Raw genomic sequence first — 115,343 nt, forward strand, 5'->3', positions numbered from 1 at the left:
GGATGCGCCCCTGGGATTCAGTGGCCGGAACCCGCTGCACGCGGTGCGCGCCGGATTCGAATTTCAGCTTGCCGTAGACGTTGTCGCCTTCAACCCGCGCGATGACTTCTTTATAGCCACCGTGTTCGCCGATGTTCTCCGAAAGGATTTCCACCCGCCAGCCGCGACGCTCGGCGTAACGCGAATACATGCGGAACAGGTCGCCGGAGAAAATCGCCGCCTCGTCACCGCCGGTGCCGGCGCGAATTTCGAGGAACACGTTGCGCCCGTCGTTCGGGTCCTTGGGCAGCAGCAGGCGTTGCAGGCTGGCTTCGATCTCGATCAGTTGCTCTTTGGCTTCGCGAACTTCTTCCACGGCCATTTCGCGCATGTCCGGGTCGCTGTCCTTGAGCAGGGCCTGAGCGCCTTCGAGGTCGCTTTGCACTTTGAGCAACTGTTTATAGGTGTCGACGATCGGCTCGACTTCCGCGTATTCCTTGGAGTAGGCGCGGAATTTGGTCTGATCGGAAATGACCTCGCCGTCGCCAAGCAAGGCGGTCAATTCTTCGAAACGGTCCTGGAGGATGTCCAGCTTGTTGAGCAGTGACGCTTTCATTGCGGTTTTTTATCCGAAAAGCTATCCGATGAGCCCTCTCCGAGGGCAAAGAGCTCCTGGGCCATGGCCAGTGCATCGAGGCGACCTTCGGCAGAGAGCTTTTTCAATTGCACGCTGGGTGCGTGCAAGAGTTTATTGGTCAAACCACGCGCCAATTGCACCAGCACGTCTTCGGCACTGCTGCCGTTGGCCAGCATCCGTTGGGCCTTCTGCAATTCTTCGTCACGCAGGCGCTCGCTTTGTTGACGATAGGCCTTGAGCACATCCACCGCCGCCAGTTCGCGCAGGCGGATCATGAAATCTTCGGCGCCCACCGAAACCATCTCTTCCGCCGCTTGCGCAGCGCCCTGACGGCTCTTGAGGTTTTCGGCGACCACTTCGTGGAGATCGTCGACGCTATAAAGGTAAACGTCGTCCAACTCGCCGACTTCAGGCTCGATATCGCGCGGTACGGCGATGTCCACCATGAAGATCGGCTTGTGCTTGCGCAGCTTCAGTGCACTTTCCACCGCGCCTTTACCGAGGATCGGCAACTGGCTGGCGGTGGAACTGATGACGATGTCACTGCGCACCAGTTCGGCCGGAATGTCCGAGAGCAAAACGGCATGGGCGCCAAACTGCTCGGCCAGAGTGCTCGCGCGCTCCAGGGTGCGGTTGGCGACGACGATGCGCTTTACACCCAGCTCGTGCAGATGACGGGCGACCAGGGTGATGGTCTCGCCGGCGCCGATCAGCAAGGCCTGGCTGCGTTGCAGGTCGCTGAAAATCTGTTTCGCCAGGCTGACCGCAGCAAATGCCACGGACACCGGGTTCTCGCCGATGGCGGTGTCAGTGCGCACTTGCTTGGCCGCGTTGAACGTCGCCTGAAACAGACGCCCGAGCAGCGGACCGATGGTGCCAGCCTCGCGGGCCACGGCGTAGCACGATTTCATCTGGCCGAGAATCTGCGGTTCGCCCAACACCAGCGAATCGAGCCCGGAGGCGACCCGCATCATGTGACGAACTGCCGCATCATCTTCGTGCACATAAGCGCACGCGCGCAGCTCGTCGAGGCTCAAATGGTGATAATCGGCCAGCCAGCGCAGCACGATGTCAGCCGAAAGGTGATCCTGCTCTATATAGAGTTCACTGCGATTGCAGGTGGAGAGAATCGCAGCTTCGCGGCTGTCGGTGAGTCGGCAGAGCTGCTGCAAAGCCTCCACCAGCTGCTCTGGGGTAAAGGCCACGCGCTCGCGGACGTCTACTGAAGCAGTCTTGTGGTTGATACCGAGTGCAAGGAAGGCCATTCAAGGTCGCTGATGGTGACGTGAAGCCGGCAATTGTCCTACTTCGACAGAGCCAGAACAACTACCGCTGACTATTGTCCTGGTAGCTTGCGCTTATAAAGGCTTTCTGTAGGAGCGAGCTTGCTCGCGAAAAACGTGAGGGTAATGCGTTTATTCAGGCAGCACGCGTTATCGTTCACGTCCATCGCGAGCAAGCTTCGCTCCTATACAGAGCCGGTGCGCGCGGAAAATGGCCGGCCGGTTATGTTTGGCCGAAGGCTTGTGTCATGATGATCCGACCGCAGGTTAGTCGTCCTCTTCCTATATGAATAGATCTTCCGCGTTGCTCCTCGCTTTTGTCTTCCTCAGCGGCTGCCAGGCTATGGCGCCCGTTTCGCCGGACGGTACGCCGCCGATCGAAGACAGCACTCCGGCCCCTGAAAAGCCCAAGGTCTACAGTTCATTCAGTGAAGAAACCGTCTTCAGCCTGTTGAGCGCCGAACTGGCTGGCCAGCGCAATCGTTTCGACATTGCCCTGGACAACTACGTGACCCAGGCCATCAACACCCAGGATCCGGGCATCTCCGAGCGGGCGTTCCGCATCGCCGAGTACCTGGGCGCCGACCAGGCGGCCCTGGACACCGCGCTGATCTGGGCGAAAAACGCCCCGGACGACCTCGAGGCGCAACGGGCCGCCGCCGTGCAACTGGCGCGAGCCGGGCGCTATGACGACTCCATGGTTTATATGGAGAAAGTCCTGCAAGGCAAGGGCGACACGCATTTCGACTTCCTCGCCTTGTCCGCGGCCGACACCGATCAGGAAACCCGCAACGGCCTGATGAAAAGTTTTGACCGTTTGCTGCAGCGCCATCCGCAAAACAGCCAGCTGCTTTTCGGCAAGGCCTTGTTGATGCAACAGGACGGCGACAGCAAAGGCGCGCTGGCCTTGCTGGAAGACAATCCACCGGACGACGGTGAAATCGCCCCGATTCTGCTGCGTGCACGCTTGCTGCAAACCCTCGATCGCGGCGATGAAGCGTTGCCGCTGCTGCAAAAAAGCATCAAGAAGTACCCGGACGACAAACGCCTGCGCCTGACTTACGCGCGCATGCTGGTTGAACAAAACCGCATGGACGACGCCAAGGCCGAGTTCTCGAGCCTGGTTCAGCAGTACCCGGAAGATGACGAACTGCGATATTCCCTGGCGCTGGTGTGCCTGGAAGGCAAGGCTTGGGACGAGGCCAAGGGTTACCTCGAAGACCTGATCGCCCGGGAAAGCCATGTCGACTCGGCCCATCTGAATCTCGGGCGCATCGCTGAAGAGCGCAACGATCCCCAGGGTGCACTGATCGAATACGCCCAGGTCGGCCCGGGTAACGACTATCTGCCGGCGCAATTGCGTCAGGCCGACATCCTGATGAACAACGGCAAGACCGCCGAAGCGCAAAGCCGCCTGGCGGCCGAGCGCGGTGAGCAGCCCGACTACGCGATTCAGTTGTACCTGATCGAAGCCGAAACCCTGTCCGCCAATAAACAGGGGGACAAGGCCTGGAATGTTCTGCACAAAGCCTTGCAGCAATACCCGGACGATCTGAATCTGCTGTACACCCGCGCCATGCAGGCGGAAAAACGCAATGACCTGGCACAGATGGAAAAAGACCTGCGCCTGATCATAAAGCGCGACCCGGACAACGCGATGGCGCTGAACGCCCTCGGTTACACCCTGTCCGACCGCACGACGCGTTACGCTGAAGCCAAGGCCCTGATCGAACAGGCGCACCAGATCACCCCGGAAGACCCGGCGGTACTCGACAGCCTCGGCTGGGTGAATTTCCGTCTGGGCAATCTCGATGAAGCCGAGCGATATCTGCGCCAGGCACTGGATCGCTTCCCCGATCAGGAAGTCGCGGCTCACCTGGGTGAAGTCCTGTGGGCCAATGGCAAACAACGGGAAGCCAAGCAAATCTGGGGCAAGTTCCTCAAGGCACAACCCGACAGCCCAATCCTGCGCGGCACCATCAAGCGCCTGACCGGATCAGAGACTCTTTAAAATCATGTTTTTGCGCCACTTCATCGTTTTCAGTTTTATCGCCCTGCTCGCCGGTTGCGCGGGCTTCGGCGCCCGCGAATCGGTACAGGGTCAGGGCGACGCCGGTCTGTGGCGCGTCCACAAAGAACAACTGACCAGCCTCGACGGCTGGCAGATCAACGGCAAGATCGGTATTCGCGCGCCAAAAGACTCAGGCAGCGGCACGCTGTTCTGGTTGCAGCGCCAGTCGTATTACGACATTCGCCTTTCGGGCCCTCTGGGTCGCGGCGCCGCACGCCTGACCGGACACCCCGGAAAGGTCTCGCTGGAAGTCGCCAATCAGGGGCGCTATGAAGCGCCGACGCCGGAAGTGCTGCTTGAAGAACAGCTCGGCTGGAAACTGCCGGTGTCGCATCTGGCCTGGTGGGTCCGCGGGCTCCCGGCGCCGGACAGCAAAAGTCGTCTGACACTGGATGCCGACAGCCGCCTGGCCAATCTGGATCAGGATGGCTGGCAGGTCGAATACCTGAGTTATGCCGAGCAAAACGGCTATTGGCTGCCCGAGCGGATCAAACTGCATGGCGCCGACCTTGACGTCACGCTGGTGATCAAGGAATGGCAACCTCGCAAACTGGGGCAATGAATATGACGACCCCACGCTTGACGCTGCCCTCCCCGGCCAAACTCAATCTGATGCTGCACATCCTCGGCCGCCGCGAAGACGGTTATCACGAGTTGCAGACGATTTTTCAGTTTCTCGACTACGGCGATGAAATTACTTTTGCCGTGCGTGACGACGGCGTGATTCAACTGCACACCGAATTCGACGGCGTTCCCCACGACAGCAATCTGATTGTTCGAGCCGCGAAAAAACTTCAGGAGCAATCCGGTTGTTCGCTCGGCATCGACATCTGGATCGAAAAAATTCTACCCATGGGCGGTGGCATCGGTGGCGGCAGTTCAAATGCCGCGACGACTTTGCTCGGCCTGAATCATCTCTGGCAACTGGGCTGGAATGAGGATCGACTGGCCGCACTGGGCCTGACGCTGGGGGCCGATGTCCCGGTTTTCGTGCGTGGCCACGCGGCTTTCGCCGAGGGCGTGGGGGAGAAACTCACCCCTGTAGACCCCGAAGAACCGTGGTATCTCGTGCTTGTGCCGCAAGTATCTGTAAGTACAGCAGAAATTTTTTCAGATCCGTTGTTGACACGTAACTCTTCTCCCATTAAAGTGCGCCCCGTTCCCAAGGGAAACAGTCGAAATGACTGCTTACCGGTGGTAGCAAGGCGTTATCCAGATGTACGTAACGCATTGAATTTGCTAGGTAAATTTACCGAAGCAAAACTCACCGGAACTGGAAGTTGTGTGTTTGGGGGCTTCCCAAGCAAAGCTGAAGCTGATAAAGTCTCGGCCCTTCTTACAGAGACCCTTACAGGGTTTGTAGCAAAAGGAAGCAACGTTTCGATGTTGCATCGCAAGCTGCAAAGTCTGCTCTAAAGGAACCGATTACTGGGTAATCGTTGCAACAGATACAGGGGCGTCGCCAAGCGGTAAGGCAGCAGGTTTTGATCCTGCCATGCGTTGGTTCGAATCCAGCCGCCCCTGCCATTTTCTAATACTCATCCAGGTTACCCTCAGCCTTCAGGTACTGCGCGTGTCCAAGATGATGGTCTTTACGGGGAACGCTAACCCCGATCTGGCTCGGCGTGTCGTACGTCAGCTGCATATCCCTCTCGGTGACATTTCTGTCGGTAAGTTCTCCGACGGCGAAATTACTGCCGAGATCAATGAAAACGTCCGCGGTAAAGATGTCTTCATTATTCAGCCGACTTGCGCTCCGACCAACGATAACCTGATGGAACTGGTAGTGATGGCTGATGCCTTCCGCCGCTCCTCGGCTACTCGTATCACTGCTGTTATTCCTTACTTTGGTTATGCCCGTCAGGATCGCCGTCCGCGTTCCGCACGTGTGGCTATCAGCGCGAAAGTCGTGGCTGACATGCTTACCGTAGTCGGCATCGACCGTGTTCTCACGGTTGATCTGCATGCTGACCAGATCCAGGGTTTCTTCGATATTCCGGTAGATAACATCTACGGCTCCCCGGTTCTGGTGGATGACATTGAAGATCAGCGCTTCGAAAACCTGATGATCGTGTCCCCGGACATTGGCGGCGTCGTGCGTGCACGTGCTGTTGCCAAATCCCTGGGCGTGGATCTCGGGATCATCGACAAACGCCGTGAGAAAGCCAATCACTCTGAAGTGATGCATATCATCGGTGATGTCGAAGGGCGTACCTGTATTCTGGTTGATGACATGGTCGATACCGCCGGCACACTGTGCCACGCGGCCAAGGCCCTGAAAGAGCATGGCGCCGCCAAGGTTTTCGCCTACTGCACACACCCTGTGCTGTCCGGTCGGGCGATCGAAAACATTGAAAATTCCATGCTGGACGAACTGGTGGTGACCAACACCATCCCGTTGTCCGCTGCTGCTCAAGCCTGCTCGCGTATCCGTCAACTGGATATCGCGCCGGTTGTTGCCGAAGCGGTCCGCCGCATCAGCAATGAAGAATCGATCAGCGCGATGTTCCGCTAAGGGCCCTGCCCTTCTCGAACATCTCGTTGACGAAAAGCGCCCCGCCCCGGCATTCCTGTCGGGGCGGGGCTTTTTTGCCCATATCGCCTTTAGCGCTGGTCGCAAACGCTGGGGCGAATGTGGTTATTTTGGAGATACAACATGAACGATTTTACTCTGAATGCTGAAGTGCGTTCCGACCTGGGGAAAGGTGCGAGCCGCCGCCTGCGTCGTCTCGCAAGCCTGGTACCAGCTGTAGTTTACGGTGGCGAAAAAGCCCCTGAATCCATCAGCATGCTGGCTAAAGAAGTTGCCAAACTGCTCGAAAACGAAGCGGCTTACAGCCACATCATCGAGCTGAACGTTGGCGGCACCAAGCAAAACGTAATCATCAAAGCTCTGCAACGTCACCCGGCCAAAGGCCACGTGATGCACGCTGACTTCGTACGCGTTGTAGCTGGCCAGAAACTGACCGCTATCGTGCCTGTACACTTTGTTGGTGAAGAAGCTCCGACCAAGAAAGGCGGCGAAATTTCGCACGTCGTTTCGGAAATCGAAGTGACCTGCCTGCCAAAAGACCTGCCTGAATTCATCGAAGTCGACCTGGCTAACGCCGAAATCGGCTCGATCATTCACCTGTCCGACCTCAAAGCCCCTAAAGGCGTTGAGTTTGTTGCTCTGGCACACGGCGATGACAAGGCTGTTGCCAACGTCCACGCTCCACGTGTTGCTCCAGAAGCTACTGAAGAAGGCGCAGCAGAGTAATTTACTCTGTAATGCCGGAGTGACCAGGTAACATCGCGGACTGGAACGTAGCGAGAAAGCGGGCGAGAACGCGGAGTTTACATAATGGTAAATGAGCACTTGTCGTCCACTTTCGCCGCACACCCAGATTGCGGCGATGTTATCCACCACTCCAAGGAAGGGCCCCTATCGTGACTGCCATCAAACTGATCGTTGGCCTGGGAAATCCAGGCGCTGAATACGAACAGACCCGGCATAACGCAGGGGCCCTTTTTGTTGAGCGCATCGCGAACGCACAAGGCGTGAACCTTGTGGCGGATCGCAAATATTTCGGCCTGACCGGGCGCTATTCGCATCAGGGTCAGGATGTTCGTCTGCTGATTCCCACCACGTACATGAACCGCAGCGGCCAGGCCGTAGCGGCTCTTGCCGGTTTCTTCCGCATCAAGCCCGAAGAAATCCTGGTGGCGCATGACGAACTCGACCTGCCTCCGGGCGTTGCCAAACTCAAACAGGGCGGCGGCCATGGCGGTCACAACGGGTTGCGCGACATCATCGCGCAACTGGGCAATCAGAATACCTTCTACCGCTTGCGGCTTGGCATTGGCCACCCGGGCGTAGCCAGTATGGTTTCAAATTTCGTCCTGGGTCGTGCGCCACGCGCCGAACAGGAAAAACTCGATGCCAGCATCGACTTTGCCCTCGGCGTGCTGCCGGATATCCTCGCCGGGGAATGGAACCGCGCGATGAAAAACCTGCACAGCCAGAAGGCCTGACTCTTATCCGAGGGGAAACACCATGGGATTCAATTGCGGCATCGTCGGCCTGCCTAACGTCGGCAAGTCCACCCTGTTCAACGCGCTGACCAAATCCGGGATCGCGGCCGAGAACTTCCCCTTCTGCACCATCGAGCCGAACACCGGTATCGTGCCGATGCCGGATTCGCGTCTGGAAGCCCTGGCAGCCATCGTCAATCCAAAGCGCATCCTGCCGACCACCATGGAATTCGTCGACATCGCGGGCCTCGTTGCCGGCGCCTCGAAAGGTGAAGGCCTGGGCAACAAATTCCTCGCCAACATCCGCGAGACCGATGCCATCGCCCACGTGGTCCGCTGCTTCGAAGACGAGAACGTGATCCACGTCTCCAACAGCGTCGACCCGAAACGCGACATCGAAATCATCGACCTGGAACTGATCTTCGCTGACCTCGACAGCTGCGAAAAGCAACTGCAGAAAGTCGCCCGCAACGCCAAGGGTGGTGACAAGGATGCCGTTGTCCAGAAGGGTCTGCTGGAGCAATTGATCGCTCACTTCACCCTCGGCAAGCCTGCGCGTACCCTGATGAAGAACATGGGGGCCGACGACAAAGCGGTGATTCGTGGCTTCCACCTGCTGACCACCAAGCCGGTCATGTACATCGCCAACGTCGCTGAAGACGGTTTCGAGAACAACCCGCTGCTGGACATCGTCAAAGCCATCGCCGAAGAAGAAGGCGCCATGGTGGTTCCGGTCTGCAACAAGATCGAAGCCGAAATCGCCGAACTGGAAGATGGCGAAGAGAAAGACATGTTCCTCGAAGCCCTGGGCCTCGAAGAGCCTGGCCTGAACCGCGTGATCCGCGCCGGCTACGAAATGCTGCACCTGCAGACCTACTTCACCGCCGGTGTCGAAGAAGTCCGCGCCTGGACCGTCCGCGTCGGTGCCACAGCACCACAAGCCGCTGGCGTGATCCACACCGACTTCGAAAAAGGCTTCATCCGCGCCGAAGTCATCGCCTACGACGACTTCATCCAGTACAAGGGCGAAGCCGGCACCAAAGAAGCCGGTAAATGGCGTCTGGAAGGCAAGGACTACATCGTGAAAGACGGCGACGTGATGCACTTCCGTTTCAACGTCTAAGTTTTTCAGAACGAAGCACCCGACCAAGAAAAAGCCGCGTTTGATACGCGGCTTTTTTGTGCCTGAGATATTTACCCGCTACACCACCGAACCAATGTGGGAGCGGGCTTGCTCGCGAAAGCGGTGTGTCAGTTGCATATATTTCGACTGACACTCCGCTTTCGCGAGCAAGCCCGCTCCCACATTCGATTTGTGTGGAGTCAGGGCTTTTTGGTTCTTGGCAGGAAGATCGCCAACACACCCAACAACGGCAGGAACGAACACAGGAAGTACACGTATTCGATGCCGTGAATGTCCGCCAAATGGCCGAGTAGTGCCGCGCCAATCCCGCCGAAGCCGAACATCAGCCCGAAAAACACCCCGGCAATCATCCCGACATTGCCCGGCACCAGCTCCTGCGCATACACCACGATGGCCGAGAACGCGGACGCCAGGATGAAACCGATCACCACGCTCAAGATGCGGGTCCAGAACAAATCAACGTGCGGCAAAATCAAGGTGAACGGCGCCACGCCCAGGATCGAAAACCAGATCACCGCCTTACGCCCGATCTTGTCGCCGATCGGTCCGCCGAAGAATGTCCCTGCCGCTACCGCCCCCAGAAACAGGAACAAATGCAGCTGCGAACTGGCGACCGACAGGTCGAATTTCTCGATCAGGTAGAAGGTGAAGTAGCTGGTGAAACTGGCCATGTAGAAATACTTGGAGAACACCAGCAACCCGAGCACCACCAGCGCACTGATGACGCGGCCCTTCGATAAACCATGCGTCGCCGCCTGACCTTGCTTGAGCTTGAACAGGCTCAGGTGGTTGGCATACCAGCGGCTGATCCGGTAGAGCACGAACAGCGCAAACACCGCGAACAATCCGAACCACGCCACATGACCCTGACCGAACGGAATGATGATCGCCGCCGCCAGTAATGGACCGAAGGCGGAGCCCGCGTTACCGCCGACCTGGAAAGTCGATTGCGCCAGGCCAAATCGCCCGCCCGAGGCCAGTCGCGCCACGCGAGACGCTTCCGGGTGAAAGGTCGACGAGCCGATGCCGATCAACCCCGCCGCCAGCAGAATCAATGGAAAGGTGCCGACCACCGACATCATCAAAATGCCAATCAATGTGCACACTGTCCCGGCCGGAAGCAGCCAGGGCTTGGGATGGCGATCCGTGTGATAACCGACCCACGGCTGCAACAGCGAAGCCGTCAACTGAAAGGTCAGAGTGATCAGGCCGACCTGGGTGAAGGTCAGCCCATAGTTGGCCTTGAGCATCGGGTAGATCGACGGCAGTACTGACTGAATCAGGTCGTTGATCAAATGCGCCAGCGCCACGGCGCCGATGATGCGCATGACCAGAGGGCTGCTTTGTGAAGTCGCGGATGCCGGCGGTGTGCCGGTCTGGGCATTGCTGATAGCCATGGGAGTTTCCGTACAGCAGATGGGTGCACGCGGGCAGGTGCATCAATGTGCCATTTTTTAGTGCAGAAGCGCCATCCCCTTAGCCTGCTAACGACTTCAAAAATTAACCTAATAGCGCAACGCCATGGTCTGAATCTTGCCTTGCTATTCCCCTTCAACGCGGCCCCTTACAAAGGGGACCGAGAATGGGAAGTTTCGCTACAGAGTCGGCCTACAGAGTTGACGAGGGTGGACTTTCGAGGCCTTAAAAAAGGGCACGAGTCGCGGTCGCAACGACTTCGACGCACGCAATTGGTGCGTGGTGTCCAGAGGAGTCATGGGGCATGCAGGCTTTTTTATCTCCGGGGATCGGGTTGCTGGGACGTTTCGGCTTCGCCCGAAAGTTTCAGCTGTTGTTTCTGCTGTTTATTCTGCCGCTCGCGGGCAGCCTGCTGATGATCGGCCAGGACTATCGCGCCAAACTGAACCTGATCTCCGGTGAGCGTGCCGGGGTCCGGCAACTGCTCGCGCTGGATGCGCTGAATAACCTGCTCGCCGCCCAGCGTGACCGCGCTGCACGCTGGCGTGCCACCGAGACCACCCGCCAGCCGACACCGGCCACTCTCGCGGCGATGGCTGCGTTCGATGCCGTTCAGCCGGCGGTCACCCAGGCCACCACGGACCTCGGCAACACGTTGCAAACCGAAGGCGCAGAGGGCGAAACCCTGGCCCGCTATCAAGCCCTGCAAACCGCGCTCAACGGCCTCGACTCGAAAAGCCTGAGCAGCGTCGGCTGGTGGCCGGACGGTTACGATCGTTTCACCAATGCCCTGAGCGCTCTGCAAGCCTTGCGCGAACAGATCGCCATGGACAATCGCCTGACACTGGCACCGTGGCTGGAAACCTACTTGCTGACGCAGATCTCCACGCAACACGCGCCGGACCTGATCGAACGGGTCGGCCGTCTCGCCAGCGTCGGCCAGGCGTCGGTGGTGTCGGGTCAGTTCACCCTGCAAAGCCGTCTGCAATTGCGCGACCTGCGCAGCCGCATCGGCGACGCCCGCGAGCAGCTTGTTAAAACGGCTAGCTTGCTGGAAGCGCGTCTGCCCAGCGCCTTGCAGACCTGGGCCGGTCAATACCATGACAGCCTCAAGCACCTCGACGCCGAGCTGAAAGTTCTCGATGACGGCGTGTTTGGCGGCAGTATCAAACTCAAACCCGAAGAGTTCGAACGCAATCTGGACAGCCTGCTCACCGACCTCGCTTCGTTGCGTCAGCAATCGTTGGTCTCGCTGGATCAGCGTCTGGATTACTACCACGGTTCGGCGATTCGCCAGTTCATTGTGGTGGCGGCGATCTTTGGTTGTCTGCTACTGGCCGCGCTGTACCTGTTCATCTGTTTGCAGGCCTCTATTCGCCGTAGCGCCAGCGGCATTACGCTGTTGGCCGAAGCGTTGCGCGACGGCAATCTGAGCCTGCAAGTGCCGGTTGAAGGCCGCGACGAACTGGCGGCGATCAGCACCGCGCTCAACGTCGCGGTGGTGCAACTGCGCAATAGTCTGTTGGGGGTCGATCACGAAACCTTGCAGCTGAGTAACGCGGTGCGCACGCTCAATCACCATTCCAGCGGCGCCTTGGGCGAGGTCGAAGCCCAGCAATTGCAGATCAGTCAGATCGCGGCGGCGGCAACGCAATTGGCCGCCACTTCCCTAGGGGTCGCCCAGAGTTGCGAACAGGCTTCCGGCAGCGCACAGCACACCCGGCGCATTGCAGCCGACAGCAGCCGTGACAGCCAACGCACCACCGCGAGCATTCAGCAGCTCAACCAGCGTTTGAACGACACGGCGGCGGCACTCGGGCGGGTCAGCGAACAAGGTCAGCAGATTCAGTTGGTGGTCGACACCATTCGCGGGGTCGCCGAGCAGACCAACCTGTTGGCGCTCAACGCGGCCATCGAAGCCGCTCGTGCGGGTGAACAGGGTCGCGGCTTTGCGGTGGTGGCCGACGAAGTGCGCAGCCTGTCGCAACGCACCCAATCGTCCACCGCGCAGATCGCCGGCACCGTCGACAGTTTGCGTAATACGGTAAATGAGGCCGTGAGCCTGATGGAAGCCGCCTGCGGCCAGGCGCAATCCGATGCGCAAGCGGTCACCGGCCTCGGCGAGCGACTGGGGGAAATTGCCAGCGCCGTGCAAAGCGTCACCGACACCCTGGCGCAGATCGCCACGGCAGTCGATGAGCAAGCGACCACTGCCGACGAAGTCAGCGGCAACATTCAGCAAGTCGATCAGGCCGCGGTGCGCTTGCTCGAAGGGGCGCGGGCGGTGAATCAGGCTGCAGACACCTTGAGCCAGGGCAGCAAGGCGCTGAGTGCCAATACCGGGAGATTCCAGCTCGGTTGACGCCCTCCCCTGGTCCCGTTTTTCGGCTCAGGTGGATAAGCGGTTGAAAGCGTAGAGAAATATTTTAGATTTATGCTTGACGCATCTGCATTACCGGTGAATAATGCGCGCCACTTGGCTACATAGCTCAGTTGGTTAGAGCATAGCATTCATAATGCTGGGGTCCGGGGTTCAAGTCCCTGTGTAGCCACCAAGTACTAAAAACGGCTTACCGAAAGGTAGGCCGTTTTTTTATGCCTCGAGAAAATTGGCCCGAACCACGAGCCGGTTTCGGGCAACGAACGCACGCTTCAGGAACGCATCACCGCCAACGCGGACAATGCCCGCTCCCAAATCTGCCACGTACGCAGCCAGACCATCGCCTGCCAGTCGCTGTCGGCGGGATAGAACTGCTCCAGCAAATTCAGTTTGATTTCACGCCCTACCGCCTCACTCGGATTGCCGTGCAGATGCAGCCAATGGTCGTCGCGCAAATGACGATGAACCTCTGCCCCCGGATACGTCCCGCACTCGATCACGAAGGGCATCAGTCGCACCTGCGGCAGCGCATCGATCAGCGCCTGCGAGGTGTAGCCGGTCGCCGTCGCCGCCACGCCGGTTTCGCTCAGCGTGTCAGCGCCGGTCAGCAGCGTGTAGAGCCACGGTCCGTAGATCGCCTGCGCATCCTGCAACGCTGGATAAGCGGACTCTGTGATGGTCAGCAACATCGGATGGCCGTACTCCCCGGCACCGGTGTGCAAGTCGAAGCACATCGCGACATCGGCGTGAGCAACATGCTTTTGAAGAATCTGGTGCAACGTACGGCTCGACCAGCTCGGCGCCCACCCACCGTAAAACAAGCCGTCGGGATGACTGTGCTGGCCGCCCTCGACAATTGACATCACCGCCGGCCAGCCGTGTTCGCGGATCTGCTGGTCGAGCAACGCATCGGCGCGATCACGCTCGGGGCCAGTCAACTCAGTGCAAGCATAGATTTCATGCAACGCGGCGTAAGCCTGATTGTCCGGCAGCGGACGTTCGAAGTTCAGGTGATTGCGGTTGAGGTCGATGTTGTCTTCGTTGACCCGGCGCAACCACGCCGTACCCCAGGGATTGATCAGATGGACAAACACCATGGCGACATCGGCCGGCAGTGAACGCTTGCCCAACTCCTGCATCCACTTGATCTGACAGCCCGAGCCATAGAAGCCTTCGACCCCGTGAGTGCCACTCAGCGCGATCAGCAAGCGCTTGGCGCCCGGATCACCGAGTACCGCCACATCGGTGCTCAACGGCTCACCGAACGGCCCTTTGAGCGGGTGCGGATACTCGGTCAGCGTCGCGCCGGCCGCGATCGCCGCCGCCAGAAATTGTTCACGCTGGGCGCCATAGCTTGGCTGTGAGGGGAAGTCGGTCTGCATGTCTGCCTCTTGTTGATTTTCTGACTCGTCTGCTGCCCTTGACCCTACAGAAAATCCGTCAATGGATGAAGGACAAAAACGTCCCGTGATTTGCGTCACTGGCTGTCGGCCGATAAAGTCCCCTGATCTTTCCCACGGACGGAGTGCCCCGCGTGATTTCAGTCTTTCACTGGATTCGCTATCGCCTGTCAGCCCTTTCGCTGATTGCCAGCGCATTAACCCTCGCTGCGTGCAACGCTCCGCCCGCTTCAACGTTGCCGCTCGCACCGGAAACTGCCTCGGGCTTTCGCACCGAGCTGCAATCCCGGCATGCCTCGAAACACATGGCGGCAGCAGCCAATCCACTCGCAGCCGAAGCCGGACGCGCGATGCTGCGTCAGGGCGGTTCGGCGATCGATGCCGCCATCGCCATGCAAGCGGTGCTGACGCTGGTCGAGCCGCAATCCTCGGGTATCGGCGGTGGTGCGTTGATCGTGCTCTGGGACGGCAAGACCGTGCGCACTTACGACGGTCGCGAAACCGCGCCGGCCGGTGCCACCGAGAAGCTATTCCTGCAAGCCGACGGCCAACCGATGCCGTTCACTCAGGCGCAGATTGGCGGTCGTTCCGTGGGCACGCCGGGCGTATTGCGGGCGCTGGAACTGGCCCATCAGAAACACGGGCGCCTGCCATGGGCGCAGTTGTTCGAGCCGGCGATCAAACTCGCGGAGCAAGGTTTTCCCATCTCGCCGCGCCTGCATCTGTTGATTGCTTCGGACTCGTCCATGCAGCGCTCGCCAGACATGATGGCGTACTTTCGGAACGCCGACGGCAGCCCGAAAGCCGTCGGCACTCAACTGAAAAACCCGGCGCTGGCCGCGGTGTTCAAACGCATCGCCAAGGAAGGTCCCAACGCGCTGTACAAGGGCCCCATCGCCCAGGAAATCGTCGCCAGGGTTCAGGGCCACGCCAACCCCGGCAGCCTGTCGCTGAACGACCTCAACGGCTACTCCGCCAAGGAACGTGCGCCGCTGTGCACTGATTACAAACGTTGGCAGGTCTGCGGCATGCCACCACCGTCATCGGGCGGAATCGCTGTGGCGCAGATCCTCGGCACCTTGCAGGCACTGGAAACCCGCGACCCGCGTTTCGCGCTGGCACCCTTGAAACCGGTCGAGAGCACCCGACCCGCAGGCATCGAACCGGCCCCTGAAGCCGTGCACCTGATCTCCGAAGCGGAGCGTCTCGCGTATGCCGACCGCGCGCTGTACGTCGCCGATAGCGACTTCGTGCCGGTCCCCGTCAAAGGCCTGGTGGACCCGACTTATCTGGCCAGCCGCGCCGCCCTGATTGGCGATCGCAGCATGGGCGTGGCAAAACCCGGCACGCCGCCGGGCATTCAGGTCGCCTACGCGCCGGACCGTTCGCCGCTACGCATTTCCACCTCGCAAGTGGTGGCGGTCGATGACTTGGGCGGTGCAGTGTCGATGACTACCACGGTCGAATCCGCGTTCGGCTCGCACCTGATGGTTCAGGGCTTTCTGCTCAACAACCAGATGACCGACTTCTCGTTCATCCCCGAAGAAAACGGACAGAAAGTCGCCAACCGCGTCGAACCCGGCAAACGCCCGCGCTCGTCCATGGCGCCCACGCTGATCTTCGACCGCCAGAGCGGCGAATTCCTCGCCACCCTCGGCTCACCCGGCGGCTCGCAAATCATTGAATACGTCGCCAAATCCACCATCGGCCTGCTCGACTGGAACCTCGACCCGCAAACCGCCATCAACCTGCCCAACTTCGGCAGCCGCAACGGCCCGACCGAACTGGAACAGGGGCAATTCAGTGCGGAGACGATTCAAGCGTTGAAGGACAACGGGCACAGCGTGACCGAAATCGACATGACCAGCGGTACTCAGGCGATTGTCCGGGTCAAGGATGCGCAGGGGAATGCATCGTTGGTGGGTGGAGCGGATCCGCGGCGCGAGGGGGAAGCGTTGGGGGATTGAGCCCTACACGGCATGGAAAGGGCTTACCGAAACCGGATGGTCCCGAAACGGTTGTGGGAGCGAGCCTGCTCGCGAAATCCACCGGTCCGCATCTGTAGGAGCGAGCTTGCTCGCGAAAAACGTCTGGAGATCGCGGTCATTCAGACAGCACTCGTTATCGTTGGCGATCATCGCTGGCAAGCCAGCTCCTACAGGGGAAATACGTTTGTTTGAGAGGCTGAGCAATCACAACCGGCGCCCGGCCCAGCTTGAATGGTCGCGCGCAGCTAGCGAGAAATCTTCAACGCCTGCCGCGCCTGGTGCTTCTCCAGCGCCAGCTCGATCAAACGGCTGACCAGCTCGCTGTAGGTCATGCCGGTGGCCTGCCACAGTTTGGGGTACATGCTGATGCGGGTGAAACCGGGCAGCGAGTTGATCTCGTTGATCAGCACTTCGCCGCTGTCGGTCAGGAACACATCGACCCGCGCCAGACCGGAACAGCCCAACACCTGAAATGCCTCGACGGCCAGGGCACGAATGCGCTCGCTGGCTTCGCTGCTGATGTGAGCCGGAACCACCACTTCAGCGGCCTGTGCGTCAATGTACTTGCTGTCGTAGGAATAGAACCCGCTGCGGATGACGATTTCGCCACAGCCGCTCGCGATGGCGTCTTCGTTGCCGAGCACCGCGCATTCGATCTCGCGGCCGCGGACGGCGGACTCGACCAGCACTTTCTCATCGAAACCCAAAGCCAGTTCAACCGCAACCCGGTATTCGGCCTCATCGTTGACCTTGCTCACGCCCACCGAAGAGCCCTGGTTCGCCGGTTTGACGAACAGCGGCAGACCGAGCTTCCCCTGGACCTCGGCGAATTCGGTGCGCGCTGCGGTGGCGCGGGTCAGGGTCACGAATGGCGTGACTGCCAACCCGGCGTCACGCAGCAGGCGTTTGCTGATGTCCTTGTCCATGCAAACCGCCGACCCCAGCACGTCGGAGCCGACAAACGGCAGATCAGCCATGCGCAGCAACCCTTGCAGGCAACCGTCCTCACCCAGGGTGCCGTGGACGATCGGAAAGATCACATCGACGTGGCCCAGCAGTTCCTGACTCGAGGTTTCCACCAGTTGCTGACTGGCCTTGCCCGGCACCACGGCGAGTTCGCGGTTGGACTGGTTGAGGGCGATCAGCGCCGGGTTTTCCTGGTTGAGCAGGAAGTCCGACGGGTCGTTGAGGTGCCAGTGACCCTGCTTGTCGATGCCGATCAGCACCGGTTCGAAGCGCGACCGATCCAGCGCATCGACGATATTTTTCGCCGATTGCAGCGACACTTCATGTTCAGCCGAACGGCCACCAAAAATAATCCCTACCCGCAGTTTGCTCATTCAGAACTCCTCAACGATTGGCCACCAGATGCGCACCGAACAGCAGGTAGCAACTGCCGGCAAAGCGATCCAGCCATTTACGCGAACGCTCATAAGCGCCCGCCATCCGGCGACTCGAAAACAGCAGCGCAACGCCGCTGTACCAACTGAAGGACAAGGTCGCCATGGTCAGCACGGCCAGCGCCAGCAACATCGGCGGCACGGACGCGGGCATGGCCGTCGCGAAGATGGTCGCGACGAACAAGGCGGATTTTGGATTGGTCATGTTGCCCAGAAACCCCTGGCCGTACACCGACAATAACGTGCGCCCCGCTCCGCCAATCGATCCGGAATTGTCCGCAACAATGGACGGTTTACGCCTGAACTGTTTCAAGCCCAGATAGATCAGGTAACAGCCACCGGCAATCTTGAAGCTCAGGTAGAGCGTCGGCGCCGCGCTGAACAACGACTTGATGCCCAACCCGCCCGCCAGCCCCCAGAGCACTGTGCCAGTGGCCACGCCCAGTGCGGCCACTACGCCGTGGCGCTTGGATTGACTGGCGGCCAGTTGCGCGATGTTGAAAAAATTCGGCCCCGGCGTCACCACCGCAACCGTCCACAACAGCGCCAGCGACAACAACGGAGCGGCGTAGCTCAGGTGGGATTGTTCCATGATGCGGGTCGCCTTCTTGGCTTCAGAGGATGGCCACACAGTGCAACATTTGCCTTCGATTTTCTACTCGCACGCGGCCTTCCATCGGCCAGAAGGCAGACGACCGGGCGCTGGGGTAACGTGAGTGTGAACGTTTACGGCTGCAAGACTTTACCCGCCACCGGATCACCGATTTTCAGGAAATGCCCGCCCGCCACGTGGTGCAAGGTGCGCAATGCATCGTGTCCCTCGAAGTGCCAGCGACCGTCGCTGAATACGCGCTCGTCCGCCTGGGCCGCGATCACTTCGGCCAGAAACAGATCGTACTGTTGGTGGTTGTTGGGTTCCGGCAACAATCGGCATTCCAGCCAGGCCACGCATCCCTCGAGCATTGGAGCGTCGATCAATTCGCCGCTGAAGGTAGGCAAGTCATAGGTCTGGAACTTGTCCCGACCCTGGTCCTGAGACAGTTCCAGGCCCGACGTCGAGCCGACGGTCTGCACGATATCGGCCTGGGTGGCGCAGGGCACGTTCAGCACGAATGTGCCCGACGCTTCCAGCAGTCGCCGGGTCCAGGTGGACTTGTCCAGCACCACGGCAATTTTAGGCGGTTCGAAATCCAGCGGCATGGCCCAGGCCGCCGCCATGATGTTGCGTTGCCCGTCATGGGCCGCGCTGACCAGCACGGTCGGCCCATGATTGAGCAGACGATAAGCCTTGGACAAGGGAACCGGGCGGCGGTGGGAAGCGCTCATGGGCATCTGCTCCTGGGAAAAGAGCCGATTGTAGCGATATCCCGCGATAGGGAGTTTGAACGGACGAAAAGATCGCAGCCTGCGGCAGCTCCTACATTGGAATGGCGTACACCCTGTAGGAGCTGCCGCAGGCTGCGATCTTTTAAAGGCTAGCCATCAACTCGACAGCTGATTGGCAAACTGCCCCACCGCATTCACCACTTTCTGCGCGCCGTCCTGAATCTCGACAATCACCGTGCCCGCTTCCGCCGCCAGCGCCAGGCCTTGTTCGGCCTGAAGTTTGCCGTCAGTCATCAGGGACACTGCGTTTCGCGCCATCTCCTGGTTCTTGCGCACCACCAGGACAATTTCGTCGGTGGCTTGGCTGGTGCGCGAAGCCAGTTGCCGCACCTCGTCCGCCACCACGGCAAAACCGCGTCCCTGTTCACCGGCCCGGGCCGCTTCGATGGCCGCGTTGAGCGCCAGCAGGTTGGTCTGTTCGGCAATGCCACTGATGGTTTTGACAATGGTGCCGATCACCAGCGACTGCTCGTTCAGCGCTTCGATGCCGTCGCCGGCGGTTTGCATGTGTTTGGCCAGATCGCGCATCACGTTCACCGCCTGAGTCACCACTGCGTTGCCGCGCTGGGCGCTTTGATCGGTTTGCTGCGAGGTGCCGTAGGCAATGTTGGCCGCTTCGGCGACAGCCTGTTCCTGATTGACCTGATCGGTGATCACCGTGGCGAACTTCACCACTTTGTAGAGCTTGTTATTGGCGTCGACCACCGGGTTGTAGGACGCCTCCAGCCAGACCGTACGCCCGTGGTTGTCGACGCGCTTGAAGCGGCCGGCCACGAATTCACCGGCATTCAGACGACGCCAGAAGTCCTGATACTCGGCGCTGTTGTAATCCTGCGCTTCGCAGAAGGTGCGGTGATGTTTGCCCTTGATCTGCGCCAGGCTGCAACCCATGCCGTTGAGGAACCGCTCATTGGCTGTGAGCACGTTGCCAGCGAGGTCGAACTCGATCACCGCCGTCGAGCGCACCAACGCACCGATCAGGTTCTCGTGCTCACGGGAGGCCTCGATTGTGCGGGTCAGGTCGCTGGAAATAATCGAAAAATGCTTGATCCGCCCGTCCGCGGAACGCACCGGCTGCACGATCGAACGCAACCAGGCTTCCTGGCCATCACCGCGCAGCAGGCGCACCGTACCGGCGAAGTGCTCTCCACGGGTCAGCGCTGCCCTGAAACGGTGGTGAAATTCATCGGACTTCACGTGAAGCGGCACAATGTCTTCGATCGGGCGATCGATCAGGTCGTGGCTCTTGTAGCGCATCTCACTAATGAAATTCTGGTTGGCCGACTGAATCCGCCCATCGGGATCAAGGGTCAGGACCAGCATCTCGCCTTCCAGACTTTCCTTCACTTGCTGAAGGCTGGAGAGTTCTTCGCGAAGAGCCGACAACTCTTGCTTCAAGCGTTTGTTGAACATGGGAAAGCACCGATGGGCAGGGATAGAAAGCGGCATACAGCCTAGCCATCGGCCTTGGGGATTTTTTCTGAAGAGTGTTTCAGGGTTGCCCTACAAAAATAGTTGTCATGTGCGCCGCGCCACCTTCAATCAGATGGCGCCAGCCGCCGGACAATTGCCTGCTCTCGGCATGCGCGCGCCGAAATACAGTGCGCTGCTCACCCCCACCACCCCCATCACCGCGCAGAAAATCACGCAGATCCACGGACTCCACGGCATCAGAGCGATCAGCAACAGCGGTGTGGTACTCGCCCACGCGGCGTAGGCAATGTTGTACGTGAAGGAAATCCCCGAAACGCGAATCCGCGCCGGGAACAGGCTGACCATGACCGAGGGCACCGCGCCGACCACGCCGCAACCGAGGCCGGCAATTGCGTACGCCAGACCGATCCAGTTGCCGCCGATGATCAGGCTGGCATAGAGCACGGCGATGCCCAGCGGCAGCAGCAGGCTATACAGCATCACCGTGCGCCAGGCGCCGATGCGGTCGACCAGCAACCCGGCGAGCACGCAACCGATGTTCAGGAACACGATGCCCAACGCACTCAGGGCGAAGGTGTGGCTGGCGGTCATGCCGAAGGTTTTCTGCATCATGGTCGGGGTGATGACCACGAACACCACCACCGCCGATGTCAGCACGCAGGTGAGAATCATCGCAGGCAGAATCGCCAGACGATGTTCACGCAAGACCGTTCTTAGGGGCAGTTCGACTGCGGCATCACGCTTCGCCTGCATCGCCATGAACACAGGGGTTTCGCTGAGCCAGCGGCGTAGCCAGACACCTATCACGCCAAATACGCCACCCAGCAGAAACGGGTAACGCCACGCGTAATCGAGGATTTCCGCCGGGGTGAACGCCTGCGCCAGAAAGGTCGCCGTCAGGGCGCCGATCAAGTAACCAAAGGTCAGTCCCGCTTGCAGGAAACCGAGCGCGTAACCTCGGTGCGCGACCGGTGCGTGCTCGGCAACGAAGACCCAGGCGCTCGGCACTTCACCGCCCACCGCCGCGCCTTGCAGAATCCGCAGGGCCAACAGCAGCAGTGGTGCGAAATAGCCGATCTGGGCGTAGGTCGGCATGATGCCGATCAGCAGGCACGGCAGCGCCATCATCAAAATGCTCAGGCTGAAGACTTTCTTGCGCCCCAGCCGGTCGGCGAAATGCGCCATCAGGATCCCGCCCAACGGCCTCGCCAGATAACCGGTGACAAAAATCCCGAAGCTTTGCAGCAGGCGCAGCCATTCGGGCATTTCCGGCGGAAAGAACAGCTGGCTGAGGGTCAGGGCGAAAAACACGAAAATGATGAAATCGTAGATTTCCAGCGCACCGCCGAGGGCCGCGAGGCCAAGGGTCTTGTAGTCCGAGCGGCTGAACGGTGCCGGGCGCGAATCGTTATGGGCAGTCATCAAAAGAACTCTGGCGTAGGCAAAAAAACCAAGGCGCCCATGGTCTACGCAAACGCGCCAGCGGACAACCCGTTAGACCATAGTCTCGGCTTGGCAAAACTTCGTCACAAAACGTGACCGATTGATTTACTGTTGGCAGCTGTCCAGACGGGCCTTTGGAGCCAATGCCGATCAAACATCGTAGGAGCGAGCTTGCTCGCGATGGTCGATAACGATTACGCGTGTTTACTGGCTAAACGCGGCGCTCTTAAGTCCATCGCGAGCAAGCTCGCTCCTACAGTAACAACGGCATTAGGCCTCTGCGGCCTTGAAGACCACAACAAACATAAAAATCGAGGTTCTCCCGTGGCTGCTGATATCGAAGATACCCGCTCTGCCCGCTTTGCCCTGCGCTGTTCTAGTTTTGCCGAACGCTGGTTTCCCGATTCCTGGGTGTTCGCCGCGCTGGCGGTGATTATCGTCGCCGTGGCCACCCTGTTCATGGGCGCCAAACCCACCGACGCGGCCATGGCGTTCGGTGACGGGTTCTGGAGCCTGATCCCGTTCACCATGCAGATGGCGTTCGTGGTGATCGGCGGTTATGTGGTCGCCAGCTCGCCCCCCGCCGTGAAGCTGATCGACCGCCTGGCGCGAATCCCGAAGAACGGTCGTTCCGCCGTGGCGTGGGTGGCGCTGATTTCCATGGTCGCGTCGTTGTTGAACTGGGGCCTGTCGCTGGTGTTCGGCGGCTTGCTGGTGCGCGCCCTCGCCCGCCGCACCGATCTGAAAATGGATTACCGCGCGGCCGGCGCCGCCGCGTACCTGGGCCTCGGCGCCGTGTGGGCCTTGGGCCTGTCGTCGTCCGCTGCGCAATTGCAGGCCAACCCGGCCAGCCTGCCGCCGTCGATTCTGTCGATCACCGGGGTGATTCCTTTCACACAAACGATTTTTCTCTGGCAGTCCGGCGTGATGTTGCTGGCGCTGATCGTGATCTCGCTGATCATTGCCTACGCCACCGCACCCGGCCCGAACTCGGCCCGTGATGCCAAAGCCTGCGGCATCGATCCGAGTTTCAATCTGCCACCGCTGCAACCGCGCACTCGTCCCGGCGAATGGCTTGAACATAGCCCGCTGTTGACGATTTTGCTGGTGCTGCTGGCGGCCGGATGGCTGTTCCACGAGTTCTCGACCAAACCGGCGATCAGTGCGATTTCCGGGCTGAACACCTACAACTTCCTGTTCATCATGCTCGGCGCCCTGCTGCACTGGCGCCCACGCAGCTTCCTCGATGCCGTATCCCGCGCGGTGCCGACCACCACCGGCGTACTGATCCAGTTTCCGTTGTACGGCTCGATCGCCGCGCTGATGACCACGGTCAAAGGCACTGACGCGCAGACTCTGGCTCACCACATCTCGACCTTTTTCGTACAAATCGCCTCCCACGACACCTACGCGCTGCTGATGGGCGTGTACTCGGCGATCCTCGGTTTCTTCATTCCGTCGGGCGGCGGCAAGTGGATCATCGAAGCGCCGTATGTGATGCAAGTGGCCACCGACCTGAACTATCACCTGGGCTGGGCCGTGCAGATCTACAACGCCGCCGAAGCCTTGCCGAACCTGATCAACCCGTTCTACATGCTGCCATTGCTGGGCGTGCTGGGGTTGAAGGCTCGGGACTTGATCGGGTTTTCGTTTGTGCAACTGCTGGTGCACACGCCGCTGGTGCTGTTTCTGCTGTGGGCGTTGGGGACGACGCTGACGTATACGGCGCCGGTGATGCCGTAACACACGTGATTGCACCTGCTGTGAGGCAGGTGCGATTCGCTCATACCCGACAGGCTTCGATGACTTGCCGTTTTGAAGCTGATCGTCACTACTCCCCGTGATTTGTCCTACGGACAGGCTCGATTGCGCCTGACATAAATCCCGGTCGGTTCCTATCTCCAAGCCTTGACTCGCTGCGTAGACTCTAACGGCGCACACACTTTTAAAGTCAAAACAGCACTGACCAAGGATGAACACGCAAATGTCTTTTTTATCAAAAACGCTGGAAAACATGATTAACGAAACTTACCAGGACGGTAGCGTTTCAGTCGTTGAATACAAAAATCTGCGTGATGAGGCAGACCGCCGCATGGACGCTGTCGTACGTGAGTTTGGCCTGCACAACAATCTGACCGCTCTTCAAAAAGCGATGGATGTCGTGATGCAATTGACGCAGACGTCCATCATCGATGCAAAAAAAGCCAAGTTGACCGATACCGGAGAGGCCATCGTGAAGGATGCAGTCATTGCACAAGTCGAGTACTTGCGCGCTGGCACCCATCTGGCGTTGAAACTGTTGTAATCCGCAATTCTCGTCCGGCTCGCAGACAGTCAGTCGAGAGCCGGCTTCTATTTCCCAAGTCCTTCTAAAACAACGTGCAGGCTCGATGAAAAAAGTGCGTGCATCCACTTTCCTGTGTAAGGCCGCTGATCCACTATGATGCGTATTCCCTTTATAGGGGCCACGCTGAAAAGGATCTGAGCATGTTCAAACTCGCAGGATTCACCCTCGCTGCTCTCACCCTGAGCACCGTCGCCCACGCCAGTGCCGATCTGAAGCTGGGCAGCACCGAGCGCGTTACCCGGCTGTTCGCCTACCCCAACAACTGCAACGTGATCTGCTTTCGCAACTGGACGCTGGAGCAAACCGTCGAGCATTACCTGACTCAGAGCGTGCAACGCGATGGCTACAGCGACGCAAAGGTGCTGGTCAAAACCGATAACGATCAGCTCTACGCCGAAATCACCGGCGTTCCCAAAGGTTATGAAAAACCGCTGGCAGCGCTGCTCGATGCGGGCGATCTGGCCTACACCGGCGCCAGCAAGCTGAATGCCGACGGCAAGTGGGCTTATAGCTGGTACTTGTTCCTGCCACTGGGCATGGCACTGGAAAACCGTAGAAGTGTCGAGTTGCTGCATTTCCCGCCGGATTACTCGCTGACTCAGGCCCAGGACTACCTGGAGTCCAAGACCACCGATCGTTGGGCCACGCTGCTGACAGTCAACGGCATCCCCGCCGAGCAGACGCCAGCTTTCCAGACCATCATCGACATCGCGCCGATTGCCGCGCCAGCCAGTGCCGGCAAGGATCTGGAAGGGGTTTACGACTACTTCAAGGACTACCAGACCACCATGGTCAAGGAAGTCAGCCAGAACGCCAGCGGTGCCGCGCTGCCGATGGTCGCTTTCGGCGCGCCGGTGCGGAACTGGATCAAGCAACAATACGGGCCGACCGTGAACGTGCTGGGCCTGGCAACCATCAGTCCGAAGGACGGGGTGAAAGTGCCGGTGTTGGGTTCCAACCACCCGAGCTACATCTGGTACGCCGCCGACCCGGCCAGCTATACCGGTAAAGATGCCCAGGCACAGGCCGACGCAGCGGGCCTGAAAGTCATGGGCCAGGACTTGAGTGCCGCATGCTGGCAGGCCGCCATGGGCCGCGACCTCGACAGCAATCCAGACATTGAACTGAGAAGTTGCACCCAAACCTGGCAAGTGGCCCAGGCAGAAAAAACCTGCGAACTGTTCTACACCTCGATCCGCAACCTGACGCCCGGGCAAGCCACGGCCAAGTGCGCGACGACACCAATCAAGTCTCAACTCAAACAGCTCAAAGTCCCGGCGCCTGTGACCGCGGCGCCTGCTGCACATTTGTAAAAAACTGAACAGCGTTCCTGCGTGAGCCGTGGCTGACGTGGGAACGCGCGTTTTTCCTCTGTCAGTTATGACAGTAGACCCGTTGTTTTTTTTGCGAGAGTCTTGAGGCTTACCCATGTGCTGCAGGGCTGACAGGATGTCAGCTGACGGAGGTCGCAGCACCCTGCTGACAAGGATTGTTATGAGAGCCCACGCCGATCAAGGAATCCCACCGCCATCCAAAGGCATCTATCCCTTTGCAGAATTGCCCCTTCGTCTTGGATTCCCGTCCACGGACCACTTTCAAACCCTCTACAACGCTCAAGGGAAGGCAATCGCTGTCGCAGCTCTGTGCGAATTCCCTCGCCTCAGCCGGATGTGCCGGTTTTCCGGACATCTGCTGCCCTATCGCTGCCGACATACCCGACAACTGGCGCCCGGCATCCATGTCCATGATCCGCGCTTATGCGGCCTGCTCAACCATGCCTGCGACCCCAATACCTCGACATGAAAGATCTGTGGTTATGGGCACTGAAAGACATCAAAAAAGGCGATCGACTGACGATGGATTTCGCCGCGACGGAGGATAAGTTGCAGCGGCAGTTTGCCTGCCGCTGTGGTTGTCCCTGCTGCCGTGGCTGGATCTACGGCTACGACGAACCGCCCAATGCCAATGGCCAGCTGTTTTTTCAACACTGGCGTCGACGAAGCCTGAGCTGACAGCTTTTACAACGTCTCGACCGGACGCAAACGGTATTGCGCCGGCAACTGCTCGAAACCGCTGATGGTGGCGTTCAGGCTTTTCCAGCGACCGTCCTTGATGCCGTAGATGCAGCCGTGAATCGACAGTTTCTGTCCGCGGTGCCAGGCGTTTTGCACAATGCTGGTGTGCCCGACGTTGGCCACTTGCTGGATGACGTTGAGCTCGCAGAGACGGTCGACCCGCTCTTCTTCGGTCGGCAACTTGGCCAGCTCTTCGCGCTTTTCATAATAGAGATCACGAATCGAGCGCAGCCAGCCGTCGATCAGGCCCAGCTGACGGTCCTGCATCGACGCACGCACACCACCGCAGCCATAGTGGCCGGTGACGAGGATGTGTTTGACCTTGAGCACGTCAACTGCGTACTGAATCACCGACAGGCAGTTGAGGTCGGTGTGCAGCACCACGTTGGCCACGTTGCGGTGGACGAACAGGTCGCCGGGCAACATGCCAACAATCTCGTTCGCCGGCACGCGGGCGTCGGAACAGCCGATCCACAGGAATTCCGGCGTTTGCTGACGGGCCAGCTTGGCGAAGAAGTCAGGATCTTCTTTGGTGATCGCGTCAGCCCAGCGCTCGTTGTTATCAATCAGATCTTGTAAGTCGTTCATGCAATGAAGCCTCGAGAATGATGCGCTGCTTTGACAGACAACCGTCCGTCGGGGTCACGCGCGAGATGCAGATTGCCGCTGATGCATATTACCTGCACTCCATGCCGGTGGAATTCTGAGGAGCCCAGTGGGTCCACCGTAGTAAGGACCACAGTATGAGGAATAGCCATGACTGATTCACGACGTTCGTACGATGCGGTGCAACCCGAGCCCATCGACGACAACGAAGACCGCATGGGTTCGATGCATGAGCTGGATTTTGATGATGATGATTCCAGCGCCAGAATCGGCGATGAACTGACGCAAAACGAGCGCGAGCGACTAATGCCTCGGGGGCGAGTGCGTGAAGCAGGCATGACCGGCGCCTCGACCGCTGACCATGAATCCACTGACGACGACATGAGCCCGGAAACATTGATCCGTGAAGACGGTGCGCGGGACGCCCATGAGGCGGGTGAAGGTGGCCAGGCCGATTGGGTTTTGAGCATTGTCGATGAAGATGACATCGGCGGGGGCAATGGGCTGGATGAAGAGGAAATGGCGCGGCGGGATCCGATGGATGGGAATCGGTGATCTTGAGCGTCTGATAAACCGCCTTCGCGAGCAAGCCCGCTCCCACATTGGACCTATGTCGCTCACAGTATCGGTATATAGCCCCAATCAAATGTGGGAGCGGGCTTGCTCGCGAAGCTTTTAAAGCTCAATCCACCAAGGTGCAGGCCATGACCACGGCATCTTCCCTGCCGCCCACCGCCGGATAATAATCCCGGCGCCGTCCAATCTCGTTAAACCCATACCGCTCATACAACCGGAACGCCGAGCGATTGCTGTCGCGCACTTCCAGAAAACATTCCCGCGCCTCAGCCTTGTAGGCAATCGACATCAGATGCTCCAGTAGCGTCAACCCAAGTCCACGGCCCTGATTTTCCGGTTTGACGGTGATGTTCAGCAGGTGCGCCTCATCAAGAATGATCTGCACCACGCCGTGCCCGACCTGCTGCTGCCCTTCAAACATCAGCCAGATCTGGTACTTGCCCAGCCCATCGAGAAATATCCCGCGGGTCCAGGGATGGCTGTAAGCCGCGAATTCAATTTTCAGTACAGCGTCCAGGTCCGCCTCGGTCATCGGGCGAAACGATACAGCGTCACTCATTCGATTCTTTCCAGCGCGCCATCAGCCGACGCATGGCTTGCCAGACATCAGCCTTACGCTGTGGCTCTTCCATTAATAATTCCAGACCCGGCAGGGCCCAGACCGAGCCCAGGCCTTCGACCTGGAGTTCACGGTTGAAGGATTCAGCATTCGCCTCGCCGGCAAAACGCACCGCCGGCAGGCCGATCAGCCACACGCAGACGCACGGTGCGTCTTCGAGTCGGGCCGAGAGAAAGCCTTGCACGAAGTCGCGAGCCGCTTCCGGGCCTTGATCCATCGTGCCCCGGGTCAACAGCGGCCAGCGCACCGGTTCGCCGATAATCTGCGGGCTGTCCGGCAGACCGGCGGCGCGCAGTATGTCCTTGAGCAGCAGATACGCGGGATCGCGAGTCTGGAAGGTTTCGCCTGTGGGTAACTCCACCAGCAGCAGGCAGCGACCGGCGCGCAGCAATTGCAGGGCGAAACGCGGTGGCGGCACGATCGGCGCCTTGACCGCGACCGTCGCGACCTCTTCTTCAACCTTGGCGTTTGTGCGCGTACTGGCCAACGATGGCCGAGGCACTTCGATCTTCACCCGTTCGGCCGGTCTGACCACAGGTTCCACCGGCGCATCGACCACTGGAGCCAGCGCAACCGGAGCGACGACCGATGGCTTGGGCATCTCCAGCAGCTCGGGCCGCGAAGGTGCAGCGAAGGGCAATTCTGTGCGCGGCAGCCAGTTGACCACCTGCATGGCGGTCAAATAGGCACGACGACGGGACTCGATTAGCAAAGGTCGGCCACTTGTGGATAACTAAAGTGCGGTGATTCTACCGCCCTTCGCTCAAGATCGCCCGCGCTGTTGATCGATAGACTTCACCGATAGTCTTTCCACCTATGAAAAATGGCGACAGCCCGTCCCGAGAGTGAATCGCATCGGCCCCGATGCAGTACAATCGCGGCTTTTAATCGCCAACCAGCCGGCCATTCCGATGATCGAACCCAAGCGCGTCTTGCGCGCCCTCGCTGAACACTGGGCACTTCTGGAGCCACTGTGCGAGCATTTCGACCAAGGCACACTGAGCCTCAACGAACTGCGCACGCAACTGGCCGCCCAGCAACTCGACAGTACGCCGCAGGACATCACCAGCCTGCTGGACGTGTGGATTCGCCTCGACATTCTGGTTCCCGTGGCGAAAAGCCCGAACCGTTTCGAGCTCAACGCACAGATCCACGACTTTCTCGCTTACCTGCGCCGTGAGCACCGTCTTGGCCTTTGCCTGGAAATCGAAGCCTATCTGCGCCACCTCGAACGCCTGGCCGGTTACATCCAGGACGCCTTCGACATTCGCGACGGCAATGACCTGGCGCGCCAGTTGCGTCTGCTCGACATGCGCGTGCGCGATGTGCTGAAGAAGCTCGCCAACGACGAACAGGCCCTGGTGGCCGTCGCCGAACGCGCCAAGACCAGCGACCGGCAGATTCCGCTGCGTCAGCGTTACGCCGAAGTGCTGGCGACCTGGGACGAATACGTCGAACCGATGATTCAGTTGGTGAACGCCGATGGCGCTTTCGAGCAAGGCGTACGCAAAGTCGAGAATGTACTGCTGAAAATGCTCACCGAGCAGCAACGCCTCGGCCATCTGGTCGACGACGACATGCTGCTGCGCACCCACGCGCGCATCCTCGAAATGCAGACCAGCGCCCAGCTGACCCTGCGTCATGCCCGCGAATTGCTGTTGCCACTGCGTGAAGAAGCGCGCCGGCATAACGCCGTGACCCGTGGCGCCGCGCTGGCCCTCGCGGCTATCCGCCGCAAAGGCCTCGATGCGGTGCCGCAGGCGGCGATGCCGATGTTCACCCGGCCGCAAAGCACCTTCCTCGGCAGCGCCAGTCAGGTCGAAGCCTATGTGTACGCACTGGCCCGATTCGAGCCTAAACCGGCGCGTTTTCCGAAAGCGCACAAGGCCCAGAAAGGCGAAGCCCCGCGCGCGCCACGCACCGTTCGCGAAATGCTCGAACGCTGCGAAGACGCCCTGCCGATGCCGGACCTGATGACCTGGTTGCTGGAGCAGGAACCGGACGGCGCCACCGACGAATTGCTCTACTGGTTCTCGCGCCTGTCGCGTGAGAAACGCTTCAAGCGCGAGCGTCTGGAACGCCGCGATTACCACACTCATGAGCATCAGGTCAGCCTGCGCTCCTTCGCCCTGCTCTCGGCCCGCGACACCGCCGCCGAGGATTCTGCGAGCACTCCACATGCATCTTGATCTATCCGAACTGTCCCAATTGGCACCGATCTTTCGCGAGCTGTTCAAGGGCTACCACGTCAGCCGCCGCGATCCGGAGCTGTACGCGCAACTGTCGAACTTCCAGGACCAGTACCGCACGCTGTTCAAGGCGCTGGGCTTTGAACTGGTCTGCGACACCCGGGGCTTTTACTACTTCGTACCGGACCTCGCTGCGGCGGCGGTGAACAAGACCGCGCAGCGTCTGGCGCTGTTCACCTTCATCCTCGTCGAGCATCTGGCGGATCAGGGCCGTGACCCGATTGCCGTGCTCGACGGTGGCAGCCTCGGTCGCGACGAATTGCCCTCATTGCTGGAAAAGTACCGCGACCTGTTCATCCAGGCGGAAGTGCAGACGGTCGAAGAACTCGAAGAAAAAATCATGCGCCGCATGACTCAGCTCGGTTTCGCCGGTGAAGAAAACGGCATCTATCGTTTCCTGCCACCGATGCACCGCTTCCTCGATGTTTGCCTGTCGGTTCAGCAGGACCGTGACCTGGCCGCCAGCCTGCACAGCGTGCTGCCACTGCCGGCTCCCGTGCTGATCGACGACGACAGCGACGAAAATCTGCTGCAAACCGATGACCCGCTGGACCTCAGTGACTTCGAAGAAGAAAGCGAAGAAGACGCCATGGCCCGCGCCATTGCCGAAGAACAGGAGACCGACGCATGAGCAAGGAACGCTACGGCATTCGCCGCTTTGCCCTTTTGAACACCGCCGGTTACAGCCTCGGCCTGTTTCCTCTGGAAGAACCGCTGTCGGTCTACGGCGCGAACAACCTCGGTAAATCCGCCTCGATCAACGCCTTGCAGTTCCCGATTCTGGCGCGCATGTCGGACATGAGTTTTGGCAAGTACAGCCTGGAACAATCCCGTCGTTTCTACTTCGCCTCGGATACCAGTTACATTCTGGTCGAAGTCTCGTTGCCCCACGGCCCGCACGTGATCGGCGTGGTCGGTCGCGGCCCGGGCGGTGGATTCGGTCACCAGTTCTTTGCCTACGCTGGCAAACTGGATCTGGCTCATTACCAGAAAAACGATACCTGCCTACGCCAGAAAGAGCTGTTCAACAACCTTGAACGCGAAGGCCTGAAAGCCTACGAGCTCAAGCCGGATGAACTGCGTCGCTTGCTGGTCGGCGGCCACACGTCGATCCCGCTGGACCTGACCCTGATTCCGCTGCGTTCTACCAGCGAACAGAGCCTGAAGACCTTCCGCGCCCTGTTCATCAACCTGCTGCACATGCGCGAAATCACCGCGGCCAAGCTCAAGCAACTGTTCCTCGATGCGTTCGAACACAGCCTGCGTTCCGGCAGCGTCGATTACATCGCCGCGTGCGAAGAAGCGTTCCGCGATGTACGACGCATGGAGCAGGACTACAACTCGCTGGTCACCGCCGGCCCGTTGGTTGAAGCGCTCGCAGCAGGCGTGACCCAGCGCAATATCTTGCGTGGCAAGCTACACCGGATCTCGCCGTTGCTCGACTCCCTGCTCGGCACCTGGTCGGACTACGCCAGTGCACGCAAGGAAGAGCTGACGATTCAGGCTGAGCATTACCGCAACGAACAGGACGCGCTGCAAAACGATCAGCGCGGCGGCACTCAGGAACTGATGCGTCTGGAGCGGGAAATCACCGGCATCCAGCGCTGGCTCGGTGAACTGTCGGCGCTGAAGAATCGCTTCGCGCTGGTCGATGACGTCAAGGTGCTTGAGCAGCAACTGCTCGCGGCCAAGGATGCTCACGATGAACTGGCCGGTGCGTTGGCGCAGTCGCGGCAGTTCTCTGCCGAAGATCTGGAAGAACGTCTGCGGGATCTGGAAAAACGCCTGAAGTCGGTCAAGCAACAACTCGATCATGCCGACAACAACAGCTACGCCCGCCTGCGCGAAGAGTTTTCGCAACAGGATGTCGAGCGCCTGATGCGCCTGTTCAACAGCGCGCTGTTCAGCCTGCCGTTGGGCGAACACGGGATTGCGCTGGACGAGGACGGTCAGTGGGTCAAATCCATGGAGCTGATCCTCGACGGTTTCAAAGGCGAGCGCTTTGAAGTGCCGGGCCTGTCCATCGACCTCTCGCACATCGAGCCTCCAGCGTTGCAGGCCCTGGCTGACCGCGCGGCATTGCGCGACCAGAAAGAGCGGCTGGAAAAAGAACTCAAGCAACTGAAAACCCAGCAGGCCGTTGCAGCCGACCGCGCCGCGAGCAAGACCCAGACCGAAGCGCTGTACCAGCAAGTGCTGGATGCGCAGAAAGCCCTGGAAGATTTCCGTCGCTCGCAAACGCTGAGTGCGGAAGAAGGCGACAAACTTGAGCAACTGGCGCAGATGGAAGCGGCGCAGGACGAATTGAAGCGCTCCAGCGATGCCTTCACCGAGCGCGTCCAGCAACTGTCGGCCAAGCTGCAACTGGTCGGCCGGCAGATCGGCGACATGGAAGCCAAGCAACGCACCCTCGACGACGCCCTGCGCCGCCGTCAGTTGTTGCCGGCAGACATGCCGTTCGGCACGCCGTTCATGGACCCGATCGACGATTCCATGGACAACCTGCTGCCGCTGCTCAATGACTATCAGGACAGTTGGCAGGGCTTGTTGCGCAGCGACGGTCAGATCGACGCGCTGTACGCTCAGGTGCGCCTCAAAGGCGTAGCCAAGTTCGACAGCGAAGACGATATGGAGCGTCGCCTGCAACTGCTGATCAATGCGTATGCGCACCGCACCGACGAAGCACTGACCCTCGGCAAGGCGCGCCGTGCGGCGGTCACCGACATCGCCCGGACCCTGCGCAACATCCGCAGCGACTACGACAGCCTCGAACACCAACTGGCGCTGTTCAACCGCGAGATCAACAAGCGTCAGGTCTCCAACCTGCAGAGCTTCCGTATCGTGCTCGCGCCGAACAAGGAAGCGTTGAAGCACATCGACCAGATCATCCATAGCGCCGGTCAGTACGAAGAAGGCGAAACCCTTTCCGTGTTCGACCTGAGCCAAAGCGCCGATCAGGACAACAAAAACGAAGAAGCCAAGGAATACCTGGCACGGCTGGTGGCGGCGAACCACAACCAGCTTGGTCTCAAGGACTTGTTCGAACTGGCGTTCGAGATCACCAAGGTCAACGGCCAGCCGGTTATCCACACCGACATCGACGGCGCCGCGTCCAACGGCACGACGATGACCATCAAGGCGCTGACCAACATGTACTTGTTGCTGCACTTGATGGACCGCGACCAGGCCGGCCGCGTACGTCTGCCGTACTACCTCGACGAGGCCGCGGACATTGACGAGAAGAACCAGGCAGCACTGCTGGAAACCAGTTTGCAACTGGGCTTCGTGCCGATTCTGGCCAGTGTGAAGCCGCAGGTTTGCGCCAGTGTTGCTATTGACCTGGAAGGTGGCAGCGGGCCGAACGGGATCTACATTGATGAAGCGGACTGGAAGTACATCCGTCGTCACGATGAGGTGAAGGCTGTGGTTAGCGTAGAGGCGGATGAACCGGAGCTGGATGCGGTTTGATTTGACTTAATCCTGAGCAATAAAAAAGGCCGCGATCCAAATGGATTGCGGCCTTTTTTATGGCGTGGGATTTGTTGTGGACTTTAGGGCCTCTTCGCGGGCAAGCCCGCTCCCACAAGGTTCGGTGTTGATCACAAATTTTGTGTTCACATCAAATCACTGTGGGAGCGGGCTTGCTCGCGAAAGCGTCATCCCTGACGCCAATAAACTATTTACCGAGCGAAATCTTCGGCGCCCAGGTCAGCCATTCATCTTCAAACTTGTCGAACAACGGGAACGTCTGCTCAGACCGTGCCGGGCTGCCCATGCGATCACCATCCGGGGTGGCGAAAGCGATGCCACCCTGAATCAGCGTCTCAAGCGATTCAGTGCGCACCGTCGCACCTTTGAACAAACCGTAGTCGAAACCAAAACCGCTGGTGTTCCAGAAACGTGAACCGCTGCGCACCAATGGCGCGTACTTCGGTTCGATCAGAATGTGCACCAGAACACGGTCAGCGGTCTGGCCGAGTTCATAACCCGTCACCTTACCCACGGTGACCTCGCGATACGTCACCGGCACACCGGTTTTCAACGATCCACGGCGAGCGGCGCTCAGGACCAGGCTTAAACCGGCTTCCTGTTTGAAGGCCTCCGGCGGATTGGCCAGAGCCACGAAGTTTTTCTGCGGACCAAGGTTCTTCGCTGCTGGCTGCACTTCGATGTACTGACCAGTCACCAGGGTTTCGAGGTTCGAGGTTTTGATCAGACCCAGCTCGGGTTTGACCACCCAGAACTGACTGCCTTCCCGGGCAATGCGCTCCGGCACTTCGGTGATCCGCGCGGTGAGCAACACCGATTGCAGGTCATCGCTGAGGTCGACGTCTTCAACCTTGCCGACATCCAGGCCTTTGAATCTCACAGGAGTGCCGCTGCGCAAGCCATCAGCGCGATCGACCTTGATCGTGACCACGGCACCTTTCTGGTTAGCCTCGTCATGGCTGGCGAACAGACGGAAACGCGGAATGCGTTTTTGCAATGGCGCTTTGGCTTGCGGGGTTTCGAAGGCAATACCGCCGGCCATCAGGCTTTGCAGCGACTCACTTTTGACCTGGATTCCACCGGTCAGCCCACCCGTGAGCGTAATACCACTGGCGTTCCAGAAACGGGTCGAGGCGTTAACAAGCCCTTCGTATTCCTTCTCGATGTGCACGCCGATCACCAATTGTTTCTTGGTGCGCGAGAACTGATAGCTCTGTACCGAACCGACCTTGACCTGCTTGTAGAGGATCGGGCTGCCGACCTCCAGTGAACCCAGGTTCTCGGTGAACAACACCAGGTGCAAGCCCGGCGATCGCAAGTCCAGCGGCGGCGCCTTGGCCCGTGCCACAAATTCGCGTTGCGGCGCTGCGCCTTTATCGCCGGGACGCACGGCGATGTAGTTACCTTTGACCAGCGCCTCGAGCCCCGTGATACCCGCGAGGGAGATCGACGGTTTGACCACCCAGAACTGAGTGCCCTCGACCAGATAATCTTCAGCCAGTGGATCAAGGGTCAATTCGGCAGTCGCACTAGACAAATCAGGATCGACCTTCAGCGCTTTCAGATTGCCAACCTGAATCCCTTTGTACATCACCGGCGTGCGACCGGCCTGCAGACCTTCGAAATCGCTGAGTTTGACCTTGACTCGAATGCCGGCCGCGGCCGCATCAAAGTCTTCGTAGAGGCGGAACGGCAGGCTCGGATCGGTGGGCGGGCTATCCTTGCGGTTTTCCGGCGTGGCGAACGCGATACCGCCGGCGACGATGCTGGCCAGGGATTCGCTGCGCACTTTCACGCCGGACAGGTTAGCGTCGATGCTGATGCCGCTGGCATTCCAGAAACGGGTGTGTTTGCGTACCAGCTTGGCGTAGGTGGGCTCGATGAACACTTTGAGCTCAACGGTGCTTTGGTCTTCGGACAACAGGTAGCTTTTGATCTGGCCGACCCTGATCTGCTTGTAGAACACCGGACTGCCGCGGTTCAGCGAACCGAGGCGATCAGCCTTGATGGTCAGGTGCAGACCGGGCTGGGCGTCGGACAGCGGCGGCTCTTCGGCCAGCGCCTTGAACTTGCGCGTGGGCTCACCTTCGCCCGGACTGATCGCGACATAGTTACCGGAGACCAGGGTTTCCAGCCCGGTGATACCGGCCAGGGTCACGCTCGGTTTGACGAGCCAGAAGCGCGTGCTAGTGCGCAGGTATGGCTCCACGTCCTTGTTCATCTCGACGGTGGCAATCACTCCTTTGGAGGCGCCTTCGTCGTCGAGCGTGAGGGTTTTCACCTTGCCGACCGACATGCCTTTGTAAACGACTTCAGTCTTGTTGGCCTGAATGCCCTCACCACTTTCGAAACGCACCTGAATCTCGATGCCGGTTTCGGTGTAGGCACGCCAGCCGAGCCAGCCACCAATGATCAGGGCGATCAGGGGCAACACCCAAATGGCGGACCAGTTCGAGGCCGGTCGGGTTTTCGCTGTAGGCAAATCAGTCATGGTCGTCGTCCGACTCCGTGTTATCCCAAATCAGTCGGGGATCGAAAGTTACTGCGGCAAGCATCGTCAGAATCACCACAGTGGCGAAAGCGATGGCGCCAAGATTGGCTTCGACACTGGCAAGCCGTCCAAAATTCACGACCGCCACGAGGATGGCGATCACAAAAATATCGAGCATCGACCAGCGGCCGATGAACTCGATAAAGCGGTACATCCAGATACGTTGGCGTGCCGAAAGCGGCTGACGGCGCTGCACTGAAAACAGTAGCAAGGCGATGCCCACGAGCTTGAACGTTGGTACCAGGATACTGGCGATAAAAACCACGGCGGCGATTGGAATCATGCCGTGTTGCACCAGTTGGATCACACCGGACATGATGGTGCTTGGATCACCGTGACCGAGAGAGCGGACAGTCATGATCGGCAGCACGTTGGCCGGAATGTAGAGAATCGCCGCCGTGATCAGCAACGCCCAAGTACGAACGAGGCTATTCGGTCGGCGGGCATGAACCAGCGCACCACAGCGGGTACAGACCTGCTCGTCGGCGTCAGCGTCCTGCTTGTTCAACTCATGGCATTCGGTACAAATCAGAATGCCTGCATCAATCGCCCGCATGGGCATCTTCTCCTGATAAAGCCTGCCAGATCTGATGAGGTGACATCACAACCTCCAGCCAAACCTGGACCAACAACAAACCGATAAAGCACGCCAAGCCGAGACCGATAGTCATTGCTGCCATATCTGCCAGTTTGACGATCGCCACCAGAACGCCCATGAGGTAAACCTCTAGCATCCCCCAATCTCGTAGATGGTGATAAATCCGATAGAGCAGTAACCCGTAACTTCGGCCAATATCAAAACGAATACTCAGCAGCACGGCCAGTTGGCAGAGCAGCTTGAGTAGCGGGATTCCCATGCTGCACAGAAACACGACGACCGAAACACCTTGCATCCCGGTATCGAACAGGCCGACAACGCCGCTCCAGACAGTGTCTTGTGACGACTGTCCGAGTAGATTGAGCTGCATGATGGGTAAAAAGTTCGCCGGGATGTACAACAACAGCGCGGCGATGACCAAGGCGAGACTGCGTTGCACAACATTGTGCCGATGAGCATAGAGCTCGTAGCCGCAGCGCGGACACAGGGCTTTCTCGCCATGGGCGAGCTTGGGCTTACGCATCAGCAAGTCGCACTCGTGGCACGCCACCAAGTCGTCCAGCGGTAATTCTGACAGCCCGGAGGCGTCAACCGGATCTGGCATAAAGGCTCTGACTCCGAAAAAGTTCGACCTATTCTAGTGTCATGAGTCGAAAATAACTGTGCAAATTTGTGCTGGACAGGATCTGGCTTTTATTCCTGACAAAACAAAACCCCTACCTGCATACGCAGATAGGGGTTTCGGAATTTAATCTTGACGATGACCTACTCTCACATGGGGAAACCCCACACTACCATCGGCGATGCATCGTTTCACTGCTGAGTTCGGGATGGGATCAGGTGGTTCCAATGCTCTATGGTCGTCAAGAAATTCGGGAGCCAGGTCGTGGGCCTTTGCAGGTTCACGCTCCAGCGAATGGGTATGCGATAGTTTGTGTGTTGCTCTCGAACTTTCGGTTCATTGCGTCTTCACACACCGCAATCTGATGCTCTCTCGAGTAGTCAAATTGCTTGGGTGTTATATGGTCAAGCCTCACGGGCAATTAGTATTGGTTAGCTCAACGCCTCACAGCGCTTACACACCCAACCTATCAACGTCGTAGTCTTCGACGGCCCTTCAGGGGACTCAAGGTCCCAGTGAGATCTCATCTTGAGGCTAGTTTCCCGCTTAGATGCTTTCAGCGGTTATCTATTCCGAACATAGCTACCCGGCAATGCCACTGGCGTGACAACCGGAACACCAGAGGTTCGTCCACTCCGGTCCTCTCGTACTAGGAGCAGCCCCTCTCAAATCTCAAACGTCCACGGCAGATAGGGACCGAACTGTCTCACGACGTTCTAAACCCAGCTCGCGTACCACTTTAAATGGCGAACAGCCATACCCTTGGGACCGGCTTCAGCCCCAGGATGTGATGAGCCGACATCGAGGTGCCAAACACCGCCGTCGATATGAACTCTTGGGCGGTATCAGCCTGTTATCCCCGGAGTACCTTTTATCCGTTGAGCGATGGCCCTTCCATACAGAACCACCGGATCACTAAGACCTACTTTCGTACCTGCTCGACGTGTCTGTCTCGCAGTCAAGCGCGCTTTTGCCTTTATACTCTACGACCGATTTCCGACCGGTCTGAGCGCACCTTCGTACTCCTCCGTTACTCTTTAGGAGGAGACCGCCCCAGTCAAACTACCCACCATACACTGTCCTCGATCCGGATAACGGACCTGAGTTAGAACCTCAAAGTTGCCAGGGTGGTATTTCAAGGTTGGCTCCACGCGAACTGGCGTCCACGCTTCAAAGCCTCCCACCTATCCTACACAAGCAAATTCAAAGTCCAGTGCAAAGCTATAGTAAAGGTTCACGGGGTCTTTCCGTCTAGCCGCGGATACACTGCATCTTCACAGCGATTTCAATTTCACTGAGTCTCGGGTGGAGACAGCGCCGCCATCGTTACGCCATTCGTGCAGGTCGGAACTTACCCGACAAGGAATTTCGCTACCTTAGGACCGTTATAGTTACGGCCGCCGTTTACCGGGGCTTCGATCAAGAGCTTCGCGTTAGCTAACCCCATCAATTAACCTTCCGGCACCGGGCAGGCGTCACACCCTATACGTCCACTTTCGTGTTTGCAGAGTGCTGTGTTTTTAATAAACAGTCGCAGCGGCCTGGTATCTTCGACCGGCATGGGCTTACGGAGCAAGTCCTTCACCCTCACCGGCGCACCTTCTCCCGAAGTTACGGTGCCATTTTGCCTAGTTCCTTCACCCGAGTTCTCTCAAGCGCCTTGGTATTCTCTACCCAACCACCTGTGTCGGTTTGGGGTACGGTTCCTGGTTACCTGAAGCTTAGAAGCTTTTCTTGGAAGCATGGCATCAACCACTTCGTGTTCTAAAAGAACACTCGTCATCAGCTCTCGGCCTTGGAATCCCGGATTTACCTAAGATTCCAGCCTACCACCTTAAACTTGGACAACCAACGCCAAGCTGGCCTAGCCTTCTCCGTCCCTCCATCGCAATAACCAGAAGTACAGGAATATTAACCTGTTTTCCATCGACTACGCTTTTCAGCCTCGCCTTAGGGACCGACTAACCCTGCGTCGATTAACGTTGCGCAGGAAACCTTGGTCTTTCGGCGTGGGTGTTTTTCACACCCATTGTCGTTACTCATGTCAGCATTCGCACTTCTGATACCTCCAGCAAGCTTCTCAACTCACCTTCACAGGCTTACAGAACGCTCCTCTACCGCATCACCTAAGTGATACCCGTAGCTTCGGTGTATGGTTTGAGCCCCGTTACATCTTCCGCGCAGGCCGACTCGACTAGTGAGCTATTACGCTTTCTTTAAAGGGTGGCTGCTTCTAAGCCAACCTCCTAGCTGTCTAAGCCTTCCCACATCGTTTCCCACTTAACCATAACTTTGGGACCTTAGCTGACGGTCTGGGTTGTTTCCCTTTTCACGACGGACGTTAGCACCCGCCGTGTGTCTCCCATGCTCGGCACTTGTAGGTATTCGGAGTTTGCATCGGTTTGGTAAGTCGGGATGACCCCCTAGCCGAAACAGTGCTCTACCCCCTACAGTGATACATGAGGCGCTACCTAAATAGCTTTCGAGGAGAACCAGCTATCTCCGAGCTTGATTAGCCTTTCACTCCGATCCACAGGTCATCCGCTAACTTTTCAACGGTAGTCGGTTCGGTCCTCCAGTTAGTGTTACCCAACCTTCAACCTGCCCATGGATAGATCGCCCGGTTTCGGGTCTATTCCCAGCGACTAGACGCCCTATTAAGACTCGCTTTCGCTACGCCTCCCCTATTCGGTTAAGCTCGCCACTGAAAATAAGTCGCTGACCCATTATACAAAAGGTACGCAGTCACCCAACAAAGTGGGCTCCCACTGCTTGTACGCATACGGTTTCAGGATCTATTTCACTCCCCTCTCCGGGGTTCTTTTCGCCTTTCCCTCACGGTACTAGTTCACTATCGGTCAGTCAGTAGTATTTAGCCTTGGAGGATGGTCCCCCCATATTCAGACAAAGTTTCTCGTGCTCCGTCCTACTCGATTTCATGACCAAGAGATTTTCGCGTACAGGGCTATCACCCACTATGGCCGCACTTTCCAGAGCGTTCCGCTAATCTCAAAGCCACTTAAGGGCTAGTCCCCGTTCGCTCGCCACTACTAAGGGAATCTCGGTTGATTTCTTTTCCTCAGGGTACTTAGATGTTTCAGTTCCCCTGGTTCGCTTCTTAAGCCTATGTATTCAGCTTAAGATACCTAACTTATGTTAGGTGGGTTCCCCCATTCAGACATCTCCGGATCACAGTCTGTTTGCCGACTCCCCGAAGCTTTTCGCAGGCTACCACGTCTTTCATCGCCTCTGACTGCCAAGGCATCCACCGTATGCGCTTCTTCACTTGACCATATAACCCCAAGCAATCTGGTTATACTGTGAAGACGACATTCGCCGAAAATTCGCGATTAAACTCACAAATTTTACCTTAGCCTGATCCGTTACCAGTGAAAGTAACGTTCAGTCTATCTTTCTATCACATACCCAAATTTTTAAAGAACGATCTAGCCAAAGACTAGAAATCAACATTCACCATGATCACCATGGAATGCTCATTTCTAAGCTTTCAACAAACAGAAGCAGTAGTGGTGGAGCCAAACGGGATCGAACCGTTGACCTCCTGCGTGCAAGGCAGGCGCTCTCCCAGCTGAGCTATGGCCCCGTATTGCTACAGGTTCCCACACAAAAATTGGTGGGTCTGGGCAGATTCGAACTGCCGACCTCACCCTTATCAGGGGTGCGCTCTAACCAACTGAGCTACAGACCCAATTTCGGGCTGCTTCTTATCGTCTTCTTCAATGAATCAAGCAATTCGTGTGGGAACTTATGGAGCAGCTGATGTCGTCGATTAAGGAGGTGATCCAGCCGCAGGTTCCCCTACGGCTACCTTGTTACGACTTCACCCCAGTCATGAATCACACCGTGGTAACCGTCCTCCCGAAGGTTAGACTAGCTACTTCTGGTGCAACCCACTCCCATGGTGTGACGGGCGGTGTGTACAAGGCCCGGGAACGTATTCACCGCGACATTCTGATTCGCGATTACTAGCGATTCCGACTTCACGCAGTCGAGTTGCAGACTGCGATCCGGACTACGATCGGTTTTGTGGGATTAGCTCCACCTCGCGGCTTGGCAACCCTCTGTACCGACCATTGTAGCACGTGTGTAGCCCAGGCCGTAAGGGCCATGATGACTTGACGTCATCCCCACCTTCCTCCGGTTTGTCACCGGCAGTCTCCTTAGAGTGCCCACCATTACGTGCTGGTAACTAAGGACAAGGGTTGCGCTCGTTACGGGACTTAACCCAACATCTCACGACACGAGCTGACGACAGCCATGCAGCACCTGTCTCAATGTTCCCGAAGGCACCAATCCATCTCTGGAAAGTTCATTGGATGTCAAGGCCTGGTAAGGTTCTTCGCGTTGCTTCGAATTAAACCACATGCTCCACCGCTTGTGCGGGCCCCCGTCAATTCATTTGAGTTTTAACCTTGCGGCCGTACTCCCCAGGCGGTCAACTTAATGCGTTAGCTGCGCCACTAAGAGCTCAAGGCTCCCAACGGCTAGTTGACATCGTTTACGGCGTGGACTACCAGGGTATCTAATCCTGTTTGCTCCCCACGCTTTCGCACCTCAGTGTCAGTATCAGTCCAGGTGGTCGCCTTCGCCACTGGTGTTCCTTCCTATATCTACGCATTTCACCGCTACACAGGAAATTCCACCACCCTCTACCATACTCTAGCTTGTCAGTTTTGAATGCAGTTCCCAGGTTGAGCCCGGGGCTTTCACATCCAACTTAACAAACCACCTACGCGCGCTTTACGCCCAGTAATTCCGATTAACGCTTGCACCCTCTGTATTACCGCGGCTGCTGGCACAGAGTTAGCCGGTGCTTATTCTGTCGGTAACGTCAAAACAGCAAAGTATTAATTTACTGCCCTTCCTCCCAACTTAAAGTGCTTTACAATCCGAAGACCTTCTTCACACACGCGGCATGGCTGGATCAGGCTTTCGCCCATTGTCCAATATTCCCCACTGCTGCCTCCCGTAGGAGTCTGGACCGTGTCTCAGTTCCAGTGTGACTGATCATCCTCTCAGACCAGTTACGGATCGTCGCCTTGGTGAGCCATTACCTCACCAACTAGCTAATCCGACCTAGGCTCATCTGATAGCGCAAGGCCCGAAGGTCCCCTGCTTTCTCCCGTAGGACGTATGCGGTATTAGCGTCCGTTTCCGAGCGTTATCCCCCACTACCAGGCAGATTCCTAGGCATTACTCACCCGTCCGCCGCTCTCAAGAGAAGCAAGCTTCTCTCTACCGCTCGACTTGCATGTGTTAGGCCTGCCGCCAGCGTTCAATCTGAGCCATGATCAAACTCTTCAGTTCAAACATCTTTGGGTTTTTAAGAAACCCTAAACTTGGCTCAGCAATCGTTGGTTACATCTTTGATTTCTCGCGGAGTAACTTGTGATGCTGATAATCTTGTTGACTATCAGTCTGACTCCACAAGCACCCACACGAATTGCTTGATTCAGTTGTTAAAGAGCGGTGGTTAAGATCTTTCGTCTCAACCGAGGCGCGCATTCTACAGCGCCCTCTGTATCTGTCAAGCGGTTATTTTCCGAAGTTTTCAAAGTTTCCTTTGCAACTTCAACCACTTGCGCTTCCGATCTCTCGTTAGCGGGAGGCGAATTCTACAGCGTTACTCGCTGCTGTCAACACCTCTTTTTCTCCGCTTTCGACCGAGACGATCGAATCGTCAAAAGAGCCCAACAACACCGCTCTTTCAACTCCTTCTGGGCTTCGATGATCTGAAGCAACTCGCTGCCGAAAACTGCGTAACTCTTTGTTTACCAAGGAGTTTTCCGTTTCGACTGCGCCGGAAGTGGGGCGAATTATAGACTTCCAGAATCTGCCGTCAACCCTTTATTACGCTTTTCTTTCAGCAGATGACTTTTTAGCGGTTAAACGTGGAATTCGGCGGGTTACAGGTGGCAAGCGCAGCACTAATAGCAACACCCCAATAGAGGCATAGACCGCCCACTCCTTTAGATCAGCACGCACAATCCACAACATATGCAGCAATCCGAGCCCGAGAACGATATAGACCAACCGGTGCAACTTTTTCCAGCGAGCCCCCAAACGTCGCTGACTGTAGCGATTGGAGGTCAACGCCAACGCCAACAAACAAAGGAAGCCAAGCGTCCCTACAATAATGTACGGCCGCTTGCGCAACTCGACACCCAGCTGGGACCAATCGAAACCAAGAATGAACGCCGTATAGCCGCTCAAATGCAGAACCACGTAAGCGAAGCACCACAACCCCAGTTGCCGACGGACAGCAATCCACCCCGCCCACCCGGTGAGTTTCTGCAAAGGCGCCATGCTCAAACCAATAAGCAACAGCACAAGTGTCCCCAGCCCCAACCGATCAACCAGTACCTTGCCCGGATCCGGCCCCAGCACATCCGCCCAAGCCTGATAGAGCCAAAGCAACGGCCAAACCGCCGCTGCGATAAAGACACCCACTCGCCACAACGGATATCGCATCAGTAATTCTTCCGCAGATCGAGCCCTGTATATAAAGAAGCGACTTCATCCGAGTAGCCGTTGAACATCTGAGTGTCGCGGACATTGGGCTTGAACAGACCGCTCGGCAATCGCCGCTCCCGAGCCTGCGTCCAGCGCGGATGATCGACTGTCGGGTTCACGTTGGCATAGAAGCCGTACTCGTCCGCAGCAATGCTCTGCCAGGTAGTTTTCGGCTGTTCGCTGACCAGGCTGATCCGCACGATGGACTTGATGCTCTTGAAGCCGTACTTCCACGGCACCACCAAACGCAGAGGCGCGCCGTTCTGGTTAGGCAACTCGCGCCCATACATGCCCACCGCAAGAATGGCCAACGGGTTCATCGCCTCATCCAGCCTTAGCCCTTCTACATAAGGCCAGTCGATCAAGGCAAAACCGGAGCGCTGCCCCGGCATGGTCTTCGGATCCTGCAGGGTTTCGAAGCGAATGAACCTGGCCCTGGAGGTCGGCTCTACTTCCTTGAGCAAGGCCGATAGGGGAAAACCGATCCACGGGATGACCATCGACCAGGCCTCCACGCAGCGAAGACGATAAATACGCTCTTCCAACTGGTAGGGCTTCATGAAGTCTTCCAGCGCATAGCGACCCGGCTTGCCCACCTCCCCGTCCACCACCACGCTCCAGGGTTCAGTTTTCAGCGCACCAGCGTTGGCCGCCGGATCACCTTTGTCGGTACCGAACTCATAGAAGTTGTTGTAGTGGGTCGCATCGTTGAAGGGCGTGATCGCTTCATCCTTGACGTTGATCGCTCCCCACTTGGTAGAAGGAAGTTTCCCGGCAAACCAGGAAGGCGCCTTGCCGGGCTCGACATCCGGATAGCGCGCGGCATCGTCCGCGCTGACCCAGCTCGGCAAGCTGCTCACAGCCAAACCGGCAACGGCAGCACCCAGTACATTTCGACGAGATAGATAGAGGGATTCAGGCGTAACGTCCGACTCACGGCAGTCAGACGTCTTGGGGACTTTGATCAGCATGGCAACTCCGCAGCATTGGAGGACAGATGTACCAATAGACTGCGGAGTATGAGGGAAATTACGTGTTTTTGTGCCGGCGAAGACGTAACAGATATTGAACCGGACCCGATGCTGCATAGGCGAGGAAAACCAGCAGCAGGATGCGCGGCGGATCGCTGAACACAACGGCGAACACCAATACGACAGCAAGGATCGCCACGAAAGGTACACGCCCTTTCAGGTCCAGCTCCTTGAAGCTGTTGTACTTGATGTTGCTGACCATCAGCATGCCGGCGGCCGCGACCAATAGTGCTACCAGGAAAGACATCTTGGAGCCCTGGATGCCGTAATCACTGAATGCCCAGACAATGCCTGCAACCACACCCGCTGCTGCCGGACTGGCCAAGCCAATGAAATAACGCTTGTCAGCGGTGCCCACCTGGGTGTTGAAGCGAGCCAGACGCAGCGCAGCGCCAGCGACATAAATGAAGGCGACCATCCAGCCGACCTTGCCCATGTCGCCCAAGGCCCAGCCAAATGCCAGCAATGCCGGTGCGACACCAAAGGCGACCATATCGGACAGCGAGTCGTACTCGGCACCGAAGGCACTTTGCGTGTTGGTCATCCGGGCAACACGACCGTCAAGACCGTCGAGCACCATGGCAACGAAAATCGCAATCGCGGCAAACGCAAAATACTTGCTCGCGCCAATCGCATCACCGGCACTCAAGGCGCTCTGGGCACTCATCGAATTGATGATGGAGTAAAACCCTGCGAACAGGTTCGCAGTGGTGAAAAGATTCGGCAGAAGATAGATACCACGATGCCGGACTTTACGACCTTCAGCGTCATGCCCTTCTTCGATGTGTTCATCGATGGGCAGCAGGCTTTCGGCGTCAGAAGCCTGGTTTGGCTCTTCGGGACGTTCGCTCATGGACATTACCTTGCAACGGGGTGGAAAGTTTCGACAGGTGTCTGAGGACGACGGTTCGGCCGCAAACGATGCAGCTTTATACCAGAAGCGGCCTCCCAAACGAAAAAACGCGGCCTAGGCCGCGTTTTTCGTACAAGTGCGCGACTTAGTTTTTGGCTTTGTCGACGATCTTGTTGGCACCGATCCACGGCATCATGGAGCGCAGTTGCTCGCCGATGATTTCGATACCGTGAGCGGCGTTGTTACGACGCTTGGCGGTCATCGAAGGATAGCCGGTTGCGCCTTCGCTGATGAACATCTTGGCGTATTCGCCGTCCTGAATACGTTTCAGAGCGTTGCGCATGGCCTGACGGGATTCGGCGTTGATCACTTCCGGACCGGTCACGTACTCGCCGTACTCGGCGTTGTTGGAGATCGAGTAGTTCATGTTGGCGATACCGCCTTCGTACATGAGGTCAACGATCAACTTCAGTTCGTGCAGGCACTCGAAGTAGGCCATTTCTGGCGCGTAGCCAGCTTCAACCAGGGTTTCGAAACCGGCTTTTACCAGTTCAACGGTACCGCCGCACAGAACGGCTTGTTCGCCGAACAGGTCGGTTTCGGTCTCGTCCTTGAAGGTGGTTTCGATGATGCCGGTACGACCACCGCCAACGCCAGCAGCGTAGGACAACGCAACGTTTTTGGCGTTGCCGGAAGCATCCTGATAGATAGCGATCAGGTCAGGGATACCGCCGCCTTTGACGAACTCGGAACGCACGGTGTGACCCGGTGCTTTCGGCGCGATCATGATCACGTCGAGGTCAGCGCGCGGAACAACCTGGTTGTAGTGGATCGCGAAACCGTGGGAGAAGGCCAGGGTGGCGCCTTTCTTGATGTTCGGCTCGATTTCGTTTTTGTACAGGGCGGACTGGAACTCGTCCGGGGTCAGGATCATGACCAGGTCGGCAGCAGCAACAGCGGAAGCAACGTCAGTCACTTTCAGGCCGTGAGCTTCTGCTTTGGCAACAGTCGCCGAACCTTTACGCAGGCCAACAGTGACATCAACGCCGGAGTCTTTCAGGTTGCACGCTTGAGCGTGACCCTGGGAGCCGTAACCGATGATGGCAACTTTCTTGCCCTGGATGATCGACAGGTCGCAGTCTTTTTCGTAATAAACTTTCATGAAATTCCCCTATATATCCAGGCCGTTCAGGCCATTCGCTAATTTGGTTTAGATGCTGAGTACTTTGTCGCCGCGGGCGATACCGGTTACGCCGCTACGGACGGTTTCCAGAATCGACGCGGTGCCAATGGACTGAATGAAGCTGTCGAGCTTGTCGCTGGTACCGGTCAATTGAACGGTATACACGCTAGCGCTGACATCGACGATCTGCCCACGGTAAATATCGGTGGTGCGCTTGATCTCGGCGCGCTGGGCGCCGGTGGCCTTGACCTTGACCAGCATCAGTTCGCGCTCGATGTGAGCACTTTCCGACAGGTCGACCAGTTTGACCACTTCAATCAGCTTGTTCAGGTTCTTGGTGATCTGCTCGATGATCTCATCGTGGCCCACTGTGGTCAGCGTCAGACGCGACAGGGTCGGGTCTTCCGTCGGCGCCACGGTCAGGCTTTCGATGTTGTAGTTGCGCTGCGAGAACAGGCCGACTACGCGAGACAGAGCGCCGGGTTCGTTTTCCAGAAGCAAGGAAATAATGTGCCGCATGATTAAGTACGCTCCGTCTTGCTCAGCCACATATCGCGCATGGAGCCGTCTTTGATCTGCATCGGATAGACGTGCTCGCTGGTATCAACCGAAACATCGATGATCACCAGACGATCTTTCATGGCGAACGCTTCTTCCATCTTCGACTTCAAATCTTTCGAATCGGTGATGCGCACGCCGATGTGACCGTAAGCTTCTGCGAGTTTGACGAAGTCCGGCAGCGATTCCATGTAGGAATGCGAGTGACGGCTGCCGTAACTCATGTCCTGCCATTGGCGAACCATACCCAGAACACCGTTGTTCAGGATGACGATTTTTACCGGCAAACCGTACTGCAGGCAGGTCGACAATTCCTGAATGTTCATCTGGATACTGCCCTCGCCCGTTACGCAGACGACATCAGCATCCGGAAAGCTCAACTTGATGCCCATGGCCGCTGGAAAACCGAAGCCCATGGTGCCCAGGCCACCGGAGTTGATCCAGCGATTAGGCTTGTTGAACTTGTAGTACTGCGCCGCGAACATCTGGTGCTGGCCCACGTCGGAGGCAACGAAAGCATCGCCCTTGGTCACTTCGCACAGGGTTTCAACGACGGTCTGCGGCTTGATGACGCTGCCGTCGCCCTTGTCGTAAGGGAACAAGCCGCGATCACCGCGCCATTCATCAACCTGCTTCCACCAGCTGGCAACGGACTCCTTGTTCGGGGTCTCGCCGATTTCCTTGAGGATCGCGACCATTTCGGTCAGGACGCTCTCGACCGGACCGACGATAGGCACGTCGGCCTTGATGGTCTTGGAGATCGAAGCCGGGTCGATGTCGATGTGAATGATCTTGGCATTCGGGCAGAACTTCGCCGGGCCGTTGATCACGCGATCGTCGAAACGCGCGCCGACTGCGAGGATCACGTCAGCATGGTGCATCGCCAGGTTAGCGGTGTAGCTGCCGTGCATGCCGAGCATGCCGATGAACTGACGGTCGGTGCCAGGGTAGGCACCCAAGCCCATCAAGGTATTGGTCACTGGCAGGTTGAGCATCTTCGCCAATTCGGTCAGCGGCGCGGAGCCACCACCGAGGATCACACCGCCGCCTGCGTACATCACAGGACGCTTGGCCGCCAACAGCATTTCGGCTGCCTTGCGGATTTGCCCGGAGTGACCGCGAACGGCCGGGCTGTAGGAACGCAGCTTGGCTTTTTTCGGGAAGATGTATTCGAACTTCTCGGCCGGGTTGGTCATGTCTTTCGGGATATCGACAACGACTGGACCAGGACGACCGGATTGCGCCAGGTAGAACGCCTTCTTCATGACTTCCGGGATTTCCGAGGCGTGCTTGATCATGAAGCTGTGCTTCACGATCGGCCGGGAGATACCGATCATGTCGGTTTCCTGGAACGCATCGGTGCCAACCATGGTGCTAGGCACCTGGCCGGAAATGACCACCATCGGAATGGAGTCCATGTAGGCCGTGGCAATACCGGTGATGGCGTTGGTTGCGCCCGGGCCGGAAGTCACCAGTACCACGCCGGCTTTACCGGTGGCACGGGCATAGCCGTCAGCCATATGGGTCGCAGCCTGCTCGTGACGAACCAGGATGTGGGTCACTTCCGGTTCTTTGAACAGGGCATCGTAGACATGAAGAAGAGCACCACCCGGGTACCCGTAGATATATTTGACGCCTTCGTCACGCAAAAAGCGGACGAGCATCTCACCGCCAGATAAAAGCTCCACGTTGTTCACCTCTAAAACGCCAGAATACCGCCCACATGAAAGAGGACGGGTCTTAATAGGTTTACTTCTCGGCAGAGCATGAGCGACGGTGGTCGCCGACTACGTCAGCACTGACTGAGCAAGTATTGGGATCGTCCCAAGTGTTGCGGGCCTTTCCCACCCAGCGCGAGGTAACGCGTTGCGGGTGTAACAGGTCGGCGCGGATGTGCGCCTCATGATCTACCGAGTGGGTCTGCTTCTGGCAGTCCCTCTACAGCGGACTTTGGATTCTTCTGTTTCGTCCCCTGCAAGTCAAGTCGTCAATGTGCTTTATTGAAGTAAGCACATGAGAAAGCAAGAAAAAACCGCGAAACAGCAACTGTGTTAGCTTCAATTGCGCAACCCACTACAAGGAAATGGCATGCGAACGTTTTTCCTGACCGCCAGCCTGCTGATGGGCATCAGCCCTGTGTCCATGGCTGCACAGATTTACACATGGGTCGATGAGCGGGGTGTTACCCACTTCGATGCGCAACCACCCCAGGGCCGGGAAGCCACGACCGTGGTCACGCCCTCCCCCTCTGCGAGCAAGCCGTCTACGCTGCCACGCAGCAGCGCCATCGGCGATCAACAGGCCATCGATAAGACAGTGAAAAAACAGGTCGCCGAGCAGCAAGCCCAACTGAAGGTGTTCTGCGAGCAGGCGCGGACGAACCTGGCTCAACTGCAGAACAATCCGCGATTACGGGAGGATGTCGAGGGTGAGATGCGCCGCCTGACCGACGAGCAACGTCAGGACCGCACCGCCGAAGCACAGCGACAGATCGCCGAGAACTGTCAGTAATCATTTGTCGGGGCCTGTAGGAGCTGTCGAGTGAAACGAGGCTGCGATCTTTTGACGTTGCTATCAAAAAACAAAATCAAAAGATCGCAGCCTCGTTTCACTCGACAGCTCCTACAAAGGACCGAGGTCAGCGGGAGGCGGTGATCAGCAGGTCGAACTCTTTGAGCAGTACCTGCAACTGCCGATCCTTGCCCTGAACATTGCGGGCGGCGAAGACCATTTCGGCCATCTCCTGAATGCCCGAGGCATTGGGCAACGGTAAATCCTGCTCCAGGATTACTTTCATGCGCGGCAGGAAAATCCATTGCAGCCACTGCTCGAAATCCAGCGTATCGACCGAAAAGGGCTCGACACTGGACAGCGCTTCGGCGGAGGGCGAGACATCGTCCCACCATCCCTGAACGCGCAGCTCACGCTCGATCAACAGCAACTGCTCGGCAATTTTCGGAAAGCGTATGTCCATCACGACGTAACCTTGGCCTTCTGACGGGCCAGTGATGCACCTGTGGAATCACCCTGTTTCTCACGTGCTTGCGCGATCAATTCCCACAGGCTGGCCTGAAGCGCAGGACGACCATTGGCTAACGTCAGACCCCGACGAGCGAACTGTTCGGCTTGGGCTGCATCGCCTTGAGCCATGCGCACCTGAGCCAGACGATAAAGCACTTGCGGCTCGCGGGGCGCAACACGCTGGGCGCGTTCGAGACTGGAAGAGGCACCGTTAAGGTCTCCACCGGCCTGTTGCTGCTGTGCGGTGGTCAGCAATGCCAACACCGGACCGTCCAGTTGCTCATCGGCGGACAGGCCACCGGCGCTTGAGGAAGGAATCCCGCTCGGCGTCGACGGCATGCTGTAGCTGCCCTGATTGATCGGCGCCGACTGGACCGGCGAGGTGTCGATCGGCCCCGGAGTAATCGGGCCAGGGGTGATCGGCGAAGTACTGATCGGCGCCGACACTGCACCGCCACCCGGTACCATCACCACGACGCCGGTATCACCTTGCGGAATCGCCTGGGTCTGGGATTGCACAGGACGTTTAACCGTCGTCTGACGATAACCGCCATTCGCCGACACCCGTTCACTGTTGGACACGGCACTGCCGGAATCCACAACCGGGATCGAACCGCGCTGTACGCTGGAGCAACCGCTGAGCAAAGCCACGGCGGCAACCGCTGGAATCAACCATTTGTTCACTTGAAACCCTCTTTGCTTAATTCATCCAGCCCTTGACCCAATCCATCACCGTTTCGCCGGAAACAGGGCTTTCGCCACCGCAAGCGGCGCCGGGAGGCGGTTCGCTGCCACGAATATACGGCATCTGCACGGCGCCTGGGCAGCTGGCATCAGAGCCTTGTCCCGTATGTGAATCGACCCAGGCCTGAACCACGTTGTCTGGCTGCGGCATGTCCAGTGGCAACGGATCGGCCTTGCGCATGAAACTGGTCCAGACCTGCAACGCGCCGGTGGCGCCGGTGAACGGTGTCTTGCCGTTATCGTCGCGACCCAGCCACACCACCGCCAGCAAATCCTGACTGAAACCGGCGAACCAGCTGTCTCGCGAATCGTTACTGGTACCGGTCTTGCCGGCCAGCGTCAGGGTTTTCGGCAACACGTTGTAGACCGAACTGCCGGTGCCTTCACGCATGACTCGCTGCATGGCGCTCTGGACCAGGTAAATAGAAGCCGGATCGAAACGCTGCTGAATCTGGAACGGATACCGTTTGAGCGGCTCGCCTTCGGCCGTCAGTACGCTGCGAATCCCGCGCATCGGCGTATTGAACCCACCGTTGGCGAGGGTCTGGTACATGGTCGCCACTTCGATCGGGGTCATACCGCCGGCACCCAGCAGCATCGACGGGAATGCCGGGAATTCGCGACTCACACCCAGGCGAGCCACGGTCTTCAAGACATTCGGCACGCCCACCGCCAACCCGAGACGCGCAGTCGACAGGTTGTAGGAATGCGCCAGGCCTTGATACAGGAAAACCGTGCCATGGGAACGGCGATCATAGTTCTGCGGTTTCCAGACCTGACCATCAGCGCCTTTCACCGAGAAAGATTCGTCCGACAGCCAACTGGTCAATGTGTACTGGCTCGGCTTCTCAAGGGCTGTCAGATAAACCGCCGGTTTGATCAACGAGCCGATCGGTCGCACAGCATCCAGCGCCCGGTTGAAGCCGGCGAAGCTCGCCTGACGACTGCCGATCATGGCCTGGACTTCACCGGTTTCCGGGTTGGTGACGACCATCGCGGCTTCAACATCATCGGAACCTTTGCGTCCGGACAAACGCTTGAACGTATCGTTGACCGACGCTTCGGCTTTCATCTGCAGAATCGGGTCGAAGCTGGTGAAGATCCGCAGACCTTCTTCGGTCAAGTCTTCATCGCGATAGTCTTCGCGCAACTGACGTTTAACCAGGTCGATAAAACCAGGGAACGAACTGTCGGCCAACTTGCCGCGCGTCGTCACGCCCAGCGGCATTTTCTTCGCAGCCGCGACCTGCTCGGCGGTGGCGACGCCTTGTTGCTCAAGCACATCGAGCACCAGGTTGCGCCGCTCGAGCGCCCGCTCCGGGTTGCGACGCGGGTTGTAATAGGACGGGCCCTTGACCATGCCCACCAGCATGGCGACTTGATGCAGTTTCAACTCGGACAACGGCTGCCCGAAGAAGAACTGACTGGCCAGACCGAAACCGTGGACCGCACGCTGGCCATCCTGACCGACGAACACTTCATTGAGGTAAGCCTCAAGAATTTCCCGTTTGTCGTAATGCAACTCCAGCAACATCGCCATCATGGCTTCGGTGAGTTTGCGGGTCAGGCTGCGTTCGCTGGTCAGGTAGAAATTCTTCACCAACTGTTGCGTCAGCGTACTACCGCCCTGGGTCATCTTGCCGCCAGAGGTGTTGACCCAGATGGCGCGGACAATCGACTTCGGCGACACGCCCCAGTGGCTATAGAAGTCCCGGTCTTCCACAGCGACCAGGGTTTCCAGCAGATACGGCGGGACTTGATCAAGCTTGATCAGAATGCGGTCTTCGAGATTTTTCGGGTAAATCCCGCCGATCATCAGCGGCTCCAACCGCACCACCGACAGCTTCGAACCGTTGGTCGCCGAAAGCTCGGCCACGTAATCGCCGGAAAACCGTACGCGCACGGGCTGGGCCTTCTCCAGGCCTTCATAAAACTGGAAGCCACGGGTGTTCAAGTCAACGGTGTTGCCATTGACCGTCGCCGCGCCGGGGCCGTTGCTCACGCTTTCGCGACGATAGCCCAAGGCATCGAGCTCGGTGAGGAAGTCATCCTTGCTCAGCTTCTGGCCGGTGAACAGCTCCAGAGGGCGCGCATACACCTTGGCTGGAATGGTCCAGCGCTTGCCGGAGAACTTCTCCTGGACGATGGCGTCGAGGTACACCGCGAATCCGGCGAGCACCACGAGGCCGACCAGGCTGAGTTTAAGGGCCCAGCCCAGCCAGGGGCTCAGGCCTCTGGAAGGTGGTTTTTTGGGGGTGCGGGGGGATCGAGTACGAGTCATGGCGCCGGATTATACGCACTTTATTCATACTCAACAGGAGCCCTCCGAGGTTTGCGTCAGGCGGACTTGCGGCCATAATGGCGGCCGTGAATTTTCCCAGACTCTGAAGGAATGCCTGTGAGCCAGTCCCTGATCGCCGCCCTGCAAAACCCGGCCCTTTACCCGCATCCGGTAGACGGGTTTCAGGTCATCGAAACCCACATTTCCTGGGTCATCCTCACAGGCCCGTTTGCTTATAAAGTGAAGAAACCGGTTAATTTCGGCTTCCTCGACTTCACCAGTCTTGATGCACGCGAGCATTTCTGTGGCGAAGAGCTGCGCCTGAACCAGCGTCTGACTAATGATTTGTATCTTGAAGTGTTGCCAATCACCGGCAGCGCTGAAGCCCCGCAACTGGGTGGCGCCGGCCCGGTCGTCGATTACGCGCTGAAAATGCGTCAATTCCCACAAAGCCAGTTGCTCAGCACGCTGCAGGCCAACGGCGAATTGACCACCGTGCACATCGACGAGATGGCCGAACAGATTGCTCAATTCCACCTCACCGCGCCAAAAGTGCCTGCCGAACATGAAGCCGGCACCCCGGACAGCGTGATGGCGCCGGTACGCCAGAACTTCGAACAGATCCGTCCGTTCCTCAGCGACAAGGCCGATCTGCTGCAACTTGAGGCTTTGGAAGCCTGGGCCGAAAGCAGCTTCGAACGCCTCAAGCCGCTGTTTGCCCAGCGCAAGGCTGAAGGCTTTATCCGCGAATGCCACGGTGATATCCACCTGGGCAACGCCACCGTGATCGATGGCAAGGTCGTGATCTTCGACTGCATCGAGTTCAACGAACCGTTCCGCTTCACCGACGTCTATGCAGACACCGGCTTCCTGGCGATGGACCTTGAAGACCGCGGCCTGAAAAGCCTGGCACGTCGCTTCATCAGCCAATACCTGGAGTTGACCGGCGATTACCAGGGCCTGGAACTGCTGAACTTCTATAAAGCCTACCGTGCGCTGGTTCGCGCCAAGGTCAGCCTGTTCAGCATGCCGGCCGAAGCCGACCCGGTGCAGCGCGCCACCACCCTGCGCCAGTACCGCAACTACGCCAACCTGGCGGAAAGCTACAGCACCATTCCTTCGCGTTTCATGGCCATCACCCACGGCGTTTCCGCTGTCGGCAAAAGTCATGTGGCCATGCGTCTGGTGGAAGCGTTGGGCGCGATTCGCCTGCGCTCCGATGTAGAACGCAAACGCCTGTTCGGCGAGCAAACCGTTGCGAACGATCCGCAGGCCGGCATTTATAGCGCCGACGCCAGCGCCGCAACCTACACCCGCCTGCATGAAATCGCGGACGTGATCCTGCGTGCCGGCTTCCCGGTGGTGGTCGATGCCACTTACCTCAAGCGCGAACAGCGCGACGGCGCGGCAAAAATTGCCGAAGCCACCGGCGCGCCGTTCCTGATCCTTGATTGCGACGCACCACAAGCCGTGATCGAAAGTTGGCTGGCCCTGCGTCAGGCAGACAAAAAGGATCCGTCCGACGCCAACCTGGCCGTTATCGCGGCCCAGCAAGCGAATCGTGAAGCCCTGACGCCAGAGGAAATTCTGTGCAGCAAGCGCGTTCAGACCAATGAAAGCGGAACCCTCGACACCGTTGTTGCGCAAATTCGCCAACGCCTGCCGGGCCTGTAAGCAATATTTCAGCCGTGGAGCCTTCGCCGGCTTCACGGCTGTCAAATAGTGGCACTATACTGGCGTCATAAAACCAACAGGTGATGTGACATGAGCCAGCCCAAACTTCTCGACACCCCGCTTTATGCCTTGCTGCACAAAGACGACATCACAGGTTTCAACAACGAACGTCCAAAAGACGGACCTATCGACATGGTCGGTGGTGACTTCCGAGGCCTGGACCTGCGTGAGCTGAATGCTGATGGCGTCGACTTTACCAATGCCTATTTCCGTTCCGCCGACTTGCGCGGTATCGACTTCACTCGCTCCAAACTTGAAGGGGCAAGCCTGGCCCACGCACAGATCTCCGGCGCCTACTTTCCGCCAGAACTGAGTGCAGACGAAATACTGATGTCGATGAATTTCGGCACACGCCTGCGCTATCGCACCCGCTAACATCGCATCGCCTCCCTGACACGACGCGCCCCCCTGTGGGAGCGGGCTTGCTCGCGAAGACGTAGTGTCAGTCGACATGAATGTTGAAGGTTAAACTTTCGCGAGCAAGCCCGCGCCCCCATTAGTTATTTGCGTTGCCCTCCTCTACTGCATTGCCTCTTAGAAGCATTTGCTCCGAAACCGACCAAACAATCACGCTTTTCCTACTGATGGCTACACTCCTCAGAAGCTTGCCCACGCACCGTTCGGCCGTCGCAAGGAGGCTTGATGAATGATGAACTGCAGCACCTGAAGAATCTTGGCAAGACGTCGGCGCAATGGCTGCATGCCGTGGGCATCCACAGCGCCTCGGACTTGCGTCGCCTGGGTGCGGTGGATGCTTATCGGGCCGTGCGAACACGCGGGTTCCGGGCATCCAAGGTGTTGTTGTATGCGATCGAAGGCGCTTTGATGGACGTGCACTGGAACGACATTCCTGCCGAGCGCAAGGAAGCGTTGAATAAACAGCTGGAAGCTATCTCGTCACGCCACAAGAACTGAACGGGTGTAGCCGTCATGTACTTACTTGGGGAACAACCGGCCTACGCCGACGCATTGATCAACCGATTGCAGAATATTCCCGCCCGACTGCTGGAGCATTTGTCGCCTTGCGGCCCGGCGCTGGAATTGGCAGCGGTCGACAACCTGGCCGCCTTATTGCCTGGCAATCAACTGTTTGCGCTGAAAAGCGGCCTGCTGCATGGCTGTATCGACGAACGCCCACTGTTTTATCTGCATGAAGGCGATCTGGTCGGCTTGCGCCAGGACGCCGATTTGCCACGCTGTCGCTTGTGCTCGGATAGCCCACTGGCACTGACGCCGTATCTGCGATCCGACGTTTTCCAGCACATCTACGCCGACCCGGAACGCTCGGAGCTGTTCCTGCAATACCTGGCCGGCCAGACCGCGCTGTTGACCGACGCAGTCGCGCGCCTTAAACAACCCGAGTTTCGCAGCACCAACGGCTTTCAGCGTGTGGCGCGAGGCGACCTGCTGGTCCATCAGGGCGATGAGGCCGATCATGTGTTCGTCATCATCGAAGGGCACGCCGAAGCCTTTGTCGACGGACATAAAGTCGGCGATGTCCCAAGAAACGAGATCTTCGGCGCCCTGGCGGTGTTCACTGGTGAAAAGCGAAACGCCAGTGTGATCGCCAGCGAACCGAGCACCGTCATGCTGATTCCGAAAGACCAGTTTCTCACGCTGACCCGAAGCAATCCGAAGATCGCCCACGGCCTGATCGAGAGCATGGCCCAACGCATTGACCTGCTGAACAAGCAGATCACGCAGCTGAGTTCGCTCAAGCGAACACACTGAAACCCAATGATTACGGGGCTTCCCGGCAACCGGCAGGTGATTTTCAAATAAATGAAGAATCCACGGTTGACTTGGTAATGAGAATCGATATGATTAGCACAACTGGTCGCGAGACTGGTCGATATTTGAAAAGCCCTTGGTTCGGACTCTCAGATATCTCCTCATCAGGCTAATCACGGTTATTTGACCCGGCTCTTGCCGGGTCTTTTTTTGCCTGTCTGTAGGAGCCGGCTTGCTGGCGAATGCGTTCGCTCAGTCACTGCATTTATTGACAGACCCACTGCCTTCGCCAGCAAGCCGGCTCCTACAGGAGATCGGTGTAGTGCCCAACTACATACTCACTGATTGCCTTTCAGGGTTTGATCTTGGCGCATCTCGGCACAGTAATCCGGCGCCGGTGTGGCCGGTGTGTACCAGACGTAATCGGCCATCGCCGCCGTGACCTCACTGCCCTGCTGCGCCAGCATCAACACCGTGGGTTCCGGCGCTCCCAGGTCAAGTACATGAATCGGCACACCCACATCCTTGCGCGCGTGATAAGCGCCGGCAAACAGCAGCGACGGAGTGGGTGCTGCCAGCAGCCGCTCGGCCATGCGTCGATCACGTTGTTGCTGCACCGCGAGCATCGCCGGCATTTGCGAGGCGGGCAGCAGGCCGCAATGGGAATCGCTGATCTGGGCCAGCAATTCAGCCTTGACCGGTGCGGCATTGGCGCGAGCGCCGTTCAATGCCGGCGGTCTGGTGTAGAAAGCACGCACTTCGACGGTATCCAGATTGGCGGCCAGCAGTGGATACGGTTGGGTCAGGGCGAAACGGACGACCGGGCCGTAGAGATTCCAGTCCCAGCCAGGCTCCCAGGCCAATGCACCGGGCAGATCGGCGGGCAGCGTCGAGGTGTGGCGAACGTCATCTACGCGCAGTTGCTGATCCGGGGTGAGCATTTCCAGCAGCAGACTGCCTTGCGGGCGCTGCTCTCCCAGCACCTGCAATAACCAGCGTTGCAGTTCATGGTGATCGCGATTGTCATGCTGCTCACCCACGATCAACCGCGAAGGCTTGGCCAGTCGCAGCACCAGTTCCTGCGCCGTCAACGTCTGACCGCTGCGCACGTCGCGAATCTCGCCGACGACCGGTGGCGGCGTCGAAACATGCTGGCAAGCACTGAGCATCAGCACAGCCAGAATCACCATGACGCGCATGCACTCACTCCCCTCAAAACTCAGCGGGCGATAATCAGCGGATGCCCGCGCTCCGGGTGCTGTTGCACCAGCACTTCCAGCCCGAATACTGCCTTGAGCGGCTCCGGACGCAACACCTGCTCGGGTGTGTCGAGCGCTACCGGGCGCCCGCCTTCAAGCAGTAACAGGCGATCACAATAACGCGCCGCCAGGTTCAGATCATGCAGGATCACCAGCACCGCCGCGCCGCGATCAGCGAACTCGCGCACCGCTTGCAGGGTGGTGTGCTGGTGCAGCGGGTCGAGCATCGACGTCGGCTCATCGAGCAACAGCGTTTGCCCCGCTTCGCCCGGCCAGAGCTGCGCCAGCACCCGCGCCAGATGCACCCGCTGCCGTTCGCCGCCGGACAACGCCAGATAACTGCGACCACTCAGATGCCCGGCATCGGCGGCCTGTAACGCGGCGGCGACGATTTCGTCATCGCGGATCCGGCCAGTCTGATGCGGCAAGCGCCCCATACCGACGACTTCCTCGACGCGAAAGGCGAAGTCCAGGGTCGAGACTTGCGGCAATACCGCCAGACGCTGGGCTCGCTGTGCACCAGTCCAGTCACGCAACTCGCGGTCATCGAGCCACACGCTGCCATGATTCGCCGGCAACTCACCACACAAGGCACCCAGCAACGTACTTTTGCCGGCACCGTTAGGCCCCAGTACGCCGAGGACTTCCCCCGGATTGAGTTCAAGCGTGATGTCCGTCAGGACGATCTTGCGGCCCCGGCGGATTTGCAGATTTTGCGTTCGCAACATCAGGCACGCCCTCGGAGCAGTAAATAGAGGAAGAACGGTGCACCGATGAACGCGGTGACGATTCCGATCGGCAGTTCGGCGGGTGCCAGCGCCAGTCGCGCCACCAGATCGGCGAACAACAGGAGACTGGCGCCCGCCAGCACCGAGGCCGGCAACAACACCCGATGATCGGGACCTGCCAGCAGACGCACCAGATGCGGCACCACCAACCCGACAAATCCGATCATCCCCGCCGCCGCCACTGCCGCGCCGACACCCAACGCCGTGCAAAACACCAACTCGCGCTTGAGCTTTTCGACGTCGATGCCCAGGTGACCGGCCTCCGACTCTCCCAGCAGCAAGGCATTCAGGGCCTTGGCCCGACGCGGCAACCACAGCGCCACGCCGACACTGATCAGCAGCAACGGCCAGAGTCGCGAATAGCTGGCGCCATTGAGACTGCCCAGGTTCCAGAAGGTCAGCGTGCGCAGTGTCGCGTCGTCCGCCAGATAGGTGAACAGTCCCACGGCCGAGCCTGCCAGCGCCGTCAATGCGATACCCGCCAGGAGCATGGTCGCGACATTGGTTTGCCCGCTTCGCCGGCCCAGTCGATACACCAGCGCGGTCACGCCAAGGCCACCCAGAAACGCGCACAGCGATAACAGATAAGGCCCGAAGGATTCCGGCAAACCGCCAAATACGGAACCGCCGACAATCGCAATCGCCGCCCCTAATGCCGCGCCACTGGAAACACCCACTAGGCCCGGATCGGCCAGCGGGTTGCGAAACAACCCCTGCATCGCCACGCCCGACAGCGCCAGCACACCGCCCACCGCCAACCCCAGCAAGGTACGCGGCAGGCGAATTTGTCCGAGGATCAGTTCGGCCTGCTCCAGCCCGTCAGGCGCAATGGGCAAGCCGATCATGCGCAACGCCACCCGCAAGGTATCGAGCAACGGCAGGCTCACCGGCCCCAGCGCCAATGACAGCCAGATCGCCAACAAACACAGGAGGCTCAGACCCATGAACAATGCGCGGGGTTTTACCAGGATTGTCATTGGGCGACAGTGCCGGGGTAGAAACCGTCGCTGATTTTTTTCAACGCATCGGGCAACCGCGGACCGAGCCCACCCACCAGCAGCGTCGGATCAAGCTCCATGACGCGCCCGTCCCTGGCGGCGCGGGTCGAGGACAGAATCGGGTTTTCCTTGAACAACGCTGCACGCGCCGTTTCGCCGGTCAGTGCGCGATCGGCAAACACCAGCACTTCAGGATCAAGACTGATCAAGGATTCATTGGAGAAAGGTTTGTAACCGGTATGCGTCGCGAGATTGTGCCCGCCAGCCTTCTGGATCAGCCAATCGGCGGTGGTGTCTTTGCCGGCTATCAGCGGTTTGCCGCCAGCGTGACCGAGCAGCACCAGTACGCCCGGTGAAGGTTGTGTCAGTTGCGCTTTGGTGACGCGGATTTTTTGCAGATCGAGTTGCTGTCGATAAACCTGGAACAATTGCGCCGCCCGGTCCTCAGCGCCGAGCAACTTGCCCAACCGCTGCAAGTTTCCCTGCAACGTCGGCACATCCGGCTGAGCCGAGAACAGTTCGACTTGCACGCCAGCCGTGCGAATCTGCGACAGAACTGGCGGCGGGCCCATTTCTTCGGTGCCGACCAGAATTTGCGGACGTAAGCTCAGAATGCCTTCTGCCGACAGTTGCCGTTGATAGCCGATGCTGGGCAACGCCTTGAGGGATTCCGAATGCTGGCTGGTGGTATCGACACCCACCAGTTTCGATTCACCGCCCAGCGCACTGACCCACTCCGACAGGGCGCCACCGGCGCTGACCCAGCGTTGTGGCAACTCGGTCGCCGCGGCGTGGTGGCTGACGAAGAGTCCGACACACAGCGCGGCAACGCGGGTACTCAGGCGCATAAACAGCTTCCTTTAAAGTTTTCCCAGGCATTGAAGTGACAGGCCAAGTATCCTCGGCGTCCGGCACCTGCACCCGACGGGCAAGGCGGCCATTTGATAATTGTTTGCATTTGCACGTCAAGCTCGGACATGTCCGGTCACGAGCTACCGGATTGAGGATAGACATGAAGTTTCTTTGCGCAGGCGCTGAGCTGGCCGAATCCGGCAGCCGCGGTTTCGAACTCGACGGTCAGAAGCTCTTTGCCGTGCGCCGGGCCGGTCAGGTCTACGTCTACATCAACCGTTGCCCGCACCGTGGCGTCGGGCTGGAATGGACACCCGACCAGTTTCTTGACCCCAGCAACAGCCTGATCCAGTGCGCCACTCACGGCGCACTGTTCTTGATCGAAGACGGCGAGTGCGTCGCCGGCCCCTGCGCCGGCAAATCCCTGACCACCGTTGAAAGTCGCGAAGACGATCAAGGAATCTGGATCAGCCTTTAACCGCCGAGCACCACCTCCAGACGCCGGTCGATCACCATTTCCTCATGGGTCAACCGCACGCCGTAAGCCAACACCTCGACCCCGCACGCCACCGCTTCTCGCAAAGCGGCCGCGTAAGCCGAATCGATTTCCTCTGCAGGACGCACGGCATCGATGCCGGTGAGATTCACGCAATACAACTGCACCGCACGAATCCCGTCCCGGGCCAAATGAGCCAATTCCCGTAAATGCTTGGCGCCACGCTGGGTGACCGCATCGGGAAACGCCGCGACTGATGAGCCATCGAATCCCAGCGTGACGCTTTTGACTTCTACATACGCCGGCCCGCTCGGGTAATCGAGACGAAAGTCGATACGGCTGCTTTCCTGTCCGTAGGCCACTTCACGCTTCAGCTCGGTAAAGCCGTTGAGTTCGCTGATGACGCCAGCCCTGAGCGCTTCTTCGATCAAACCGTTGGCTCGGCCGGTGTTCACGCAAAACAGCCGCCCTTGAGGGGTTTCACCGATTTCCCAGGTGCCCGGCAACTTGCGTTTCGGATCATTGGAGCGACTGAACCAGACCTGCCCGCCTTCGACCTGGCAGTTGAGCATCGAGCCGGTGTTCGGGCAGTGAATGGTCAACAACTCGCCGCGAACGGTTTCGATATCGGCGAGAAAACGCTTGTAACGTCGGATCAGGCGACCTTCTTCAAGGGGAGGATGAAAGCGCATCAGCCTTGCCAGCTCTTCAAGCCGCGAGCAATGCGCTCAACCGCTTCCTGCAGGCGCGGAAGACTTTGGGTATAGGCAAACCGAACGTGATGGCCGGCCTGATAACGCCCGAAGTCGAGGCCCGGCGTGATCGCCACGTGCTCGGTTTCGAGGAAGTGTCGGCAGAACGCGAAGGCATCGCCGCCGAACTGGCTGATATCAGCGTACAAGTAGAACGCGCCTTCCGGCTCCACGGCGATGCCGAAGCCCAACTCCCGCAAGGCGGGCAAGAGGAAATCGCGGCGACGGCCGAATTCGGCTCGACGCTCTTCCAGAATGGCAATGGTCGCGGGTTCGAAGCAGGCCAGCGCCGCATGCTGTGCCATGCTCGGGGCGCTGATGTAAAGGTTCTGCGCCAGCTTTTCCAGCTCACCGACTGCCGCTTCCGGCGCTACCAGCCAACCGAGTCGCCAGCCGGTCATGCCGAAATACTTTGAAAAACTATTCAGCACGAAGGCGCTGTCGTCGACTTCCAGCACACTGGCGGCATCGGTGCCGTAAGTCAGGCCGTGATAGATCTCGTCCACCACCAGATGGCCGTGGCGTGCCTTGATCGCGGTCGACAGCCCCGCCAGTTCGTCGCGGGTCAGGATCGTCCCGGTCGGGTTGGCCGGCGACGCGACCAGCGCGCCAACGCTGTCGTGATCCCAATGACGCTCGATCAAGTCCGGTGTCAGTTGATAACGCACGTCCGGCCCCACAGGAACAAGCTGCGCCGCACCTTCCACCAACCGCAGGAAATGCCGGTTGCACGGGTAACCCGGGTCCGCCAGCAGCCAGTGTTTGCCCGGATCCACCAGCAAGGCGCTGGCCAGCAGCAACGCGCCGGAACCGCCGGGCGTGATGAGGATTCGCTGTGGGTCGATGTTCAAACCGTAACGTTGTTGATAGAAGTTTGAAATCGCCTCGCGCAGCTCGGGGATGCCGCGGGCGGCGGTGTAACGGGTCTTCCCCGCCGTCAATGCGGCTTGGCCGGCCCGGATGATCGGCTCGGCGGTGGTGAAGTCCGGTTCGCCGATTTCCAGGTGGATCACGTCGTGGCCAGCGGCTTGCAGTTCGTTGGCCCGCGCCAGTAGCGCCATGACATGGAACGGTTCGATCGCGCGACTGCGGGCACTGTAGGACTGAGCCATTAGCCTTCCTTCAACAGGGTAAAAAAACCGATTCTACCCAAGGGCAGGAACGAGCGAGAACCTAAAGCGGTCAGACGCGTTATGACCCTGGCCACAAACGACTCATGCGAGTGCGCAAGGTTTGACTAAAATCATTAATTGATCAGGTCTCCAGCACCACCAGACAAGGCTTTGCAATCATTTGCACTCGCCTCGGGCCACTACCTCGACATCCGGGAGTAGCGCGGTCCGATTTGATCTGGTAAGTTCGCCCGCTTGCAGCCGCAGGGCCGGCAGGTGTCGGTGATGGAGCAATCCTGCGCAATGGATTACAAGAGTAGAGGCGGTCTATTTCATGTCCACCCAAGCAAAGCAGCAAAATCAGTCGATCAGCGGCTTCGAACCCTACAAAGAAGTAAAGGGCGAGGAGTACATGGGCAAACCCATGCGCGCTCACTTCACCAAGATCCTGAACAAGTGGAAACAGGACTTGATGCAGGAAGTCGACCGCACGGTTGATCACATGAAGGACGAAGCGGCCAACTTCCCTGACCCGGCAGACCGTGCCAGCCAGGAAGAAGAATTCAGTCTTGAATTGCGCGCCCGCGACCGTGAGCGCAAGTTGATCAAGAAGATCGACAAGACGCTGCAACTGATCGAAGACGAAGAATATGGCTGGTGCGAGTCCTGCGGCGTCGAAATCGGCGTCAAGCGACTGGAAGCCCGCCCTACCGCCGACATGTGCGTTGACTGCAAGACCCTGGCGGAAATCAAGGAAAAGCAAGTCGGCAAGTAATTGCGACTTGAACGAAGAACGGAGCGTGCGAACGCTCCGTTTTTGTTTCCGCAATTCGCCCCGACACAAAACCTGTGGGAGCGGGCTTGCTCGCGAATGCGGTCTGACATTCAAAATTGATGGTGTTTGACACACCGCTTTCGCGAGCAAGCCCGCTCCCACAAGTGACTTGTGCACGCCCGGACAACGTAAATTGCCCTTATGACCGCCATCGCCTCCCCCGCCTACATCGGACGCTTCGCCCCCACGCCAAGCGGCCATCTGCATTTCGGTTCGCTGGTCGCAGCGCTGGCCTCGTACCTCGACGCGCGTGCGGTGGGCGGTCGCTGGCTGATGCGCATGGAAGACCTCGATCCGCCACGGGAAGTACCCGGCGCGCAGGCGGCCATTCTCAAGGCCCTTGAAAGCTACGGTTTCGAGTGGGACGGCGAAATGGTCCGACAGAGCGACCGGCACGACGCCTACGCCGAAGTGCTCAATCGCCTGTTCAATCATGGCCTGGCCTACGCCTGCACCTGCTCGCGAAAACAGCTTGAGCCCTGGCACGGCATTTATCCGGGCCTGTGCCGCAATGCCGGCCATGGCACTGAAGACGCCGCGATTCGCCTGCGCGTCCCCGAGCTGGAATACCATTTCATCGACCGGGTGCAAGGTGAGTACCGGCAACACCTGGGGCGTGATGTTGGCGATTTCGTCATCCGTCGCCGCGACGGGCTCTACGCCTATCAGCTGGCGGTGGTGCTCGATGACGCCTGGCAAGGCATCACCGACATCGTCCGTGGCGCCGACTTGCTCGACTCCACGCCACGTCAGCTCTACCTGCAAGAACTGCTGGGCTTCCCGCAACCGCGCTATCTGCACATCCCGCTGATTACTCAGCCCGATGGCCACAAGCTCGGCAAGTCCTACCGTTCACCGCCGCTGACCGAAGACCAAGCCACGCCGCTATTGCTGCGTGCATTGCGCGCACTCGGGCAGAATCCGGGCGCCGAACTGGCATATGCCACCCCACGTGAAGTGCTGAACTGGGGCATCGTCCACTGGGATGCACTGAAGATCCCGCGCACACTCAACCTGCCCGAAGCGCAACTACAGTGATCACACTTGCAGTGGCGCGCCCATCCGTTACCATCGCCGCACGTTTTCGGGCACGCGCATAAAAAAGAGAGGCCGGGATGTACATCTATCGCTTGGTCCTGCTCCTGGTAGTGGGGATTTATCTGTTCTCCCCGGCCATCATGGATTGGTGGATCGACGCCACTGGCGCCTGGTATCGCCCTTATCTGCTCTGGCTGATTCTGATCGTCGTGACCTTCATCCTGCAGAGCCAAAAAGATGCCGATGAGCTTTAGCCTGACCCAGATGATCCTGATCAGCGCCGCCTATCTGGCGGTGCTGTTCGGCGTAGCCTGGATCAGCGAACGGGGCATGATCCCCCGGGCGATCATTCGCCACCCGCTGACGTACACCCTGTCGCTGGGTGTTTACGCCAGTGCCTGGGCGTTTTACGGCACCGTGGGCCTGGCTTATCAGTACGGCTACGGTTTTCTGTCCAGCTACCTCGGGGTTTCCGGGGCATTTCTGCTGGCGCCGGTGTTGCTGTATCCGATCCTGAAGATCACCCGCACCTATCAACTGTCGTCGCTGGCTGACCTGTTCGCGTTCCGTTTCCGCAGCACCTGGGCCGGCGCACTGACCACGATTTTCATGCTGATTGGCGTGCTGCCATTACTGGCGTTGCAGATTCAGGCGGTGGCCGACTCCATCGGCATTCTCACCCGCGAGCCCGTGCAACATCGTGTAGCCCTGAGCTTCTGCGCACTGATTACGCTGTTCACCATTTTCTTCGGCTCGCGCCACATCGCCACCCGCGAGAAACATGAAGGCCTGGTGTTCGCGATTGCGTTTGAGTCGGTGATCAAGCTGATCGCGCTTGGCGGCGTTGGCCTCTATGCGTTGTATGGCGTGTTCGACGGTCCGCAACAGCTGGAACTGTGGCTGCTGCAAAACCAGACCGCCCTCGCCGCTTTGCACACGCCATTGCAGGAAGGCCCGTGGCGTACGCTGTTGCTGGTGTTCTTCGCCTCGGCGATCGTGATGCCGCACATGTATCACATGACGTTTACCGAAAACCTCAACCCGCGCTCGCTGGTCAGTGCGAGCTGGGGCTTGCCGCTGTTTCTGCTGCTGATGAGTCTGGCCGTACCGCTGATTCTCTGGGCCGGGCTGAAACTCGGCGCCACCACCAACCCGGAATACTTCACGCTGGGCATCGGCATTGCCGCCAACAGCAAGGCGTTGGCGCTACTGGCCTATGTCGGTGGATTGTCGGCCGCCAGCGGGCTGATTATCGTCACCACCCTCGCACTGTCCGGGATGGCGCTGAACCACCTGGTGCTGCCGCTTTATCAGCCACCGGCTGAAGGCAACATCTATCGCTGGCTGAAATGGACTCGCCGGGCATTGATTGTCGCGATCATCATGGCCGGTTACGGTTTCTACTTGCTGCTGGGCACCGAACAGGATCTGGCCAACCTCGGCATCGTCGCGTTTGTGGCGACATTGCAGTTCCTGCCAGGCGTGCTGTCCGTTCTGTATTGGCCGACCGCCAACCGTCGCGGCTTCATCGCCGGTTTGCTGGCGGGGATTCTGGTGTGGCTGGTGACGATGCTGTTGCCGCTGGTCGGCAACCTGCAGGGGTTCTACATTCCGCTGCTGAACATGATTTACGTGCTGGACGACACCAGTTGGCACATGGCCGCGATCGCTTCGCTGGCCGCCAACGTGCTGATGTTCACCCTGATTTCGCTGTTCACCAACGCCAGCCCCGAAGAGGCCAGCGCCGCCGAAGCCTGCGCCGTGGACAACGTGCGTCGCCCGCAACGCCGCGAACTGCACGCCGCCTCGCCGCAGGAATTCGCCACGCAGCTTGCAAAACCATTGGGCGCCAAAGCCGCGCAGAAAGAAGTCGAACAAGCGCTACGCGATCTCTATCTGCCATTCGACGAGCGCCGGCCTTATGCCTTGCGCCGCTTGCGCGACCGGATCGAAGCCAACCTCTCCGGCCTGATGGGGCCTAGCGTGGCGCAGGACATGGTTGAAACCTTCCTGCCTTACAAGGCCGGCGGCGAAAACTACGTGACCGAGGACATTCACTTCATCGAAAGCCGCCTCGAGGATTACCACTCGCGCCTGACCGGCCTGGCCGCTGAACTCGATGCCCTGCGCCGCTATCACCGCCAGACCCTGCAGGAATTGCCGATGGGCGTCTGCTCGCTGGCCAAGGATCAGGAAATCCTCATGTGGAACAAAGCCATGGAGGAGCTGACCGGGATTGCCGCGCAACGCGTGGTCGGTTCGCGCCTGAGCACCATCGCCGATCCGTGGAAAGAATTGCTGCGAGGCTTCATCAATCTGCCCGACGAGCATTTGCACAAGCAGCATCTGGCCCTCGATGGTCAGACTCGCTGGCTGAACCTGCACAAAGCGGCGATCGATGAACCGCTCGCACCGGGTAACAGTGGCCTGGTATTGCTGGTGGAGGACCTGACCGAAACCCAGATGCTCGAAGACAAGCTGGTGCACTCCGAACGCCTGGCCAGCATTGGTCGACTGGCGGCCGGCGTGGCCCATGAAATCGGCAACCCGATCACCGGCATCGCATGTCTGGCGCAGAACCTGCGCGAAGAACGTGAAGACGATGGCGAGCTAAAGGAGATCAGCGGGCAGATCCTGGAGCAGACCAAACGCGTGTCGCGCATCGTTCAATCGCTGATGAGTTTTGCCCATGCCGGCAGCCATCAGCACAGTGACGAGCCCGTCTGTCTGGCCGAAGTGGCCCAGGATGCCATCGGTTTGCTGGCCCTGAACCGACGCAATTTCGAAGTGCAGTTCTACAACCTGTGCGACCCCGAACACTGGGTCGAAGGCGATCCGCAGCGCCTCGCCCAGGTACTGATCAATCTGCTCTCAAACGCCCGTGACGCCTCGCCTCCCGGCAGCGCGGTGCGGGTCAAAAGCGAAGCCGGCGAACACACGGTCGACCTGATCGTGGAAGACGAAGGCAGTGGTATTCCGAAGAACATCATGGACAGATTGTTCGAACCTTTCTTCACCACCAAGGATCCTGGCGAAGGCACCGGTCTGGGCCTTGCACTGGTCTATTCCATCGTTGAAGAGCATTATGGACAAATCACCATCGACAGCCCGGCTGATGTTCAAAGCCAACGCGGCACCCGTATCCGGGTGACCTTGCCGCGTCATGTCGAAGCGACGTCCGCTGTGAACTGAGACCGTCGAGAGTATCGAATCAATGCCGCACATTTTGATCGTCGAAGACGAAACAATTATCCGCTCCGCTTTGCGCCGCCTGCTGGAACGCAACCAGTACCAAGTCAGCGAAGCCGGTTCAGTGCAGGAAGCACAAGAACGCTTCACCATTCCCACGTTCGACCTGATCGTCAGTGACCTGCGCCTGCCTGGCGCGCCGGGCACCGAGTTGATCAAACTCGGCCAGGGCACGCCGGTGCTGATCATGACCAGCTACGCCAGCCTGCGTTCGGCGGTCGACTCGATGAAGATGGGCGCGGTGGATTACATCGCCAAACCTTTCGACCACGACGAAATGCTCCAGGCCGTCGCGCGCATCCTGCGTGACCGGCAATCGGTGCAGGCCAGCGGTGAACCTGCCGTCGGCAAAGCCGCCAATGGCGCGGCGAAACCAGGTATCGACAACAGCAACGGCGAAATCGGCATCATCGGCTCCTGCCCGCCGATGCAGGATCTGTACAGCAAGATCCGCAAAGTCGCGCCGACCGACTCCAATGTCCTGATCCAGGGCGAATCCGGCACCGGTAAGGAACTGGTGGCGCGCGCGCTGCACAACCTGTCCAGACGCGCCAAGGCACCGATGATTTCGGTGAACTGCGCAGCCATTCCGGAAAGCCTGATCGAGTCCGAACTGTTCGGCCACGAAAAAGGCGCGTTCACTGGCGCCAGCGCTGGCCGCGCCGGTCTGGTGGAAGCGGCGGACGGCGGCACCTTGTTCCTCGACGAGATCGGCGAACTGCCGCTGGAAGCCCAGGCTCGCTTGCTGCGCGTGTTGCAGGAAGGCGAAATTCGCCGGGTCGGTTCGGTCCAGTCGCAGAAAGTCGATGTGCGTTTGATCGCCGCGACTCACCGGGACCTCAAGAGCCTGGCGAAAATTGGCCAGTTCCGTGAAGACTTGTATTACCGCCTCCACGTCATCGCCCTGAAATTGCCGGCCCTGCGCGAACGCGGGGCAGACGTCAACGAAATCGCCAATGCCTTCCTGGCGCGGCAGAGCGCGCGGGTCAACCGCACCGACCTGAAGTTTGCCCCGGACGCCGAGCAAGCGATTCGTCACTACTCCTGGCCGGGCAACGTGCGCGAGCTGGAAAACGCGGTCGAGCGTGCGGTCATCCTGTGCGAAAGCCCGGAGATCTCCGCCGAGCTGCTGGGCATCGACATCGAGCTGAGCGACCTGCAAGACGACGAGTTCATCGGCCTGCCTCCGCAACAGGGCAACGGCGCCGGCAACAGCAATCATGAGCCGACCGAAGACCTGTCCCTGGAAGACTACTTCCAGCACTTCGTCCTCGAGCATCAGGACCACATGACCGAAACCGAGCTGGCGCGCAAACTCGGGGTCAGCCGTAAATGCCTGTGGGAGCGCCGGCAGCGCCTGGGTATCCCGCGACGCAAGACCGGGGTGGCCAGCGAAAGCTGAACGTCACCTGTACGGTGCGCGGGTAACACATGACTTTGTGAAAAAACTGTTACCTGATTTTTTGCACGTAACAGAAGCCGGGGCTTACGGTAACGAAGCCCCGGTTTTTTTTGGCCTCGAACACCCCCATCAGACGGTGCAACCCCTTGTTTTGCTGGGGATCGCAAAAGTTGGCACGCACCCTGCTATATGTTTGGTACAAGAACAATAACAAGCAATGCACAAGACAATAAAAATAAGACGAATCGACTCACGCACAATAAAAACAAGACGGCGAGAGGCGCAGCTAACTGATTCTTTTGGAGAGGCGTTGTATTTGGGGTTCGCCCCACGACCAGGCCGAGAACAACAAAAACTGTCCTGAGACAGAGCCTGAACTGGTTGGATCGCAAGATCACTGCAGCACAGCGACCAAAGCAATCCGTTTGCTCTTGGCTCCCGATTGGGAGGGTCATGAAGGAAATCTTCATGACGCGGGCACGCAACAAAAACAAGAAGCCCGAAACCAATAACAAAAATAGAACCTGCAACTACTTCTTGGGGAGCTTCGGCTCCCCTTGTAGTTTCTGCCTTTTGAAAACCCCGCCTCACTGTAGGAGCGAGCTTGCTCGCGAAAACCGTAAGGACACCGTGGGGTATCTGGTTCTACGCGTAATCGTTCACGTCTTTCGCGAGCAAGCTCGCTCCTACAAGTCATATTTGCTGCGTCCTACACCATCCCCCGACTAAATGCTAGAATCCCCGCCCATCATGCGGTCATTCTTCGTTATGGCCGAACATTCCTTCAAACAGTGCATCCCATGCTGAAGAAGCTGTTCCAGTCATTCCGTTCTCCCAAGCGTCATACGCAACACATCCGCAGCACGCCTGAAGTGCTTAACAGCGGCCAACATTCGCTGCAAAAGGCGCAATTCAGCCGTTACGCGGTGAATATCGTCGAACGCCTGCAGAACGCCGGCTACCAGGCTTATCTGGTCGGCGGTTGTGTGCGTGACATGATGCTCGGCATCACGCCAAAAGATTTCGACGTCGCCACCAGCGCCACGCCTGAACAGGTTCGCGCCGAATTCCGCAATGCGCGGATTATCGGTCGTCGATTCAAACTGGTGCATATCCACTTTGGCCGCGAAATCATCGAAGTCGCGACGTTCCGCGCCAATCACCCGCAAAACGACGAAGAGGAAGACAGCAACCAGTCTTCCCGCAACGAGAGCGGGCGTATCCTGCGCGATAACGTCTACGGCACGCTGGAAGAAGACGCGCAACGTCGCGACTTCACCATCAATGCCTTGTATTACGATCCGGTCAGCGAACGCATTCTCGATTACGCCAACGGCGTACACGACATTCGCAATCACCTGATCCGCCTGATTGGCGATCCGAAGCAACGCTACCAGGAAGACCCGGTGCGGATGCTGCGGGCCGTGCGTTTCGCCGCCAAGCTGAATTTCGGCATCGAAAAACACAGCGCCCTGCCGATCCGCGACCTGGCACCGATGCTGCGCGAGATCCCGTCGGCCCGGCTGTTCGAAGAAGTGCTCAAGCTGTTCCTTTCCGGCCATGCCGCGGACACGTTCGAGATGCTGGTCGACTTGCAGTTGTTCGATCCGCTGTTCCCGGCCAGTGCCGAGGCGCTGGAATACAACCCGACGTACACCCACACCCTGATCAGCGAAGCGCTGATCAACACTGACCTGCGGATCAAACAGAACAAACCGGTGACCCCGGCATTCCTGTTTGCCGCCCTGCTGTGGCCTGCCCTGCCTGCCCGCGTGCTGCGCTTGCAGGATCGTGGCATGCCGCCGATTCCGGCGATGCAGGAAGCGGCGCACGAGCTGATTGCCGAACAGTGCCAGCGGATCGCGATTCCAAAACGCTTCACCATGCCGATCCGTGAAATCTGGGACATGCAGGAACGTCTGCCGCGCCGCAGCGGCAAACGCGCCGACCTGTTGCTGGACAACCCGCGGTTCCGCGCCGGTTACGACTTCCTGCTGCTGCGCGAAAGCGCCGGCGAGCAGACCGATGGCCTGGGCGAATGGTGGACGGACTATCAGGACGCCAACGAAAGCGAACGTCGTGACATGATCCGCGACCTCAGCGGCAAGGACGACGGCGCCGGTGCGCCACGCAAACGTCGCCGCAGCGGTGGCGCCAAGCGCAAACGCGCGGCCGGCGCACCGAGCACCACGGGCGAGTAAGCATGGAACGCATCTACATCGGCATGGGCAGCAATCTGGCTGACCCCGCCGAACAACTGCGCAGCGCCGTCGATGCGCTGGCGCGGTTGCCGCAGACCGGACTGGTCGGGGTTTCCGCGTTTTATCAGAGCGATTCTCTGCTGCCCGGCCAGCCGCGCTACACCAACGCAGTGGCCGCCCTCGACAGCACGCTCCCGCCATTGGAGCTGCTTGATGCGCTGCAAGCTATCGAGAACGGACAGGGTCGCGAGCGTCTTGAGCGCTGGGGGCCGCGCACGCTGGATCTCGATATTCTGCTGTTCGGCGATCGACTGATCGATGAACCCCGCCTCAAGGTTCCCCACTACCAGATGCAGGAACGCGCGTTCGTTCTGTATCCGCTGGCCGAACTGGCGCCGGCGGAATTGCGTTTGGCGGATGGCCGCAGCCTGAAGGAATTGCTCGCAGACTGCCCGTTCGTCGGGCTGGAACGCCTCTCCCTGAATTAAAAAAATCCCTGTGGGAGCGGGCTTGCTCGCGAAGGCGGTGTGTCATTCAGCATCATTGTGGACTGACACACCGCCTCCGCGAGCAAGCCCGCTCCCACACTGGTTTTTGTGGCGAACACAAGATCTGCGGCTGCTGAATCGCATCAGTAACTCCGGTAACACCCCCTCCGTAACAACGCGGTAACACACGCAATTGACTTCCCGAGTTCTCCTCACGACTATAGGCGTCCCGCTGCCGCCAACACGGCGTTGAAGGGCGCAATCCAGGCCTTAAAAGCACGACAACAGACCGTGCGCCTGTATTTAACGAAGAATCACGCGCGTTACTCGCAGTAGTTTCCACAGCGCCTGAATGAGGATCTTTTCATGCCAGCCATCACCCTGACCACTCTGCAAGGTCTCAAGCAAAAAGGTGAAAAAATCACCATGCTGACCTGCTATGACGCGACCTTCGCCCACGCCTGCAATGAGGCTGGCGTCGAAGTGCTGCTGGTGGGCGACTCCCTCGGCATGGTTCTGCAAGGTCACGACAGCACCCTGCCGGTGACCACCGCCGAAATGGCTTACCACGTCGCGTCCGTCAAACGCGGTAACAGCGACGCGTTGATCCTCGCTGACCTGCCTTTCATGGCCTACGCCACCATCGAACAAACCATGAGCAACAGCGCCCTGTTGATGCAGGCCGGCGCGCACATGGTCAAGGTCGAAGGCGCACTGTGGCTGGCGGACTCGATCCGTCTGCTGGCCGAGCGCGGCATCCCGGTGTGTGCGCACATGGGGTTGACGCCGCAATCGGTGAATATACTCGGCGGTTATAAAGTCCAGGGTCGCAATGAAAACCAGGCACGGCAGATGCGTGCCGATGCGATCTCCCTCGAACAGGCGGGCGCGGCGATGTTGCTGCTCGAGTGCGTGCCGAGTGAGCTGGCCGAAGAAATCACCCAGGCCGTGAAGATCCCGGTGATCGGTATCGGCGCCGGCAGCGGCACCGACGGCCAGGTGCTGGTGCTGCACGACATGCTGGGCCTGTCGATCACAGGCCGGGTACCGAAGTTCGTGAAGAACTTCATGACCGGACAACAAAACATTCAAGCGGCACTTGGCGCTTATGTCGCCGAAGTCAAAGCAGTCACTTTCCCTGGTATCGAACACGGATTCTCTGCATGAACACCGTAAAAACAGTACGCGAACTGCGGGCCGCCGTGGCCCGCGCCCGCAACGAAGGCAAGCGCATTGCCTTCGTGCCGACCATGGGCAACCTGCACAGCGGTCACATTGCACTGATTGCCAAAGCCAGCCAACGGGCGGATTTCGTGGTCGCGAGCATTTTCGTCAATCCGCTGCAATTCGGCGCCGGTGAAGACCTCGACAAGTACCCGCGCACCCTCGCGGCCGATCAGGAAAAACTGCTCCAGGGCGGTTGCCATTTGCTGTTCGCGCCGACCGTTGAAGAAATGTACCCCGACGGCATGGCCGGCCAGACCCGCGTCAGCGTTCCGCAACTGTCCGAAGGCCTGTGCGGTGCCAGCCGTCCGGGGCATTTCGAAGGTGTGGCGACGGTGGTCAGCAAACTCTTCAACATGGTTCAGCCGGATCTGGCGATCTTTGGCCAGAAAGACTTCCAGCAACTGGCGGTGATTCGCGCGCTGGTGCATGACCTGAACATGCCGATCCAGATCATTGGCGAGCCGACTGTGCGTGCGGCCGATGGTTTGGCGCTGTCGTCGCGCAATGGGTTTCTCAGCGAAGAACAGCGGGCGGTTGCGCCGGTTGTTTATCGCACGCTGTTGTCGATTGCCGAGTCGATCAAACAAGGTGATCGCGATTACCCGACATTGATCGCGGCACAACAGCAGCAACTCGAAGCCGCAGGCTTGCGTACCGATTACCTGGAAATCCGCCATGCGCTGACGTTGCGTCCTGCCACTGCGGAAGATCGGGACCTGGTAATTCTGGTGGCGGCGTTCCTCGGCACCACCCGGTTGATCGACAACCTGCACCTGAACCTCGACACGACCGCATAAACACTACAGAACCAGTGTGGGAGCGGGCTTGCTCGCGAATGCGGTAGGTCATTCAGCATCATTGCTGACTGACCTACCGCATTCGCGAGCAAGCCCGCTCCCACATTGTTTTTTGTGTCTGCCTCCAGATATTGCTGCCCACAATCGCTTCGGGCAAACTGCCCGCCGTTCGATTCCGACCTGGGAAACACTCATGCACGCCATCATGCTCAAGGCCAAGCTGCATCGCGCCGAAGTCACCCACGCAGTTCTCGATTACGAAGGTTCCTGCGCCATCGACGGCGAATGGCTGGACTTGTCCGGCATCCGTGAATACGAACAGATCCAGATCTACAACGTCGACAACGGCGAACGCTTCACCACCTACGCGATTCGTGGCGAAGAAGGTTCGCGCATGATCTCGGTCAACGGCGCCGCGGCGCACAAGGCCAAGGTCGGCGACCGTGTGATCATCTGCGCTTACGCTCACTACAGCGAAGCCGAGCTGCTCAACTTCAAGCCGCGCATGCTCTACATGGCGCCGGGTAACGAGTTGAGCCACACCAGCAATGCCATTCCGGTTCAGGTTGCCTGACCGAACCTTCTCTTCCGTTTGTCGGACCGTTCCCTGCTTCATGTACAAAAAAGTACCGGGAACGGGTCAGACAAAGTCAAGACAGATCGCAGCGCGAGGTTTACTGTATTCGCCCTGTGCCATGAAATCGTGTCGACGCAGTTGACCGGACGCCCACCCACAGCGCTCCGGGATTTTTAGTGTTCAAAAGGCCGTTCAAGTAAAAAGGAAACCCGCAGCGATGGCGTACTACCGCACTCCTCACGACGTGACCGCTCTGCCCGCCTGGCAAGCGCTGAATGACCACCGCCAAGCCATGCAGGATTTCAGCATGCGCGAAGCTTTTAATGCCGACCCGCAGCGCTTTACTCAATTCACCCTGAGCAGTTGCGGCCTGTTTCTCGACTACTCGAAGAACCTGATCAACGCCGAGACCCGCGATCTGCTGGTGGGCCTGGCCAACGAAGTCGACCTTCAGGGCGCGATCAAAGCGCTGTTCGACGGCGAAATCGTCAACTCTTCCGAAGGACGTCCGGCCCTGCACACTGCACTGCGCCGCCCTGTGGGCGAAAAGCTGTCGGTGAATGGCGTCAACGTGATGCCGGAAGTACACAAGGTTTTGAACCAGATCACCGACCTCGTGGGCCGCATCCACGACGGTCTGTGGCGCGGCTACACCGAGAAGCCGATCACCGACGTGGTGAACATCGGCATCGGTGGCTCGTTCCTCGGCCCCGAGCTGGTGTCCGAAGCGCTGCTGTCCTACGCCCAGAAAGGCGTGCGTTGCCACTACCTGGCAAACATCGACGGCAGTGAGTTCCACGAGCTGACCATGAAGCTGCGCGCCGAGACCACGCTGTTCATCGTCTCGTCGAAATCCTTCAACACCCTCGAAACCCTGAAGAACGCCCAGGCCGCTCGCGCCTGGTACCTGGCTCAGGGCGGTTCGGAAGCCGAGCTGTACCGTCACTTCATCGCGGTCTCGAGCAACAACGCCGCCGCTGTGGCGTTCGGTATCCGCGAAGAAAACATCTTCCCGATGTGGGACTGGGTCGGCGGTCGTTACTCGCTGTGGTCGGCCATCGGTTTGCCGATTGCCCTGGCCATCGGCATGTCCAACTTCAAGGAACTGCTGTCCGGTGCCTACACCATGGACCAGCATTTCCAGAGCGCGCCGTTCGAACAGAACATGCCGGTGCTGCTGGCCTTGCTCGGCGTCTGGTACGGCAACTTCTGGGGCGCGCAAAGCCACGCGATCCTGCCGTACGACCACTACCTGCGTAACATCACCAAGCATTTGCAACAGTTGGACATGGAATCCAACGGCAAGAGCGTGCGTCAGGACGGCACGCCGGTGTCCACCGACACCGGTCCGGTGATCTGGGGTGGCGTCGGTTGCAACGGTCAGCACGCGTATCACCAGTTGCTGCACCAGGGCACCCAACTGATCCCGGCCGACTTCATTGTGCCGATCGTCAGCTTCAATCCGGTCTCCGATCACCACCAGTGGCTGTACGCCAACTGCCTGTCGCAAAGCCAGGCGCTGATGCTCGGCAAGACCCGCGCCGAGGCTGAAGCCGAGCTGCGGGACAAGGGCATGGCCGAAGCGGACGTACAGAAACTCGCGCCGCACAAGGTGATCCCGGGCAACCGTCCGAGCAACACGTTGGTGGTCGAACGCATCAGCCCGCGCCGTCTCGGCGCACTGGTGGCGATGTACGAACACAAAGTCTTCGTGCAAAGCGTGGTCTGGGGCATCAACGCCTTCGACCAGTGGGGCGTGGAGTTGGGTAAAGAGCTGGGCAAAGGCGTCTACAACCGCCTGGTCGGCAGCGAAGAAACCCCGGCTGACGATGCGTCGACCCAAGGGCTGATCAACTACTTCCGCGGTCGTCACCGCGGGTGATCTGACGGTTCACTGCTTTACCCTGTGGGAGCGGGCTTGCTCGCGAATGCGGTGTGTCATTCAACGATGATGTTGACTGGCACACCGCTTTCGCGAGCAAGCCCGCTCCCACAGTTGTTTGGTGTATGACTTGAACCCGTTGATCACTCGGCGCATCTTTATCTTTGTCGCAAAACAAGAATAAGGAACCGTCATGTTCGATATCAGCACGTTCCCCAAAGCCGATGCCGTCCGCCGGGCCGCACAACTCAGTCAGGACGACTACAAGCGCCTGTATCGCCAATCCATCGAACACCCCAGCACGTTCTGGGCTGAGCAGGCCACACGCTTCCTCGACTGGAGTGCACCGTGGGATACCGTCCAGCGCTATAACCTGAAAACCGGTGAAGCGAGCTGGTTTGCCGGCGGAAAGTTGAATGTCAGTTACAACTGCATCGACCGTCACCTGGAAAAACGTGGCGATCAGATCGCAATCATCTGGGAAGGCGATGACCCTGCCGAGTCCACCCAGATCACCTACAAAAAACTGCATCACTACGTCTGCCGCCTGGCCAACGTGCTCAAAAGCCGTGGCGTGAAGAAAGGCGACCGCGTGTGCATCTACATGCCGATGATCCCCGAAGCCGCCTACGCGATGCTCGCCTGCACGCGGATCGGTGCGGTGCATTCGGTGGTGTTTGGCGGGTTCTCCCCCGATTCTGTACGTGACCGGATTCTCGACGCCGACTGCCGCACCGTGATCACCGCCGATGAAGGCGTGCGCGGCGGCAAATTCGTGCCACTCAAAGAGAAGGTCGACAAGGCGCTGCAAAGTTGCCCGAATGTCAGCACCGTGATCGTGGTCGAGCGCACTCAGGGCGAAGTCAACTGGGTCGAAGGTCGCGACCTCTGGTATCACCAGGCCTTGCGCGACGTCAGCGACGATTGCCCGGCCGAACCGATGGACGCCGAAGACCCGTTGTTCATCCTCTACACCTCCGGCAGCACGGGCAAACCCAAAGGCGTGCTGCACACCACCGGCGGTTATCTGCTGCAAGCGGCGATGACCTTCAAGTACGTGCTCGACTACCGCGACGAAGAAGTCTTCTGGTGCACCGCCGATGTCGGCTGGGTCACCGGCCACAGTTACATCGTCTATGGGCCGCTGGCCAACGGCGCGACCACGCTGATCTTCGAAGGCGTGCCGAGCTACCCGAGCAGCGCACGCTTCTGGCAGGTCATCGACAAACACCACGTGAACATCTTCTACACCGCCCCCACCGCCCTGCGCTCGCTAATGCGCGAAGGCCCCGAACCGTTGAAGGAAACGTCCCGGGCAAGCCTCAGATTACTCGGCAGTGTCGGTGAGCCAATCAACCCGGAAGCGTGGGACTGGTACTTCAACGCCGTCGGCGAACAGCGTTGCCCGATCGTCGATACCTGGTGGCAGACCGAAACCGGCGGCATCATGCTCAGCCCGCTGGTCAGCGCGCAACGGATCAAACCCGGCTGCGCCACGCAACCGATGTTCGGGGTGCAACCGGTGCTGCTCGACGAAGTGGGCAAGGAAATCAAAGGCGCCGGCAGCGGCGTGCTGGCGATCAAATCCAGCTGGCCGGCGCAAATCCGCAGTGTCTATGGCGACCCGCAGCGGATGGTCGATACCTACTTCAAACCCTACCCCGGTTACTACTTCACCGGCGACGGCGCGCGCCGCGACGAGGACGGCGATTACTGGATCACCGGGCGCATCGACGACGTGATCAACGTTTCCGGCCACCGCATCGGCACCGCCGAAGTCGAAAGCGCCCTGGTGCTGCACGACAGCATCGCCGAGGCCGCCGTGGTCGGTTACCCTCACGACGTCAAAGGTCAGGGCATCTATGCCTTCGTCACGCCCATGAACGGCACCGAACCCACCGACGAATTGAAGAAGGAACTGCTGGCCCACGTCAGCAAGGACATCGGCAGCTTCGCCAAACCGGACCTGATCCAGTGGGCACCGGCCTTGCCGAAAACCCGTTCGGGCAAGATCATGCGGCGGATTTTGCGCAAGATCGCCTGCAACGAACTCGACAGTCTGGGCGACACGTCGACCCTGGCCGATCCAGGCGTGGTTCAGGACCTGGTCGATAAACGCCTCAACCAGTAACGCCTTGCCCTTGTAGGAGTGAGCTTGCTCGCGATGAACTCAAGCGCGCCGCGTTTATTCAGGAAATACGCGTTATCGTTAACGTCCATCGCGAGCAAGCTCGCTCCTACAGAAACCTACAGAGTCGCCATGGAATTCATCCGCAGCCGTATCGAAACCCAAGTCATGAGCCTCTCCGGTCTGTCCCTCGGCAAGCTCGACCTGGAAAACCCCAAGGGCGATCCCGGCCTGTTCGGACCCGATTCGGTGAGTTGGCAGGTGCACGGCGACTTCAGCAGCATGCTCATCGGCGGTATCAGCGCGCTGATGCTGCAAGCCCTGCACCCCTTGGCGCTGGCCGGGGTCTGGGACCATTCGAATTTCCGCGAGGACATGCTCGGTCGCTTGCGCTGCACCGGGCAGTTCATTTCCGGCACCACCTTTGGCTCGCGCAAAGATGCCGACTGGCTGATCGAGAAAGTCCGCACCATCCATCTGCAAGTGACCGGCACCGCGCCGGATGGCCGGCCTTACGCTGCCAGTGACCCCGACCTGCTGACCTGGGTGCACGTGGCCGAGGTCAGCAACTTCCTCGCGGCGCATTTGCGTTACCGCAATCCGCACTTGTCGGCGGCCGACCAAGACCGTTATTACGATGAAATCGCCGTGGTCGCTGAACGCCTCGGTGCCCGTGAGGTGCCCCGTTCGCGGCAGGAAATGGCCGATTATCTTGAACGAGTCCGCCCGCAACTGCTGTGTGACGAACGCAGCCGCGAAGTCCTGCGCCTGTTGTTGAACGCGCCCTCCCCCAGCCGTTTGGCCAAGCCGTTCGGTGGATTGATGATGCAGGCCGGCGTCGATCTGCTGCCGGACTGGGCCAGCGACATGCTCGGCGTGCGCCAAAGTCCGCTGCAACGCACGCTGATCCGTGCCAGCGTCAACCGCAGTGCACCGATGCTGCGCTGGGCCGTGCGCAATGGCTCGGTGCATAGGGCCAAACGACGCATGGGATTGCTGACCTGAAAAAAAGCTTAAAAGCTTCGCGAGCAAGCCCGCTCCCACAGGGTTATGTGTTCACAAATCCAATGTGGGAGCGGGCTTGCTCGCGAAGGCAGCACCTCGGTCTGCCGCCAAGCTGTTAAACTCCCGCGCCAAATTCCCTCCCCTGCAAGGCGCCCAGCATGTCTTCCTTGAATCAGGCGCTGCGCGCCGCCCTCGAACATCGCCAGGACCTGCTTGCCGAACTGCATCAGCAAGGCACCGATTGCTATCGCTTGTTCCATGGCAGCCAGGAAGGCGCCGGTGGCCTGACCATCGACCGCTACGGCCCGCAACTGTTGGTGCAGAGCTTTCACCAGTCGCTGGAGCGCGATGCCCTGTTGCAACTGCACGAGGCGATCAATCAACACCTGGGCTTCGAGACTCTGCTGGTCTACAACGACCGCTCCCGGGGCAACTCGCGCATCGACCGCGAAGACACTGTCTACCGCGCCGACGAAGCCGCCCTGCAAGATCTTGTCGGCCACGAATGGGGCCTGAATTACCGGGTTCGCGGTCGACACGCCGGTCAGGACCCGCTGCTGTTCCTCGACCTGCGCAACACCCGCGGCTGGGTCAAGGAACACAGCCAGAACAAAAGCGTGCTGAACCTGTTTGCCTACACCTGCGGCGTCGGCCTGAGCGCTGCGGCCGGTGGCGCGAGCGAGGTATGCAATCTGGATTTCGCCGAGGGCAATCTGGCGGTCGGCCGCGAAAACGGTCTGCTCAATCCGCAGTTGCCGACCATGCAGTTCATCCAGTCCGATTACTTCCCGGCCATTCGCCAACTCGCCGGTCTGCCCATCAGTCAGCGCCGCGGGCAGAAATTGCCGAGCTATCAACGCCTGGAACAACGTCAATACGACCTGGTTTTGCTGGACCCCCCGGCCTGGGCCAAGAGCGCTTTCGGCACCGTCGACCTGCTGCGCGACTACCAGAGCCTGCTCAAACCCGCGCTGCTGACCACCGCCGACAATGGCGTGCTGATCTGCTGCAACAACCTGGCAAAAGTCAGCATGGACGACTGGCGCGAGCAGGTTTTGCGCTGTGCGGAAAAGGCCGGGCGGCCGGTGCGCGAATGGACAGTGATGAAACCGGGCGGCGATTTCCCGTCCATGGATCAACAGCCACCGCTGAAAACCCTGATCCTGCAGCTCTGAAAATCAACGGAAAAATCAGATAAATCCTATAACGCTGGGTGACTTCTGAACCGGATTCGCGTGCCATACTCCAACGCACTCCGATTCAAACAGATGAAGCCGCACATGCCCAAAGGATTGATCCGCGCTATCGGCGCCTTGTTGACTGCTCTGGCCCTCTACAGCCTGCTGGGGTTTCTGATTTTGCCGGGCATCACGTTGCGGGTGGTCAACCAACAGTTGGCCAACTACGCCACGACGCCCGCCACCATTCAGCGAATCGAACTCAACCCCTTCAGCCTTGAAGTCACCCTGTGGGGCCTGATCATCGGCGAGCCGGGCAAGGAACAGGTCGGCTTCGAACGTCTGTACGCCAACCTGCAGATCGACAGTCTGTGGACCAAAGCGCTGCACGTGTCTGATATCGAGCTGGACAAACCCAAGACCGAAATCCTCTTCGGCAAGGACGGCAAACTCAACTTGCTTGGCCTGTTCAAATTGCCGGCGAGCGAGCCGACGCCGGCGGACCCGAACGCCAAAGCGTTTCCGCTTCGCGTAGAGCGGATCAAACTGGCCGACGGTTATGTGCACTTCCAGGACGCTCGCCCGAGCGAGCCCATCGAATTTCTCTATGACAAGCTCGATTTCGAGCTGAAAAACCTCAGCACGTTGCCAGAAGACAACGCCGACATGACGCTGGTCGCGGTCGGCCCGGGGGGTGGGCAAATCGACTGGACCGGTAACTTCAGCCTGATCCCGATCGCCTCCGAAGGTAAGCTGAAAGTCACCGACGGCCAGATGAAAGTCTGGTGGCCGTACGTGCGTGACGCGCTGCCGCTGGTGCTGGAAAACGGCGTCCTGAACCTGAGCACCGACTACAAACTCAACCTGTCCAAGGAAACCGAACTGCTGCTGAGCAACGTCGCGATCAGTGTCGCGCCCTTCGCCATCAACGCCCCGGACGGTCGCCCACTGGCGAAACTCGCGCGACTGGATGTCACCGACACCACGGTGGATCTGGCCAAACAGCAAGTGGTAGTGGGCAAGATCCGCAGCAATAAACTGGAAACCTGGGCGGGGCTTGAAGCTGACGGCCAACTCGACTGGCAGAAACTGTTCGCCAGTCAACCGTCCAAAGCAGCGGCCAAGGCCAAAGCCGAACCCGTCAGCACGCCAGCGGCAGCCGACTCACCCAAGCCTGAACCGGCGCCGCCAAACAAGCCTTGGCAAGTGCTGTTGAAAGATGTGCAGTTGCGCGATTACAAAGTGCACCTGGCTGATCGAAAAGCGCAACCCGCCGTGACGCTGGACCTGAGCCCGCTGAACCTGGACCTGCAGAATTTCGACAGCCTCAATGGCTCGCCTTTTACCCTCAAGCTCGATACCGGCGTAGGCAAGCAAGGCAAGATCAGCGCCGATGGCGAGGTCAATCTGGCCCCGGTCAGCGCCAGACTCAACGTGCAAAGCAAGGACATCGACCTGCGGGTTGCCCAGTCCTACATCAACCCGTTCATTCGCCTCGAACTGCGCAGCGGCATGCTCGGCAGCGACCTGGCGGTCAACCTGAAAAGCACCGAGCCGTTGGCACTCAGCGTGACAGGACGCGCGCAGATCGATCAGCTTCACACCCTCGACACCCTGAAAACACGTGACTTCCTCAAGGGGCAACAGGTGGTGGCCGAGGGTCTGAATTATCAGCACGGCGACAGCCTGTCGATCGACAAGGTCAACCTGTTCAAGCCCTATGTGCGCTTCATGATCAACGATGACCGCACCACCAACGTCGATGACCTGCTGATCCCGCAACCGCCCGATTCCGGTGCCAAAACCATTGCAGCCAAACCCGCCAGCAAGGACAAACCGCTGGGTATCCACATTGGCGGGATAGTCATCAGTGACGGTTCGGCCAACTTTGCCGACTTCAGTTTGACCCCGAACTTCGCCACCGTCGTGCAACAGCTCAACGGCCAGATCGGCCCCATCGACAGTGGCCAGGCGAAACCGGCGATCGTAGACGTCAAGGGCAAGGTCGATCGTTATGCGCCGGTGACCATCAAGGGCTCGGTCAACCCGTTCGACCCGATGGCCAGCCTTGATATCACCACCAGCTTCAAGCGGGTGGAACTGACCACGCTGACGCCCTACTCCGGCAAGTTCGCCGGCTATCGCATCCGTAAGGGCCGGCTCAATCTTGACCTGCATTACCTGATCACCAAAGGTCAGCTCAAGGCTGAAAACAAAGTGGTGGTCGAGCAATTGCAGCTCGGTGAAAAAGTCGACAGCCCCGACGCCACCAGCCTGCCTCTGAAGCTGGCCATCGCCCTGCTGAAGGACGTCGATGGCAAGATTTCCATTGAACTGCCCGTGACCGGCGACCTGAATAATCCACAGTTCAGCGTCATGCCGATTGTCTGGCAGACCCTGCGCAACCTGATCGTCAAGGCCGCCGCCGCGCCGTTCAAAATGATCGGCGGGCTGGTCAGTGGCGGAGGCTCGGAAGACTTGGGCACGGTGTCGTTTGCGCCGGGTTCCAGCGACCTGAGCAAAGAGGCCGAAGGTTCGTTGGTCAAGCTGTCCCAGGCCCTCAAGGAACGTCCGGCCCTGCGCCTGGAAATCGAAGGCACCGCTGCCGCCAGCAGTGATGGCCCGCTGATCGCCGAGCAACGCCTGGAACGGGAATACCAGTACAACTACTACAAAATGCTCCAGCGTCGCGGCGACAAGGTGCCGGCGCAGGCCTCGTTGCTGCAAGTGCCGGACGGCGAGAAAGGTCCGCTGCTGGAAGGCATCTACCGCATCCGCCTGAAAACCCAGCCGCCCGCCGAATGGAAAGACCTGGGCAAAGAAGAACGCACCGCGAAAATGCGCGCGGACGTGATCAAGTTCTGGAGTTCCAGCGACGTGCTGTTGCGCCAACTGGGCCAGGACCGCGCCAGCAGCATCAAGGACTATCTGGTCGACAAGGGTCAATTGGCCGATGACCGGGTGTATTTCATCGACGCCAGCCTCGGCCAAGCGGAAAGTAACGGTAAGGTGGTGACACCACTGCATCTGGACGCCGAATGATGATCAGACAATTGCTGTTCGGCCTGACACTGGCCATGGCGGCCAATCAGGCCTCTGCCGCCGATACCCTGCGCTGCGGCAGTCAGTTGGTCAGCGTCGGGGACAGGTCCAGCGAAGTGCTGCAGAAATGCGGCGAACCGGTCAGCCGCGATCTGTTGGGCTACAAGCGCAGCGCCAATCGGCGGGAAGAGTTCCAGGTCGAGGAATGGACCTACGGGCCTAACAGCGGGATGTATCAGTACCTGCGGTTTGAAGGGAATCGCCTGAGACAGATCACCAGCAAGCGCGGTAACTGAACCCGTCACAAAACCAATGTGGGAGCGGGCTTGCTCGCGAAAGCGGTGTATCAGTCACCATCAATGTTGCCTGACACTCCGCTTTCGCGAGCAAGCCCGCTCCCACATTTGATCTTTATTGTCTTCCAAATAGAACAGGCCCCGACACGAATGTCGGGGCCTGTAATGGCCACATCCTTATGGCCGTCGCATGAACTCTCAAGTGGCGGCAGACGTATGACTCGGCTCGTCTGCCGCGTCTTCTCCCGGTTCAGGCGAGAAGTCTTGCCTTACTCGGCTTTCAGGCCGTCAGCGGAGACCGCTTTGACGCCTTTGATTTTCTTGGTGATGGCCACAGCAGTGGCTTTCTGAGCGTCAGTCACCGCGACGGTAGACGACAGGGAAACAACGCCTTTGTTGGTTTCAACCTTGATATCGGTACCAGGAATGCCTTTTTCGGTAACCAGGTCAGTTTTTACTTTAGTGGTGATCCAGGTGTCCTTAGTGGCATCTGTAGCTTCGGTCACTTCACCGGCGGCCAGCACCATTGGCGACTGGGTAGCCTGGGTGGTTTGTGCAAATGCAGCGTTGGCCATGGTCAGGGTCAGCGCGGTAGCAGTAGCGGCAGCGATAGCGAACTTCTTCATACGAGTAACTCCTGTTTTTTCATAAAGTCTGCTGCGTGTCTTGTCAGCAGGGTTACTCGGTATATTGCGAACGCTGTGCCAACGTTGAGACAAGGAAAAAGTCTATGAAAATCAGCATGTTACAGAAACGGTAAATTTTCGGAATCATGCAAATTGCATGACTTTGAATATATGTACATGCAAGTTGCGGGTTTTGACGTGGGCCTAAGGCCATGAATTGTCGGGATATTCTTGATTATTTACATTGCGCCTCAAATAACGGATAAAAAAATGCCCCGCGTTGTGAAGGCGGGGCAACGGGCAGACCTGGAAATGGATCAGACGCCGGGGCAACCAGTAGGCGCGTACTCTTTAAGTACCGTCGTGGCGCAAGTCCAGCCACCGGCGAGCGTGCGCGAAAGCGTGATGGTCTTGCCGGCCACCAGACCGTTTGCATTGAGGAGCGTGCAGCCAATACTGCCAACACCAGTAGTGGTGGCGCCCGCCACCGCAATCGTACAATTGCCTGTGGTCGCGCTAACGCCGAGCAGAGGGAGGGTGGGGGCGGTGCCTTGATTCATAATGTCTTCGTAGGGGGCCTTCAATGCGGATATTTCAGCAAGACCGGCGGTGACCTTCGCCCGCGACTGATACTTCGAATACTGCGGCAGCGCAACCGACGCCAGAATCCCGATGATCGCCACCACGATCAGCAGTTCGATAAGGGTAAAACCTTTCTGAGTATTCATAGACGAGCTCCATGCATGAGTCGAAATCTCATGATCTGAACTAGCCGCAGCATAGCCCGTGCCAAACCCTCGCCCCCGTGTTTTCAGGGGACAAAAGCAACGCACCGCCCTTTTCTACCCCCAGGATCCGCACTATCTGACACTTTTTGTCACCTGAACAGCGCTGGTTTGGTTCCACCGGTTGACTAGGCTATAAGTCATGAACTGTCTGGATCCGGTATCCCAATGAATGACATCGCCCTTAGCGGTCTGGCCAAGCAATTGGTCCTGGCCGAACTGCTCACTGATCAAAGCGCGCAACAGGCGTATCAGCAGGCCCAACGCCAAAAACTCACACTGGTCAATTATCTGGTGCAGAACAAACTGGTGAATAGCCGTCAGGTTGCGGAGATCGCCTCGGAACATTTCGGCATGGCGCTGCTGGACCTCCACTGCCTGGACAAAGAGTCCCAACCCAAAGAACTGGTCAGCGAAAAACTGATTCGCCAGCACCACGCCCTGCCCCTCTGGCGGCGCGGCAACAAGTTGTTCGTCGGGGTTTCCGACCCGACCAATCAGCAGGTCACCAGCGATATCCAGTTCAGTACCGGGCTGAACACCGAAGCCATTCTGGTGGAGGACGACAAGCTCAGCGACGCCATCGAGCGATTCTTCGACAGCCACAGCACCGGCCTGGAAGACATGGCCGATGTCGACCTCGATAGCGTCGACATCGAGTCGATCAATGACAACAACCAAGACGCCATCGCCGGGCAGGATGCCGACGACGCGCCGGTGGTGCGCTTTGTCAACAAGATGCTGCTCGACGCGATCAAGAGCGGCTCATCCGACCTGCATTTCGAACCCTACGAAAAAACCTACCGCGTGCGGGTGCGCACCGACGGCATGCTGCGGGAAGTCGCCAGGCCACCGATTCAGCTCTCCGGCCGCATCGCCGCACGCCTGAAAGTCATGGCCAGCCTCGACATCTCCGAGCGGCGCAAACCACAGGACGGGCGGCTCAAGATGCGCCTGTCCAAGAGCAAGTCCATCGACTTCCGGGTCAATACCCTGCCGACCCTGTGGGGCGAGAAAGTGGTGATCCGGATTCTCGACCCGTCCAGCGCACAAATGGGCATCGACGCTCTCGGCTACGAGCCGGAACAGAAAGACCTGTACATGGCCGCGCTGAAGCAGCCGCAAGGGATGATCCTGGTGACCGGCCCCACCGGTTCGGGCAAGACCGTGTCGCTCTACACCGGGCTGAATATTCTCAACACTGTGGACATCAATATCTCCACCGCCGAAGACCCGGTGGAGATCAACATGGAAGGCATCAACCAGGTCAACGTCAATCCCAAGCAGGGACTGGGTTTTGCCCAGGCACTGCGCTCGTTTTTGCGCCAGGACCCGGACGTGATCATGGTCGGCGAAATCCGTGACCTGGAAACCGCCGAGATCGCCATCAAGGCCGCCCAGACCGGGCACCTGGTGCTGTCGACCCTGCACACCAACAGCGCGGCGGAAACCCTGACCCGCCTGCACAACATGGGCATTCAGGGGTTCAACATCGCGACGTCGGTCAGCCTGATCATCGCCCAGCGCCTGGCGCGCAAACTGTGCAACCAGTGCAAGAAGCCCATCGATATTCCCCGTGAGGCGTTGATCAAGGAAGGCTTCCCCGAGGAACGCATTGGCTCGTTCACGATCTATGAGCCGGTCGGTTGCGATCAGTGCAACGGTGGCTACAAGGGGCGCGTGGGGATTTATGAAGTGGTGAAGAACACACCAGACCTGCAACGGCTGATCATGGCCGAAGGCAATTCGCTGGAAATCGATATCCAGATGCGCAAGGACGGCTTCAACGACCTGCGTACTTCCGGGCTGATCAAGGCCATGCAGGGCATCACCAGCCTTGAAGAAATCAACCGGGTCACCAAGGACTGAACATGGCGGTCAAAGCAGCGAAAATCAGTGTGTACGCTTGGGAAGGCACCGATAAAAAAGGCACGAAAATGACCGGCGAACTCACCGGTCAGAACCCGGCGTTGATCAAGGCGCAATTGCGCAAGCAAGGCATCAACCCCGGCAAGGTGCGCAAGAAGTCCGCCTCGATTCTCAACCTCGGCCAACGCATCAAGGCTCATGACATTGCCCTGTTCACCCGGCAGATGGCGACCATGATGAAAGCCGGTGTGCCGCTGTTGCAGTCGTTCGACATCATTGGCGAAGGCTTCGATAACCCGGCCATGCGTAAACTGGTGGACGAAGTGAAACAGGAGGTCGCGGCGGGTAACAGCTTCGCCGCGGCCCTGCGCAAAAAGCCCCAGTATTTCGACGAGCTCTATTGCAACCTGGTGGATGCCGGCGAGCAGGCCGGCGCGCTGGACACCCTGCTGGAGCGCGTCGCGACCTACAAGGAAAAGAGCGAAAGCCTCAAGGCCAAAATCAAGAAAGCCATGACTTATCCGCTGGCCGTGGTGTTCGTCGCGATCATCGTCACCGGGATTCTGCTGATCAAGGTGGTGCCGCAGTTCAAGTCGGTGTTTGAAGGGTTTGGTGCCCAACTGCCAGCGTTCACGGTGATGGTCATCGGCCTTTCGCAGTTCATGCAGGATTGGTGGTGGTTGATGCTTGGCGTGCTGATCGCAGTGATATTCGGTGTGCGTCACGCCTTCAAGACATCGCAAGGCTTTCGGGACTGGACAGACACCTGGCTGCTGAAACTGCCGTTGATTGGCTCGTTGATGCACAAGTCCGCCGTGGCCCGTTACGCCCGTACACTGTCGACCACCTTCGCCGCCGGCGTCCCGCTGGTGGAGGCGCTGGAGTCAGTGGCGGGCGCGACCGGCAACATCGTGTTCAAGCGTGCGGTGCTGCGCATCAAGCAGGATGTGTCGACAGGGATGCAACTGAACTTCTCCATGCGCACCTCAGGCGTCTTTCCGAACATGGCGATTCAGATGACGGCCATTGGCGAAGAGTCCGGCGCACTGGACGACATGCTCGACAAGGTCGCCAATTTCTATGAGGCCGAGGTCGACAACATGGTCGACAACCTCACCAGCCTGATGGAGCCGTTCATCATGGTGGTGCTGGGGGTTATCGTCGGCGGCCTGGTGGTTGCGATGTACCTGCCCATTTTCCAACTCGGCTCAGCGATCTGACATGCTCTTGAACGAAATCCTGATCCTGTACCCGCTGGTGTTTGTCGTCATTGCGCTGGTGATCGGCTTGCTGGTCGGCAGCTTCCTCAACGTGGTGATCTGGCGCCTGCCGAAAATGCTCGCACGCGAGTGGCGACTGCAGGCCTATGAAATTCTCGGTTTGCCTGGCGAAACACCGCTTCCGACCTACAACCTGATGCTGCCCCACTCCCAGTGCCCGCACTGTGGGCACCGGATTCGCGCCTGGGAAAATATCCCGGTGCTCAGTTATGTGTTTTTACGTGGACGATGCTCAAGCTGCGCAACGCCCATCAGCAAACGCTACCCGTTGACCGAACTGGCCTGCGGCCTGCTGTCGGCGTTCATCGCCTGGCATTTCGGATTCGGGTGGCAGTCCGTGATGGCGTTGGTACTCAGTTGGGGCCTGTTGGCCATGAGCCTGATCGACGCCGAGCATCAACTGTTGCCGGATGTACTGGTGCTGCCGCTGCTGTGGCTGGGACTGATCGTCAACAGTTTCGAGTTGTTCGTGCCGTTGACTGAGGCACTGTGGGGCGCAATTGCTGGCTACATGGCGCTGTGGTCGGTATTCTGGCTGTTCAAGCTGATCACCGGCAAGGACGGCATGGGTCACGGCGATTTCAAGCTGTTGGCCATGCTGGGCGCCTGGGGTGGCTGGCAGATTTTGCCGCTGACCCTTCTGTTGTCGTCCCTGGTCGGTGCCGTTATCGGCGTGATTTTGCTGAGCCTGCGCAACGCGAAAACCTCGACACCGATCCCCTTCGGTCCCTATCTGGCGATTGCCGGCTGGATTGCGTTGCTCTGGGGTGGTCAAATAACCGGCTTCTATTGGCAGTTTGTCGGTTTGGAATGAATACCCCTGTGGAAAAACCCTGGATTCTCGGCCTGACCGGCGGCATCGGCAGCGGCAAAAGTGCGGCTGCCCAGCACTTCATCGACCTGGGCGTGCACGTGGTCGATGCCGATCATGCGGCGCGCTGGGTGGTCGAACCGGGCCGCCCGGCGCTGGCGCAGATCGCCGAACATTTCGGCCCCGGCGTGTTGCAAGCCGACGGTCAACTGGATCGTGCGGCGTTGCGCAAACTGATCTTCGAAGTGCCGGAGGAACGCCGCTGGCTGGAAGCCTTGCTGCATCCGCTGATCGCCGAAGAAATCGCCCATCATTTGGCGCTGGCAAAATCACCTTATGCGATTCTGGTTTCGCCGTTGCTGATCGAGTCCGGCCAGTACGCCATGACCCAGCGCGTGCTGGTGATCGATGCGCCCGAACAGTTACAGATCGAACGCACCCTGCAGCGTGACCAGACCAGCGAACAACAGGTCCAGGCGATCCTCAAGGCCCAGTCCAGTCGCCAGGATCGCGTGAGCCATGCCGACGAAGTGGTGGTCAACGACCGCGACCTCGCCTGGCTGCACAGCGAGGTCGAACGCCTGCATCACTATTACCTAACTTTGCGTGGAGGCCAGTCATGAGCCAGACCCCAACCGTCAATTGCCCAACTTGCGGCGCCCCTGTCGAATGGGTTGCCAGCAACGTCAACCGGCCGTTCTGTTCGGATCGTTGCAAACTGATCGACCTGGGCGCATGGGCATCGGAAGAGCACAAGATTCCAGTGGCCCCGGATGCCGAGGACGAGTTGTTCAGCGGCGATTTCGACCCGCGTCACTGATCCCGATCGTCAGGGGCGTGACTTGTACCAGACATCGACGAGGTGGCCAGACCCTGACGCCTCCTTCCTGATCTTGACACCAATCTACAAGCATGCTAGCGAGTGCTATACTTCCTTCGAATTGCATGAAGTGTGCAACGTTGCCCACGGCAACAATACCGATGGTTAATCTCAGTTAATCGCTGCTAGACAGAGGAGGTCTGCAGCAAACACGAGATGAGAGGTGTGGCATGAACCGACACTATTACATCAGTGACAATCTCGACGATCTTGAAGCCGTTGAAAATGAACTGGAAGCCAACGGCATCGATACCGAACAAATTCATGTGCTCAGTGAAAAAGTTGCTGACGTGGAAGAACATCACCTTCACGAAGTTAACTCGTTGATGAAACAAGATGTCGTTCACTCCGGCGAGATTGGTGCAGTGATCGGTGTGCCGCTCGCGGCATTGATCCTTGCCGGTGCCTATTGGCTGGGTTGGACCGAATCAGCCGCAGGCTGGGTGCCTTTTATCTTCCTTGCCGTCGTTGTATTGGGCTTCTGCATCTGGGAAGGCGGTTTTTTTGGTATCCAGGTACCGAACGCTCACTTCCGCAATTTCAAACAGATGGTAGATATGGGCAAACATGTCTTCTTCGTGGACGTTGAGCCGAACCAGGAATCAGTATTGGAACGGGTCATCGAACATCATCCAACGTTGACGATCGCCGGCACGGGAACAGCAGCTCCCCACTGGACAGTAGCCTGGCTGCACAGATGGCATCAGTTCAAACGAACGATATAAAACCATATATTGCGGGGTAGCCCCCGGAGGCTTGAGGCCATCCGGGAGTTGCTTATTGGCCGAAGAAAATGACCCGGCTGAGGAACACATAGTCCGCCTCGGTGGCCATCAGTCCGATGAGCACCAGTAAACACAAAGGTGGCATCAATATGGCGTAGACCAAAGCCAACCGTTCCCAGGCCATATGCATGAAGATGGAGACAATCAAACCTGCCTTCAGCAACATGAAAGTGATAATCAGGGTCCACCTGAGATAGCCGTGGAAGTGGAAATAGTCGACAAGATACGACAGCGTGCTGAGAACGAATAACAGCCCCCAGATTTTAAGGTACAAACTGATTGGATGTTGCTGACCTTGAGCATGCGCCATCATCAGTGCTCCTCTACCACAAATAGAAGAAAGCAAAAATAAACACCCACACCAAATCCACGAAGTGCCAGTAAAGCCCGGCTATCTCGACGTTCTGATAGTTTCCGGAGCGCTCATAATCTCCGCGCATTACTTTCATCGCCACAATGCTGAGGTAGAGGGCGCCGATTGACACATGCAGTCCGTGGAAACCGGTAATCATGAAAAAGCTGGCACCAAATTGCGCCGCCCCCATGGGGTTCCCCCAGGGACGCACCCCTTCGGCGATGAGCTTGCTCCATTCAAATGCCTGCATGCCGACGAAGGCCACCCCCAAGGCAGCGGTCGCCAGCATCAGCGCTGTGGTTTTCGCGCGATCACGGCGATAGGCGAAATTGACTGCCATGGCCATCGTGCCGCTGCTACTGATCAGCACAAAGGTCATGATGGCGATCAGAATAAGCGGGATTTCTCGACCGCCGATCGTCAAGGCAAACACTTCACTGGGGTTCGGCCAGAGGTCAGTGATGGTCATGCGTACCGACATGTAGCCGGTTAAAAAACAGGTGAATATAAAAGTATCGCTGAGCAGGAATATCCACATCATCGCCTTGCCCCAGGGGACCTGTTTGAAAGCCTCCCTATCCGAGGACCAGTCGCTGGCAATGCCCTCCCATCCCGGTGCAGGCGGCGAGCCTGGTGGGTTGGATGAGCCGGACTCGCTGGGGGCTTGTGGATGCGATGCCATGGCTTTTCACCTCAGGCCGCAGAATCTGGCGATGGCTTCAAAGGTTTGCGGCGTGCTGGTCAGCAGCGCGAATAGCACGAACCAAAGACCCAGTAAGTAATGCCAATAGATGGCACAGAGTTCTACGCTGGCGCTGAGTTGCGGTAACGGCACGCGCTGCAGGAATTTAGCGAAGATTATGCTCCAGGCGATCAGCCCGCCCAGCAGGTGGAGCCCATGCATGCCGGTCAACAGGTAGAAGAAACTGTTGGCCGGATTGCTGGCGACAAAGTAGCCCCAGGCGACAAACTGCTGCCAGACCCAGAGTTGCCCCACCAGAAAGGCAATGGCAAATACGCCCCCCAATGCAAAACCAATGACCGTTGCACCCGGTCGAGCCTGTCGGGCGGCCATGCGCGACCACTGCAGTGCGATGCAACTGAACACTAGAAAAGCCGAATTCAGCCAGAGTTGCCATGGATTGGCCAGCGGCGCCAAGGGCTCTGTCAGGGGTAGCCAGTCGGCCATTTGTGAGCGGGCGATAAAGGCGATCAGGAAGAGAAAGAATAACGAGCTCACCACCGCCAGAAACAAGCGCAGACCTGTTTTTGCGATTTGGCTTCTATTGGCACCCTCGGCGGCCTGACTACCTTCAGGATCGCGACTCCAACTGCCACCGGGGTCCGCGCCGTCGGCGTTTCTCAAGAACAATCTGTTCATGTTTTAACGTCCGCTATCCTGGTTCCGGCACTGAGTTGCCGCAGTTGCTCCAACTCCTCGGCGGAGACCGTTTGTGGAACGAAATCCTGTTCTATCCCCGGCACACTGTAGTCATAGGCCCAGCGATGCACGACCGGCAGCTTCTCTCCCCAGTTGCCGTGTATCGGCGGGGTGTTTGGCGTTTGCCATTCCAGACTGGCCGCGCCCCAGGGATTACTGCCTGCGGGCTTGCCTTTAAATACACTCCAGGCCAGGTTGAACAGGAACAGCAACTGGGAAACGCCGACGATCAATGCGACCACCGTAATGAAGGCATTCAACTCCTGCGCCGACTGCGGAATGAACGCGTAGTTTTCATAGGCGTAGTAGCGGCGTGGCATGCCCTGAAAACCCAGATAGTGCATGGGGAAGAAGATGGCGTAGGTGCCCAGAAAGGTAATCCAGAAATGCAACTTGCCGAGGGTGTCGTTCAACATGCGACCGGACACTTTCGGGAACCAATGATAAATGCCGCCGAACACCACCAGTACCGGTGCGACACCCATGACCATATGGAAATGGGCTACGACAAAGTAGGTGTCCGAGAGCGGAATATCGACAATCACATTGCCGAGAAACAACCCGGTCAGACCGCCCACCAGGAAGGTGACGATAAAGGCCAGGGCAAACAGCATCGGCACGGTCAGATGGATGTCGCCCCGCCACAGGGTCAGGACCCAGTTGTAGACTTTCAGAGCGGTCGGCACCGCGATGATCAAGGTGGTGACGGCGAAGAAAAAGCCGAAGTACGGGTTCATTCCGCTGACATACATATGGTGCGCCCAGACCACAAAGCTGAGTACGCCAATCGCAATAATGGCCCACACCATCATTCGGTAGCCGAAGATGTTTTTACGTGCATGCGTGCTGATCAGGTCGGAGACCAGACCAAACGCGGGGAGAGCAACGATATAGACTTCCGGGTGGCCGAAGAACCAGAACAGATGCTGGAACAATATCGGGCTGCCACCTTGGTGATCGAGCTGCTGCCCCAACGAGATCATCGCTGGCATAAAGAAACTGGTGCCCAGCAGTTTGTCGAACAGCATCATGACCGCACTGACAAACAACGCCGGGAAAGCCAGCAAGGCCATGATCGAGGCCATGAAGATTCCCCATACGGAGAGCGGCATGCGAAACAATGTCATGCCGTGCGTACGCGCCTGCAACACCGTGGTGACGTAGTTCAACCCGCCCATGGTGGTTGCGACAATAAAAATCGCCAGAGAGACGAGCATCAATACGATGCCCCACTCAGTCCCCGGTGTCCCCTGAGTAATGGATTGTGGCGGATAAAGCGTCCAGCCCGAACCGGTGGGGCCGCCAGGGACAAAGAAACCGGCGAGCAACACCAGTACCGCTAGCAGGTAGAACCAATAACTCAGCATGTTGACATAGGGGAAGACCATGTCGCGTGCGCCCACCATCAGTGGTATCAGATAGTTGCCGAAGCCCCCCAGAAACAAGGCCGTCAGCAAGTAAATGACCATGATCATGCCGTGCATGGTCATCGCCTGATAGTAAGCACTGGCGTCCATGAACGCTAAACTGCCGGGGAAACCTATCTGCATGCGCATCAAGCCGGACAACACCACGGCGATAACACCCACGAACAAAGCCGTCAGGGAGTATTGAACGGCTATGACCTTGTGGTCCTGACTCCAGATGTATTTGGTCAGGAAACTTTTAGGCTCGTGCAGTGCTTCTGTTTCGGCTTGCTCCGCATAGGCCATCACGTCATCCTCCTGTCGAAGTTTCGGTGTATTTCTGGCTGCTTTACGGCTGCTTCCCTGTCTCCGCCTTGCTCGCGTCAGCGTCGGCATTCGCTTTGGATTTGATGAACGCGATCAGCGCGTCCAATTCCTTATCGCTCGGCGTCAAGGCCGGCATGAGGGCTGCATAGCCCTTGACGATTTTGGCACCGGGATTAAGAACCGATTCCTTTAGATAGCCTTCATCGGCCTTTATGCTCGTACCGTCGGCAAGGGTGACTGTCGTGCCATACAGGCCCTGCCAAGTGGGGCCGACGCCCTTGTTGCCATCGACACTGTGGCAGGCCAGACAACCGAGCGACTGAGCCAACTGTTGTCCCTGCGCCACCAAGTCCTCACCTGGAGCCGACGCTCCGCCGGCAGGAACTTCATTGTCTTGCGGTGTACCGCTCAGTGATTTGATCAAGGCGACGAGTGCACCCAGTTCATCGTCATTGAGAGTATAGGCCACCATGACCGGCGGGTAGTTCTGCACCAGTCGGGCCTGCGGATCGAGGATCGACTCTTTCAGGTAGGCTTCATCGACCTGCACGCTGGTGCCATCGGCAAGTTGTTCAGTGCGGCCGAACAGCCCCTTCCATCCCGGGCCGAGACTGGAACTGCCATCCTGGCTATGGCAGGCACCGCAGCCATATTTTTCCGCCAACTGGCGGCCTTTTTCCACGACGCTGCCTGAGCTGGGCCTGGCAGCTGTCGTTAATGTCTGTGCGAAGGTCGGTTGGCTGCTGAGCCATTGATCGAAGGCGCCCTGCTCTTCCACGATCATCTGGCCGCGCATATTGTAATGACCCAAGCCACAATACTCAGCGCAAAGGATTTCATACTTCCCGGTTTTAGTCGGTGTAAACCAGAAGTACGACACCATCCCAGGCACCATATCCATCTTGCTGCGAATTTGCGGAATATAGAAGTTGTGCAACACGTCTTTAGAACGCAGTAAAACTTTCACCGGCTGATCCAGCGGAAGTCTGACTTCATTGTTTTTTATAAGCACATCGTCCTGTCCGGCAGGATCCTTGGGATCAACGCCGAAGGGGTTGGCGGAATCAACCAACTTGATTTCCGACTTGCCCAGCTTCCCGTCTTTGCCCGGAAAACGAAAGGCCCACTGCCACTGCTGGGCGACCACTTCAAGTTCATAAGCATTTTTCGGCACCCGGATGAAATCACTGTAAACAACCAGACCGGGCGCCAGCATTGCGGCAATACCTATCGAGGTAACGACAATCAACCAAAACTCCAACTTTTTACTTTCTGGCTGGTAGTGCGCCCTGGCACCCTCCTTGTGACGATAACGCATCACGGCGACTGCCATGAATACCGTGATGGCGATGAAAAATATTCCGCTAATGATCAGGGTGATGAACAGCGTGGTGTCTATTGATCCCCAGTTGGACGCTGCCGGTGTTGCATGCCAAGGCGCAAGTATATGGAAGAGCACTGATGCAATAACGATGAGTATCAAGACAATTGCTATTGCCATTTTCTCTTCATCCTATTCCTGTTGCTCATTGGTTATGCGCAAGCATCGCCACTGACGTCCAAGCAGGGCAGACAAGTGCCACCGTGGTGGCAAAGTCAGTAAAAAGTATAGTGCCATCGGGTTGTGCCGTGAGGCTGGCAAGCGAGATCCGGTAGCCAGCTATACTGAACTTCTGATTACGGACGGCAAAGATCGGCCAGAAGCGACCCCAAAAGACGAACCCTGCCTATGCGTAATAGTCAGAAAAGTGATGGCATTGAGTAGAAACGAGAGCTACAGAATCCAGCAGCCACGACGGAGGTTTCGTTATGAGTGCCCTGACGATCGAAGGCTGGTGCAAAACCAGCGCCGACCAAAAATCCACCCCAATAGGTGAAATCCATTTTTACGTCGATGGCCCCCTTCATCTGCGCCTGGAGCAGGCTGAAGAACACCTGCAGAAGTCCCATGAGCGTGAAGCCATGGTTGATGTCGACATGAGCACCTTGGATTTGATCCTGCCAGAGGGATACGCCCCCTTGTCCGACTGCCAAATGCGCGTCTATTTGCACCACGAGCGTGGTCAGTACCATTTGGTCGGGCACCGAGCGAGCGACGGTTGCTTGATCTATAGCAACGCGGTTTTGATTGATCAGCAGATTTAGGGAAACGCTGAAAAACGGAGTATGGGATCGTCAGCATTTGGCGGATCTGAAAGGGATCAAGACTTGGGATCGTCGTCCTTCCAGGGCGCCGACAGATAGCGCGTGCGGTTGAAGGTTTCCAGCCATTCCGGGGAGAACACCACCAGCGCGCTAACCACCATGCCGTTGATGAACGCCTCTGGAAAAATGATCAGCCACAGGTAACCGACAAAATCTTCCAGCCAATAGGGCATGGCGAACAGTTCGTCGAACCATAGCAACCAGAGCGCCAGCAGCAGGCACAGCAGTGCCGATAGCGCCGCTGCAAAGAAACCGGAAACGAAGATATACACGAAGGGATTTCGCGGTTGTGCTCGCTCTACCAGGATTGCGCAGCATTCGGTGACCAGCACGGGCAGCAGAATAAACAGCGTGCCATTCACCCCCATTGCGACCATGTCCTGACGGCCGAGCAGTACCAGGCCGGTTTGTGCGACCAGTCCGCCGACGATTGCCAGCGGCCAGTCCAGGAGCAGGGTGACTGCGGTCATGCCGAGGAAGTGATAAGACACGCCCGTGTCGAAATCCCGGCGTACCAGCCAGAGCATGAATAGCGCGAAGACTGTGCCGAATAACAGGTGCTGGCGGCGTCTGTCGCTGAACAGTTCGACCCACGGGGCTCGTGCGATGGCCCAGATCAGTGCCGGGACGTAGATCAGCCAGCCGACGGTGAGGGTTTCGGGGGACAGCAACTCGGCGCCGATCATGGTTGGGTGGGCTCCGTTTTTTTTGCTGGGAGGGGGTAGGTTTTCAGTCTACACCGGGCTTTGGATGCGCTGCGATTTTGCTCTCTTGGGGGTATATCCGTTTCTGCGGTAACGGCCGCTTATGGTTCCGCTCTTACAGCGGGTCACTTTGAAAAGCGCAAAGTAACCAAACGCTCTTGCCCCTTTCGTTCGGTGCCTCGCTAAGGCTCGGCATGCCCTCGAGGGGGCGTATACCTCAAAGCCAAATCAAAAGCCAAGGCGAGGCGGCCTGATAGCCGACCTGACGTCTAGTCCTTCCCTGTCATTGCCGGTGAACGGTGAACACCACTGCCATGCCCAACAAAAATCCACTGTGGGAGCGGGCTTGCTCGCGAAGGCGGACCGGCATTCAACATTGATGTCGACTGACACGGCCTCTTCGCGAGCAAGCCCGCTCCCACAGGTACTCATTGCACATTCAGATTATGTGAACGATCAAGTCAGCGAAGCGCGCCCGCTTGAAGCCCGGGTCGGCCCAGAGACCGCCGAGTTTTGCTGTTGCGGTGGTCGCCCCCTCGAGAGGCCGAGTGCAGGTTCTGCGCAGTGGGCAACCCGGCATGGATGCCGGGTTAGCCGCGCACGGCCATGGATGGCCGATCGCGGCGGGCCCACGGAGCAGGACCGGAGCGAGGCACCGAACGAAAGGGGCAAGAGCGCTTTGGTTACTTTCGCCTGGGCCGGCATTCCGGATTTTCGAAAGTGACTCGCCGTAAGGGCGAAACCAACAGCAGCCGTTACCGCAGCAACGGATATACACACCAACAGCCCCAGCGATTGTTACGTTTCCTGCAACGCTGAATCAGCCCAACCCCCCTTTATCACTCACCACCAAAGACTAAACTCCAAAGCATCAGAACCAACCCCGAGCCACAAAATGAAAACCCTGACCACCCTGCTTCTGACCCTGATCGCCACCTCCACCATGGCCGCCACCCACGAGCCAGCCGCCACCCCATACAACCAGGCACAACCGCTGGACATCGCCAAAGTGGTTTCAGTCACAGACACCGCAACCCCCTGCGACGTCGTACCCGCGACTATGGTCTACCTCGATCATCAAGGCCAGACCCATCGCGTGACGTATCAAGTCATGGGCAACTGCGCGAGCAATCTGTAATCACCACGTCATAACAGCGTCCACGTATAGCTGAGGATCAAACGATTCTCGTCGATATCACTGCGGTAGTTCGAACGCGCCATCACATTACGCACACGAATCCCGAGGCCCTTGAGGCTACCGCTCTGCAGCACGTAGCCAAGATCAAGATCACGCTCGCGATCCTTCCCTTCGAACCCCTGCCCGGTGTCGACGTTGGTGCCAGAGATGTAGCGCACAGTGCTGGTCAGCCCCGGCACACCGAACGCGGCGAAGTCGTAGTCGTAACGCGCCTGCCATGAACGCTCGTCGGTGTAGGCAAACTCGTAGGTCGGCACCTCATTACCCAGCGGCGTGATGTTGGCGAAGACCCGCGGGAAAGCGCTGTCACCGAACATCCCCTGATAACCGACATAAAACGTGTGGCCTCCGCGCTTGGCCGACAGCAGCGAGAAGAACGCCTGGTTATCGATATTGCCCAGCAGCTTCTTGCCATCTTCACGCGAATCGAAATAGCCGAGGTTCGCGCCCAGAATCCAGTCCCCCATCGGTTCGCTGTGCTTGAGACCGAGAAAGCGCTGGTTGTAGATATCTTCCAACTGCCCAAACCAGGTGCTGACCGAACTGCGTTTATCGTTGAAGGCGTAATCGGCACCGGCAAAATTGAAACCATCGCTACTGACCTGACGCTGCGGAACGTGACCCAGCATGGCCTGCATCTTTTCATCGCCGGCCTCATTGCGCAGGCTGGTTGAACTCAAGTGACCCCCTTGCAATGTCAGACCATTGATCTCATTCGAACTGATGCTTGCCCCCTGATAGCTGGGCGGCAGCAGCCGGATATCGCTGAAAGCCAGCACCGGCAGATTGGGTTGCAACTCACCCACTTTCAGCTCGGTTTTGGAGTAGCGCATCTTCAACGCGCCTTCCAGACGGCTGTAATCATTCGCCGCGCGCCCATCATCGTGCACCGGCAGCAAACCGGTATTGACCCGGTCCGGACTGCTATCGAGTTTGAGGCCGAGCAGGCCGATCACGTCCACACCCAACCCAACGGGGCCTTGGGTGTAACCGGATTTGACGTTGAGAATGAAACCCTGCGCCCACTCCTCGGCCTTCGACTGTTTGTTGGCCCCGACGATGTCGGAGAAGTCCCGGCTGAAGTAGTAATTGCGGGCCTGCAAGGTGGCGGTGGTGTCTTCGATGAAGCCGCCCTCCGCCGCCATCGTCCCCGTGGAGAAACCCGAGACGACCGCCATGGACAACACGGAACCGGGTGCTGGAAAAATCTGCTTCATCGTTTTATCTCTTATTTTTATTGTTCAACAGGTTGAAGTGCTTCAGCCGCAGCGCCTTCACGACTGGCGTTTAAGGCGAACACGGTCATGGCGATCGCGGCCACCGCACCGGGCAAGGCAAACGCCATGAAGTTCAGTTGCAGTGGCAGGCTGATCCCGAGCAAGGCACCGCCCAGCAGCGGGCCGACAATCGCGCCATTGCGCCCGATACCCGAGGCCCAGCCCAAACCGGTCGAACGAATGGCCATGGAGTAGAACTGCGCAGCGCAGGCGTACAGCAGAATCTGCGAGCCGATGGTGGTGGCGCCGGCCAGGGCGATCAGCAGGTACAACACCGGCATCGGGCTGTTGAAGCCAAGCAACGTGATCGACACCGCCGCCATGGCAAAGAACACCGCCAACACCCGGGGCAGGTTCAGTTTGTCGCCCAGAACGCCGCCGCCAATCGCACCGAAGATGGCGCCGAAGTTGAGCACCAGCAAAAACGACAGGCTCGAGCCCAGGCTGTAACCGGCGTTGGCCATCAGTTTCGGCAGCCACGAACTCAAGGCGTAGACCATCAGCAGGCAGCAAAAAAACGCCAGCCACAGCATCAGCGTGCGCAACGCCCGGCCCTCGCGAAACAGCTGCAAAACCGGGGTGCCGGTGCCCTTCACTTCGCTCATGTGCAACTGATCGCCGCTTTGCGCGACGTACGCCGGATCGACCCGCTGAAGAATGGTGCGCGCTTCTGAATGGCGTCCCTGACGCAGCATGAAACCCACCGATTCGGGCAGGAAGTACATGATCAGCGGCAACAACAGCAACGGCAGCACCGCGACGTAAAACACCGACTGCCAGCCGAAGCTCGGGATCAGCACGATGCCCAGCCCCGCCGAGAGCATGCCGCCCACGGAGTAGCCGCTGAACATGATCGCCACCAGCGTGCTGCGGATTTTCTTCGGCGCGTACTCGTTCATCAGCGCAACGACATTGGGCATCACCCCGCCGATGCCGAGCCCGGCGATGAACCGGCAGATTCCAAACTCGGTGGGGTTACGGGCAAAACCGTTGAGGACGGTAAAGCCGCTGAAGAGCATCACGCAGATCGTGATGGCTTTCTTGCGGCCGATCCTGTCCGAGAGCGGGCCGAAAAACAGCGCGCCGAACATCATTCCAAACAATGCGTAACTTCCCAGCGCGCCGGCCTGCAAGGGACTGAGCCCCCACTCTTTCATCAGCATCGGCAGTACGACCCCGTAGATCACCAGATCGTAACCATCAAAGATGATGATCAGGGCACACCAGAACAGCACCATCCAGTGGAAGCGGTTGAATCGTGCGTTGTCGATCACCTCATGTACGTCAATCTTGCGCATGGCATCTATCTCTTGTTGTTGTTTGTAGAGCGTCGGTAAAGCGGCTAACGTCCCGTAAAGCCGAGGGTAAAGTTGCCAGGCGCGGGGCAATATCCGCTTTGCGCAGACCGCTATCCGTTTTGTGCAATGCCCTGGAACGAGCGTGGGATGAGGAAATGGCGTGACAGGCTTTTGCCCTTCTCCGACAAACTGTCTTCTTTGCGATCGCATTTGAACGCTAAGCTTGGGCCTATGGATGACTCAGATTATTTACGCCTGCTGACCATTGCCGCCGAGCAGGCCAACGCGTTCCTCTCCAATGCCCGCAAATGGGAGCGTGAGCGTTGGGTGTGCCAGCGCCTGTTGCAGGGCCTGAACATTCCTTACCGCGTCGACGAATTCGCCCCCGCCGGGGAGCCGCCGGACGTGCTGTTTCGCGACGCGAATTTCGAAGTGTTTTTCGTGCTCGACGAGGGCCGGCGTCTCAATGATGAGTGGCGCGATGAGCTGCAGCGGCGACGCAGTGCCTTTTCTCTGAGTTCACTGGTGCGCCGTGAGGCTAAACCCAGACGCATTCCGGCCAATGAATTCCTGCTGAGACTGGCGCCGACCTTGCGCAAAAAAGCGCACAACTACAAAGAACGCGGCATGGATCTGGGAGAGCTGGACATCATCGCCTTCGCCAGCCTCAAGCGCGAAGTGCTCGACCTCAACAGCCATTTCCCGCCGCCCACCGAATACTTGCGTCAGGGCTGGCGCTCGCTGTCGCTGGTCGGTCCGACATTCGCTCGCGTGCTGTTCGCCCATCCGGATGCGCCGGATTTTCTGCGCAGTAATCTGGGGCGCAGCATCCTCTTCGACGTCGGAATCAGTCTGTGAGCCCATTGCAGGAATTGATTGCCGAAGTGCCGCAACAGGGTCGCGTCCGCTGGATCGGCGTGCGGCCAGAGCCACACGTGCCAATGATCGAACTGGAAGCGGTGGAAGCACGGCTTGAGGCCGGCCTGACCGGTGATCGCGCCCGCCCCGGCGTACGCAATGCGCGGCAAGTGACGTTGATTCAATGGGAGCATCTGGCGGTGATCAGTTCGCTGATGGGGCGTGCGGAAGACAAGCCGGTCTTGCCTGATGATTTGCGACGCAACCTCGTTATCAGCGGTATCAATCTGTTCAGCCTCAAGGGCCGACGCTTCAGGATCGGCCAGGCCATTTTCGAAACCACGGGTTGGTGCCAGCCCTGCGCGCGCCTGCAACGCAACCTCGGCCCGGGGACTTTTCAGGCCGTTCGCGGACATGGTGGAATCACCGCCCGAGTGTTACAAAGTGGGATCATTCGCCTGGACGATACGGTCAGCGTCGAGCCGATTCCAGCCAGCGGCTATGCTCCGTTCAACGCGAGCTAACGTGTTACACAACAGCCCGCTTGTAGCTCCTACACATTCAGCAACGTCTACCCCTGACGAGGCCCGATATGACCAGCCGCCTGAACCCCGACGACCAGAAGCATGTCGAAGAGTACCTGCACCTGTCCCAGCACCGAGTCGAGCGCCGGCCTTTCCGTCCGTGGATGCTCCTGGTGGTGGTGCTGGCAGTGACCATTGGCCTGGGCCTGTTGAGCCGACTTATCAGTTACCTGACGCTATGAGCTGCTTCGCGCTCGCTCGGGTAATTGCACCGATTTCTTTTAGCCTTGCGAGATATCCCCATGACTCATCGTATTGTCATCGTTGGCGGCGGCGCCGGCGGTCTGGAGTTGGCTACCCGTCTGGGTAAGACTCTGGGCAAGCGCGGCACGGCCAGTGTGATGCTGGTCGACGCGAACCTGACCCACATCTGGAAACCGCTGTTGCACGAGGTGGCGGCCGGGTCTTTGAACTCTTCCGAAGACGAACTCAACTATGTCGCCCAGGCGAAATGGAACCACTTCGAGTTCCAGCTGGGGCGCATGAGCGGGCTTGATCGCGCGCAGAAGAAAATCCAGCTGGCGGCCACTTACGATGAAGCCGGCCTTGAATTGGTGCCGGCGCGTGAAGTGCCTTACGACTCGCTGGTGATCGCCGTCGGCAGCACCACCAACGATTTCGGCACCCAGGGCGCGGCGCAGCATTGCCTGTTTCTCGACACCCGCAAACAGGCCGAGCGTTTCCACCAGCAACTGCTCAACCATTATTTGCGTGCTCACGCCGGACAAACCGACGACGTGCAACAGATCAGCGTGGCGATCGTCGGCGCCGGTGCCACGGGCGTCGAGCTGGCCGCCGAACTGCACAATGCCGCGCATGAACTGGCGGCTTATGGTCTGGACCGGATCAAACCGGAGAACATGCACATCACCCTGATCGAAGCCGGTCCACGGGTGCTGCCAGCGTTGCCGGAACGGATCGGCGGCCCTGTGCATAAAACCCTGGAGAAACTCGGGGTCAACGTCATGACCAATGCGGCGGTCAGTGAAGTGACCGCCGACAGCCTGATCACCGCCGACGGCAAAGTGATCAACGCCAGCCTCAAGGTCTGGGCCGCCGGCATTCGTGCGCCGGGTTTCCTCAAGGACATCGACGGTCTGGAAACCAATCGGATTAATCAGCTGCAAGTGCTGCCGACCCTGCAAACCACCCGCGACGAAAACATCTTCGCCTTCGGTGATTGTGCAGCCTGCCCGCAGCCGGGCACCGATCGCAATGTGCCGCCGCGCGCCCAGGCTGCGCATCAACAGGCGTCGTTGCTGGCCAAATCGCTGAAGCTGCGGATCGAAGGCAAGCCGTTGCCTGTGTACAAGTACACCGACTACGGCTCGCTGATTTCGCTGTCACGTTTTTCGGCTGTGGGTAACTTGATGGGCAACCTGACCGGCAGCGTGATGCTTGAGGGTTGGCTGGCGCGGATGTTCTATGTGTCGCTGTACCGCATGCACCAAATGGCGCTGTATGGCGCGTTCCGCACGGCGATGTTGATGTTGGGCAGCAAGATTGGACGCGGGACCGAGCCGCGACTGAAGCTGCATTAACGCGGTCTAGTGTGGGAGCGGGCTTGCTCGCGAAGAGGCCATATCATCCAACATCAATGTTGAATGTGATGGCCTCTTCGCGAGCAAGCCCGCTCCCACATTTGATCTCCACTGATTTGGAGATCTGTGTCTCACTGTATCTCCCCCCGCGATTTCATCCCTTCGCTTACAAACTCCCCCCTTGCGCGACACAGTAGCGATACACCCCGCCCGTTAAATGGCCACATCCGAGCAAGGCACCCCGCCAGCTACGGTTATCGCCGCACTTGCGTGGCGTCCTTTATCGAACGGTTGTGTCGTGCAACCCAGGAGATTTGAAATGTCCCGTACCACCAAAAACACTATCGGTTTGCTCGGCGCTGTACTCGCTGGCGGCATGATGTTGACCGGCTCGGTTTTCGCTTCGCAGCCTCTGACCCAAGGCTACCTGCTGGCCTCGGCCGAACAGGTGGTGAAAACCCCTGAAGGCAAATGCGGCGAAGGCAAGTGTGGCGATGCGTCGATGGCAAAAACCGACACCGACGGTGACGGCAAGGTGTCCCGCTCTGAATTCCAGAAAGTTGCGCCGAAGTCCAACTTCGACAAGATCGACACCAACCACGATGGCTTCATCGACGAGCAAGAGGCTTACGACAACGTGAAAGCCAACTTCGAAGCCAACGGCAAGAAAATGCCAAAAGGCTTGTTCGAGCACCTGAAAGACCAAGACGGCGCCTAAGCCTGCAAAAACAAAGCCGCGCTTTTCCATCGAAAAGCGCGGCTTTTTTACGTCTGGCTGATATACACCCGAAAGCGCTGCACCATGCCCTGCTGAGCGTTGGCCAGCCCCGACACGGCTTTTTTCAAAGGCAAAAAAAATCCCCGTATCTTTCGATACGAGGATTTTTAATATGGTCGGGGTAAGGGGATTCGAACTCCTGACATCCTGCTCCCAAAGCAGGCGCGCTACCGGACTGCGCTATACCCCGGTAAAAAAAAGGCGACCTTTACAAGTCGCCTTCTTCGATCAGTGCTTTTGGCCTCTGATCTTAAGATCTGATCCCAGCGTTAACTGGTTTCAAAAATGGTGGGTCGTGTGGGATTCGAACCTACGACCAATTGGTTAAAAGCCAACTGCTCTACCAACTGAGCTAACGACCCAAAAATGGTCGGGGTAAGGGGATTCGAACTCCTGACATCCTGCTCCCAAAGCAGGCGCGCTACCGGACTGCGCTATACCCCGGTTTGAAATTGGCTCCGTGACCAGGACTCGAACCTGGGACCCAATGATTAACAGTCATTTGCTCTACCGACTGAGCTATCACGGAACTACATATTTCAATTTACAACTGTGAAGCTTGCTTCACCTCTTCGACCCGTTCGCATCGCTGCGTTCGTGTGTCTGAGGCGCGCTATTCTACAATCTTAAGCACCTCTGTCAACCCCCTAAATTGCATTCAAGTTAATGATTTGCAACTTATTTCAGATTTCTGCTTGGGGAGCAGAAACCCTTCCGGGTGACTTACTGCGGGGCGCACTTTACAAGCCTTTTCCTTTCAGTTCAACAACCTGACGAAAAAAAGGCCTCGCAATGCGAGGCCTCTTGTAGGAGCGAGCTTGCTCGCGAAAAAAGCCAGAACAACGCGTTCATCCAGACAGCGTGCGTTATCGTTGACGTCCATCGCGAGCGAGCTCGCTCCTACAGTAGTTAAAGTGGATCAGACGAAGACGATTTCGTCGTTTTCCACGACACCCTTGGCGGTATCGCCGGGCATGAAGCGACCCGACAGAATCAGCTGCGCCAGCGGGTTTTCGATCCAGCGCTGGATCGCTCGTTTGAGCGGCCGTGCGCCGTACACCGGGTCGTAACCCACCGCAATCAGCTTATCCATGGCCTCAGGACTGAGTTCCAGCTTCAGTTCCCGTTCGGTCAGGCGACTGCGCAGACGCCCCAACTGGATCTCGGTAATACCCGCGATCTGATCCCGAGCCAATGGCTCGAAGATCACCACTTCGTCGACCCGGTTGATGAACTCCGGGCGGAAGTGCGTGGAAATCGCATCCATCACCGCCGCGCGTTGAGCCTCACGATCACCGACCAGTTCCTGGATCTGTACCGAGCCCAGGTTGGACGTCATGACGATCACGGTATTTTTGAAATCCACCGTACGGCCATGGCTGTCAGTCAGGCGGCCATCTTCCAGCACTTGCAGCAAGATGTTGAAGACGTCCGGGTGGGCCTTCTCGACCTCATCCAGCAGGATCACCGAGTAAGGCTTGCGTCGCACCGCCTCGGTCAGGTAACCGCCCTCCTCATAACCTACGTAGCCTGGTGGCGCGCCGATCAGTCGAGCCACGGAATGTTTCTCCATGAACTCGGACATGTCGATCCGCACCATCGCCTCTTCAGTATCAAAGAGGAACTCGGCCAACGCCTTGCACAGCTCGGTTTTACCGACACCGGTCGGGCCGAGGAACATGAAGGAACCGCTTGGACGATTCGGGTCCGACAACCCGGCCCGCGAACGCCGCACCGCGTTGGAAACGGCGATCACCGCTTCGTCCTGGCCGATCACACGCTGGTGCAACAGGCTTTCCATCTTCATCAGCTTGTCGCGCTCGCCTTCGAGCATTTTCGACACGGGGATGCCGGTCCACTTCGACACGACTTCAGCGATTTCTTCTTCCGTCACCTTGCTGCGCAGCAACTGGTTTTCGCTTTTGCCGTGCTGGTCGACCATTTGCAGGCTGCGCTCCAGGTCGGGGATCACCCCGTATTGCAGCTCGGCCATGCGATTCAAGTCGCCTTTACGGCGCGCAGCTTCCAGCTCCTGACGGGACTGTTCGATTTTCTGCTGGATCTGCGCAGAGCCCTGAACTTCGGCTTTTTCCGAGTTCCAGATTTCTTCGAGGTCTGAATACTCGCGCTCAAGACGGACGATTTCTTCCTGGAGTTTTTCCAGACGTTTGATCGCCGCTTCGTCGCTTTCTTTCTTCAGCGCCTGGGATTCCACCTTGAGCTGGATCAGACGACGCTCAAGACGATCCAGCACTTCCGGCTTGGAGTCGATCTCCATGCGGATGCGGCTGGCCGCTTCGTCGATCAGGTCGATGGCCTTGTCCGGCAACTGGCGATCCGTAATGTAGCGATGACTGAGCTTGGCCGCGGCAATGATCGCGCCGTCGGTGATCGCCACTTTGTGGTGAACTTCATAACGCTCTTTCAGGCCGCGCAGGATCGCGATGGTGTCTTCTTCGCTCGGCTCATCCACCAACACTTTCTGGAAGCGCCGTTCGAGCGCCGCATCCTTCTCTATATATTGGCGGTACTCGTTGAGCGTGGTCGCGCCGACACAGTGCAGCTCGCCGCGAGCCAACGCAGGCTTGAGCATGTTGCCGGCATCCATCGAGCCTTCGCCCTTACCGGCGCCGACCATGGTGTGCAGTTCGTCGATGAACAGAATGATCTGCCCTTCCTGCTTCGACAGTTCATTGAGCAGGGATTTCAGGCGCTCTTCGAACTCGCCGCGGTACTTGGCACCCGCAATCAGCGCGCCCATGTCCAGAGACAACAGGCGTTTGCCTTTCAGGCCATCCGGCACTTCGCCGTTGATGATGCGCTGGGCCAGGCCTTCGGCGATGGCGGTTTTACCCACGCCAGGCTCACCGATCAGCACCGGGTTGTTCTTGGTACGGCGTTGCAGCACCTGAATGGTCCGGCGAATTTCGTCGTCACGGCCAATCACCGGATCGAGCTTGCCGTCTTCGGCGCGCTTGGTCAGGTCGACGGTGTATTTATCCAGCGCCTGACGCGATTCTTCGTGGTTGGCGTCATTGACCGCCTCGCCACCACGCAGGTTGTTGATCGCGTTTTCCAGGGCTTTCTTGCTCACGCCTTGGCCGAGCAACAATTTGCCGAGTTTGCTGTTCTCGTCCATGGCGGCGAGCAGCACCAATTCACTGGAGATGAACTGATCACCCTTTTGCTGAGCCAGACGATCCGCCTGATTGAGCAGACGCGCCAGATCCTGCGACATGTTGACGTCGCCGGTCGGGTTCTGAATTTTTGGCAGCTGGTCGAGCTCTTTGGTCAGCTCTTTACGCAGGCTGTTGACGTCGAAACCGACCTGCATCAGCAGGGGTTTGATCGAACCACCCTGCTGCTCAAGCATCGCTTGCATCAAGTGCGCCGGTTCAATACCGGGATGGTCAAGGCCGACGGCCAGCGATTGGGCGTCGGATAGAGCTAACTGCAATTTGCTGGTTAAACGGTCTATACGCATGGGTCACCTTCCTTTTGAGCAGGCCGGACCTATAAAACATCCTGAATGAAGAAACCTGCCAGATACCGCTATAGATGCGGTCGATTCTGGGAGTTTCAAGCGTCGTGACGATGATGCAGATCAGGGAAGTCTAGCGTTCTAACCAGACGAGGGAGGCAAACCGACCGGTGCGTGGGCTGCGGCGGTAAGAAAAGAAGCGTGGATCGGTCACGGTGCAGAAACCGCCCCCGTAAATAGCGGTGACACCGCGAGCAGCCAGACGCAAACGCGCCAGCTCATAAATGTCGGCCATGAACTTGCCAGCGTTCTGACTCGGTGTGAAGGCTTTAGCGGCTTCAGGCAATTGCTGGACAAAGGTTTCGCGCACTTCCGGGCCGACTTCAAAGGCTTGCGGGCCAATCGCCGGACCGAGCCAGACCAGCACGTCTTCGGGTGGCACGGCCAACGTGTCGAGCGTCGCTTCGAGCACACCTGCCGCCAGCCCGCGCCAACCGGCATGCGCCGCTGCGACGCGAGAGCCGGCACGGTCGCAGAACAATGCTGGCAGGCAATCCGCCGTCATCGCCGCGCAGGCAATGCCGGGCGTTGCCGTCCAACTGGCGTCGGCGGTAGCGACCAGACCCGGGTCTGCGTGAGCCACGACAATGCCGTGCACCTGCTTTAACCAGGCCGGTTGAATGGAGAAATGATCGGTAAGGCGACGGCGGTTTTCGGCAACAGCGTCGGGGCTGTCGTCGACATGATCGCCGAGGTTGAGGCTGTCGAACGGCGCCAGACTGACGCCGCCCGCACGGGTGGTCACGCAAGCTTTCACCCCGGCAGGCGCTGGCCAGTCGGGAATCAGCCAGTCACTCATCCGATGAACGCCTCGCGGTCTTGTTTGAGTAACGTCAACAACCACACGAAATCGTCCGGCAGTGGCGATTCCCAGCTCATGCGTTTACCGGTGGTCGGGTGATCCAACTCCAGGAACCGCGCATGCAGGGCCTGACGCGGGAACGTCTTCAAGGAATCGACCATGGTCTGGCTGGCGGCTGGCGGGATACGGAAACGACCGCCGTAGGCAGGATCTCCGACCAACGGGTAGTTGATGTGCGCCATGTGCACGCGAATCTGGTGGGTACGACCGGTTTCCAGCTTCACCCGCACGTGAGTGTGGGAGCGGAAACGCTCGAGCACGCGGTAATGACTGACGGCTTGCTTGCCACCTTCCATCACGGCCATGCGCTGGCGTTGCTGACCGTGACGACCGATCGGCGCGTTGATCTTGCCGCCGGCGGTCACCACGCCGATCACGATGCATTCGTAGATGCGGCTGACGCTGCGGCTCTGCAACTGTGTAACCAGCTGCGTCTGCGCCTGAATGGTCTTGGCCACCACCATCAGACCGGTGGTGTCCTTGTCCAGGCGATGCACGATACCGGCGCGGGGCACATTGATGATGTCCGGCACGTGGTGCAGCAAGGCGTTGAGCAAGGTGCCATCAGCGTGACCGGCAGCCGGGTGCACCACCAGGCCCGCAGGCTTGTTGATCACGAGGATGTCGTCGTCTTCATAGACGATGTCCAGCTCGATGTCCTGAGCGATCCATTCGCCCTGAGCTTCCTGCTCGGCAGTCAGCTCAAGAATGGCGCCACCGTGAACGATGTCTCGCGGGCGGATTACCGCCCCATCCACAGTCAGGCGGCCGTCTTTGATCCAGGCGGAAAGGCGCGAGCGCGAGTGCTCAGCGAATAATTGTGCGGCGACTTGATCGAGGCGTTGGCCGCCCAATTCGGACGGCACCTCTGCGCGAAGTTCAATTTTATCGGACATGCTCGGACTAGGCGTCGGCACAGCCTTTGGTTTCGGCTGCGCGCTTGTGGTTAAATACGGCGTCTTTTGCCCCGAGGCTATTCAACGGGGCGCTCATCATAACAGGACGGCCCCGCCCAAGACAGCGGCCGTCATAGGGACGCAAGCCGCCATGCAAGTGAAACACCTGCTGCTGATCGCCATCCTCGCATTGACCGCTGCTTGCTCATCGAAGGAAGTCGTAGACGAAAACCTGAGCGAAGTCGAGCTGTACCAGCAGGCTCAGCACGATCTGGACAACAATAGCTACACCGCCGCCACAGCCAAGCTGAAGGCGCTGGAGTCGCGTTATCCGTTCGGTCGCTACGCCGATCAGGCTCAACTCGAGCTCATCTACGCCAACTACAAGAACACCGAGCCAGAGGCTGCAAAGTCTGCCGCCGAGCGTTTCATTCGTTTGCACCCACAGCATCCGAACGTGGATTACGCCTACTACCTCAAGGGTCTGACGTCTTTCGACCAGGACGTCGGCCTGCTGTCGCGTTTCCTGCCGCTGGACATGACCAAGCGTGACCCGGGCGCTGCCCGCGACTCCTACAACGAGTTCGCCCAGCTGACCAGCCGCTTCCCGAACAGCCGCTACTCGCCGGACGCCAAGCAGCGCATGATTTACCTGCGCAACCTGCTGGCGGCCTACGAGATTCACGTTGCCGACTACTACCTGACCCGTCAGGCCTACGTCGCTGCCGCGAACCGTGGTCGTTACGTGGTGGAAAACTTCCAGGAAACACCATCGGTCGGTGACGGCCTGGCGATAATGACCGAAGCCTACCAGCGTCTGCACCTGGACGACCTGGCGGCCACCAGCCTCGAAACCCTGAAGCTCAACTACCCGAACCACCCAACCCTGGTGGACGGTCAGTTCGTGCCGTCGGTGGCCGAAGCCGACAACCGTTCGTGGCTGAGCAAGGCCACCTTGGGCCTGATCGAATCCCGTCCTCCGCTGCCGCCGGGCGAAACCCGCGCCAACCAGGACGTGCAGAGACAATTCCGGGACGCCAAAGACGCGATTCCGAACGATCTCAAGCCTAAAGACGAAAATGGCGACGTGATCGAAGAAGAGGAACACGAGTCCGAAGCCAACAACAGCGACCGCTCGTGGTTCAGCTACATGACCTTCGGCGTGTTCGACTGACCTGTAGGTGTAGGAGCGAGCTTGCTCGCGAAAAACGTCAAGACAACGCGTTCATCCAGACAGCATGCGTTATCGTTGACGTTCATCGCGAGCAAGCTCGCTCCTACAATTACGCTGTGCGCTGACGATGTCCTTGGCTAAACTGCAGAATCACTCGTCATAAAGCAGCTCACCATGCTTCGTTTATTGTTCTGGATCGCCCTGATTGCCGCTGCGGTATGGTTCTGGCGCAAGTTCAAGGGCCAGGCTTCCGCCCCCAAACCCTCCGCCGAACTGGAAGCCGCCCCCATGGTCCGTTGCGCCCATTGTGGCGTTCACCTGCCCCGCGACCGCGCGCTGAGCCTTCAACAACAGTGGTATTGCAGCCAGGCTCACCTCGAGCAAGGCCCGGGCACCAGTGATCGCTGAGACGTCCAGTCCCGGCAGCAAACAGGCTCAGCGACTGCTGCGCCTTTATCATCTCTACCGTTTAACAGTCGGCATCACCCTGGTGCTGTTGATCTCCAGCGACCTGGACAACCAGCTGCTGACATTTTCCAATGACGATCTGCTGCGCAATTGCAGCTGGTTGTACCTGGTGCTGAACATTCTGCTGGTGGTCTTCCTTCAGAACATCCGCCGTCCGGCGCAGTTGTTCAGCCTGGCTCTGATCGATGTCCTGCTCCTGTGCGGCCTGTTCTATGCCGCCGGCGGTGTCGCCAGCGCCATCGGTAACCTGCTGATCGTCTCGGTGGCCATCAGCAATGCCTTGTTGCGAAGCCGTATCGGCCTGTTGATTGCCGCCGTCGGCGCGCTCGGCATCGTAGGGTTGAGCTTTCTCCTGAGCTTCAGCCATCACGCCAGCCCTAACGATTACCTGCAAGCCGGCACGCTCGGCGCGCTGTGTTTTGCCGCGGCCCTGCTGGTGCAAGGGCTGATCGAGCGTGTGGAGGTCAGCGAAACCCTCGCCGAACAACGGGCCAGTGAAGTCGTGGGCCTTGAAGCCCTTAATGCGTTGATCCTGCAGCGCATGCGCACCGGCATCCTCGTGCTCGACGACCAACGGCGAGTGCGACTGGCCAATCACAGTGCCCGGACCCTGCTGGGCCGGGACAACCTCGAAGGCCAACGAATCGACGACTGCTCACCCACTCTCGTCGAACGCCTGCAACTGTGGTTGAACAATCCGACGCTGCGCCCCAAAAGCCTGAAAGTCACCAGCAGTGGCCTGGAACTGCAACCGAGCTTCATTACCCTGGACCAAAACCCACACCACCAAACCCTGGTCTTTCTCGAAGACCTCGCGCAAATCGCCCAGCAGGCGCAACAACTGAAACTCGCCGCCCTTGGCCGCCTGACCGCGGGCATCGCCCACGAAATACGCAATCCACTGGGCGCCGTTAGTCATGCCGCTCAGCTATTGCAGGAATCAGAGGAACTGAACAGCGCGGACCGACGTCTGACCCAGATTATTCAAGATCACTCTCAGCGCATGAATCGGGTTATCGAAAACGTCCTGCAACTGTCCCGCCGCCAGAAAACCGTGCCGCAACGGCTCGATCTGAAGCCGTGGCTGGAACGGTTCGTCGCCGATGCCCGTGAAAGGGCGATCGACCACCAGCAGATTCACCTGCGTATCGATTCAGGCGACTTTAGAACCCTGATGGACCCGAACCAGCTGAGCCAGATTCTCGACAATCTGATGCACAACGCCTGGCGCCACAGCGCTCAAAACCACGATCAGGCGCAGGTCTGGCTTGATCTGTTCATCGACTCCGACACCCAGCTGCCGATCATCGAGGTGCTGGACGATGGCCCCGGCGTGGCGCCGGACCAGCAAGTGCATCTGTTCGAACCGTTCTTTACCACCAGCGCCCAAGGCACAGGCCTGGGGCTTTATCTGTCCCGTGAACTGTGCGAAAGCAACCAGGCCCGCCTAGACTTCAAACCACGCCAAGGCGGCTGCTTTCGCATCACTTTTGCTCACGGACGGAAACAAAGTTGAACATAAGCCCACAGCAAAAAGTCCTGATAGTCGACGACGAACCGGATATCCGCGAACTCCTGGAAATTACCCTGGGACGAATGAAACTCGACACCTTCAGCGCCCGCAACCTTGGCGAAGCCCAGGCGTTGTTGAAGCGCGAAACATTCGATCTGTGCCTGACCGACATGCGCCTGCCGGACGGCACCGGCCTTGAGCTGGTGCAACACATTCAGCAACGCTACCCCCAACTGCCGGTGGCCATGATCACCGCTTATGGCAGCCTCGAAACGGCAATCAACGCGCTCAAGGCCGGTGCTTTCGACTTTCTGACCAAACCGGTGGACCTCACCCGCCTGCGCGAACTGGTCACCAGCGCACTGCGCATGCCCGCACCGGGCGCCACCGTCGATCGTCGTTTGCTGGGCGACTCGTTGCCCATGCGCAATTTGCGTAAACAAATCGACAAACTGGCCCGCAGTCAGGCGCCGGTGTACATCAGCGGCGAATCCGGCAGCGGCAAGGAATTGGTCGCTCGACTGATCCATGAACAAGGGTCGCGCGCCAACCAGCCGTTTATCCCGGTGAACTGCGGGGCGATTCCGTCGGAACTGATGGAGAGCGAATTTTTCGGGCATCGTAAAGGCAGCTTCAGCGGCGCCATCGAAGACAAACCCGGGCTGTTCCAGGCAGCCCATGGCGGCACGCTGTTCCTCGACGAAGTGGCTGATTTACCGCTGGCGATGCAGGTCAAACTGTTGCGGGCGATTCAGGAGAAAGCCGTTCGCAGCGTGGGCGGGCAACAGGAAACCGTGGTCGATGTGCGCATCCTCTGCGCCACCCACAAAGACCTCGCCGCCGAAGTCGCCGCCGAACGCTTTCGCCAGGATTTGTACTACCGACTCAACGTCATCGAACTA

98 protein-coding genes, 8 tRNA genes, 3 rRNA genes and 3 pseudogenes (2 of these 112 only partly in view) are annotated in these 115,343 nt (G+C 58.6%); 58 read left to right on the forward strand and 54 right to left on the reverse strand.

Going from position 1 to position 115,343, the window contains the following annotated elements; all coding sequences use genetic code 11:
• Together prfA and hemA are read right to left on the reverse strand one after the other, a co-directional pair.
• Positions 1 to 595 carry the 5' portion of a peptide chain release factor 1 gene (gene prfA, locus ACA073_RS21910; RefSeq protein WP_461953257.1) on the reverse strand. It extends 485 nt beyond the left edge of the window, so 595 of the gene's 1,080 nt are visible here — the first part of the coding sequence; the start codon lies at positions 593 to 595; the stop codon falls past the left edge of the window.
• Positions 592 to 1,881, reverse strand: a complete 1,290-nt coding sequence (hemA, locus tag ACA073_RS21915; RefSeq protein WP_497399433.1) for a glutamyl-tRNA reductase — start codon at positions 1,879 to 1,881, stop codon at positions 592 to 594. Before hemA ends, prfA begins: the two co-directional genes overlap by 4 nt.
• A gap of 304 nt (positions 1,882 to 2,185) precedes the next feature.
• On the opposite strand from hemA, the gene ACA073_RS21920 reads away from it, so the two are divergent.
• From ACA073_RS21920 to ychF, 8 genes are all read left to right on the forward strand, one after another.
• Positions 2,186 to 3,910, forward strand: a complete 1,725-nt coding sequence (locus tag ACA073_RS21920) for a tetratricopeptide repeat protein (protein WP_497399435.1) — start codon at positions 2,186 to 2,188, stop codon at positions 3,908 to 3,910.
• A 4-nt stretch (positions 3,911 to 3,914) separates the two neighbouring features.
• Positions 3,915 to 4,532: a lipoprotein insertase outer membrane protein LolB gene (gene lolB / locus ACA073_RS21925; protein WP_497399437.1), complete on the forward strand. Its 618-nt coding sequence runs from the start codon at positions 3,915 to 3,917 to the stop codon at positions 4,530 to 4,532.
• 2 nt (positions 4,533 to 4,534) lie between these two features.
• Positions 4,535 to 5,386: a 4-(cytidine 5'-diphospho)-2-C-methyl-D-erythritol kinase gene (ispE, locus tag ACA073_RS21930; protein WP_497404184.1), complete on the forward strand. Its 852-nt coding sequence runs from the start codon at positions 4,535 to 4,537 to the stop codon at positions 5,384 to 5,386.
• Positions 5,387 to 5,422: 36 nt separating this feature from the next.
• Positions 5,423 to 5,497: transfer RNA gene (locus tag ACA073_RS21935), tRNA-Gln, on the forward strand.
• Positions 5,498 to 5,543: 46 nt separating this feature from the next.
• Entirely contained in the window at positions 5,544 to 6,485 is a 942-nt protein-coding gene (locus ACA073_RS21940; RefSeq protein WP_003208392.1) for a ribose-phosphate pyrophosphokinase, read from the forward strand.
• Between the two features lie 141 nt (positions 6,486 to 6,626).
• The gene (locus ACA073_RS21945; protein WP_274074158.1) at positions 6,627 to 7,229 is read left to right on the forward strand and encodes a 50S ribosomal protein L25/general stress protein Ctc; all 603 of its coding nucleotides are present in this window, start codon (positions 6,627 to 6,629) and stop codon (positions 7,227 to 7,229) included.
• Between the two features lie 170 nt (positions 7,230 to 7,399).
• Positions 7,400 to 7,984: an aminoacyl-tRNA hydrolase gene (gene pth, locus ACA073_RS21950; protein WP_008037207.1), complete on the forward strand. Its 585-nt coding sequence runs from the start codon at positions 7,400 to 7,402 to the stop codon at positions 7,982 to 7,984.
• 22 nt (positions 7,985 to 8,006) lie between these two features.
• Positions 8,007 to 9,107, forward strand: coding sequence for a redox-regulated ATPase YchF (gene ychF, locus ACA073_RS21955; RefSeq protein WP_497399440.1), 1,101 nt, complete (start codon positions 8,007 to 8,009; stop codon positions 9,105 to 9,107).
• 200 nt (positions 9,108 to 9,307) lie between these two features.
• Here ychF and ACA073_RS21960 read toward each other — a convergent pair whose 3' ends face one another.
• On the reverse strand, positions 9,308 to 10,525 hold the full coding sequence (locus ACA073_RS21960; protein WP_497399442.1) for an MFS transporter: 1,218 nt from the start codon (positions 10,523 to 10,525) through the stop codon (positions 9,308 to 9,310).
• Positions 10,526 to 10,848: 323 nt separating this feature from the next.
• Between ACA073_RS21960 and ACA073_RS21965 the strand changes: the two genes are divergently transcribed.
• Together ACA073_RS21965 and ACA073_RS21970 are read left to right on the forward strand one after the other, a co-directional pair.
• A complete protein-coding gene (locus ACA073_RS21965) occupies positions 10,849 to 12,906 on the forward strand; it encodes a methyl-accepting chemotaxis protein (RefSeq protein WP_497399444.1) in 2,058 nt (685 codons plus the stop codon).
• 116 nt (positions 12,907 to 13,022) lie between these two features.
• Positions 13,023 to 13,099: transfer RNA gene (locus tag ACA073_RS21970), tRNA-Met, on the forward strand.
• A 97-nt stretch (positions 13,100 to 13,196) separates the two neighbouring features.
• On the opposite strand, the gene ACA073_RS21975 is transcribed toward ACA073_RS21970, so the two are convergent.
• Positions 13,197 to 14,306, reverse strand: a complete 1,110-nt coding sequence (locus tag ACA073_RS21975) for a DUF2817 domain-containing protein (protein WP_497399446.1) — start codon at positions 14,304 to 14,306, stop codon at positions 13,197 to 13,199.
• A 152-nt stretch (positions 14,307 to 14,458) separates the two neighbouring features.
• Here ACA073_RS21975 and ggt point away from each other — a divergent pair, with 152 nt between their 5' ends.
• A complete protein-coding gene (gene ggt, locus ACA073_RS21980; RefSeq protein WP_497399448.1) occupies positions 14,459 to 16,291 on the forward strand; it encodes a gamma-glutamyltransferase in 1,833 nt (610 codons plus the stop codon).
• 266 nt (positions 16,292 to 16,557) lie between these two features.
• Here the strand turns inward: ggt and ddlA are convergent, their stop codons facing one another.
• The 6 genes and pseudogenes from ddlA to ACA073_RS22010 form a co-directional block, all read right to left on the reverse strand.
• Positions 16,558 to 17,652: a D-alanine--D-alanine ligase gene (gene ddlA / locus ACA073_RS21985; protein ID WP_497399450.1), complete on the reverse strand. Its 1,095-nt coding sequence runs from the start codon at positions 17,650 to 17,652 to the stop codon at positions 16,558 to 16,560.
• 10 nt (positions 17,653 to 17,662) lie between these two features.
• Complete coding sequence (locus ACA073_RS21990) at positions 17,663 to 18,304, reverse strand: LysE family translocator (RefSeq protein ID WP_497399452.1); 642 nt, start codon at positions 18,302 to 18,304, stop codon at positions 17,663 to 17,665.
• A 134-nt stretch (positions 18,305 to 18,438) separates the two neighbouring features.
• On the reverse strand, positions 18,439 to 19,038 hold the full coding sequence (locus ACA073_RS21995) for a flavin reductase family protein (RefSeq protein WP_497399454.1): 600 nt from the start codon (positions 19,036 to 19,038) through the stop codon (positions 18,439 to 18,441).
• Between the two features lie 156 nt (positions 19,039 to 19,194).
• Positions 19,195 to 19,803, reverse strand: a complete 609-nt coding sequence (locus ACA073_RS22000) for a methyl-accepting chemotaxis protein (protein WP_497404186.1) — start codon at positions 19,801 to 19,803, stop codon at positions 19,195 to 19,197.
• Positions 19,783 to 20,547 (reverse strand): annotated as a pseudogene (locus tag ACA073_RS22005) (PAS domain-containing protein); the annotation flags it as partial. The pseudogene ACA073_RS22005 and the gene ACA073_RS22000, both read right to left, overlap by 21 nt.
• A 93-nt stretch (positions 20,548 to 20,640) precedes the next feature.
• Positions 20,641 to 21,954, reverse strand: coding sequence for an MFS transporter (locus ACA073_RS22010; protein WP_497399456.1), 1,314 nt, complete (start codon positions 21,952 to 21,954; stop codon positions 20,641 to 20,643).
• A gap of 345 nt (positions 21,955 to 22,299) precedes the next feature.
• Between ACA073_RS22010 and ACA073_RS22015 the strand changes: the two genes are divergently transcribed.
• The 4 genes and pseudogenes from ACA073_RS22015 to ACA073_RS22030 all read left to right on the forward strand — a co-directional run bounded on the left by ACA073_RS22015 (position 22,300) and on the right by ACA073_RS22030 (position 26,334).
• A complete protein-coding gene (locus ACA073_RS22015; protein WP_033061219.1) occupies positions 22,300 to 23,718 on the forward strand; it encodes a short-chain fatty acid transporter in 1,419 nt (472 codons plus the stop codon).
• 241 nt (positions 23,719 to 23,959) lie between these two features.
• Positions 23,960 to 24,280, forward strand: coding sequence for a hypothetical protein (locus ACA073_RS22020; RefSeq protein WP_497399458.1), 321 nt, complete (start codon positions 23,960 to 23,962; stop codon positions 24,278 to 24,280).
• A gap of 182 nt (positions 24,281 to 24,462) precedes the next feature.
• Positions 24,463 to 25,635 carry a hypothetical protein gene (locus ACA073_RS22025; RefSeq protein ID WP_497399460.1) on the forward strand — a complete coding sequence of 391 codons (1,173 nt, stop codon included), beginning with the start codon at positions 24,463 to 24,465 and terminating at the stop codon, positions 25,633 to 25,635.
• Between the two features lie 181 nt (positions 25,636 to 25,816).
• A pseudogene (locus tag ACA073_RS22030) lies at positions 25,817 to 26,334 on the forward strand (lysine methyltransferase).
• Between the two features lie 6 nt (positions 26,335 to 26,340).
• Here the strand turns inward: ACA073_RS22030 and can are convergent.
• Positions 26,341 to 26,985 (reverse strand): carbonate dehydratase, encoded by a 645-nt coding sequence (can, locus tag ACA073_RS22035; RefSeq protein WP_461953238.1) that lies wholly within the window; start codon positions 26,983 to 26,985, stop codon positions 26,341 to 26,343.
• Positions 26,986 to 27,153: 168 nt separating this feature from the next.
• Here can and ACA073_RS22040 point away from each other — a divergent pair, with 168 nt between their 5' ends.
• Positions 27,154 to 27,558: a serine kinase/phosphatase gene (locus ACA073_RS22040; protein ID WP_497399462.1), complete on the forward strand. Its 405-nt coding sequence runs from the start codon at positions 27,154 to 27,156 to the stop codon at positions 27,556 to 27,558.
• A gap of 127 nt (positions 27,559 to 27,685) precedes the next feature.
• Here the strand turns inward: ACA073_RS22040 and rimI are convergent, their stop codons facing one another.
• Positions 27,686 to 28,138 carry a ribosomal protein S18-alanine N-acetyltransferase gene (gene rimI / locus ACA073_RS22045; RefSeq protein WP_157709556.1) on the reverse strand — a complete coding sequence of 151 codons (453 nt, stop codon included), beginning with the start codon at positions 28,136 to 28,138 and terminating at the stop codon, positions 27,686 to 27,688.
• Entirely contained in the window at positions 28,131 to 28,871 is a 741-nt protein-coding gene (locus ACA073_RS22050) for an energy transducer TonB (RefSeq protein WP_497404188.1), read from the reverse strand. The genes rimI and ACA073_RS22050 overlap by 8 nt, the downstream gene beginning before the upstream one ends.
• Before the next feature lie 238 nt (positions 28,872 to 29,109).
• Here ACA073_RS22050 and mksB point away from each other — a divergent pair, with 238 nt between their 5' ends.
• Genes mksB through mksF form a run of 3 tightly spaced genes read left to right on the forward strand, consistent with a single transcriptional unit; the run spans position 29,110 to position 33,915 of the window.
• A complete protein-coding gene (gene mksB, locus ACA073_RS22055) occupies positions 29,110 to 30,387 on the forward strand; it encodes an Mks condensin complex protein MksB (RefSeq protein ID WP_497399464.1) in 1,278 nt (425 codons plus the stop codon).
• The gene (mksE, locus tag ACA073_RS22060) at positions 30,377 to 31,078 is read left to right on the forward strand and encodes an Mks condensin complex protein MksE (protein WP_497399466.1); all 702 of its coding nucleotides are present in this window, start codon (positions 30,377 to 30,379) and stop codon (positions 31,076 to 31,078) included. The genes mksB and mksE overlap by 11 nt, the downstream gene beginning before the upstream one ends.
• Complete coding sequence (gene mksF, locus ACA073_RS22065; protein WP_497399468.1) at positions 31,075 to 33,915, forward strand: Mks condensin complex protein MksF; 2,841 nt, start codon at positions 31,075 to 31,077, stop codon at positions 33,913 to 33,915. Before mksE ends, mksF begins: the two co-directional genes overlap by 4 nt.
• Before the next feature lie 208 nt (positions 33,916 to 34,123).
• Here the strand turns inward: mksF and ACA073_RS22070 are convergent, their stop codons facing one another.
• From ACA073_RS22070 to ACA073_RS22135, 14 genes are all read right to left on the reverse strand, one after another.
• A complete protein-coding gene (locus ACA073_RS22070) occupies positions 34,124 to 36,427 on the reverse strand; it encodes a PqiB family protein (RefSeq protein ID WP_497399470.1) in 2,304 nt (767 codons plus the stop codon).
• Positions 36,420 to 37,043 carry a paraquat-inducible protein A gene (locus tag ACA073_RS22075; RefSeq protein ID WP_497399472.1) on the reverse strand — a complete coding sequence of 208 codons (624 nt, stop codon included), beginning with the start codon at positions 37,041 to 37,043 and terminating at the stop codon, positions 36,420 to 36,422. Before ACA073_RS22075 ends, ACA073_RS22070 begins: the two co-directional genes overlap by 8 nt.
• A complete protein-coding gene (locus tag ACA073_RS22080) occupies positions 37,030 to 37,689 on the reverse strand; it encodes a paraquat-inducible protein A (RefSeq protein WP_497399474.1) in 660 nt (219 codons plus the stop codon). The genes ACA073_RS22075 and ACA073_RS22080 overlap by 14 nt, the downstream gene beginning before the upstream one ends.
• A 148-nt stretch (positions 37,690 to 37,837) precedes the next feature.
• Positions 37,838 to 37,953: ribosomal RNA gene (rrf, locus tag ACA073_RS22085) — 5S ribosomal RNA — on the reverse strand.
• Between the two features lie 154 nt (positions 37,954 to 38,107).
• Positions 38,108 to 40,999, reverse strand: a 23S ribosomal RNA gene (locus ACA073_RS22090).
• A gap of 236 nt (positions 41,000 to 41,235) precedes the next feature.
• Positions 41,236 to 41,311, reverse strand: a tRNA-Ala gene (locus tag ACA073_RS22095).
• Between the two features lie 28 nt (positions 41,312 to 41,339).
• Positions 41,340 to 41,416 (reverse strand) — tRNA-Ile (locus ACA073_RS22100).
• An 82-nt stretch (positions 41,417 to 41,498) separates the two neighbouring features.
• Positions 41,499 to 43,035, reverse strand: a 16S ribosomal RNA gene (locus ACA073_RS22105).
• The 16S, 23S and 5S rRNA genes sit together here with 2 tRNA genes alongside, the layout of an rRNA operon.
• A 543-nt stretch (positions 43,036 to 43,578) precedes the next feature.
• A complete protein-coding gene (gene msrQ, locus ACA073_RS22110) occupies positions 43,579 to 44,199 on the reverse strand; it encodes a protein-methionine-sulfoxide reductase heme-binding subunit MsrQ (RefSeq protein ID WP_497399476.1) in 621 nt (206 codons plus the stop codon).
• Positions 44,199 to 45,212 carry a protein-methionine-sulfoxide reductase catalytic subunit MsrP gene (gene msrP, locus ACA073_RS22115; protein ID WP_497399479.1) on the reverse strand — a complete coding sequence of 338 codons (1,014 nt, stop codon included), beginning with the start codon at positions 45,210 to 45,212 and terminating at the stop codon, positions 44,199 to 44,201. The genes msrQ and msrP overlap by 1 nt, the downstream gene beginning before the upstream one ends.
• 58 nt (positions 45,213 to 45,270) lie before the next feature.
• Positions 45,271 to 46,125, reverse strand: coding sequence for a CDP-diacylglycerol--serine O-phosphatidyltransferase (pssA, locus tag ACA073_RS22120; protein ID WP_497399481.1), 855 nt, complete (start codon positions 46,123 to 46,125; stop codon positions 45,271 to 45,273).
• A 145-nt stretch (positions 46,126 to 46,270) separates the two neighbouring features.
• Positions 46,271 to 47,287, reverse strand: coding sequence for a ketol-acid reductoisomerase (gene ilvC / locus ACA073_RS22125; protein WP_007948647.1), 1,017 nt, complete (start codon positions 47,285 to 47,287; stop codon positions 46,271 to 46,273).
• Positions 47,288 to 47,335: 48 nt separating this feature from the next.
• Entirely contained in the window at positions 47,336 to 47,827 is a 492-nt protein-coding gene (gene ilvN, locus ACA073_RS22130) for an acetolactate synthase small subunit (protein ID WP_003205610.1), read from the reverse strand.
• A 2-nt stretch (positions 47,828 to 47,829) separates the two neighbouring features.
• Positions 47,830 to 49,554: an acetolactate synthase 3 large subunit gene (locus tag ACA073_RS22135; protein ID WP_497399483.1), complete on the reverse strand. Its 1,725-nt coding sequence runs from the start codon at positions 49,552 to 49,554 to the stop codon at positions 47,830 to 47,832.
• Between the two features lie 400 nt (positions 49,555 to 49,954).
• Here ACA073_RS22135 and ACA073_RS22140 point away from each other — a divergent pair, with 400 nt between their 5' ends.
• A complete protein-coding gene (locus tag ACA073_RS22140) occupies positions 49,955 to 50,377 on the forward strand; it encodes a DUF4124 domain-containing protein (RefSeq protein WP_497399485.1) in 423 nt (140 codons plus the stop codon).
• A 127-nt stretch (positions 50,378 to 50,504) separates the two neighbouring features.
• Here ACA073_RS22140 and ACA073_RS22145 read toward each other — a convergent pair whose 3' ends face one another.
• From ACA073_RS22145 to mrcB, 3 genes are read right to left on the reverse strand one after another with little or no spacing between them, the layout of a single operon-like run.
• The gene (locus ACA073_RS22145) at positions 50,505 to 50,840 is read right to left on the reverse strand and encodes a YqcC family protein (protein ID WP_497399487.1); all 336 of its coding nucleotides are present in this window, start codon (positions 50,838 to 50,840) and stop codon (positions 50,505 to 50,507) included.
• Positions 50,840 to 51,571, reverse strand: a complete 732-nt coding sequence (locus ACA073_RS22150) for a tetratricopeptide repeat protein (RefSeq protein ID WP_497399489.1) — start codon at positions 51,569 to 51,571, stop codon at positions 50,840 to 50,842. Before ACA073_RS22150 ends, ACA073_RS22145 begins: the two co-directional genes overlap by 1 nt.
• A 16-nt stretch (positions 51,572 to 51,587) precedes the next feature.
• Positions 51,588 to 53,912: a penicillin-binding protein 1B gene (mrcB, locus tag ACA073_RS22155; protein WP_497399491.1), complete on the reverse strand. Its 2,325-nt coding sequence runs from the start codon at positions 53,910 to 53,912 to the stop codon at positions 51,588 to 51,590.
• A gap of 117 nt (positions 53,913 to 54,029) precedes the next feature.
• On the opposite strand from mrcB, the gene ACA073_RS22160 reads away from it, so the two are divergent.
• From ACA073_RS22160 to ACA073_RS22175, 4 genes are all read left to right on the forward strand, one after another.
• Positions 54,030 to 55,586 (forward strand): bifunctional aminoglycoside phosphotransferase/ATP-binding protein, encoded by a 1,557-nt coding sequence (locus ACA073_RS22160; RefSeq protein WP_497399493.1) that lies wholly within the window; start codon positions 54,030 to 54,032, stop codon positions 55,584 to 55,586.
• Positions 55,587 to 55,676: 90 nt separating this feature from the next.
• The gene (locus tag ACA073_RS22165; RefSeq protein ID WP_497399495.1) at positions 55,677 to 56,021 is read left to right on the forward strand and encodes a pentapeptide repeat-containing protein; all 345 of its coding nucleotides are present in this window, start codon (positions 55,677 to 55,679) and stop codon (positions 56,019 to 56,021) included.
• 267 nt (positions 56,022 to 56,288) lie between these two features.
• The gene (locus ACA073_RS22170) at positions 56,289 to 56,561 is read left to right on the forward strand and encodes a TfoX/Sxy family protein (RefSeq protein WP_007971093.1); all 273 of its coding nucleotides are present in this window, start codon (positions 56,289 to 56,291) and stop codon (positions 56,559 to 56,561) included.
• A gap of 15 nt (positions 56,562 to 56,576) precedes the next feature.
• Entirely contained in the window at positions 56,577 to 57,377 is an 801-nt protein-coding gene (locus ACA073_RS22175) for a Crp/Fnr family transcriptional regulator (RefSeq protein WP_497399497.1), read from the forward strand.
• A 338-nt stretch (positions 57,378 to 57,715) separates the two neighbouring features.
• On the opposite strand, the gene ACA073_RS22180 is transcribed toward ACA073_RS22175, so the two are convergent.
• Genes ACA073_RS22180 through ACA073_RS22195 form a run of 4 tightly spaced genes read right to left on the reverse strand, consistent with a single transcriptional unit; the run spans position 57,716 to position 61,270 of the window.
• Positions 57,716 to 58,576, reverse strand: a complete 861-nt coding sequence (locus tag ACA073_RS22180; protein ID WP_497399498.1) for a ChaN family lipoprotein — start codon at positions 58,574 to 58,576, stop codon at positions 57,716 to 57,718.
• A gap of 20 nt (positions 58,577 to 58,596) precedes the next feature.
• Positions 58,597 to 59,364 carry a heme ABC transporter ATP-binding protein gene (locus ACA073_RS22185; RefSeq protein ID WP_497399500.1) on the reverse strand — a complete coding sequence of 256 codons (768 nt, stop codon included), beginning with the start codon at positions 59,362 to 59,364 and terminating at the stop codon, positions 58,597 to 58,599.
• Positions 59,364 to 60,347, reverse strand: a complete 984-nt coding sequence (locus tag ACA073_RS22190) for a FecCD family ABC transporter permease (protein WP_497404190.1) — start codon at positions 60,345 to 60,347, stop codon at positions 59,364 to 59,366. The genes ACA073_RS22185 and ACA073_RS22190 overlap by 1 nt, the downstream gene beginning before the upstream one ends.
• A 50-nt stretch (positions 60,348 to 60,397) precedes the next feature.
• Positions 60,398 to 61,270 (reverse strand): heme/hemin ABC transporter substrate-binding protein, encoded by an 873-nt coding sequence (locus ACA073_RS22195; RefSeq protein WP_497399502.1) that lies wholly within the window; start codon positions 61,268 to 61,270, stop codon positions 60,398 to 60,400.
• Between the two features lie 164 nt (positions 61,271 to 61,434).
• Here ACA073_RS22195 and ACA073_RS22200 point away from each other — a divergent pair, with 164 nt between their 5' ends.
• Complete coding sequence (locus ACA073_RS22200; RefSeq protein WP_497399504.1) at positions 61,435 to 61,752, forward strand: Rieske (2Fe-2S) protein; 318 nt, start codon at positions 61,435 to 61,437, stop codon at positions 61,750 to 61,752.
• On the opposite strand, the gene sfsA is transcribed toward ACA073_RS22200, so the two are convergent.
• A complete protein-coding gene (gene sfsA / locus ACA073_RS22205) occupies positions 61,749 to 62,462 on the reverse strand; it encodes a DNA/RNA nuclease SfsA (RefSeq protein WP_497399506.1) in 714 nt (237 codons plus the stop codon). The two genes, ACA073_RS22200 and sfsA, sit on opposite strands and share 4 nt — an antisense overlap.
• Positions 62,462 to 63,634, reverse strand: a complete 1,173-nt coding sequence (locus ACA073_RS22210; protein ID WP_497399508.1) for a pyridoxal phosphate-dependent aminotransferase — start codon at positions 63,632 to 63,634, stop codon at positions 62,462 to 62,464. Before ACA073_RS22210 ends, sfsA begins: the two co-directional genes overlap by 1 nt.
• Before the next feature lie 334 nt (positions 63,635 to 63,968).
• Between ACA073_RS22210 and dksA the strand changes: the two genes are divergently transcribed.
• The 11 genes from dksA to pgi all read left to right on the forward strand — a co-directional run bounded on the left by dksA (position 63,969) and on the right by pgi (position 77,330).
• Complete coding sequence (gene dksA, locus ACA073_RS22215; RefSeq protein ID WP_090179905.1) at positions 63,969 to 64,409, forward strand: RNA polymerase-binding protein DksA; 441 nt, start codon at positions 63,969 to 63,971, stop codon at positions 64,407 to 64,409.
• Positions 64,410 to 64,610: 201 nt separating this feature from the next.
• Positions 64,611 to 65,507, forward strand: coding sequence for a tRNA glutamyl-Q(34) synthetase GluQRS (gene gluQRS, locus ACA073_RS22220; protein ID WP_497399510.1), 897 nt, complete (start codon positions 64,611 to 64,613; stop codon positions 65,505 to 65,507).
• Between the two features lie 77 nt (positions 65,508 to 65,584).
• Complete coding sequence (locus ACA073_RS22225) at positions 65,585 to 65,761, forward strand: hypothetical protein (RefSeq protein WP_003176118.1); 177 nt, start codon at positions 65,585 to 65,587, stop codon at positions 65,759 to 65,761.
• Complete coding sequence (locus ACA073_RS22230) at positions 65,745 to 68,699, forward strand: sensor histidine kinase (RefSeq protein ID WP_497399512.1); 2,955 nt, start codon at positions 65,745 to 65,747, stop codon at positions 68,697 to 68,699. Before ACA073_RS22225 ends, ACA073_RS22230 begins: the two co-directional genes overlap by 17 nt.
• 22 nt (positions 68,700 to 68,721) lie before the next feature.
• Entirely contained in the window at positions 68,722 to 70,158 is a 1,437-nt protein-coding gene (locus tag ACA073_RS22235) for a sigma-54-dependent transcriptional regulator (RefSeq protein ID WP_497399514.1), read from the forward strand.
• An 800-nt stretch (positions 70,159 to 70,958) separates the two neighbouring features.
• Positions 70,959 to 72,359, forward strand: a complete 1,401-nt coding sequence (locus ACA073_RS22240; protein WP_497399516.1) for a polynucleotide adenylyltransferase PcnB — start codon at positions 70,959 to 70,961, stop codon at positions 72,357 to 72,359.
• Between the two features lie 2 nt (positions 72,360 to 72,361).
• A complete protein-coding gene (folK, locus tag ACA073_RS22245) occupies positions 72,362 to 72,847 on the forward strand; it encodes a 2-amino-4-hydroxy-6-hydroxymethyldihydropteridine diphosphokinase (protein ID WP_497399518.1) in 486 nt (161 codons plus the stop codon).
• A 366-nt stretch (positions 72,848 to 73,213) separates the two neighbouring features.
• Positions 73,214 to 74,014, forward strand: coding sequence for a 3-methyl-2-oxobutanoate hydroxymethyltransferase (gene panB / locus ACA073_RS22250; RefSeq protein ID WP_497399520.1), 801 nt, complete (start codon positions 73,214 to 73,216; stop codon positions 74,012 to 74,014).
• Positions 74,011 to 74,871 carry a pantoate--beta-alanine ligase gene (gene panC / locus ACA073_RS22255; RefSeq protein ID WP_497399522.1) on the forward strand — a complete coding sequence of 287 codons (861 nt, stop codon included), beginning with the start codon at positions 74,011 to 74,013 and terminating at the stop codon, positions 74,869 to 74,871. Before panB ends, panC begins: the two co-directional genes overlap by 4 nt.
• A gap of 193 nt (positions 74,872 to 75,064) precedes the next feature.
• A complete protein-coding gene (gene panD, locus ACA073_RS22260) occupies positions 75,065 to 75,445 on the forward strand; it encodes an aspartate 1-decarboxylase (protein WP_003228271.1) in 381 nt (126 codons plus the stop codon).
• 220 nt (positions 75,446 to 75,665) lie between these two features.
• Positions 75,666 to 77,330 carry a glucose-6-phosphate isomerase gene (gene pgi, locus ACA073_RS22265; protein ID WP_461953205.1) on the forward strand — a complete coding sequence of 555 codons (1,665 nt, stop codon included), beginning with the start codon at positions 75,666 to 75,668 and terminating at the stop codon, positions 77,328 to 77,330.
• Positions 77,331 to 77,352: 22 nt separating this feature from the next.
• Here the strand turns inward: pgi and ACA073_RS22270 are convergent.
• Positions 77,353 to 77,457: pseudogene (locus tag ACA073_RS22270) on the reverse strand (metal ABC transporter ATP-binding protein); the annotation flags it as partial.
• Positions 77,458 to 77,523: 66 nt separating this feature from the next.
• Here ACA073_RS22270 and acs point away from each other — a divergent pair.
• The 5 genes from acs (at position 77,524) to ACA073_RS22295 (ending at position 84,979) form a co-directional block, all read left to right on the forward strand.
• Positions 77,524 to 79,461, forward strand: a complete 1,938-nt coding sequence (gene acs, locus ACA073_RS22275; RefSeq protein WP_497399524.1) for an acetate--CoA ligase — start codon at positions 77,524 to 77,526, stop codon at positions 79,459 to 79,461.
• Between the two features lie 129 nt (positions 79,462 to 79,590).
• On the forward strand, positions 79,591 to 80,463 hold the full coding sequence (locus tag ACA073_RS22280; RefSeq protein ID WP_497399526.1) for an oxygenase MpaB family protein: 873 nt from the start codon (positions 79,591 to 79,593) through the stop codon (positions 80,461 to 80,463).
• Between the two features lie 158 nt (positions 80,464 to 80,621).
• Positions 80,622 to 81,638, forward strand: coding sequence for a class I SAM-dependent rRNA methyltransferase (locus ACA073_RS22285; protein ID WP_461953202.1), 1,017 nt, complete (start codon positions 80,622 to 80,624; stop codon positions 81,636 to 81,638).
• Positions 81,639 to 81,731: 93 nt separating this feature from the next.
• Positions 81,732 to 84,683, forward strand: a complete 2,952-nt coding sequence (locus ACA073_RS22290; RefSeq protein WP_497399528.1) for a DUF748 domain-containing protein — start codon at positions 81,732 to 81,734, stop codon at positions 84,681 to 84,683.
• Positions 84,683 to 84,979 carry a DUF2845 domain-containing protein gene (locus ACA073_RS22295; RefSeq protein WP_497404192.1) on the forward strand — a complete coding sequence of 99 codons (297 nt, stop codon included), beginning with the start codon at positions 84,683 to 84,685 and terminating at the stop codon, positions 84,977 to 84,979. The genes ACA073_RS22290 and ACA073_RS22295 overlap by 1 nt, the downstream gene beginning before the upstream one ends.
• A gap of 269 nt (positions 84,980 to 85,248) precedes the next feature.
• Here ACA073_RS22295 and ACA073_RS22300 read toward each other — a convergent pair whose 3' ends face one another.
• Entirely contained in the window at positions 85,249 to 85,605 is a 357-nt protein-coding gene (locus ACA073_RS22300; RefSeq protein ID WP_497399530.1) for a BON domain-containing protein, read from the reverse strand.
• 317 nt (positions 85,606 to 85,922) lie between these two features.
• Positions 85,923 to 86,333, reverse strand: a complete 411-nt coding sequence (locus tag ACA073_RS22305; RefSeq protein WP_497399532.1) for a pilin — start codon at positions 86,331 to 86,333, stop codon at positions 85,923 to 85,925.
• 225 nt (positions 86,334 to 86,558) lie between these two features.
• Between ACA073_RS22305 and pilB the strand changes: the two genes are divergently transcribed.
• From pilB to ACA073_RS22335, 6 genes are all read left to right on the forward strand, one after another.
• On the forward strand, positions 86,559 to 88,259 hold the full coding sequence (gene pilB / locus ACA073_RS22310; protein ID WP_497399534.1) for a type IV-A pilus assembly ATPase PilB: 1,701 nt from the start codon (positions 86,559 to 86,561) through the stop codon (positions 88,257 to 88,259).
• Between the two features lie 2 nt (positions 88,260 to 88,261).
• Positions 88,262 to 89,479 (forward strand): type II secretion system F family protein, encoded by a 1,218-nt coding sequence (locus tag ACA073_RS22315; RefSeq protein WP_497399536.1) that lies wholly within the window; start codon positions 88,262 to 88,264, stop codon positions 89,477 to 89,479.
• Between the two features lies 1 nt (position 89,480).
• Positions 89,481 to 90,353 (forward strand): prepilin peptidase, encoded by an 873-nt coding sequence (locus ACA073_RS22320; RefSeq protein ID WP_497399538.1) that lies wholly within the window; start codon positions 89,481 to 89,483, stop codon positions 90,351 to 90,353.
• Positions 90,350 to 90,973, forward strand: coding sequence for a dephospho-CoA kinase (gene coaE / locus ACA073_RS22325; protein WP_497399540.1), 624 nt, complete (start codon positions 90,350 to 90,352; stop codon positions 90,971 to 90,973). Before ACA073_RS22320 ends, coaE begins: the two co-directional genes overlap by 4 nt.
• Entirely contained in the window at positions 90,970 to 91,170 is a 201-nt protein-coding gene (gene yacG / locus ACA073_RS22330; RefSeq protein WP_205886664.1) for a DNA gyrase inhibitor YacG, read from the forward strand. The genes coaE and yacG overlap by 4 nt, the downstream gene beginning before the upstream one ends.
• A gap of 230 nt (positions 91,171 to 91,400) precedes the next feature.
• A complete protein-coding gene (locus ACA073_RS22335; protein ID WP_497399542.1) occupies positions 91,401 to 91,955 on the forward strand; it encodes a magnesium transporter in 555 nt (184 codons plus the stop codon).
• A 52-nt stretch (positions 91,956 to 92,007) separates the two neighbouring features.
• Here ACA073_RS22335 and ACA073_RS22340 read toward each other — a convergent pair whose 3' ends face one another.
• From ACA073_RS22340 to ACA073_RS22360, 5 genes are read right to left on the reverse strand one after another with little or no spacing between them, the layout of a single operon-like run.
• Positions 92,008 to 92,325: a cytochrome C oxidase subunit IV family protein gene (locus tag ACA073_RS22340; protein WP_497404194.1), complete on the reverse strand. Its 318-nt coding sequence runs from the start codon at positions 92,323 to 92,325 to the stop codon at positions 92,008 to 92,010.
• 13 nt (positions 92,326 to 92,338) lie between these two features.
• Positions 92,339 to 93,052, reverse strand: a complete 714-nt coding sequence (locus ACA073_RS22345) for a heme-copper oxidase subunit III family protein (RefSeq protein ID WP_497399544.1) — start codon at positions 93,050 to 93,052, stop codon at positions 92,339 to 92,341.
• A 6-nt stretch (positions 93,053 to 93,058) separates the two neighbouring features.
• Positions 93,059 to 93,751 carry a cytochrome c oxidase subunit 3 gene (locus tag ACA073_RS22350; RefSeq protein WP_497399546.1) on the reverse strand — a complete coding sequence of 231 codons (693 nt, stop codon included), beginning with the start codon at positions 93,749 to 93,751 and terminating at the stop codon, positions 93,059 to 93,061.
• On the reverse strand, positions 93,748 to 95,523 hold the full coding sequence (gene ctaD / locus ACA073_RS22355; protein ID WP_497404196.1) for a cytochrome c oxidase subunit I: 1,776 nt from the start codon (positions 95,521 to 95,523) through the stop codon (positions 93,748 to 93,750). Before ctaD ends, ACA073_RS22350 begins: the two co-directional genes overlap by 4 nt.
• A gap of 43 nt (positions 95,524 to 95,566) precedes the next feature.
• On the reverse strand, positions 95,567 to 97,045 hold the full coding sequence (locus ACA073_RS22360; RefSeq protein WP_497399548.1) for a cytochrome c oxidase subunit II: 1,479 nt from the start codon (positions 97,043 to 97,045) through the stop codon (positions 95,567 to 95,569).
• 308 nt (positions 97,046 to 97,353) lie between these two features.
• On the opposite strand from ACA073_RS22360, the gene ACA073_RS22365 reads away from it, so the two are divergent.
• Positions 97,354 to 97,689 carry a hypothetical protein gene (locus ACA073_RS22365; protein ID WP_497399550.1) on the forward strand — a complete coding sequence of 112 codons (336 nt, stop codon included), beginning with the start codon at positions 97,354 to 97,356 and terminating at the stop codon, positions 97,687 to 97,689.
• A 56-nt stretch (positions 97,690 to 97,745) separates the two neighbouring features.
• On the opposite strand, the gene ACA073_RS22370 is transcribed toward ACA073_RS22365, so the two are convergent.
• On the reverse strand, positions 97,746 to 98,435 hold the full coding sequence (locus ACA073_RS22370) for an energy-coupling factor ABC transporter permease (protein WP_497399552.1): 690 nt from the start codon (positions 98,433 to 98,435) through the stop codon (positions 97,746 to 97,748).
• A 913-nt stretch (positions 98,436 to 99,348) separates the two neighbouring features.
• On the opposite strand from ACA073_RS22370, the gene ACA073_RS22375 reads away from it, so the two are divergent.
• Positions 99,349 to 99,591 carry a DUF2790 domain-containing protein gene (locus ACA073_RS22375; RefSeq protein ID WP_497399554.1) on the forward strand — a complete coding sequence of 81 codons (243 nt, stop codon included), beginning with the start codon at positions 99,349 to 99,351 and terminating at the stop codon, positions 99,589 to 99,591.
• A gap of 8 nt (positions 99,592 to 99,599) precedes the next feature.
• Here the strand turns inward: ACA073_RS22375 and ACA073_RS22380 are convergent, their stop codons facing one another.
• Both ACA073_RS22380 and ACA073_RS22385 read right to left on the reverse strand, forming a co-directional pair.
• Positions 99,600 to 100,868, reverse strand: a complete 1,269-nt coding sequence (locus ACA073_RS22380) for an OprD family porin (RefSeq protein WP_497399556.1) — start codon at positions 100,866 to 100,868, stop codon at positions 99,600 to 99,602.
• A 17-nt stretch (positions 100,869 to 100,885) separates the two neighbouring features.
• A complete protein-coding gene (locus ACA073_RS22385; protein WP_497399558.1) occupies positions 100,886 to 102,226 on the reverse strand; it encodes an aromatic acid/H+ symport family MFS transporter in 1,341 nt (446 codons plus the stop codon).
• A gap of 231 nt (positions 102,227 to 102,457) precedes the next feature.
• Here ACA073_RS22385 and ACA073_RS22390 point away from each other — a divergent pair, with 231 nt between their 5' ends.
• The 5 genes from ACA073_RS22390 to ACA073_RS22410 all read left to right on the forward strand — a co-directional run bounded on the left by ACA073_RS22390 (position 102,458) and on the right by ACA073_RS22410 (position 105,927).
• Positions 102,458 to 103,084, forward strand: coding sequence for a DUF1780 domain-containing protein (locus ACA073_RS22390; protein ID WP_214378809.1), 627 nt, complete (start codon positions 102,458 to 102,460; stop codon positions 103,082 to 103,084).
• Complete coding sequence (locus ACA073_RS22395) at positions 103,081 to 103,608, forward strand: MOSC domain-containing protein (RefSeq protein WP_461953185.1); 528 nt, start codon at positions 103,081 to 103,083, stop codon at positions 103,606 to 103,608. The genes ACA073_RS22390 and ACA073_RS22395 overlap by 4 nt, the downstream gene beginning before the upstream one ends.
• A 68-nt stretch (positions 103,609 to 103,676) precedes the next feature.
• Positions 103,677 to 103,850 (forward strand): DUF3094 domain-containing protein, encoded by a 174-nt coding sequence (locus ACA073_RS22400; protein ID WP_032830895.1) that lies wholly within the window; start codon positions 103,677 to 103,679, stop codon positions 103,848 to 103,850.
• A 60-nt stretch (positions 103,851 to 103,910) separates the two neighbouring features.
• Entirely contained in the window at positions 103,911 to 105,209 is a 1,299-nt protein-coding gene (locus ACA073_RS22405; RefSeq protein ID WP_497399561.1) for an NAD(P)/FAD-dependent oxidoreductase, read from the forward strand.
• Between the two features lie 319 nt (positions 105,210 to 105,528).
• Positions 105,529 to 105,927 (forward strand): HvfA family oxazolone/thioamide-modified RiPP metallophore, encoded by a 399-nt coding sequence (locus ACA073_RS22410; RefSeq protein ID WP_497399563.1) that lies wholly within the window; start codon positions 105,529 to 105,531, stop codon positions 105,925 to 105,927.
• Positions 105,928 to 106,100: 173 nt separating this feature from the next.
• Here ACA073_RS22410 and ACA073_RS22415 read toward each other — a convergent pair.
• The 7 genes from ACA073_RS22415 to rluD all read right to left on the reverse strand — a co-directional run bounded on the left by ACA073_RS22415 (position 106,101) and on the right by rluD (position 111,286).
• Positions 106,101 to 106,177: transfer RNA gene (locus ACA073_RS22415), tRNA-Pro, on the reverse strand.
• 96 nt (positions 106,178 to 106,273) lie between these two features.
• Positions 106,274 to 106,349 (reverse strand) — tRNA-Lys (locus ACA073_RS22420).
• Positions 106,350 to 106,354: 5 nt separating this feature from the next.
• Positions 106,355 to 106,431: transfer RNA gene (locus ACA073_RS22425), tRNA-Pro, on the reverse strand.
• Positions 106,432 to 106,440: 9 nt separating this feature from the next.
• Positions 106,441 to 106,516 (reverse strand) — tRNA-Asn (locus ACA073_RS22430).
• A 390-nt stretch (positions 106,517 to 106,906) separates the two neighbouring features.
• The gene (gene clpB, locus ACA073_RS22435) at positions 106,907 to 109,471 is read right to left on the reverse strand and encodes an ATP-dependent chaperone ClpB (RefSeq protein ID WP_497399565.1); all 2,565 of its coding nucleotides are present in this window, start codon (positions 109,469 to 109,471) and stop codon (positions 106,907 to 106,909) included.
• Positions 109,472 to 109,601: 130 nt separating this feature from the next.
• Positions 109,602 to 110,327, reverse strand: a complete 726-nt coding sequence (gene pgeF / locus ACA073_RS22440; RefSeq protein ID WP_497399567.1) for a peptidoglycan editing factor PgeF — start codon at positions 110,325 to 110,327, stop codon at positions 109,602 to 109,604.
• Positions 110,324 to 111,286 (reverse strand): 23S rRNA pseudouridine(1911/1915/1917) synthase RluD, encoded by a 963-nt coding sequence (rluD, locus tag ACA073_RS22445; protein WP_008028788.1) that lies wholly within the window; start codon positions 111,284 to 111,286, stop codon positions 110,324 to 110,326. The genes pgeF and rluD overlap by 4 nt, the downstream gene beginning before the upstream one ends.
• A gap of 151 nt (positions 111,287 to 111,437) precedes the next feature.
• On the opposite strand from rluD, the gene ACA073_RS22450 reads away from it, so the two are divergent.
• From ACA073_RS22450 to ACA073_RS22465, 4 genes are all read left to right on the forward strand, one after another.
• The gene (locus ACA073_RS22450; protein WP_497399569.1) at positions 111,438 to 112,460 is read left to right on the forward strand and encodes an outer membrane protein assembly factor BamD; all 1,023 of its coding nucleotides are present in this window, start codon (positions 111,438 to 111,440) and stop codon (positions 112,458 to 112,460) included.
• A gap of 174 nt (positions 112,461 to 112,634) precedes the next feature.
• The gene (locus ACA073_RS22455; protein ID WP_497399571.1) at positions 112,635 to 112,868 is read left to right on the forward strand and encodes a PP0621 family protein; all 234 of its coding nucleotides are present in this window, start codon (positions 112,635 to 112,637) and stop codon (positions 112,866 to 112,868) included.
• Positions 112,858 to 114,444, forward strand: a complete 1,587-nt coding sequence (locus ACA073_RS22460) for a sensor histidine kinase (protein WP_497399573.1) — start codon at positions 112,858 to 112,860, stop codon at positions 114,442 to 114,444. Before ACA073_RS22455 ends, ACA073_RS22460 begins: the two co-directional genes overlap by 11 nt.
• Positions 114,441 to 115,343: the 5' portion of a sigma-54-dependent transcriptional regulator gene (locus tag ACA073_RS22465; RefSeq protein WP_497399575.1), read on the forward strand. 435 nt of this gene lie beyond the right edge of the window; only the first 903 of its 1,338 coding nucleotides appear in the window; it begins with the start codon at positions 114,441 to 114,443; its stop codon lies beyond the right edge, outside the window. The genes ACA073_RS22460 and ACA073_RS22465 overlap by 4 nt, the downstream gene beginning before the upstream one ends.

The organism is Pseudomonas sp. LBUM1670, from assembly GCF_059695695.1.

Bases quoted from the DNA above. Each gene is read 5' to 3' on its own strand.
- hemA (WP_497399433.1), bottom strand. From the start codon at position 1,881: ATGGCCTTCCTTGCACTCGGTATCAACCACAAGACTGCTTCAGTAGAC.
- ACA073_RS21920 (WP_497399435.1), top strand. From the start codon at position 2,186: ATGAATAGATCTTCCGCGTTGCTCCTCGCTTTTGTCTTCCTCAGCGGC.
- lolB (WP_497399437.1), top strand. From the start codon at position 3,915: ATGTTTTTGCGCCACTTCATCGTTTTCAGTTTTATCGCCCTGCTCGCC.
- ispE (WP_497404184.1), top strand. From the start codon at position 4,535: ATGACGACCCCACGCTTGACGCTGCCCTCCCCGGCCAAACTCAATCTG.
- ACA073_RS21945 (WP_274074158.1), top strand. From the start codon at position 6,627: ATGAACGATTTTACTCTGAATGCTGAAGTGCGTTCCGACCTGGGGAAA.
- ychF (WP_497399440.1), top strand. From the start codon at position 8,007: ATGGGATTCAATTGCGGCATCGTCGGCCTGCCTAACGTCGGCAAGTCC.
- ACA073_RS21960 (WP_497399442.1), bottom strand. From the start codon at position 10,525: ATGGCTATCAGCAATGCCCAGACCGGCACACCGCCGGCATCCGCGACT.
- ACA073_RS21965 (WP_497399444.1), top strand. From the start codon at position 10,849: ATGCAGGCTTTTTTATCTCCGGGGATCGGGTTGCTGGGACGTTTCGGC.
- ACA073_RS21975 (WP_497399446.1), bottom strand. From the start codon at position 14,306: ATGCAGACCGACTTCCCCTCACAGCCAAGCTATGGCGCCCAGCGTGAA.
- ddlA (WP_497399450.1), bottom strand. From the start codon at position 17,652: ATGAGCAAACTGCGGGTAGGGATTATTTTTGGTGGCCGTTCGGCTGAA.
- ACA073_RS21990 (WP_497399452.1), bottom strand. From the start codon at position 18,304: ATGGAACAATCCCACCTGAGCTACGCCGCTCCGTTGTTGTCGCTGGCG.
- ACA073_RS21995 (WP_497399454.1), bottom strand. From the start codon at position 19,038: ATGAGCGCTTCCCACCGCCGCCCGGTTCCCTTGTCCAAGGCTTATCGT.
- ACA073_RS22010 (WP_497399456.1), bottom strand. From the start codon at position 21,954: ATGACTGCCCATAACGATTCGCGCCCGGCACCGTTCAGCCGCTCGGAC.
- ACA073_RS22020 (WP_497399458.1), top strand. From the start codon at position 23,960: ATGTCTTTTTTATCAAAAACGCTGGAAAACATGATTAACGAAACTTAC.
- ACA073_RS22025 (WP_497399460.1), top strand. From the start codon at position 24,463: ATGTTCAAACTCGCAGGATTCACCCTCGCTGCTCTCACCCTGAGCACC.
- can (WP_461953238.1), bottom strand. From the start codon at position 26,985: ATGAACGACTTACAAGATCTGATTGATAACAACGAGCGCTGGGCTGAC.
- ACA073_RS22040 (WP_497399462.1), top strand. From the start codon at position 27,154: ATGACTGATTCACGACGTTCGTACGATGCGGTGCAACCCGAGCCCATC.
- rimI (WP_157709556.1), bottom strand. From the start codon at position 28,138: ATGAGTGACGCTGTATCGTTTCGCCCGATGACCGAGGCGGACCTGGAC.
- ACA073_RS22050 (WP_497404188.1), bottom strand. From the start codon at position 28,871: ATGCAGGTGGTCAACTGGCTGCCGCGCACAGAATTGCCCTTCGCTGCA.
- mksB (WP_497399464.1), top strand. From the start codon at position 29,110: ATGATCGAACCCAAGCGCGTCTTGCGCGCCCTCGCTGAACACTGGGCA.
- mksE (WP_497399466.1), top strand. From the start codon at position 30,377: ATGCATCTTGATCTATCCGAACTGTCCCAATTGGCACCGATCTTTCGC.
- mksF (WP_497399468.1), top strand. From the start codon at position 31,075: ATGAGCAAGGAACGCTACGGCATTCGCCGCTTTGCCCTTTTGAACACC.
- ACA073_RS22070 (WP_497399470.1), bottom strand. From the start codon at position 36,427: ATGACTGATTTGCCTACAGCGAAAACCCGACCGGCCTCGAACTGGTCC.
- ACA073_RS22075 (WP_497399472.1), bottom strand. From the start codon at position 37,043: ATGCGGGCGATTGATGCAGGCATTCTGATTTGTACCGAATGCCATGAG.
- ACA073_RS22080 (WP_497399474.1), bottom strand. From the start codon at position 37,689: ATGCCAGATCCGGTTGACGCCTCCGGGCTGTCAGAATTACCGCTGGAC.
- msrQ (WP_497399476.1), bottom strand. From the start codon at position 44,199: ATGCGATATCCGTTGTGGCGAGTGGGTGTCTTTATCGCAGCGGCGGTT.
- msrP (WP_497399479.1), bottom strand. From the start codon at position 45,212: ATGCTGATCAAAGTCCCCAAGACGTCTGACTGCCGTGAGTCGGACGTT.
- pssA (WP_497399481.1), bottom strand. From the start codon at position 46,125: ATGAGCGAACGTCCCGAAGAGCCAAACCAGGCTTCTGACGCCGAAAGC.
- ilvC (WP_007948647.1), bottom strand. From the start codon at position 47,287: ATGAAAGTTTATTACGAAAAAGACTGCGACCTGTCGATCATCCAGGGC.
- ilvN (WP_003205610.1), bottom strand. From the start codon at position 47,827: ATGCGGCACATTATTTCCTTGCTTCTGGAAAACGAACCCGGCGCTCTG.
- ACA073_RS22140 (WP_497399485.1), top strand. From the start codon at position 49,955: ATGCGAACGTTTTTCCTGACCGCCAGCCTGCTGATGGGCATCAGCCCT.
- ACA073_RS22145 (WP_497399487.1), bottom strand. From the start codon at position 50,840: ATGGACATACGCTTTCCGAAAATTGCCGAGCAGTTGCTGTTGATCGAG.
- mrcB (WP_497399491.1), bottom strand. From the start codon at position 53,912: ATGACTCGTACTCGATCCCCCCGCACCCCCAAAAAACCACCTTCCAGA.
- ACA073_RS22165 (WP_497399495.1), top strand. From the start codon at position 55,677: ATGAGCCAGCCCAAACTTCTCGACACCCCGCTTTATGCCTTGCTGCAC.
- ACA073_RS22170 (WP_007971093.1), top strand. From the start codon at position 56,289: ATGAATGATGAACTGCAGCACCTGAAGAATCTTGGCAAGACGTCGGCG.
- ACA073_RS22175 (WP_497399497.1), top strand. From the start codon at position 56,577: ATGTACTTACTTGGGGAACAACCGGCCTACGCCGACGCATTGATCAAC.
- ACA073_RS22180 (WP_497399498.1), bottom strand. From the start codon at position 58,576: ATGCGCGTCATGGTGATTCTGGCTGTGCTGATGCTCAGTGCTTGCCAG.
- ACA073_RS22185 (WP_497399500.1), bottom strand. From the start codon at position 59,364: ATGTTGCGAACGCAAAATCTGCAAATCCGCCGGGGCCGCAAGATCGTC.
- ACA073_RS22195 (WP_497399502.1), bottom strand. From the start codon at position 61,270: ATGCGCCTGAGTACCCGCGTTGCCGCGCTGTGTGTCGGACTCTTCGTC.
- ACA073_RS22200 (WP_497399504.1), top strand. From the start codon at position 61,435: ATGAAGTTTCTTTGCGCAGGCGCTGAGCTGGCCGAATCCGGCAGCCGC.
- sfsA (WP_497399506.1), bottom strand. From the start codon at position 62,462: ATGCGCTTTCATCCTCCCCTTGAAGAAGGTCGCCTGATCCGACGTTAC.
- ACA073_RS22210 (WP_497399508.1), bottom strand. From the start codon at position 63,634: ATGGCTCAGTCCTACAGTGCCCGCAGTCGCGCGATCGAACCGTTCCAT.
- dksA (WP_090179905.1), top strand. From the start codon at position 63,969: ATGTCCACCCAAGCAAAGCAGCAAAATCAGTCGATCAGCGGCTTCGAA.
- gluQRS (WP_497399510.1), top strand. From the start codon at position 64,611: ATGACCGCCATCGCCTCCCCCGCCTACATCGGACGCTTCGCCCCCACG.
- ACA073_RS22225 (WP_003176118.1), top strand. From the start codon at position 65,585: ATGTACATCTATCGCTTGGTCCTGCTCCTGGTAGTGGGGATTTATCTG.
- ACA073_RS22230 (WP_497399512.1), top strand. From the start codon at position 65,745: ATGCCGATGAGCTTTAGCCTGACCCAGATGATCCTGATCAGCGCCGCC.
- ACA073_RS22235 (WP_497399514.1), top strand. From the start codon at position 68,722: ATGCCGCACATTTTGATCGTCGAAGACGAAACAATTATCCGCTCCGCT.
- ACA073_RS22240 (WP_497399516.1), top strand. From the start codon at position 70,959: ATGCTGAAGAAGCTGTTCCAGTCATTCCGTTCTCCCAAGCGTCATACG.
- folK (WP_497399518.1), top strand. From the start codon at position 72,362: ATGGAACGCATCTACATCGGCATGGGCAGCAATCTGGCTGACCCCGCC.
- panB (WP_497399520.1), top strand. From the start codon at position 73,214: ATGCCAGCCATCACCCTGACCACTCTGCAAGGTCTCAAGCAAAAAGGT.
- panC (WP_497399522.1), top strand. From the start codon at position 74,011: ATGAACACCGTAAAAACAGTACGCGAACTGCGGGCCGCCGTGGCCCGC.
- panD (WP_003228271.1), top strand. From the start codon at position 75,065: ATGCACGCCATCATGCTCAAGGCCAAGCTGCATCGCGCCGAAGTCACC.
- pgi (WP_461953205.1), top strand. From the start codon at position 75,666: ATGGCGTACTACCGCACTCCTCACGACGTGACCGCTCTGCCCGCCTGG.
- acs (WP_497399524.1), top strand. From the start codon at position 77,524: ATGTTCGATATCAGCACGTTCCCCAAAGCCGATGCCGTCCGCCGGGCC.
- ACA073_RS22280 (WP_497399526.1), top strand. From the start codon at position 79,591: ATGGAATTCATCCGCAGCCGTATCGAAACCCAAGTCATGAGCCTCTCC.
- ACA073_RS22285 (WP_461953202.1), top strand. From the start codon at position 80,622: ATGTCTTCCTTGAATCAGGCGCTGCGCGCCGCCCTCGAACATCGCCAG.
- ACA073_RS22290 (WP_497399528.1), top strand. From the start codon at position 81,732: ATGAAGCCGCACATGCCCAAAGGATTGATCCGCGCTATCGGCGCCTTG.
- ACA073_RS22295 (WP_497404192.1), top strand. From the start codon at position 84,683: ATGATCAGACAATTGCTGTTCGGCCTGACACTGGCCATGGCGGCCAAT.
- ACA073_RS22300 (WP_497399530.1), bottom strand. From the start codon at position 85,605: ATGAAGAAGTTCGCTATCGCTGCCGCTACTGCTACCGCGCTGACCCTG.
- ACA073_RS22305 (WP_497399532.1), bottom strand. From the start codon at position 86,333: ATGAATACTCAGAAAGGTTTTACCCTTATCGAACTGCTGATCGTGGTG.
- pilB (WP_497399534.1), top strand. From the start codon at position 86,559: ATGAATGACATCGCCCTTAGCGGTCTGGCCAAGCAATTGGTCCTGGCC.
- ACA073_RS22315 (WP_497399536.1), top strand. From the start codon at position 88,262: ATGGCGGTCAAAGCAGCGAAAATCAGTGTGTACGCTTGGGAAGGCACC.
- ACA073_RS22320 (WP_497399538.1), top strand. From the start codon at position 89,481: ATGCTCTTGAACGAAATCCTGATCCTGTACCCGCTGGTGTTTGTCGTC.
- coaE (WP_497399540.1), top strand. From the start codon at position 90,350: ATGAATACCCCTGTGGAAAAACCCTGGATTCTCGGCCTGACCGGCGGC.
- yacG (WP_205886664.1), top strand. From the start codon at position 90,970: ATGAGCCAGACCCCAACCGTCAATTGCCCAACTTGCGGCGCCCCTGTC.
- ACA073_RS22335 (WP_497399542.1), top strand. From the start codon at position 91,401: ATGAACCGACACTATTACATCAGTGACAATCTCGACGATCTTGAAGCC.
- ACA073_RS22340 (WP_497404194.1), bottom strand. From the start codon at position 92,325: ATGGCGCATGCTCAAGGTCAGCAACATCCAATCAGTTTGTACCTTAAA.
- ACA073_RS22345 (WP_497399544.1), bottom strand. From the start codon at position 93,052: ATGGCATCGCATCCACAAGCCCCCAGCGAGTCCGGCTCATCCAACCCA.
- ACA073_RS22350 (WP_497399546.1), bottom strand. From the start codon at position 93,751: ATGAACAGATTGTTCTTGAGAAACGCCGACGGCGCGGACCCCGGTGGC.
- ctaD (WP_497404196.1), bottom strand. From the start codon at position 95,523: ATGGCCTATGCGGAGCAAGCCGAAACAGAAGCACTGCACGAGCCTAAA.
- ACA073_RS22360 (WP_497399548.1), bottom strand. From the start codon at position 97,045: ATGGCAATAGCAATTGTCTTGATACTCATCGTTATTGCATCAGTGCTC.
- ACA073_RS22365 (WP_497399550.1), top strand. From the start codon at position 97,354: ATGAGTGCCCTGACGATCGAAGGCTGGTGCAAAACCAGCGCCGACCAA.
- ACA073_RS22370 (WP_497399552.1), bottom strand. From the start codon at position 98,435: ATGATCGGCGCCGAGTTGCTGTCCCCCGAAACCCTCACCGTCGGCTGG.
- ACA073_RS22375 (WP_497399554.1), top strand. From the start codon at position 99,349: ATGAAAACCCTGACCACCCTGCTTCTGACCCTGATCGCCACCTCCACC.
- ACA073_RS22380 (WP_497399556.1), bottom strand. From the start codon at position 100,868: ATGAAGCAGATTTTTCCAGCACCCGGTTCCGTGTTGTCCATGGCGGTC.
- ACA073_RS22385 (WP_497399558.1), bottom strand. From the start codon at position 102,226: ATGCGCAAGATTGACGTACATGAGGTGATCGACAACGCACGATTCAAC.
- ACA073_RS22390 (WP_214378809.1), top strand. From the start codon at position 102,458: ATGGATGACTCAGATTATTTACGCCTGCTGACCATTGCCGCCGAGCAG.
- ACA073_RS22400 (WP_032830895.1), top strand. From the start codon at position 103,677: ATGACCAGCCGCCTGAACCCCGACGACCAGAAGCATGTCGAAGAGTAC.
- ACA073_RS22405 (WP_497399561.1), top strand. From the start codon at position 103,911: ATGACTCATCGTATTGTCATCGTTGGCGGCGGCGCCGGCGGTCTGGAG.
- ACA073_RS22410 (WP_497399563.1), top strand. From the start codon at position 105,529: ATGTCCCGTACCACCAAAAACACTATCGGTTTGCTCGGCGCTGTACTC.
- clpB (WP_497399565.1), bottom strand. From the start codon at position 109,471: ATGCGTATAGACCGTTTAACCAGCAAATTGCAGTTAGCTCTATCCGAC.
- pgeF (WP_497399567.1), bottom strand. From the start codon at position 110,327: ATGAGTGACTGGCTGATTCCCGACTGGCCAGCGCCTGCCGGGGTGAAA.
- rluD (WP_008028788.1), bottom strand. From the start codon at position 111,286: ATGTCCGATAAAATTGAACTTCGCGCAGAGGTGCCGTCCGAATTGGGC.
- ACA073_RS22450 (WP_497399569.1), top strand. From the start codon at position 111,438: ATGCAAGTGAAACACCTGCTGCTGATCGCCATCCTCGCATTGACCGCT.
- ACA073_RS22455 (WP_497399571.1), top strand. From the start codon at position 112,635: ATGCTTCGTTTATTGTTCTGGATCGCCCTGATTGCCGCTGCGGTATGG.